Source organism: uncultured Pedobacter sp. (genome assembly GCF_913776295.1).
Taxonomy (GTDB): domain Bacteria; phylum Bacteroidota; class Bacteroidia; order Sphingobacteriales; family Sphingobacteriaceae; genus Pedobacter.
Window position 1 is genome coordinate 1 of record NZ_CAJYOJ010000065.1, and the last position, 115,343, is coordinate 115,343.

General features: G+C 39.2%; 120 protein-coding genes (1 of these 120 running past the window's edge). 45 read left to right on the forward strand and 75 right to left on the reverse strand.

From position 1 onward, the window contains the following. Positions 1–431: 431 nt before the first annotated feature. From QZ738_RS14300 to QZ738_RS14310, 3 genes are all read right to left on the reverse strand, one after another. Positions 432–1,430, reverse strand: a complete 999-nt coding sequence (locus QZ738_RS14300) for an NAD(P)H-dependent glycerol-3-phosphate dehydrogenase (protein WP_293788439.1) — start codon at positions 1,428–1,430, stop codon at positions 432–434. A 215-nt stretch (positions 1,431–1,645) separates the two neighbouring features. Further along, the gene (locus QZ738_RS14305) at positions 1,646–2,986 is read right to left on the reverse strand and encodes an efflux RND transporter periplasmic adaptor subunit (RefSeq protein WP_293788440.1); all 1,341 of its coding nucleotides are present in this window, start codon (positions 2,984–2,986) and stop codon (positions 1,646–1,648) included. Positions 2,987–3,117: 131 nt separating this feature from the next. Then, the gene (locus QZ738_RS14310; protein WP_293788441.1) at positions 3,118–4,464 is read right to left on the reverse strand and encodes a TolC family protein; all 1,347 of its coding nucleotides are present in this window, start codon (positions 4,462–4,464) and stop codon (positions 3,118–3,120) included. Between the two features lie 74 nt (positions 4,465–4,538). On the opposite strand from QZ738_RS14310, the gene QZ738_RS14315 reads away from it, so the two are divergent. The 4 genes from QZ738_RS14315 (at position 4,539) to QZ738_RS14330 (ending at position 11,459) form a co-directional block, all read left to right on the forward strand. Continuing rightward, positions 4,539–5,195 carry a polysaccharide deacetylase family protein gene (locus QZ738_RS14315; protein ID WP_293788442.1) on the forward strand — a complete coding sequence of 219 codons (657 nt, stop codon included), beginning with the start codon at positions 4,539–4,541 and terminating at the stop codon, positions 5,193–5,195. A 372-nt stretch (positions 5,196–5,567) separates the two neighbouring features. Then, complete coding sequence (locus tag QZ738_RS14320; protein ID WP_293788443.1) at positions 5,568–8,333, forward strand: bifunctional aconitate hydratase 2/2-methylisocitrate dehydratase; 2,766 nt, start codon at positions 5,568–5,570, stop codon at positions 8,331–8,333. 182 nt (positions 8,334–8,515) lie between these two features. Further along, positions 8,516–10,795, forward strand: a complete 2,280-nt coding sequence (locus tag QZ738_RS14325; RefSeq protein ID WP_293788444.1) for an aconitate hydratase — start codon at positions 8,516–8,518, stop codon at positions 10,793–10,795. A gap of 136 nt (positions 10,796–10,931) precedes the next feature. Further along, a complete protein-coding gene (locus QZ738_RS14330) occupies positions 10,932–11,459 on the forward strand; it encodes a DUF3575 domain-containing protein (protein ID WP_293788445.1) in 528 nt (175 codons plus the stop codon). A 282-nt stretch (positions 11,460–11,741) separates the two neighbouring features. Here QZ738_RS14330 and QZ738_RS14335 read toward each other — a convergent pair whose 3' ends face one another. The 3 genes from QZ738_RS14335 to QZ738_RS14345 all read right to left on the reverse strand — a co-directional run bounded on the left by QZ738_RS14335 (position 11,742) and on the right by QZ738_RS14345 (position 15,905). Then, positions 11,742–12,179, reverse strand: a complete 438-nt coding sequence (locus tag QZ738_RS14335) for a DUF2007 domain-containing protein (RefSeq protein ID WP_293788446.1) — start codon at positions 12,177–12,179, stop codon at positions 11,742–11,744. A 52-nt stretch (positions 12,180–12,231) separates the two neighbouring features. Then, positions 12,232–13,569, reverse strand: coding sequence for a GH1 family beta-glucosidase (locus QZ738_RS14340; RefSeq protein WP_293788447.1), 1,338 nt, complete (start codon positions 13,567–13,569; stop codon positions 12,232–12,234). A 524-nt stretch (positions 13,570–14,093) separates the two neighbouring features. Beyond that, entirely contained in the window at positions 14,094–15,905 is a 1,812-nt protein-coding gene (locus QZ738_RS14345) for a DNA mismatch repair protein MutS (RefSeq protein ID WP_293788448.1), read from the reverse strand. 108 nt (positions 15,906–16,013) lie between these two features. On the opposite strand from QZ738_RS14345, the gene rlmH reads away from it, so the two are divergent. Both rlmH and QZ738_RS14355 read left to right on the forward strand, forming a co-directional pair. Next, positions 16,014–16,487, forward strand: a complete 474-nt coding sequence (gene rlmH, locus QZ738_RS14350; protein WP_293788449.1) for a 23S rRNA (pseudouridine(1915)-N(3))-methyltransferase RlmH — start codon at positions 16,014–16,016, stop codon at positions 16,485–16,487. Between the two features lie 81 nt (positions 16,488–16,568). Then, positions 16,569–16,694: a hypothetical protein gene (locus tag QZ738_RS14355; RefSeq protein WP_262987382.1), complete on the forward strand. Its 126-nt coding sequence runs from the start codon at positions 16,569–16,571 to the stop codon at positions 16,692–16,694. Positions 16,695–16,754: 60 nt separating this feature from the next. Here the strand turns inward: QZ738_RS14355 and QZ738_RS14360 are convergent, their stop codons facing one another. After that, a complete protein-coding gene (locus QZ738_RS14360) occupies positions 16,755–17,294 on the reverse strand; it encodes a DUF5606 domain-containing protein (RefSeq protein ID WP_293788450.1) in 540 nt (179 codons plus the stop codon). Positions 17,295–17,431: 137 nt separating this feature from the next. Further along, positions 17,432–17,893: a peptidylprolyl isomerase gene (locus QZ738_RS14365; protein WP_205058801.1), complete on the reverse strand. Its 462-nt coding sequence runs from the start codon at positions 17,891–17,893 to the stop codon at positions 17,432–17,434. Positions 17,894–18,123: 230 nt separating this feature from the next. Here QZ738_RS14365 and QZ738_RS14370 point away from each other — a divergent pair, with 230 nt between their 5' ends. Beyond that, the gene (locus tag QZ738_RS14370; RefSeq protein WP_293788529.1) at positions 18,124–19,305 is read left to right on the forward strand and encodes an asparagine synthetase B; all 1,182 of its coding nucleotides are present in this window, start codon (positions 18,124–18,126) and stop codon (positions 19,303–19,305) included. 270 nt (positions 19,306–19,575) lie between these two features. After that, entirely contained in the window at positions 19,576–20,316 is a 741-nt protein-coding gene (locus tag QZ738_RS14375) for a porin family protein (protein WP_293788451.1), read from the forward strand. 78 nt (positions 20,317–20,394) lie between these two features. Here QZ738_RS14375 and QZ738_RS14380 read toward each other — a convergent pair whose 3' ends face one another. Genes QZ738_RS14380 through lpxK form a run of 3 tightly spaced genes read right to left on the reverse strand, consistent with a single transcriptional unit; the run spans position 20,395 to position 24,251 of the window. Then, on the reverse strand, positions 20,395–22,401 hold the full coding sequence (locus QZ738_RS14380) for a putative porin (RefSeq protein WP_293788452.1): 2,007 nt from the start codon (positions 22,399–22,401) through the stop codon (positions 20,395–20,397). A 1-nt stretch (position 22,402) separates the two neighbouring features. Continuing rightward, a complete protein-coding gene (locus tag QZ738_RS14385; protein WP_293788453.1) occupies positions 22,403–23,218 on the reverse strand; it encodes a purine-nucleoside phosphorylase in 816 nt (271 codons plus the stop codon). Further along, positions 23,190–24,251, reverse strand: coding sequence for a tetraacyldisaccharide 4'-kinase (lpxK, locus tag QZ738_RS14390; RefSeq protein WP_293788454.1), 1,062 nt, complete (start codon positions 24,249–24,251; stop codon positions 23,190–23,192). Before lpxK ends, QZ738_RS14385 begins: the two co-directional genes overlap by 29 nt. Before the next feature lie 182 nt (positions 24,252–24,433). On the opposite strand from lpxK, the gene QZ738_RS14395 reads away from it, so the two are divergent. The 9 genes from QZ738_RS14395 (at position 24,434) to pruA (ending at position 33,106) form a co-directional block, all read left to right on the forward strand. After that, the gene (locus QZ738_RS14395; protein ID WP_293788455.1) at positions 24,434–25,573 is read left to right on the forward strand and encodes a sterol desaturase family protein; all 1,140 of its coding nucleotides are present in this window, start codon (positions 24,434–24,436) and stop codon (positions 25,571–25,573) included. A 323-nt stretch (positions 25,574–25,896) separates the two neighbouring features. Beyond that, positions 25,897–27,027: an FAD-dependent monooxygenase gene (locus QZ738_RS14400; protein ID WP_293788456.1), complete on the forward strand. Its 1,131-nt coding sequence runs from the start codon at positions 25,897–25,899 to the stop codon at positions 27,025–27,027. Next, positions 27,028–27,741 carry a methyltransferase domain-containing protein gene (locus QZ738_RS14405; RefSeq protein WP_293788457.1) on the forward strand — a complete coding sequence of 238 codons (714 nt, stop codon included), beginning with the start codon at positions 27,028–27,030 and terminating at the stop codon, positions 27,739–27,741. Next, on the forward strand, positions 27,738–28,790 hold the full coding sequence (locus QZ738_RS14410) for a type III polyketide synthase (RefSeq protein ID WP_293788458.1): 1,053 nt from the start codon (positions 27,738–27,740) through the stop codon (positions 28,788–28,790). Before QZ738_RS14405 ends, QZ738_RS14410 begins: the two co-directional genes overlap by 4 nt. A gap of 25 nt (positions 28,791–28,815) precedes the next feature. Then, positions 28,816–29,265 (forward strand): 3-hydroxyacyl-ACP dehydratase FabZ family protein, encoded by a 450-nt coding sequence (locus QZ738_RS14415; RefSeq protein ID WP_293788459.1) that lies wholly within the window; start codon positions 28,816–28,818, stop codon positions 29,263–29,265. After that, positions 29,255–30,532: a beta-ketoacyl synthase gene (locus QZ738_RS14420; protein ID WP_293788460.1), complete on the forward strand. Its 1,278-nt coding sequence runs from the start codon at positions 29,255–29,257 to the stop codon at positions 30,530–30,532. The genes QZ738_RS14415 and QZ738_RS14420 overlap by 11 nt, the downstream gene beginning before the upstream one ends. Continuing rightward, entirely contained in the window at positions 30,525–30,785 is a 261-nt protein-coding gene (locus tag QZ738_RS14425) for an acyl carrier protein (protein ID WP_293788461.1), read from the forward strand. Before QZ738_RS14420 ends, QZ738_RS14425 begins: the two co-directional genes overlap by 8 nt. Next, positions 30,775–31,230 (forward strand): 4'-phosphopantetheinyl transferase superfamily protein, encoded by a 456-nt coding sequence (locus QZ738_RS14430; RefSeq protein ID WP_293788462.1) that lies wholly within the window; start codon positions 30,775–30,777, stop codon positions 31,228–31,230. Before QZ738_RS14425 ends, QZ738_RS14430 begins: the two co-directional genes overlap by 11 nt. A gap of 241 nt (positions 31,231–31,471) precedes the next feature. After that, a complete protein-coding gene (gene pruA, locus QZ738_RS14435) occupies positions 31,472–33,106 on the forward strand; it encodes an L-glutamate gamma-semialdehyde dehydrogenase (RefSeq protein WP_293788463.1) in 1,635 nt (544 codons plus the stop codon). Between the two features lie 195 nt (positions 33,107–33,301). Here pruA and can read toward each other — a convergent pair whose 3' ends face one another. From can to QZ738_RS14455, 4 genes are all read right to left on the reverse strand, one after another. Then, positions 33,302–33,958 carry a carbonate dehydratase gene (gene can, locus QZ738_RS14440; protein ID WP_293788464.1) on the reverse strand — a complete coding sequence of 219 codons (657 nt, stop codon included), beginning with the start codon at positions 33,956–33,958 and terminating at the stop codon, positions 33,302–33,304. A gap of 2 nt (positions 33,959–33,960) precedes the next feature. Next, positions 33,961–35,568 carry a SulP family inorganic anion transporter gene (locus QZ738_RS14445; RefSeq protein WP_293788465.1) on the reverse strand — a complete coding sequence of 536 codons (1,608 nt, stop codon included), beginning with the start codon at positions 35,566–35,568 and terminating at the stop codon, positions 33,961–33,963. A 145-nt stretch (positions 35,569–35,713) separates the two neighbouring features. Continuing rightward, positions 35,714–36,058 carry a hypothetical protein gene (locus QZ738_RS14450; protein WP_293788466.1) on the reverse strand — a complete coding sequence of 115 codons (345 nt, stop codon included), beginning with the start codon at positions 36,056–36,058 and terminating at the stop codon, positions 35,714–35,716. A gap of 170 nt (positions 36,059–36,228) precedes the next feature. Next, a complete protein-coding gene (locus QZ738_RS14455; RefSeq protein ID WP_293788467.1) occupies positions 36,229–36,462 on the reverse strand; it encodes a hypothetical protein in 234 nt (77 codons plus the stop codon). A gap of 552 nt (positions 36,463–37,014) precedes the next feature. Here QZ738_RS14455 and QZ738_RS14460 point away from each other — a divergent pair. The 7 genes from QZ738_RS14460 to QZ738_RS14490 all read left to right on the forward strand — a co-directional run bounded on the left by QZ738_RS14460 (position 37,015) and on the right by QZ738_RS14490 (position 43,019). Next, positions 37,015–38,556 carry an acyl-CoA carboxylase subunit beta gene (locus tag QZ738_RS14460; RefSeq protein ID WP_293788468.1) on the forward strand — a complete coding sequence of 514 codons (1,542 nt, stop codon included), beginning with the start codon at positions 37,015–37,017 and terminating at the stop codon, positions 38,554–38,556. Between the two features lie 125 nt (positions 38,557–38,681). Next, complete coding sequence (locus QZ738_RS14465; RefSeq protein ID WP_293788469.1) at positions 38,682–39,722, forward strand: MFS transporter; 1,041 nt, start codon at positions 38,682–38,684, stop codon at positions 39,720–39,722. A 113-nt stretch (positions 39,723–39,835) separates the two neighbouring features. After that, positions 39,836–40,438, forward strand: a complete 603-nt coding sequence (locus QZ738_RS14470; protein ID WP_293788470.1) for a hypothetical protein — start codon at positions 39,836–39,838, stop codon at positions 40,436–40,438. Between the two features lie 2 nt (positions 40,439–40,440). Next, positions 40,441–40,851, forward strand: a complete 411-nt coding sequence (locus QZ738_RS14475; protein WP_293788471.1) for a GNAT family N-acetyltransferase — start codon at positions 40,441–40,443, stop codon at positions 40,849–40,851. Between the two features lie 66 nt (positions 40,852–40,917). Next, positions 40,918–42,033, forward strand: coding sequence for a M42 family metallopeptidase (locus QZ738_RS14480; protein WP_293788472.1), 1,116 nt, complete (start codon positions 40,918–40,920; stop codon positions 42,031–42,033). Continuing rightward, positions 42,033–42,299 carry a hypothetical protein gene (locus QZ738_RS14485; protein WP_293788473.1) on the forward strand — a complete coding sequence of 89 codons (267 nt, stop codon included), beginning with the start codon at positions 42,033–42,035 and terminating at the stop codon, positions 42,297–42,299. Before QZ738_RS14480 ends, QZ738_RS14485 begins: the two co-directional genes overlap by 1 nt. 321 nt (positions 42,300–42,620) lie before the next feature. Then, positions 42,621–43,019 (forward strand): PAS domain-containing protein, encoded by a 399-nt coding sequence (locus QZ738_RS14490; RefSeq protein WP_293788474.1) that lies wholly within the window; start codon positions 42,621–42,623, stop codon positions 43,017–43,019. 12 nt (positions 43,020–43,031) lie between these two features. On the opposite strand, the gene xth is transcribed toward QZ738_RS14490, so the two are convergent. After that, a complete protein-coding gene (gene xth, locus QZ738_RS14495) occupies positions 43,032–43,808 on the reverse strand; it encodes an exodeoxyribonuclease III (RefSeq protein WP_293788475.1) in 777 nt (258 codons plus the stop codon). Between the two features lie 142 nt (positions 43,809–43,950). Between xth and QZ738_RS14500 the strand changes: the two genes are divergently transcribed. Both QZ738_RS14500 and QZ738_RS14505 read left to right on the forward strand, forming a co-directional pair. Next, positions 43,951–44,409, forward strand: coding sequence for a hypothetical protein (locus tag QZ738_RS14500; RefSeq protein WP_293788476.1), 459 nt, complete (start codon positions 43,951–43,953; stop codon positions 44,407–44,409). Then, positions 44,399–44,893 (forward strand): hypothetical protein, encoded by a 495-nt coding sequence (locus QZ738_RS14505; RefSeq protein ID WP_293788477.1) that lies wholly within the window; start codon positions 44,399–44,401, stop codon positions 44,891–44,893. Before QZ738_RS14500 ends, QZ738_RS14505 begins: the two co-directional genes overlap by 11 nt. 145 nt (positions 44,894–45,038) lie before the next feature. On the opposite strand, the gene QZ738_RS14510 is transcribed toward QZ738_RS14505, so the two are convergent. From QZ738_RS14510 to QZ738_RS14525, 4 genes are all read right to left on the reverse strand, one after another. Next, entirely contained in the window at positions 45,039–45,419 is a 381-nt protein-coding gene (locus QZ738_RS14510; RefSeq protein WP_293788478.1) for a response regulator, read from the reverse strand. 76 nt (positions 45,420–45,495) lie between these two features. Then, a complete protein-coding gene (locus QZ738_RS14515; protein WP_293788479.1) occupies positions 45,496–46,014 on the reverse strand; it encodes a sigma-70 family RNA polymerase sigma factor in 519 nt (172 codons plus the stop codon). Positions 46,015–46,139: 125 nt separating this feature from the next. Then, entirely contained in the window at positions 46,140–46,790 is a 651-nt protein-coding gene (locus tag QZ738_RS14520; RefSeq protein WP_293788480.1) for a response regulator transcription factor, read from the reverse strand. Positions 46,791–46,830: 40 nt separating this feature from the next. Next, positions 46,831–47,907 carry a PAS domain-containing sensor histidine kinase gene (locus QZ738_RS14525; protein WP_293788481.1) on the reverse strand — a complete coding sequence of 359 codons (1,077 nt, stop codon included), beginning with the start codon at positions 47,905–47,907 and terminating at the stop codon, positions 46,831–46,833. A gap of 599 nt (positions 47,908–48,506) precedes the next feature. Between QZ738_RS14525 and QZ738_RS14530 the strand changes: the two genes are divergently transcribed. The 5 genes from QZ738_RS14530 (at position 48,507) to QZ738_RS14550 (ending at position 55,121) form a co-directional block, all read left to right on the forward strand. Then, on the forward strand, positions 48,507–50,924 hold the full coding sequence (locus QZ738_RS14530; protein ID WP_293788482.1) for a prolyl oligopeptidase family serine peptidase: 2,418 nt from the start codon (positions 48,507–48,509) through the stop codon (positions 50,922–50,924). A 302-nt stretch (positions 50,925–51,226) separates the two neighbouring features. Next, the gene (locus QZ738_RS14535; RefSeq protein WP_293788483.1) at positions 51,227–52,120 is read left to right on the forward strand and encodes a J domain-containing protein; all 894 of its coding nucleotides are present in this window, start codon (positions 51,227–51,229) and stop codon (positions 52,118–52,120) included. 5 nt (positions 52,121–52,125) lie between these two features. Then, positions 52,126–52,431: a chaperone modulator CbpM gene (locus tag QZ738_RS14540; protein WP_293788484.1), complete on the forward strand. Its 306-nt coding sequence runs from the start codon at positions 52,126–52,128 to the stop codon at positions 52,429–52,431. 95 nt (positions 52,432–52,526) lie between these two features. After that, positions 52,527–54,101 carry a helicase HerA-like domain-containing protein gene (locus tag QZ738_RS14545; protein WP_293788485.1) on the forward strand — a complete coding sequence of 525 codons (1,575 nt, stop codon included), beginning with the start codon at positions 52,527–52,529 and terminating at the stop codon, positions 54,099–54,101. Positions 54,102–54,221: 120 nt separating this feature from the next. Next, positions 54,222–55,121 carry a sugar phosphate nucleotidyltransferase gene (locus QZ738_RS14550; RefSeq protein WP_293788486.1) on the forward strand — a complete coding sequence of 300 codons (900 nt, stop codon included), beginning with the start codon at positions 54,222–54,224 and terminating at the stop codon, positions 55,119–55,121. 1,001 nt (positions 55,122–56,122) lie between these two features. On the opposite strand, the gene dnaK is transcribed toward QZ738_RS14550, so the two are convergent. After that, positions 56,123–58,030, reverse strand: a complete 1,908-nt coding sequence (gene dnaK / locus QZ738_RS14555; RefSeq protein WP_293788487.1) for a molecular chaperone DnaK — start codon at positions 58,028–58,030, stop codon at positions 56,123–56,125. A gap of 432 nt (positions 58,031–58,462) precedes the next feature. Here dnaK and QZ738_RS14560 point away from each other — a divergent pair, with 432 nt between their 5' ends. Continuing rightward, positions 58,463–58,822, forward strand: a complete 360-nt coding sequence (locus QZ738_RS14560; protein WP_293788488.1) for a DUF1304 domain-containing protein — start codon at positions 58,463–58,465, stop codon at positions 58,820–58,822. Positions 58,823–58,889: 67 nt separating this feature from the next. Beyond that, positions 58,890–59,477 carry a murein L,D-transpeptidase catalytic domain-containing protein gene (locus QZ738_RS14565; RefSeq protein ID WP_293788489.1) on the forward strand — a complete coding sequence of 196 codons (588 nt, stop codon included), beginning with the start codon at positions 58,890–58,892 and terminating at the stop codon, positions 59,475–59,477. A 33-nt stretch (positions 59,478–59,510) separates the two neighbouring features. Here the strand turns inward: QZ738_RS14565 and QZ738_RS14570 are convergent, their stop codons facing one another. Continuing rightward, on the reverse strand, positions 59,511–60,710 hold the full coding sequence (locus QZ738_RS14570; RefSeq protein WP_293788490.1) for an SAM-dependent methyltransferase: 1,200 nt from the start codon (positions 60,708–60,710) through the stop codon (positions 59,511–59,513). A 290-nt stretch (positions 60,711–61,000) separates the two neighbouring features. On the opposite strand from QZ738_RS14570, the gene QZ738_RS14575 reads away from it, so the two are divergent. Both QZ738_RS14575 and QZ738_RS14580 read left to right on the forward strand, forming a co-directional pair. Beyond that, a complete protein-coding gene (locus QZ738_RS14575; RefSeq protein WP_293788491.1) occupies positions 61,001–62,737 on the forward strand; it encodes a GMC family oxidoreductase in 1,737 nt (578 codons plus the stop codon). Positions 62,738–62,748: 11 nt separating this feature from the next. After that, entirely contained in the window at positions 62,749–63,381 is a 633-nt protein-coding gene (locus QZ738_RS14580; protein ID WP_293788492.1) for a gluconate 2-dehydrogenase subunit 3 family protein, read from the forward strand. A gap of 26 nt (positions 63,382–63,407) precedes the next feature. On the opposite strand, the gene QZ738_RS14585 is transcribed toward QZ738_RS14580, so the two are convergent. The 33 genes from QZ738_RS14585 to QZ738_RS14745 form a co-directional block, all read right to left on the reverse strand. Beyond that, positions 63,408–64,259, reverse strand: coding sequence for a glycoside hydrolase domain-containing protein (locus QZ738_RS14585; RefSeq protein WP_293788493.1), 852 nt, complete (start codon positions 64,257–64,259; stop codon positions 63,408–63,410). 85 nt (positions 64,260–64,344) lie between these two features. Next, positions 64,345–64,866 carry a 50S ribosomal protein L17 gene (gene rplQ / locus QZ738_RS14590; protein WP_293788494.1) on the reverse strand — a complete coding sequence of 174 codons (522 nt, stop codon included), beginning with the start codon at positions 64,864–64,866 and terminating at the stop codon, positions 64,345–64,347. A 104-nt stretch (positions 64,867–64,970) separates the two neighbouring features. Then, positions 64,971–65,963 carry a DNA-directed RNA polymerase subunit alpha gene (locus tag QZ738_RS14595; RefSeq protein WP_090984031.1) on the reverse strand — a complete coding sequence of 331 codons (993 nt, stop codon included), beginning with the start codon at positions 65,961–65,963 and terminating at the stop codon, positions 64,971–64,973. Positions 65,964–66,048: 85 nt separating this feature from the next. After that, a complete protein-coding gene (rpsD, locus tag QZ738_RS14600; RefSeq protein ID WP_090984033.1) occupies positions 66,049–66,657 on the reverse strand; it encodes a 30S ribosomal protein S4 in 609 nt (202 codons plus the stop codon). A gap of 61 nt (positions 66,658–66,718) precedes the next feature. Next, positions 66,719–67,108 carry a 30S ribosomal protein S11 gene (rpsK, locus tag QZ738_RS14605; protein WP_039475175.1) on the reverse strand — a complete coding sequence of 130 codons (390 nt, stop codon included), beginning with the start codon at positions 67,106–67,108 and terminating at the stop codon, positions 66,719–66,721. A 151-nt stretch (positions 67,109–67,259) separates the two neighbouring features. Next, positions 67,260–67,637 carry a 30S ribosomal protein S13 gene (gene rpsM, locus QZ738_RS14610; RefSeq protein WP_010599886.1) on the reverse strand — a complete coding sequence of 126 codons (378 nt, stop codon included), beginning with the start codon at positions 67,635–67,637 and terminating at the stop codon, positions 67,260–67,262. 70 nt (positions 67,638–67,707) lie between these two features. Then, positions 67,708–67,824 (reverse strand): 50S ribosomal protein L36, encoded by a 117-nt coding sequence (gene rpmJ / locus QZ738_RS14615; RefSeq protein WP_010599887.1) that lies wholly within the window; start codon positions 67,822–67,824, stop codon positions 67,708–67,710. Between the two features lies 1 nt (position 67,825). Next, entirely contained in the window at positions 67,826–68,044 is a 219-nt protein-coding gene (infA, locus tag QZ738_RS14620; RefSeq protein ID WP_010599888.1) for a translation initiation factor IF-1, read from the reverse strand. A 71-nt stretch (positions 68,045–68,115) separates the two neighbouring features. Next, on the reverse strand, positions 68,116–68,901 hold the full coding sequence (gene map / locus QZ738_RS14625) for a type I methionyl aminopeptidase (protein ID WP_293788495.1): 786 nt from the start codon (positions 68,899–68,901) through the stop codon (positions 68,116–68,118). 7 nt (positions 68,902–68,908) lie between these two features. Beyond that, on the reverse strand, positions 68,909–70,249 hold the full coding sequence (secY, locus tag QZ738_RS14630) for a preprotein translocase subunit SecY (protein ID WP_090501111.1): 1,341 nt from the start codon (positions 70,247–70,249) through the stop codon (positions 68,909–68,911). A 7-nt stretch (positions 70,250–70,256) separates the two neighbouring features. Beyond that, positions 70,257–70,703 (reverse strand): 50S ribosomal protein L15, encoded by a 447-nt coding sequence (gene rplO / locus QZ738_RS14635; RefSeq protein WP_293788496.1) that lies wholly within the window; start codon positions 70,701–70,703, stop codon positions 70,257–70,259. Between the two features lie 105 nt (positions 70,704–70,808). Next, positions 70,809–70,988: a 50S ribosomal protein L30 gene (gene rpmD / locus QZ738_RS14640; RefSeq protein WP_010599892.1), complete on the reverse strand. Its 180-nt coding sequence runs from the start codon at positions 70,986–70,988 to the stop codon at positions 70,809–70,811. Positions 70,989–70,992: 4 nt separating this feature from the next. Continuing rightward, positions 70,993–71,511: a 30S ribosomal protein S5 gene (gene rpsE / locus QZ738_RS14645; protein WP_010599893.1), complete on the reverse strand. Its 519-nt coding sequence runs from the start codon at positions 71,509–71,511 to the stop codon at positions 70,993–70,995. Positions 71,512–71,528: 17 nt separating this feature from the next. After that, a complete protein-coding gene (gene rplR, locus QZ738_RS14650; protein ID WP_183768028.1) occupies positions 71,529–71,882 on the reverse strand; it encodes a 50S ribosomal protein L18 in 354 nt (117 codons plus the stop codon). Positions 71,883–71,887: 5 nt separating this feature from the next. Then, positions 71,888–72,445 carry a 50S ribosomal protein L6 gene (gene rplF / locus QZ738_RS14655; protein ID WP_293788497.1) on the reverse strand — a complete coding sequence of 186 codons (558 nt, stop codon included), beginning with the start codon at positions 72,443–72,445 and terminating at the stop codon, positions 71,888–71,890. Between the two features lie 19 nt (positions 72,446–72,464). Beyond that, on the reverse strand, positions 72,465–72,863 hold the full coding sequence (gene rpsH / locus QZ738_RS14660; RefSeq protein ID WP_293788498.1) for a 30S ribosomal protein S8: 399 nt from the start codon (positions 72,861–72,863) through the stop codon (positions 72,465–72,467). 155 nt (positions 72,864–73,018) lie between these two features. After that, positions 73,019–73,288, reverse strand: coding sequence for a 30S ribosomal protein S14 (rpsN, locus tag QZ738_RS14665; RefSeq protein WP_039475193.1), 270 nt, complete (start codon positions 73,286–73,288; stop codon positions 73,019–73,021). After that, entirely contained in the window at positions 73,288–73,854 is a 567-nt protein-coding gene (rplE, locus tag QZ738_RS14670; protein WP_086003386.1) for a 50S ribosomal protein L5, read from the reverse strand. The genes rpsN and rplE overlap by 1 nt, the downstream gene beginning before the upstream one ends. Next, positions 73,851–74,189: a 50S ribosomal protein L24 gene (gene rplX / locus QZ738_RS14675; protein WP_293788499.1), complete on the reverse strand. Its 339-nt coding sequence runs from the start codon at positions 74,187–74,189 to the stop codon at positions 73,851–73,853. Before rplX ends, rplE begins: the two co-directional genes overlap by 4 nt. A 1-nt stretch (position 74,190) precedes the next feature. After that, a complete protein-coding gene (gene rplN / locus QZ738_RS14680; RefSeq protein ID WP_010599900.1) occupies positions 74,191–74,559 on the reverse strand; it encodes a 50S ribosomal protein L14 in 369 nt (122 codons plus the stop codon). A gap of 1 nt (position 74,560) precedes the next feature. Further along, complete coding sequence (gene rpsQ, locus QZ738_RS14685; RefSeq protein WP_010599901.1) at positions 74,561–74,815, reverse strand: 30S ribosomal protein S17; 255 nt, start codon at positions 74,813–74,815, stop codon at positions 74,561–74,563. A 13-nt stretch (positions 74,816–74,828) separates the two neighbouring features. Next, positions 74,829–75,041: a 50S ribosomal protein L29 gene (gene rpmC / locus QZ738_RS14690; RefSeq protein ID WP_090984044.1), complete on the reverse strand. Its 213-nt coding sequence runs from the start codon at positions 75,039–75,041 to the stop codon at positions 74,829–74,831. Positions 75,042–75,114: 73 nt separating this feature from the next. Continuing rightward, the gene (rplP, locus tag QZ738_RS14695; RefSeq protein WP_010599903.1) at positions 75,115–75,537 is read right to left on the reverse strand and encodes a 50S ribosomal protein L16; all 423 of its coding nucleotides are present in this window, start codon (positions 75,535–75,537) and stop codon (positions 75,115–75,117) included. Positions 75,538–75,577: 40 nt separating this feature from the next. Beyond that, the gene (gene rpsC / locus QZ738_RS14700) at positions 75,578–76,423 is read right to left on the reverse strand and encodes a 30S ribosomal protein S3 (RefSeq protein WP_090501104.1); all 846 of its coding nucleotides are present in this window, start codon (positions 76,421–76,423) and stop codon (positions 75,578–75,580) included. A gap of 7 nt (positions 76,424–76,430) precedes the next feature. After that, positions 76,431–76,793, reverse strand: a complete 363-nt coding sequence (gene rplV / locus QZ738_RS14705; protein ID WP_293788500.1) for a 50S ribosomal protein L22 — start codon at positions 76,791–76,793, stop codon at positions 76,431–76,433. A 7-nt stretch (positions 76,794–76,800) separates the two neighbouring features. Further along, the gene (gene rpsS / locus QZ738_RS14710) at positions 76,801–77,067 is read right to left on the reverse strand and encodes a 30S ribosomal protein S19 (protein ID WP_010599906.1); all 267 of its coding nucleotides are present in this window, start codon (positions 77,065–77,067) and stop codon (positions 76,801–76,803) included. Further along, entirely contained in the window at positions 77,067–77,891 is an 825-nt protein-coding gene (rplB, locus tag QZ738_RS14715; RefSeq protein ID WP_293788501.1) for a 50S ribosomal protein L2, read from the reverse strand. The genes rpsS and rplB overlap by 1 nt, the downstream gene beginning before the upstream one ends. A gap of 20 nt (positions 77,892–77,911) precedes the next feature. After that, positions 77,912–78,202: a 50S ribosomal protein L23 gene (gene rplW, locus QZ738_RS14720; RefSeq protein WP_090501098.1), complete on the reverse strand. Its 291-nt coding sequence runs from the start codon at positions 78,200–78,202 to the stop codon at positions 77,912–77,914. Between the two features lies 1 nt (position 78,203). Continuing rightward, on the reverse strand, positions 78,204–78,833 hold the full coding sequence (gene rplD, locus QZ738_RS14725; protein WP_090501096.1) for a 50S ribosomal protein L4: 630 nt from the start codon (positions 78,831–78,833) through the stop codon (positions 78,204–78,206). A gap of 4 nt (positions 78,834–78,837) precedes the next feature. Then, positions 78,838–79,455 carry a 50S ribosomal protein L3 gene (gene rplC / locus QZ738_RS14730; protein ID WP_293788502.1) on the reverse strand — a complete coding sequence of 206 codons (618 nt, stop codon included), beginning with the start codon at positions 79,453–79,455 and terminating at the stop codon, positions 78,838–78,840. Positions 79,456–79,832: 377 nt separating this feature from the next. Next, positions 79,833–80,228 carry a DUF1634 domain-containing protein gene (locus QZ738_RS14735; RefSeq protein ID WP_293788503.1) on the reverse strand — a complete coding sequence of 132 codons (396 nt, stop codon included), beginning with the start codon at positions 80,226–80,228 and terminating at the stop codon, positions 79,833–79,835. Next, a complete protein-coding gene (locus QZ738_RS14740) occupies positions 80,228–81,061 on the reverse strand; it encodes a sulfite exporter TauE/SafE family protein (protein ID WP_293788504.1) in 834 nt (277 codons plus the stop codon). Before QZ738_RS14740 ends, QZ738_RS14735 begins: the two co-directional genes overlap by 1 nt. 149 nt (positions 81,062–81,210) lie before the next feature. Continuing rightward, on the reverse strand, positions 81,211–82,467 hold the full coding sequence (locus tag QZ738_RS14745; protein WP_293788505.1) for a prephenate dehydrogenase: 1,257 nt from the start codon (positions 82,465–82,467) through the stop codon (positions 81,211–81,213). A gap of 170 nt (positions 82,468–82,637) precedes the next feature. On the opposite strand from QZ738_RS14745, the gene QZ738_RS14750 reads away from it, so the two are divergent. Next, entirely contained in the window at positions 82,638–83,249 is a 612-nt protein-coding gene (locus QZ738_RS14750; protein WP_293788506.1) for a hypothetical protein, read from the forward strand. A gap of 526 nt (positions 83,250–83,775) precedes the next feature. On the opposite strand, the gene dgt is transcribed toward QZ738_RS14750, so the two are convergent. Next, positions 83,776–85,119, reverse strand: coding sequence for a dGTP triphosphohydrolase (gene dgt / locus QZ738_RS14755; RefSeq protein ID WP_293788507.1), 1,344 nt, complete (start codon positions 85,117–85,119; stop codon positions 83,776–83,778). 138 nt (positions 85,120–85,257) lie between these two features. Between dgt and QZ738_RS14760 the strand changes: the two genes are divergently transcribed. After that, positions 85,258–85,905: a hypothetical protein gene (locus QZ738_RS14760; RefSeq protein ID WP_293788508.1), complete on the forward strand. Its 648-nt coding sequence runs from the start codon at positions 85,258–85,260 to the stop codon at positions 85,903–85,905. Positions 85,906–86,013: 108 nt separating this feature from the next. Continuing rightward, entirely contained in the window at positions 86,014–86,376 is a 363-nt protein-coding gene (locus QZ738_RS14765) for a hypothetical protein (protein WP_293788509.1), read from the forward strand. Between the two features lie 377 nt (positions 86,377–86,753). On the opposite strand, the gene QZ738_RS14770 is transcribed toward QZ738_RS14765, so the two are convergent. The 6 genes from QZ738_RS14770 to rpsL all read right to left on the reverse strand — a co-directional run bounded on the left by QZ738_RS14770 (position 86,754) and on the right by rpsL (position 91,075). Beyond that, positions 86,754–87,026 (reverse strand): hypothetical protein, encoded by a 273-nt coding sequence (locus QZ738_RS14770; protein ID WP_293788510.1) that lies wholly within the window; start codon positions 87,024–87,026, stop codon positions 86,754–86,756. Between the two features lie 119 nt (positions 87,027–87,145). Continuing rightward, positions 87,146–87,391 carry a hypothetical protein gene (locus tag QZ738_RS14775; RefSeq protein ID WP_293788511.1) on the reverse strand — a complete coding sequence of 82 codons (246 nt, stop codon included), beginning with the start codon at positions 87,389–87,391 and terminating at the stop codon, positions 87,146–87,148. 100 nt (positions 87,392–87,491) lie between these two features. Next, entirely contained in the window at positions 87,492–87,797 is a 306-nt protein-coding gene (gene rpsJ, locus QZ738_RS14780) for a 30S ribosomal protein S10 (RefSeq protein ID WP_008244591.1), read from the reverse strand. A gap of 137 nt (positions 87,798–87,934) precedes the next feature. Then, complete coding sequence (gene fusA, locus QZ738_RS14785; RefSeq protein ID WP_293788512.1) at positions 87,935–90,049, reverse strand: elongation factor G; 2,115 nt, start codon at positions 90,047–90,049, stop codon at positions 87,935–87,937. A 127-nt stretch (positions 90,050–90,176) separates the two neighbouring features. Then, positions 90,177–90,644 (reverse strand): 30S ribosomal protein S7, encoded by a 468-nt coding sequence (gene rpsG / locus QZ738_RS14790; RefSeq protein WP_025145241.1) that lies wholly within the window; start codon positions 90,642–90,644, stop codon positions 90,177–90,179. 17 nt (positions 90,645–90,661) lie between these two features. Continuing rightward, the gene (gene rpsL / locus QZ738_RS14795; protein WP_010599925.1) at positions 90,662–91,075 is read right to left on the reverse strand and encodes a 30S ribosomal protein S12; all 414 of its coding nucleotides are present in this window, start codon (positions 91,073–91,075) and stop codon (positions 90,662–90,664) included. Between the two features lie 298 nt (positions 91,076–91,373). On the opposite strand from rpsL, the gene QZ738_RS14800 reads away from it, so the two are divergent. Beyond that, complete coding sequence (locus QZ738_RS14800; RefSeq protein ID WP_293788513.1) at positions 91,374–91,922, forward strand: rhodanese-like domain-containing protein; 549 nt, start codon at positions 91,374–91,376, stop codon at positions 91,920–91,922. Between the two features lie 119 nt (positions 91,923–92,041). Here QZ738_RS14800 and QZ738_RS14805 read toward each other — a convergent pair whose 3' ends face one another. The 7 genes from QZ738_RS14805 to QZ738_RS14835 all read right to left on the reverse strand — a co-directional run bounded on the left by QZ738_RS14805 (position 92,042) and on the right by QZ738_RS14835 (position 97,352). Then, positions 92,042–92,212, reverse strand: coding sequence for a hypothetical protein (locus QZ738_RS14805; RefSeq protein WP_293788514.1), 171 nt, complete (start codon positions 92,210–92,212; stop codon positions 92,042–92,044). A 265-nt stretch (positions 92,213–92,477) separates the two neighbouring features. Beyond that, positions 92,478–92,699, reverse strand: coding sequence for a VF530 family DNA-binding protein (locus tag QZ738_RS14810; RefSeq protein WP_090984073.1), 222 nt, complete (start codon positions 92,697–92,699; stop codon positions 92,478–92,480). A gap of 9 nt (positions 92,700–92,708) precedes the next feature. Next, positions 92,709–93,329, reverse strand: a complete 621-nt coding sequence (locus QZ738_RS14815; RefSeq protein ID WP_293788515.1) for a trans-aconitate 2-methyltransferase — start codon at positions 93,327–93,329, stop codon at positions 92,709–92,711. Between the two features lie 311 nt (positions 93,330–93,640). Beyond that, positions 93,641–93,910 (reverse strand): Rid family hydrolase, encoded by a 270-nt coding sequence (locus QZ738_RS14820; RefSeq protein ID WP_367268597.1) that lies wholly within the window; start codon positions 93,908–93,910, stop codon positions 93,641–93,643. 204 nt (positions 93,911–94,114) lie between these two features. Next, positions 94,115–96,148: a M1 family metallopeptidase gene (locus QZ738_RS14825; RefSeq protein ID WP_293788516.1), complete on the reverse strand. Its 2,034-nt coding sequence runs from the start codon at positions 96,146–96,148 to the stop codon at positions 94,115–94,117. Positions 96,149–96,195: 47 nt separating this feature from the next. Beyond that, a complete protein-coding gene (locus QZ738_RS14830) occupies positions 96,196–96,936 on the reverse strand; it encodes a carboxypeptidase-like regulatory domain-containing protein (RefSeq protein ID WP_293788517.1) in 741 nt (246 codons plus the stop codon). A 68-nt stretch (positions 96,937–97,004) separates the two neighbouring features. Beyond that, a complete protein-coding gene (locus QZ738_RS14835) occupies positions 97,005–97,352 on the reverse strand; it encodes a Spx/MgsR family RNA polymerase-binding regulatory protein (RefSeq protein ID WP_293788518.1) in 348 nt (115 codons plus the stop codon). Positions 97,353–97,649: 297 nt separating this feature from the next. Here QZ738_RS14835 and QZ738_RS14840 point away from each other — a divergent pair, with 297 nt between their 5' ends. Beyond that, the gene (locus tag QZ738_RS14840; RefSeq protein WP_293788519.1) at positions 97,650–99,188 is read left to right on the forward strand and encodes a sensor histidine kinase; all 1,539 of its coding nucleotides are present in this window, start codon (positions 97,650–97,652) and stop codon (positions 99,186–99,188) included. A gap of 228 nt (positions 99,189–99,416) precedes the next feature. Beyond that, positions 99,417–100,091: a LytTR family DNA-binding domain-containing protein gene (locus QZ738_RS14845; protein WP_293788520.1), complete on the forward strand. Its 675-nt coding sequence runs from the start codon at positions 99,417–99,419 to the stop codon at positions 100,089–100,091. A gap of 239 nt (positions 100,092–100,330) precedes the next feature. Here the strand turns inward: QZ738_RS14845 and QZ738_RS14850 are convergent, their stop codons facing one another. Continuing rightward, positions 100,331–106,693, reverse strand: a complete 6,363-nt coding sequence (locus QZ738_RS14850; RefSeq protein ID WP_293788521.1) for an alpha-2-macroglobulin — start codon at positions 106,691–106,693, stop codon at positions 100,331–100,333. A gap of 163 nt (positions 106,694–106,856) precedes the next feature. Here QZ738_RS14850 and ribH point away from each other — a divergent pair, with 163 nt between their 5' ends. From ribH to ytxJ, 3 genes are all read left to right on the forward strand, one after another. Beyond that, a complete protein-coding gene (gene ribH, locus QZ738_RS14855; RefSeq protein WP_183767954.1) occupies positions 106,857–107,348 on the forward strand; it encodes a 6,7-dimethyl-8-ribityllumazine synthase in 492 nt (163 codons plus the stop codon). Positions 107,349–107,459: 111 nt separating this feature from the next. Further along, positions 107,460–107,582, forward strand: a complete 123-nt coding sequence (locus QZ738_RS14860; protein ID WP_262503181.1) for a hypothetical protein — start codon at positions 107,460–107,462, stop codon at positions 107,580–107,582. 89 nt (positions 107,583–107,671) lie between these two features. After that, a complete protein-coding gene (ytxJ, locus tag QZ738_RS14865) occupies positions 107,672–108,004 on the forward strand; it encodes a bacillithiol system redox-active protein YtxJ (RefSeq protein WP_293788522.1) in 333 nt (110 codons plus the stop codon). Positions 108,005–108,564: 560 nt separating this feature from the next. Here the strand turns inward: ytxJ and QZ738_RS14870 are convergent. The 3 genes from QZ738_RS14870 to msrA form a co-directional block, all read right to left on the reverse strand. After that, complete coding sequence (locus QZ738_RS14870) at positions 108,565–110,082, reverse strand: malate:quinone oxidoreductase (protein ID WP_293788523.1); 1,518 nt, start codon at positions 110,080–110,082, stop codon at positions 108,565–108,567. Positions 110,083–110,304: 222 nt separating this feature from the next. Beyond that, on the reverse strand, positions 110,305–110,661 hold the full coding sequence (locus QZ738_RS14875) for a VOC family protein (protein WP_293788524.1): 357 nt from the start codon (positions 110,659–110,661) through the stop codon (positions 110,305–110,307). A gap of 143 nt (positions 110,662–110,804) precedes the next feature. Further along, on the reverse strand, positions 110,805–111,404 hold the full coding sequence (msrA, locus tag QZ738_RS14880; protein ID WP_293788525.1) for a peptide-methionine (S)-S-oxide reductase MsrA: 600 nt from the start codon (positions 111,402–111,404) through the stop codon (positions 110,805–110,807). A 268-nt stretch (positions 111,405–111,672) separates the two neighbouring features. Here msrA and QZ738_RS14885 point away from each other — a divergent pair, with 268 nt between their 5' ends. After that, positions 111,673–112,635, forward strand: coding sequence for a 2-oxoglutarate and iron-dependent oxygenase domain-containing protein (locus tag QZ738_RS14885; RefSeq protein ID WP_293788526.1), 963 nt, complete (start codon positions 111,673–111,675; stop codon positions 112,633–112,635). Between the two features lie 234 nt (positions 112,636–112,869). Here the strand turns inward: QZ738_RS14885 and QZ738_RS14890 are convergent, their stop codons facing one another. Both QZ738_RS14890 and QZ738_RS14895 read right to left on the reverse strand, forming a co-directional pair. Further along, a complete protein-coding gene (locus tag QZ738_RS14890) occupies positions 112,870–114,687 on the reverse strand; it encodes a serine hydrolase (protein ID WP_293788527.1) in 1,818 nt (605 codons plus the stop codon). After that, positions 114,674–115,343, reverse strand: partial view of an amidohydrolase gene (locus QZ738_RS14895; RefSeq protein WP_293788528.1) — the 3' end only. It continues 965 nt past the right edge of the window; the window shows 670 of its 1,635 coding nt (coding positions 966–1,635); its start codon lies off the right edge, out of view — the gene reads right to left on this strand; it ends in the stop codon at positions 114,674–114,676. Before QZ738_RS14895 ends, QZ738_RS14890 begins: the two co-directional genes overlap by 14 nt.

Genomic DNA, 115,343 nt, shown 5'->3' on the forward strand with positions numbered 1-115,343 from the left:
ATAGTGTGTAAAAAAAGCCCTTCTATAAACTGGAAAAAGTTCGCCTTCCTTTATAAGGGCTGACATAAAGATACTGGTTAAATCCTTTCTTTGCAATGTTTTTCCTTAACTTAACGACATTGAACGCCCGCCTGCAACGGGCAGGGGGCTAAGAACAAAGTTGCTGCAAAGAACGACGTAAAAACTCTCAATATCGGGCAAAATACTTCTTGATTTCTTACACCGGCCCATATTCAATAAACCTTATTGAAGCGGCTATCCTTTTTGGTGCAGAAACCAAAATATGCCTGCTAAACCCTCCACAAAAAGATAAGAGCGGAAAGAAGGACTGCACCAACCGAATAGCAACGAACCCTGATTTACAAAAAACATGGATCGCCAAAATTATCTAACGATGAAACCGCTGAAATAAACAGAAAATTTTATGTCATTTAACTCAATTTTTCGGCTAATAACTTCATTTCAATCTGTGGAGACCGTTTCTCGTAAATAATGTTATGAACTGCTTTGCAAATAGGCATATCTACATTGTATCCTTGATTTTTGATGTGCATACATTTCGCCGCATAATAACCTTCGGCTACCATATTCATTTCCAGCTGTGCCGATTTTACGGTGTAGCCCTTCCCTACCATGTTGCCAAAAGTACGGTTGCGGCTAAACTGCGAGTAAGCCGTGACCAGCAAATCGCCCAGATAGGCTGATTCTTTAATGTCGCGGTCTATTGGATGAACCACATCTACAAAACGTTTCATTTCACTTATGGCATTGCTGATGAGCACGGCCTGAAAGTTATCGCCATAACCTAAGCCATGGCAAATGCCGCTGGCTACCGCATAAATATTTTTTAAAACCGCAGCGTATTCAGTACCGAAAATATCGTCAGAAACATTGGTTTTAATATAGCGTGTACTTAAAAGAGAGGCAAATACTGTGGCCTTTTCTACATCGGTACAGGCTATGGTGAGGTAAGATAGTTTTTCAAAAGCTACTTCTTCGGCATGGCAGGGGCCGCTTACCACCAGAATATCATGATAGGGAATGTTGTATTTTTCATGCAAAAATTCGCCGATAATCAGGTTATCTTCCGGCACAATGCCCTTAATGGCAGATACTATTTTTTTTCCTTTTAAATCTTCAGGTGTTATGGTTGCGAGGGTTTCCTTTAAAAATGCAGCCGGTACATTCAAAATCACAAAATCAGCTGATTCTATAATCGAACGGATATCGGACGAGATATGGTCCTGATCGAGCTTTAGCTCAACAGAACTGAGGTAATGCGGATTATGCTTAAATTTTTTAATGTGCTCAATGGCTGTTTCATTACGCATCCACCAAAAAATCTCTTTCTCAGACAAATTATCTGCAAGCATTTTAACAATGGCAGTAGCCCAGCTCCCGCCCCCTATCATTGCTATTTTAGGCACCATGATTATAGAAAAGGTTTAAGGTAAAAGGTGTAAGGCAAAAGGTGTAAGACTTAAGGTTTAAAACGAATACTTTAAACCCTAAACCTTACACCCTAACCTTAGGAATACACCTTAAAGATGGCAAGTTACTATTTCTTACAGATATTTACGACAAAAGTGTGAAGCAGACAGGCAACCCCCTACACCTCAAACCTTTAACCTTACCCCTCAAAAGGCTACTTTTTTCCGTCTTTGCTAAACAATTGGTCTTTAGCTGTTTTTTCTACCACCATCCCGTCTTTCAATTTGTTTTGAATGGCCGAATACGGACCTGTTACAATTTCCTCACCAGCTTTAATACCCGATTTTACGATGATAAACTGATCGTTCTGGATACCGGTAGTAACCTCTGTTTTTTTAACTTTTTTACTTTTGGCATCATAGGTATATACAAATTGTTTTACCTTTTTATCAGTCAGTTTCGATTTCTGTTTATCGGTATTTTCCTCGTTGCCCTGGTTATTGTTGCTTCCACCAGATTTCGCATTATCGGTAAACACCGCCTGGATCGGGATGGCCAATCCGGTTAACGATTCGCTTTCTATATCAACCGTTGCCGACATACCCGGACGGAAAATAGATTGTTGCTTACCTTCCATTTCTTCAGTAATCCGGATTTTTACCGAAAAGTTGGTTACTTGGTCAACAGATGTTGATGCAGTAGTTCCAACAGCTGTTGATGAACTCGCAATTTCGGTAACCACGCCTCTGAACTTTTTGTCAGAGAAGGCATCCACTTCGATGGAAGCCTTATCGCCAATTTTAACTCGGGTAATGTCATTCTCGTTTACATCAACATTAACCTCCATTGAGGATAAGTTGGAAATACGCATAATTTCAGTACCCGCCATCTGCGAAGTTCCCAAAATACGGTCGCCTAGCTCAATGGATAATTTGGAAACTACCCCATCAACCGGCGCATAGATAGTGGTTTTAGCCAAGTTTGCCCCCGCTTCCTTAACATTTGCACCGGTTTGCTCTAAAGTAAATTTGGCGCCTGTTACATTTTCTTTTGCACTGGCTAAATTAGCTTTGGCGGTTAAAAATGCCGCTTTTGCTGCATCGAATTCTGAAGCTGAAATTACTTTTTTATTAAAAAGTTCTACATTACGTTTGTATGTGGCTTCTGCATTTACAAAATTAGCCTGGTTTTGGGCAAGTTGTTGTTGCGCTGCAGCCACGCTGGCTTTCTGCGCGTTGAAAGTGGCCACCGTTCTTTCATAACCCGATTGTAATACATCCGGACGTACTTTACAAAGCAATTGGCCTGCTTTAACAATGTCACCTTCTTTTACCTTTAATTCTACCACCTCACCCGATACTTCCGAGCTTAATTTAACCTCGGTTTCCGGCTGGATTTTTCCACTTGCCGTAACTGTTTCCACAACAGTTTTATCTGATGCTTTTTCTGTAGTTACTTTTTCGGTTTTATTCCCACCAATCACTCCTGCCAGTTTTAACACCACCAGAAGGACTACGATAGCAACTACGGTAATAATAATATGCTTCAGTTTCATAATTTATATTGTATTTCGTTTATTTCGATAATGTTGTAATGTTTAAAGGTTGAAAGCTTATCATGCTGGCTATCCTTTCAGCTTTGGTTTTTTAGCTTTAACCTTTGGTTTTTCCGCTTTTAGCTTTAGTCTTAAAAAACAATCTGTTTGCCCAGATAATAATCAATTACTTTGGCACGGAACAGTAAATCGTATTTGGCCAGGATAAAATCTATTTCAGCTTTATTTCTATTGGTTTGTGCCGTACTATAATCTAAAGAATTTACTAAGCCAACGGCGTAACGCTGCTCGATCACATAAAAAGCATCCTTCTGTGCCTGAAAAGCATTTTGCGTAGAGGAATACCTGCTTTGCGCCGCGTTTAAATCGGCAACCGCCTGATTAATTACTTTGATGAGGTTATTTTTGGCAATCTGCTCATCGGTTTTACGTTGCTGGAATACTATTTTGGCCTTTCTGACAGTTGATCGGGTGGCAAAACCATTAAAGATAGGAATGGAAATACCCATATTAATAGATTTACCAAAGTTATCTGACAATTGGTTGAAAAACGGACTGTTTCCGGGGAAAGCAAACTGGTATTGATAGAAAGATCCTAAACCTCCGCCAAAACTGACTTTAGGATAATAACTACCTTTGGCCACATCAATGCCTTTTTCTGCTGCCTTAGTATTTAAACTTGCCAATTTGATATCGGGAAAGCTGTTTAGGGCCTGTTTATAAATATCACCTGGCACATAAGTATTCTGGATATTGTTCATTTCGTCAACCAATGGCGGCTGTACTTTAAACGTCATCGGTGGCTGAATTTCCATCAATTGCCCTAAAGTTAAAAAAGATATGGTCAATTGGTTCTGGGCATTGGTTAGATTAAGTTCAGCGGTTGCTGCCTGCGATTTGGCCTGCGAAATATCGGCCAAAGTTTTATTACCAACGTCTAAAAGCGCCTGCTCTCTTTTTAAAGTAGCATTGGCCACTTCTAATTGTTGCTGTGTAGCTCTAACCTGATCCTGGTTATTTAAAACCTGCAGGTAAGCCGTTACCACCTGCAATATCAGATCGTTTTTAACCTTTTCTACATTGGTTTGATCTACAGCCAACAATAACTTATTCTGCCTGATTTGATTGAGTAGCGCACCACCGCCAAATAACTGCATATTGGCAGAAACATTTGGACTTAAGCTATAATTCTGAGTGTTTAAAAACAAACCTGATGTTACCTGGCTTCTTCCCCATTGCATAGATTGGTTAACAGATCCATTTACAGCTGGCAATAAAGCGTTTTTAGACTGGCGTACATTTTCTTCGCTGATGGCGGCATTGAATGCAGCTTGTTTGATGGTTAAGTTATTTTTCAACGTATTTTCGACCGCTTTTTCGATGCTGATGACTTCTTGAGCCCTCATTTGCTGACTAAAACTTAATGCCACTAGCAAAGCAGATCCGGTAATTAACTTTTTATGGGTAAACCTCTTCATAATTTGTTTCGATTCTAATATAAACAACTTTAATCATTTCAATCTGTTCAGGCATTTACTAACTTTGGAGTTACATGTACCTGATCAAATCACCGCTTCTGCTAAAATGGTATTATCCATCGCTGTTATGGAATAAATCCCGCACCGAAAAAGTCATTTATCTGACCTTTGACGATGGACCTATACCCAATGTTACAGATTTTGTATTAAAAACTTTGAAAGTCTTTAATGCTAAAGCTACATTTTTTTGCATCGGCGATAATATTGTTAAACATCCCGAAGTTTTTGAACATATAAAAACGGACGGGCATGCCATTGGTAACCATACTTTTAATCATTTAAAGGGATGGAAAACCGATGATGAAACCTATCTCAAAAATACGCTAAAATGCCAGGAACTTACGCAGTCTCACCTCTTTCGCCCACCTTACGGGAGGATAAAGAAGTCCCAAATCCGAAGTCTAAAGTCTCAAGTCGGGAGTCCAGCGTATGAATCCCAACTAAAAACGGAAAACTTCCAACTGCAAATTGTGATGTGGGACGTACTCAGCGGCGATTTTGACATTAATCTTTCGCCCGAGAAATGCTATCAAAATGTAATCAAACATACCGAAAATGGTTCTATCATTGTTTTTCATGATAGTTTAAAAGCATTTGATCGTTTGGAATATGCATTACCCAGGGTGTTAGCTCATTTCTCCGAAAAGGGTTTCACTTTCGCTTCGCTTTAGCGATTGCTGTGCCAGAACACCTAATGCTTATCCTTTGAAGCCAGAACAGGTTTTAGTCATACCCATGGATGTTCAACTGTTCAAAAACGGACAAAACTGTACGGAATTGAACGGTCGATTGACGGTACTAACTGCAGTTTTAATAGCGATGTTCCGCAGAACGATTAGACAAAATCTGATTGTTTAGAATAATTCCAAATTACGCAATCACCCGCTCGAATTCCATAAAAAGCTTGCTTTTTGTTATTTTTGTTTTTATCCAAAAAATTCACTTTTTTGGCTGATAACCACAAATTAATCACAATTAATAGTATTCTTTTAAGAAGTTGTATTTACTGCATCAAACTTCGCCAAAAAGAATAAATAGCTAAGATGAGTATTTATAACGATTATATTAAGGAAATTGAAGAGCGAAAAATTCAAGGTCTTCATCCTAAACCTATTGACAGCGCCGAGTTATTAAGCGAAATCATCGACCAGATCAAAAATGTCAACAATTTTAACAGGGCAGACGCTGTTCACTTTTTCATATACAATACCCTACCGGGTACCACAGCTGCGGCGGGCGTTAAAGCCCGGTTTTTAAAAGAAATTATTGCAGGCGAAACTGTTGTTGCAGAAATTACACCTGATTTTGCTTTCGAACTGCTATCACACATGAAGGGCGGACCTTCCATTAAAGTTTTATTGGATATTGCTTTGGCAGATAATGGAGATAAAGCCAAAAAAGCTGCCGATGTGCTTAAAACACAGGTATTCTTGTATGATGCCGATACCGATCGTTTAAAAGAGGCTTACCAAAATGGTAATGCCATTGCCAAAGAAATATTAGAGAGTTACGCCAAAGCTGAATTCTTTACCGGATTGCCTCCTGTTGCGGAAGAAATTAAAGTAGTAACCTTTATTGCAGGTATCGGCGATATTTCTACCGATTTATTATCACCTGGCAACCAGGCACATTCACGTTCCGATCGTGAATTACATGGCAAATGCATGATTACTCCTGAAGCGCAACAGGCCATTAAAGACCTTCAGGCACAACATCCTGATAAAAGTGTGATGCTGGTGGCCGAAAAAGGTACCATGGGTGTAGGTTCTTCCCGCATGTCGGGCGTGAACAATGTGGCCCTTTGGACAGGTAAACGATCCAGTCCGTATGTTCCATTTGTAAACATCGCACCAATTGTAGGCGGTACCAATGGTATTTCACCTATTTTCTTAACCACAGTTGATGTAACAGGTGGTATTGGTATCGACCTTAAAAACTGGGTAAAGAAAACCGATGAGTATGGAAATGTGGTACGGAATGAAAACGACGAACCGGTTCTGGAAGAAGTATATTCAGTAGCCACAGGTACGGTACTTACGATCAATACCAGAACCAAAAAATTATATAACGGCGATCAGGAGCTGATTGATATTTCAAAAGCTTTAACACCTCAAAAAATGGAATTTATCAAAGCAGGTGGCTCTTACGCCATCGTTTTCGGTAAAAAGATCCAGACTTTTGCCGCTAAAACTTTAGGCATCGAAGCTCCGGTTGTGTTTGCTCCGGCTAAAGAGGTATTTGTAGAAGGTAGGGGTTTAACCGCCGTAGAAAAAATATTCAACAAAAATGCCGTAGGTTTAGCCCCCGGAAAGGTTTTACATGCGGGCTCTGATGTGCGTGTAGAAGTAAACATTGTAGGCTCGCAGGATACGACCGGTTTAATGACCGCTCAGGAATTAGAGGCTATGGCGGCTACGGTGATTTCGCCGATTGTGGATGGGGCGTACCAGTCAGGCTGTCACACAGCGTCTGTATGGGATAAAAAAGCACAGGCAAACATCCCTAAACTGATGAAATTCATGAATGATTTCGGCGTGATTACAGCCCGTGACCCGAAAGGCACTTATCATTCCATGACGGATGTGATCCACAAAGTACTGAATGATATCACCATTGATGAGTGGGCGATCATCATTGGTGGAGATTCGCATACCCGCATGTCAAAAGGAGTGGCATTCGGTGCCGATTCTGGTACAGTGGCGTTGGCACTAGCTACTGGCGAAGCTTCTATGCCGATTCCGGAATCCGTAAAAGTAACTTTCAAAGGTACCATGAAAGAACACATGGATTTCCGTGATGTGGTTCATGCTACACAATTGCAGATGTTACAACAGTTTGATGGCGAAAACGTATTCCAGGGCCGTATTATTGAGGTACACATTGGTACTTTGCTGGCAGACCAGGCTTTTACCTTTACCGACTGGACTGCCGAGATGAAGGCAAAAGCATCGATTTGTATTTCGCAGGATGATACATTAATCCAATCGCTGGAAATTGCCAAGAACCGTATCCAGATCATGATTGATAAAGGGATGGACAACCATAACCAGGTGCTTCAGGGCTTGATCAACAAAGCAAACAAACGTATTGAGGAAATTAAAACCGGTATCAAACCTGCTTTAATGCCGGATACAAATGCCAAATATTATGCAGAGGTAGTAATCGACCTGGATTTGATCAACGAGCCCATGATTGCCGACCCGGATGTAAATAATGCTGATGTTTCTAAACGGTACACACATGATACCATTAGGGATTTAACTTATTACGGTGGCGATAAAAAAGTAGATCTGGGCTTCGTAGGTTCATGCATGGTACATAAAGACGATTTAAAAATCGTTTCTCAATTATTGAAAAACGTAGAGAACCAAACCGGTAAAGTAGAATTTAAAGCTCCATTGGTGGTGGCCGCTCCTACTTACAATATTATTGATGAACTGAAAGCAGAAGGCGATTGGGAATATCTACAGAAATACTCAGGATTTGAGTTTAGTGATGCATTACCTAAAAGCGTAGCGCGTACTGAATATGAAAATATCATGTATTTAGAGCGCCCCGGCTGTAACTTATGCATGGGCAACCAGGAGAAAGCAGCTAAAGGTGATACGGTGATGGCCACTTCTACGCGTTTATTCCAGGGCCGCGTGGTTGAAGACAAAGATGGTAAGAAAGGAGAATCTTTACTGGCCTCCACACCAGTTGTGGTGCTTTCAGCCATCTTAGGCCGTATTCCGAGTATAGAAGAGTACAAAGTTGCAGTTGATGGCATCAACTTAACCAAGTTTACCCCTGTTTCCACAAAACAATAATAAGAAACAAAAAAGCATATTATTTGTTAGGGCTATCAGAAATCTGGTAGCCTTTTTCTTTGCATAAAAATTGCATAGAATGGTTTTAAATAAGATATTATGACAAATCTCCAAAATAATTCTGTTTAAAATTGTTTACTTTAGATAGTACCTTATTGTTAATAATTTATAAAAATTAAAATATGGCTTTTGATATAGACATGATTAAAAAGGTTTACGCAAACTTCGGTAACCGCGTAGAAGCTGCGCGTAAAGTTGTTGGCAGACCTTTAACATTATCTGAAAAAATATTGTATGCCCACCTTTGGGATGGAGATCCTAAAAAGGCATTTAAGCGTGGATCTGATTACGTAGACTTTGCACCCGACCGCGTAGCGATGCAGGATGCGACTGCGCAAATGGCATTATTACAGTTTATGCAAGCTGGGCGTCCCCAAGTTGCAGTGCCTTCTACCGTACATTGCGATCACCTCATTACGGCAAAAGAAGGTGCTGCCATAGATTTACCTCATGCCAGAACAGAAAGTGCTGAGGTTTTTGATTTCTTATCCTCTGTATCCAACAAATATGGTATCGGTTTCTGGAAACCAGGTGCCGGTATTATCCACCAGGTTGTGCTGGAAAACTATGCTTTCCCGGGTGGAATGATGATCGGTACCGACTCGCACACCGTAAATGCGGGAGGTTTAGGTATGGTGGCCATTGGTGTTGGTGGTGCAGATGCCTGTGATGTAATGGCAGGTTTACCCTGGGAACTAAAATTCCCTAAATTGATTGGTGTAAAATTAACCGGTAAATTGAACGGCTGGACAGCTGCAAAAGATGTGATTTTAAAAGTAGCTGGTATTTTAACCGTAAAAGGTGGAACCGGTGCCATCGTAGAATATTTCGGCGATGGTGCTACTTCAATGAGCTGCACGGGTAAAGGTACCATTTGTAATATGGGTGCTGAAATTGGTGCAACTACTTCTACTTTCGGTTATGACGAGAGTATGGAGCGTTACCTACGCGCTACAAACCGAAACGAAGTGGCAGATGAGGCAAATAAAATTGCCGCATATTTAACCGGCGACCCGGAAGTTTATGCTGATCCCGAAAATTATTTCGATCAGGTGATTGAGATTGATTTAGATACTTTGGAACCCTACTTAAACGGTCCTTTTACACCAGATTTGGCTACTCCGGTTTCGCAAATGAAAACGGAAGCCGAGAAAAATGGCTGGCCATTAAAAGTAGAATGGGGCTTAATCGGCTCTTGTACCAACTCTTCATACGAAGATTTATCAAGAGCAGCTTCTATCGCCAATCAGGCAATTGCAAAAGGTTTAACCACTAAAGCCGAATTTGGTATAAACCCGGGTTCTGAGCAGGTACGTTACACCGCAGACCGCGATGGTTATTTAAAAACTTTCGAAGATTTAAGTGCAACGATATTTACCAACGCCTGCGGTCCATGTATTGGTATGTGGGACCGTACGGGTGCGGAGAAAGCAGAAAAAAATACCATTGTACATTCCTTCAACAGAAACTTTGCTAAACGTGCCGATGGTAACCCGAATACTTACGCGTTTGTAGCGTCGCCAGAGATGGTGGCTGCCATTGCCATTTCGGGTAATTTAGGATTTAACCCATTAACGGATACCCTAACCAATGATAAAGGGGAACAAGTTAAATTAGACCCGCCTACCGGTTACGAATTGCCAACCAAAGGTTTCGCGGTAGAAGATGCAGGTTTCCAGGCCCCGGCAGCTGATGGCTCGCAGGTACAGGTTCTGGTATCGCCAACTTCCCACCGTTTACAGTTATTAGATCCGTTTGCTCCTTGGGAAGGTACCGACCTTAAAGGCCTGAAACTATTAATTAAAGCCAAAGGTAAATGTACAACCGACCACATTTCGATGGCTGGTCCGTGGTTAAAATTCCGCGGTCACCTGGACAACATTTCAAACAACATGTTAATTGGTGCGGTAAACTATTTTAATGATAAAACTGATACCGTTAAAAACCAGCTAACCGGAGAGTATGGCCCGGTACCGGCTACACAACGCGATTATAAGGCTGCTGGTTTAGGTTCAATTGTGGTGGGCGATGAAAACTATGGTGAAGGTTCATCACGTGAACATGCCGCCATGGAGCCACGCCACCTGGGCGTTCGTGCGGTATTGGTAAAATCTTTTGCCCGTATCCATGAAACAAACCTTAAAAAACAAGGCATGCTGGCCTTAACTTTTGCCGATAAAGATGATTACGATAAAATTTTGGAAGGCGATACAATTGATATTTTAGGCTTAACGGAGTTCGCTCCTGATCAACCGTTAACCCTGGTATTACACCATGCAGACGGCACTACTGAGGAGTTTGCGGTTAATCACAGCTACAATGCACAACAAATAGAGTGGTTTAAAGCTGGTGGTGCGTTGAATATCATCAGGGCCGAAGCTGCTGCAAAAGCCGCATTATAGTCTGGAGTCCGTTTTCGGAGGTCCAAAGTCTCGATTGATACCATCAATCCCGTTTTGTTAAGGCATAACGGGATTTTTTGTTTGTAAAAAAGAATATTAAATCTATTTTTACAGCTCAAACAAACTAATCAAATTAATGAAAAAGCTCTTTTTATGTGCCGCTATGGCCGCGACTTTTCTATGCGCAAAAGCACAGGATGCAGAAAACACCATTAAAATCAATCCTTTAAGTGCCCTCATCAAAACCGGATCAGTTTTTTACGAGCGTAAACTCAATGATGGAGTTTCGTTACAGCTCGGTTTGGCTTATACTGGCCTAAAACTGGATGATGTTAAATTTACGGGAGTTGCGGTTACCCCAGAAGCCCGTTTCTATTTAAAACAAAGGGCAATAAGTGGTTTATATGCTGCTCCATTCTTAAGATACCAGAATTATTCTGTTACCGACGGATCAGACAAAGGAAAATATAGTTCATTTGGCGGAGGAGCTTTGATGGGACGCCAGTGGGTTTATGGAAGTGGCTTTGTACTTGATATTTTCTTTGGTCCGAGTTACAACAGTGGAAAGTATAAAGCCACTCAAGGTAATAACGAACCAGATATCAAAGGCGGGATTGAAGGCTTTGGTCTTCGCACCGGTATTGCGTTAGGTTTCGGTTTTTAATCTATACAGCATTCTTATAATCCCGTTCTGTTTATTCAGAATGGGATTTTTTTTCCCCCCTTACCCCGGCGTATAAAGTATATTGGAGACATTGCCCTGATCTGGTAAATACCGGAATTATTTCAGGGATTGTATCGGCTGGATGAATGCTGACCGCGAAGTAGCTACAAGACAATTAAAAATACCACCTCTGCCTGTAAAATGAATTCAGCATAACGATTGCCTGAGCAATATGTATTAGAAAACACTCTCGCCATAAAGGATTACCTGATATGATTAAATCTACTTAAACTCAAAACCGCAATCATAACAGTGATAACATTTATTGGCTTTAATTGGCGTAGTAAATGTTAAAAAGGCTAACATGGTAGCCCAAAGACTGTATTTTTTTTCGGTTGCCATTCCGTAACCTACATTGGCAGAGCCACATCTTTCACAAACGGTTTTGCTTTCTGCTGATTCTTCTTCATCAATAATTTCATCTGATGATTCAAAATCCAAGCTATTGTCTTCAGCCAGTAAAGCATTAATTGCTTCCACATCTCGTTCAAAAACAATAAGTTTAACACCACCTATGGCCTGGTTATAGAGCGGCTGAATGGTAGATACATTTTCATCTGCCAGAAAACAGGCAAATCCTCTATCTTCCAATTTGGCTTTGATGATATTGGCCTCCATTGGGTTATAAAAGGTGCTATAAACTACGGTTCTATCATTCATACCTCAAGCGAATAATTTATCCGGTAAAGATAGCAAAAAAACGATTTAACAACTAGCTTCTTAGGAATTCTTTCCACCAGTAACCCGAATCCTTGATGGTACGTTCCTGGGTTTTGAAATCATTATAAACGAGCCCAAACCTTGCTGTAAAACCTTCGGCCCATTCAAAATTATCCATTAATGTCCAGGCCATGTACCCCGCAACCTTAATTCCTTCATTTTTGAGTTTGAACAGGGCTGCGAGGTAAAGTTTAAAGTATTCGATCCGTTCGGGGTCTTCTACCCTTTTATCAATTAATTTATCGTGATAGGCTGCACCGTTTTCGGTGATGATGATATTTTTAATGGCCGGATAGGCGGCAAACTGTTTTACAATATGGTAAAAGCTATCGGCATTAATTTCCCAACCCATTGCTGTATGTGGTTTTTTTCTGCTTTTGGCTTTCACTTCCCAGGCCTGGATTACCGGAATAAAAGCATTATATTTTACTGTTAACGGAAAATAGTTTTGAAGACCAATAAAATCGAAGTCGAATTTCATCCGTTCCTGCCATCGCCAGGTACCATATTCAATCTGAAATTTTTCTAACACGTCCCAATCTGCAGTAGGAAAGCCCGTACCCAATGTAGGCTCTACAAACAAACGGTTCATTAAACAATCTATCCGCTTTGCAGCCAACACATCGTTATCGCTTTCGGTATAAGGGATTATCTCCGAGCAGGAATAAGTAGTTCCGATATTCGCCTTGGCTACCTCGGCACGTAAAATTTTAGCACCCTCGGCCTGTGCTAAAGCCGTATGTAAAACTGCCGGAAAAAAATTGCTCAAGCCTGTTTTTCCTGGAGCATGTACCCCAAGCATATAACCCAAAGATGTGTAACCGAAAGGCTCATTCAGTACGATCCAGTTTTTTACTTTATCGCCGTATTCTAATGCACAGATACTTACAAAAGCATTAAAGGCAGCATTAATACCAAAACTTGTCCAGCCGCCCTCATCTTCCAGGGCCTGCGGTAAATCCCAATGATAAAGCGTAACATAAGGTGTAATCCCGTTTGTTAAACATTCATCAATAAGATGATGGTAAAAACGGATACCTTCCTGATTGATCTCTCCCCTTCCGCTGGGTAAAATCCGCGACCAGGCAATAGAAAACCGAAAAACCTTAAACCCCAGATGTTTAACGAGTGATACATCTTCGGTATAACGATGATAAAAATCGCAGGCAGGATCTAATTTATGGTTCTTCTTTATTTTGCCATTTTTCGCCGTAAAAGTATCCCAGATGGAAGGTCCTTTACCATATTGCGTTGCTGTGCCTTCTATTTGTGCTGCAGCAGTAGCTACCCCCCATAAAAAATCCGAACCGAAATCACTTGATTTAATCATTGTTTACCAATTAATTGCCATAAGTTGCAAGTTTAATGTTAACGTATCATTAACAATCCAAATGATTCGAAATAAAAACATTTTTCCAGATGGTAACATCTGTTACCATCATTTGTTATTCAGCCCCCAATTTTTTACGTGGGGTTAGTGCAATCTGGTGGTACCACCTGACTGGTTTAAATAACTATCAGATGGAAACATCTGACACCACAAATAATTTTAAACATATAAGCTCGTTGTGCTTTTTACGTAAGGTTAGTGCAGTTTGGTGTTACCACCGGACTGGTTTAAATAAGTGTCAGATGGAAACATCTGACATCACAAATGTATAAGCTCATTGTGCTTTTTACCTGGGGTTAGTGCAGTCTGGTGTTACCACCTGACTGGTTTAAATAAGTGTCAGATGGAAACATCTGACACCACAAATGTATAAGCTCGTTGTGCTTTTTACCTGGGGTTAGTGCAGTCTGGTGTTACCACCGGACTGGTTTAAATAAGTTTCAGATGGAAACATCTGACACCACTTACAGCTTTAAGCCAATTTCCTGAAGCAAGATAGCTGCATTAAAAGTTTTGCACGGCCCATGTTTTAGCAGATAATCGAATCTCATTTCTCCGTCAGTAATCTGGATATCAAAATGGAAATTGCGGACTGCTTCAGGATGATCGATAATCAGATCGGCCAGTTGCAGATCATGGGTTGCAAAAAGAGCAGGTGTTTTTTCAGCAATCAGCTTTTGTATAAAAACCTTCGATCCTAAATATTTATCGCGGCTATTGGTACCACGAAGCATTTCATCAATCAATACAAAAGTATCTTTATCTTTTACCACATTGTCCAGGATCATTTTCAAACGGTTAAGTTCTGCCTTAAAAGTAGAAGTACTTTCGTTTATTGAATCTTTGATCCGCATATAGGTATTGATCGAAAAAACCGATAATTGCATATTCTGTGCGCAAACCGGGGCACCTGCGTAAGCCAATACCATATTAATCCCCAAAGTACGCAAAAAAGTACTCTTACCTGCCATATTAGAGCCGGTCACAATATCAACTGTGGGTTTTGCCTCCACCCGAAAATCATTATTTACCCTCAATTGACTATGAATAAGCGGATGGCCAATATGAGTGGTAGCCAGTTCAAATTGATCGGTAATGACCGGAAATACCCAATCTGGCTGATTGTAAGCTGTTGTGGCCAGCGAAATCAGTTCTTCGAAATCGCCCAGGTGATCAAGCGCAGCAATTACATCTTCCGACGATGATTTGTACCAAATATCTAAATTAATACAACATTTTAAATCCCAGAGTAAAAGGGCATTGAGAACGCCTCCTACAATGATATTTAGCCTGGCATCAAAATTCTCGATAATCTTCGTTAGCGCTTTAATTTCCCTACTTACAACATTTTTTGAATCAAGTAAACTTTTTGTATAGCTGCTTTTCCAATTTTGGTTCTCTGCCCATAAAATAGCGCTTGCATAGCCGTTTAGCAGGTTCGAACTTCCACCGAAGCTATAAAACACTTTGTTGATTTTTGAACCCAGCAATACATTCCACCCGATATGGATCACTACTAAAAGCGCCAATATTTTCCAGAAAACACTACTGACCAAAAGTGCGGCCAGCACTACAGCGATAGAAATATAGGGCACCAGTGTCACATAAAACCGCATAAAAGTTCCTTTAACAAAGCTCAACTGTTCACCCAGTTGGCTCTTTAACTGCATTTTGATCAGTTCTATTTTATCAGGATCGTAACCATGGAGGTTAGCCCTAAAACTATAGGTTTCTGCTATTTTATCTGTTATTTCTATTATGGCTTCCTGTCGGAGCAATATCCTCGTCCTCGTCGATTTTTCCGCAAAATTTTTAGCCAGCAGCATATTGCCTGTTTTGGTACTGCAACGGTTAATGAGGGCAAACAGCGATGCAGGTCCGAAAATATCAAGATCAGCAGTATAAGGATGCTGCTCAGATTCGAAAGCCTTACCATGGTCGTACCCATTAGCGATACCATTTAAAATATTCCATTCGTTCTGATACACCCATAAAAGCTGTTTTTTATACTCGATTTGACGATCTAGCCGGCTTTGTCTGCGTACAACAATCGCAAAGGCAATTATTGGTACCAATAAGCAAATTTCGATTAATGTCCTGAGGCTATCATCTGCCGAACGCAGCAGCAACACAAAAAATAAAATTTCACTGAGGAACAAACCGATGCGTAAGAAAGATAGCTGATCGATCAGTTTTTTTGTCCGATCGATATTGGTAGTCACTTCATTTATTTTCTCCTGGTAACCGGCTATAATGGCTTCTTGTAATTTCTGCATGATTTTATTCTATATATTTCCGAAGTGATCAGATCGATAGATTGTCTTTTTTGTTACAATTTTCTCTAAGTTTGAAGTTCGAAATCCTAAAGATAGGCAAAATATTAAATGAAGATTACCCTGATCGCCATTGGCAAAACCGAAGATAAATATTTAATTGAGGGAATTGATAAATACATCAACCGCCTTAAGCATTATATAAATTTTAATTTTCTAGCCATACCTGATGTAAAAAATGTTAAGAACCTGAGTGAAGCACAACAAAAAGCAAAAGAAGCAGAACTCCTACACAAGCAGATCAGTAACGGCGACATGGTGATTTTGCTGGATGAGAAAGGAAAAAAGTACTCATCGGTTGAGTTTTCCAATTATTTAAACAAACAGATGATTGGCAGTGTTCAACATGTAATATTTATTATTGGGGGGCCTTACGGATTTGAAGAAAGTATTTATAAACGGGCAAATGGCTTGATTTCGTTATCAGATATGACTTTTTCGCACCAGATGATCAGGCTATTTTTTGTGGAGCAGCTTTATCGCGGATTTAGTATCTTAAAGGGGGAACCGTATCATCACGCCTAGCGAGGGAAAATGCTCGAGATGGGCTATTTTGATGTGATATGGAAAACGGAAATAAAAATCATCATTAAATAAAAAGACACGATGTTACTAGATAAATATAAACGGGAATACAGGTACAAGAGCCGCCAGGGTGGCAGCAACAAATACTTATGGATCAGCATTATCATTTCATTGATTATCGGCGGATTGATCTGGTATTTTGGTTAAGCGCATAAAAAAACACCAGACAAGCTGCCTGGTGTTTTTTATGTTTCCCTTTATTACAGCTTAAACGCCTTTCTTACTGGTCATATTAGCTTTTTTAGCCGGAGCTGAAGTTTTGGTAGTTGCTTTTGCACTGGCTGCCGCCTTGGCGCCTGTAGCTTTTACTTTTTTATCAGCCGTTTTCTCTTCAGCTAATTTAGCTTCTGCAGCTGGTGCCGGTGTTTCAGGTGCTTCTTCCGTAAACAAAGGAAGATCTTTAAGCAAGTTATACCAGGTAATGATTTTTTTCATATCCGAAGCATAAACTTTTTCCTGATCGTGGCCTGGAGCAACTTCCAAAAAGAAAGGACGTAAATCGCCTTTAAGATCAGGGGTACTTCCTTTAGCTGCAATTTCGGCAAAAATATCAGCCAATTTAATTTCTTCCTCTTCACCATATACCGTAATATCTTCTAACGAAGCTAATTTTGTATTGGTGATGTTGGCTACAATTTTAGCTTTTTGTGCATCTAAGCTTTCTAAAATGTAACCCACCTTATTTTGTCCTACCAGTTTAAATAATCCCGGTCTGCCAGATACGGCAACTATTCCTCTTAAGTTCATATGATGTGTGTTTAGCGGTTGGGGGTTAGCGAAATAAATTGTCTACCGCCAAACGCATAATATATTTAATGTTTAAAAACCCTTACTGAGCACCTGGCGTAGCGCTTTAAACGCTTACCACCAAACACCCTGCGCTCTTAATCTTCTAAAACTTCAATATTTACAATCTTATCACCCTGGCGAATATCATCAACAAGATCCACATTCTCTATAACTTTACCAAAGCAAGTATGGTTGCGATCTAAATGAGCGGTGTTTGCTCTGCTATGACAGATAAAAAACTGTGAACCACCGGTATTACGGCCGGCATGGGCCATAGATAGCACACCACGATCGTGATATTGGTTTTCGCCATCCAGTTCGCAATCAATTTTATAACCCGGACCACCGGTACCAGCCAAATGTGCTTTAGCCGGATCCTTTGAGTTTGGACATCCGCCCTGAACCATAAAGTTAGGGATTACACGGTGAAATGTTACACCATCATAAAAGCCTTCTTTAGCTAATTTTTTAAAGTTTGCAACGGCTTTCGGCGCATCATTCTCGTAAAACTCTACGGTCATGTTACCTTTTTCTGTTTTTATTATTGCTTTACTCATATTAATATCGGTACTAATTTTAAATTATATGGCTTAAAAAAATTTTTTTTTAAAAGTAGACGGCAAAAATAGCAAAATTGTATAACTTATAACATCATTAAATTTTTCCATCCCGTTTAAATACGGTATTTTAGTATTTTAAGTATACCGATTTGATAAAGAAATATTATATCCTGCTCATCTGCCTGCTTTGCTCTCTTGGGCTTAGGGCTTCTTCCCTGTTGATTTATATGGATGAAGACCAAAAAAACCATCTTAAAGCGTATGGTATTGCGTATTGGACCATCAGCAAACAATTGGAGGTTGACTGGCTTTTAAATTATCGTGGCGGCAGCTTTTTAATTAAATACAATAAAGTAGTCGAAGATGAACTTAAAATCCGCGGTATATCTTACGAAGTAATGGCCGATGGAAAGGTGACCGGTCTTTTAAACGAAATCAGCGACCCTGCCGTGAATATGGACATGGTTAAACTGGAAAAGACACCCAAAATTGCCGTATACTCTCCGAAAAGCAAATTGCCATGGGACGACGCGGTTACGCTTGTTTTAACCTACGCAGAAATACCATACGATGTCATTTATGATGATGATATCCTTCAGGATAAATTAAACAAATACGATTGGCTGCACCTGCACCATGAAGATTTTACCGGACAGTATGGCCGTTTTTGGGCTAATTTCAGGTATGCCACCTGGTACCAGGAAGATGTTAAAAACCAGGAAGCATTGGCGAAAAGAATGGGTTATAAAAAAGTATCTGAAATGAAACTGGCAGTGGCCAAACATATTAAGGAGTATTGTGCCGGCGGTGGTTTTTTGTTTGCCATGTGTTCTGGCACCGATAGTTTCGACATTGCCCTGGCTGCAGAAGGTGTAGATATTTGCGCGCAGATGTTTGACGGGGATCCGGCCGACCCCAATGCACAATCGAAGCTTGATTTTGACAAAACGCTCGCTTTTCAGAATTTCAGACTCGATAACAATCCCATGAATTACGAATTTTCGGATATTGATGTGACCCAAACCCGTACCCTGAACCAGGCTAACGATTATTTTACTTTATTTGATTTTTCGGCGAAGTGGGATCTGGTGCCAACGATGCTTACCCAGGACCATGACAAGGTAATTAAAGGTTTTATGGGGCAAACCACAGCCTTTAAAAAAAGCCTGGTTAAAACAAGTGTGACCGTTCTGGGCGAAAACAAGGGTGCCGCAGAGGTGCGATATCTACATGGCGAAATTGGCAAAGGCCAGTTTACCTTTTATGGCGGACACGATCCGGAAGATTATCAGCACGCTGTAGGTGATCCACCAACCGATTTGAACCTGCATCCGAATTCAGCTGGATATCGTTTAATCCTTAATAACGTACTTTTTCCGGCGGCCAAAAAGAAACCTCAAAAAACTTAATTCAAAGCGCTGCCATTATTCCCTTTAGTTTTAAAAATGTTCAATCTGCCGCTGTATTCCTGTTATGTGTACAGTAAATAGTTTCGTATACCAATCCCCACCTGGAGGACAACCATACCTGATACTCATAAAAATCATACTGATAACCAACAATTTAGCCGGCAAAATGTAACACACTTGATACTTTGGCACAGCTTTTGGTTTAGCAGAGGCAATTAACGAACAGGTGATACCTGTAATTTAAACAAGATTTTTATAAAGAAAAATATCATGAAAAAGTTATTATTAAGTGCTTCAGTAGTTTTATTAGCAACAGCTGCTTTCGCTCAGAACACCATGACAGGTAGTGACGCCAGATTTGGAATAAAAGCGGGAGTAAACCTGGCAAGATTTCACGCCAGCGGTACTGATGGAAGTACATCATTCAACGACAATGCAAAGGACAATGTTGGTTTCAATGTAACAGCATTTGCTGATTTCGGTGTAGGAAACAATTTCTTTATTCAACCAGGTGTATCCTTACAGAATAAAGGTACTAAATCCGAATCCACCAGTTCTGCTACGGTTGGTGCCAATACCATTACTACCGCAAGCACCAACAAAATTAACCTGATGGCAATTGAAGTTCCTGTAAATGCAGTGCTAAGAATTCCTACTGGTAATGCTGGCGCTGTACAGGTTTCTGCAGGCCCATACATTGGTTTCAACATTTCAGGTAAAACTAAACAAGAATCGTCTGTTACTACCTTGAACAATAATACCAATACATCTACAGTAGCTAACAGGTCAGACGAAAACGATCTAAAATTTGGTTCATCAAATGATAAAGATTTTAGCGGTACAGAGTTTGGTGCCAACTTCGGTTTAGCTTACCGTACAAATTCTGGTTTTTTAGTGGGTGCCAACTACGGTTTAGGACTTTCGAACTTAATTCCTAAAGATAGCCGCGGTAACTCTGATGCAAAATTAACTAACCGTGTATTAGGATTCACAGTAGGTTATTCATTCTAGTTTATACCATACCTATGAAAAACAAAAACCTTCCCGATGTTAAATCGGGAAGGTTTTTTTATATAACTAATCATGTTATTAATCGTAGAAATTCCAGCTTACGCCAAATTTCAATAAGGCATCTTGCATAGGATATCGGTTTACCGTATAATAACCTGGTTGGAAGAGTCCCTGGTTTATAAAATCATACTTCACAAAAATATTGGCTCTTTTCAAATTCGCTTTAAAAAAAGCATCAACTATTGGCCTTGATTGCAGCTTTGTTGGATTGCGCTCGTCAATATAAAATTGTGCCGTAGCAGGTGAATATAAGTAATTTGCATATTCAGAATTGTACCTTACGTCAAATCCGATATTAGCTTTTAATACTTTAAAGAAAGTATTATCAAAATAGATGCTGTTATAAGTATAAAGCTCTGGTGTTCTTAATACCGCATTTTTATCTGTTTTCTGATAAGCGATATAGTTTTCCATTACAAATTTACCGAACCGGGTTTTCTTAGATACATCCAACCTGATCAAACTAATATCTGCAGTAGCCTGTTTTGGCAAAATAGCAGTTGTGTTATTGGTTAGGTCTGCAGTAAAATAAAGATAATTACTGGTTAAGTAATATTTGGCACCTGCAGTAAAACCATACTTATCATTGATATAATTGAAAGATAAATTGGCAATTTTTGTATTCTTAAAATCATTGTTTGTCCACTGGTAATGATTGCCATGATAATAATTAAAAATAGCTGCCGGTGTTTGGTTCTGCGCGTAGGCACCCAGCTCAATCCGGCCAATGGTTTTGCCTAATAGAATTTTGCTTTTTGCCTCGTATAGATAATCACCTGCGTTTTCCCCCTGCAAAATTTGCTGTACATCTAAATTGAAGTCAATGTTATTGGAAAACCGATAGCCCGCCGCGCCTAAAATGGTAATGTTCTGATAGGCGAACCTGCTTTGCTCATAACTGGTGCCGTCTTGCTTTAAACCCAGGTATTCATGTGTATAATAATCGTGCCTTACCCCCGCATCAACCTTTAATTCATTTTTAATAACCGAAGTATTTTTGGGTCTTAAAAAGAAACTATAGATAAATTCATTTTTGATGTGTTTTACATGGGTAGAATCATTGGTATAGGTTGTACTTGACATTCCGGGAGGGAGCACATTATTGGCGTCCGTTCCGTTTTTATAGAAATCATAACTATCGTTATTATACTCAAATGTATACGACACCTTATTTGTAGGTAAAACTGCGTTATTAACATTTGTAGCGGTATCTATTCTGCCTACATAATAGGTTTGTTTCAAAAAAATGGTATTTTTCCGGTACAAATTTCTGGCGTCTGATAAATTTACAGGCTCCGCTTCTCTTGAAATTTTAGAATAATCAGGATCAAATAATCCTGTAGCTACGGTAGAACCATTCTCGTAGGCCCGCATGGTGTTAAAAATTGCCGATGCCCACATATTATAACGTTTGCCAGGCGATTGGTACCATGAAAATATAGCAACATTCAAATTATCGCCTCGCTGCCTCGAATAAAACCCTTTTGAATCGCCACGGTTAAAGTTAACCCCAACATTCCAGTTCTTTTTAATGTTCTGTGTATGGATAGCCCTAAAAAGCTGTTCTTTTTGGCCTGCACTCACAAAATACAAGCTGGTAAAAGGTGTTCTGGCCTGATAGTAAATGATATCATCAGGCGTTAAAGCATAGTAATCGAGTGAATGAAAGCCCGGATCAAAACCAATACGCTTACCAGGTTCGTACAGTAAAGGCCTGGCCGAAAGCCCCATGTTACCATTGTTAATGGTTGGATGGGTAGGCTGCAAAAGCGGGCTATAATTCTGAATATTTACGGTTGACGTATCAAGCGGCAACAGCACAATGCTATCTTTGGTTAAAGACAGCTTGGTGTAACGAATGTACTTCGCGGTAAAAACGACCGAATCTTTACCCCCATCCAGCTTTTTCCTTACTGAATCGAGTTCTTTATTGGTACCAACACTAGTTTTCAAATCTTGTGCAAAGGCTTTGTTCACACCTAAAAGCAGTAAGAGAAAAAAACAGATTTTAACAGCTTTATGCATCTTACAATTCAGAAATTAAGCGGGTTAAAATCTCAGTCATCTTAGGTTCGGCTTTGGCTGCGGCGGCTAAAATTTCATCTAAATCAAAAGGCTGCAGATCTTCCGGAAAACCTTCATCAGTTAACACGGAAATGGCAAAAACAGGCAAACCGGCATGGTTGGCTACAATAACTTCTGGCACAGTACTCATACCCACGGCATCAGCGCCAATTAAACGCAGGTATCTGTACTCGGCCTTGGTTTCTAAATTTGGACCGGAAACGGCGACATATACTCCTTTATGGCATTTGATATCTACACTTTTAGCTATTTCCAATGCTTTGGCTATGATATCGCGCTTGTAAGGCTGACTCATATCCGGGAAGCGTGGCCCTAATTCGCTTTCAATTAAACCACGTAAGGGGTTATCTGGCTGTAAGTTGATATGATCGTCGATAATCATCAAATCACCTTTTTTAAATTCAGGATTTAATGAACCCGCAGCATTAGATACAATTAAATTTTCGATACCCAAGCCTTTCATTACCCGCACCGGAAAGGTAATCTGTTGCATGCTATAACCTTCATAATAATGTAACCGGCCTTGCATGGCTATAATTTTCTTCCCGTTTAATGTTCCGAAAATCAGTTTCCCGCTGTGGAACTCTAAAGTGGAAATCGGAAAATTGGGAATGTTAGAATACATCAGTTGATGTTCTATCTCGATTTCTTTTACCAAACCACCCAGGCCGGTGCCTAAAATAATACCTATTTCTGGCTTAAAGTTCTCAGTTTTACGTTTGATATATTCAACGGTTTCTTCTATTGCTCTTAACATAATTTAAAATGAGTTCGTCAAAGGTACTCTTATCTTCTTCAAATAATTCAACCTCAATAGGTAAATAATATATGGGTAAATCTACCAGTAAATCTTCAAATCCGGTAGCTCTTAAACGTTTGCTATCCTTTTCTGTTGTGATAATGATTTTATCTTTTTTATCGCTGGCCATAAAAGCTGATTTAAATTTCTTAAGATCATCAGTTTTGAATGCATAATGATCAGGAAATTTTTCGTGTTTAATGTTTTCAGCATATTTTTCGAGTTCTTCAATTAACGGATCGGGATTTGCGATTCCGGTGAGGAGAAAAATTTCGAAATCTTTAATTGCCCCAAGCCTTTTACTTTCGTTGTGATATAAATGGATCAGATCGCCATATTTTAGGTAAGAATGTAATACGGGCTGATCTACGGTTGGTTGCAGTTCGTTTACCGATGCCTGTTGCGCTACATGCAGTAAAGGCACGGGCGATTTAGTAACCAAAAGCACATCGGCTCTTTTGCGCGAAGAGAAAACATCCCTTAAATTACCCGCAGGCAGCAAAAACTGTAAAGTACCCAGTTTCCTGAACTCGAAAAGCAAGATATTTAATCCGGCCTTAATGGCCCGGTGCTGAAAAGCGTCATCCAGAATAATTACATCATGATTGTTTTGCAATTTTTTCACACCTTTTACCCGGTCTTCACATACGGCCACCGTAACCTGCTTAAATTTCTGGTAATATTGTAACGGTTCATCCCCAATCGTTCCGGCAGTAGCCTGATCATCCGCCAGGATAAAACCTTTGGTTTTACGTCCATAACCCCGGCTTAAAATAGCTACCTTATAATCTGCGAGTAACCTGACCAGGTATTCGGTAGTGGGCGTTTTTCCTGAACCACCAACAGCAAGGTTACCTACGCAAATAATGGGTAGATTAAACGATACGCTGCGCATCATTCCCCAATCGTAAAGCTTTTTCCGAAGTATAATGGCCATGGCATAAACCATTGAAAAAGGGAGCAATAAAAGACGTAGATAATTAACTAACATAGTGTCGTATTTTCAAAATTACTGATTATTTAAAAAAGAAAGGCATTGCTTTAGGCAACGCCCACTAAATGAACCTTTACCATTTAAAAATGTTTGCCCGATATCCAGGATACAGTGACGATTTAAATTGACAGGGCAAAATTTTATTTTTATACTTGTTGTTCTATCAAAAACATAAAAACATGTCTCTAAATAAGCGACTAGTAGTCGGTCAGGGCCAGATTAGTGGCTATATTTCTATTTTTTTAGCCGTTTTGGTCATACTTGGCATCCTTTGTTTTCATTATCCTGAGAAACTTACCACTCCGGAATTTCGTGAGGTTTATACCAAAGAAAGTGTAGAAATTTTGATGTTGGGCGGTGTAATTGCGGCCTTTTTCTTTTCGGCACTGAGTATTATTTTAAGCAAAAAGTTAAAGTGGGCCTGGCCAGGTTTTCTGCTGACCGCTTTAGCGGTTTTATTAGGTGCGGTAACGGTTCAGGGCAGGGATGTGGCCAAATCGAGCTGGCATTTTGGCTTAGACTGGATGATTTTAGATTTACTGCTCATGGTGGCCATTTTTGTTCCGCTGGAATTATTTTTTCCGAAAAATACCGACCAGACCAAATTTCACGAAGAATGGCGTACGGACTTAACCTATTTTGTAGTGAGCCATTTGTTTATTCAGTTTTTTGGCATTGTAACCCAGAAACCTGCCGTACTCTTTTTTGGCTGGATGGGATTAGATCAACTGCATACCTGGATCCAAAATCTGCCATTTGCAGTAGCGCTGTTTTTGGCTTTTTTTAGTACCGATCTGTTTCAATACTGGGCACACCGCTTTTTCCATACCCGGGTGGCGTTGTGGCGTTTTCATTCCATCCACCACTCTACACAAAATATGGATTGGCTGGCCGGAAGCCGTACCCATTTTATCGATATCTTTTTTACAAGAGCCATGACTTTCATTCCGCTGTACATTCTGGGCTTTTCAGCTACGGTTTTCAACGTGTACATTATCTTTATAGCTATCCATGCGGTACTAATCCATGCCAATACCCGGATTAACTTTGGCCCGTTAAAATACATATTCACCACACCTCAATACCACCATTGGCACCATTGTGAAGACCCTAAATATTATGGCCATAATTTCGCTTCAATATTCCCTTTTATTGATATGATGTTCGGCACCTATTATTTGCCAGGCAAAGAATGGCCTGCCGGAACCGGTGTGCACGAAGCTTCTTATCCGAAAGGTTTTGTTAATCAGACCATTTATCCTTTTACCAAAAGTCCGTTTGATACGGATTTGAATATGGAAGAAAGAAGTGAGCGGTAATGGATTAAGCTAACGCACGTTTCTAACGGGCATTGAATAACCCATCGTTTTAAACGATGTAATCGTAAACTATTGCTGAGACAAACAAAAACCCTCAGATGACAACATTTGATCGCGCACAATATTATAAACCCAGCTCTGTGTGTGCTTCGTGTCTCTCGATAATCTCTGTGGCTAAGCAAAATCATTTTACGATGTAATCGTAAAGCTATTTCTGCCACTCGGTATCCTCAGTGTTTTTTCTCCACTCCCTCTGTGGTTAAAAACGCAATCATGGAACAAACCCTTTATTAATTCGTTATATTAGTGTTCCATCTTATTTTATGCAGGCCGAAACAGAAATTTTAATTATTGGGGGTGGGCTAGCAGGTTTAACAGCTGGACTTCATCTAAATAAGTTGGGTTTAGCGATTACGTTGATTGAGAAAGATACTTATCCCCACCATAAAGTGTGCGGTGAATATATTTCGAACGAAGTTACCCCTTATTTTAAATGGCTTGGCCTGGATATTGAAAGTCTGGCGCCAACATTGATCAGTGAATTATTTTTTACCTCAGAGCTTGGGAAAAGTATTCAGACTCAATTGCCATTGGGCGGTTTTGGTTTGAGCAGATATACACTAGATGGTTACTTGTATACCGAACTGATCAGGAGAAAGGTAAACATTGTTCATGATCGCGTTGTGGAAATAAATTTTGCCAATAACCAATTTAAAGTAGCCACTACAAATCATACCTTTAACGCCCGTTACGTAATTGGCGCATATGGAAAACGATCGGCCATTGATGTTAAATTAAACCGAAGTTTTATGGATAAGCAATCGCCATATCTGGCCGTTAAAGCACATTACCAAGCCGATTTTCCTAATCATCTGGTTAGCCTGCACAATTTTGAAGGCGGGTATTGTGGTGTTTCGAAAGTTGAAGGCAATCGCGTGAACATCTGTTACCTTGCGGATTACGAGCGGTTCAAAAAACATAAAAACTTAATTGCCTTTCAGGAAAACATGCTATATAAAAACAAGTACCTAAAAGATATTTTCGAAAATGCGAATTGCTTATTCGACACCCCGTTAACCATTAGTCAGGTTTCTTTTGAGCGTAAAGAACCTGTGTATAACCACATTTTAATGATTGGCGATACTGCGGGCTTAATCCATCCGCTTTGCGGCAACGGAATGGCCATGGCCATTCACGCAGCCAAAATTGTCTCAGAACTTTTGCACCAAAGGATCGGGGGCAAAATTAATTCGCGTGAGGCACTGGAAAAAAATTATACCGCATACTGGAGCAGGGAATTTAAAAGCCGGTTAAAAATGGGCAGAATGTTGGCATCGTTACTTAGGAATCCAAAATTGGAAAGTTTAGCGATCAACACATTGATTAAAATGCCCTTTTTACTTCATACAATAATCAAAAAAACACATGGTAAGCCCATTAAAGTTTCATCATAAATGTCAGTAGATACCAGATTTAGAAGCACCGCGCCAGAGATTATGGATGATTTTGCCATGGAAGGTGAAATATTGCGCGATGCGCTTGACAAAATAGCCAGCATCAACCAGCTTCTTGGTGGCAATAAAGTTACCCTTGCCGGGGTAAAAATGTTAATCGCCGGCAAACCATCCGGTCAAATAATCCGTATTACCGATATCGGCTGCGGTAATGGAGATATGTTACGTACTTTGGCCGATTACGCAAAAAAGAAAGGTTTGCATTTTATTTTAAAGGGTATAGACGCTAATAAATTTACCATCAGCCATGCGAAAAGTTTATCCACCCATTACCCTAACATCACCTATGCCTGTACCGACATTTTTGATGATTTAAGTAAAACAGAACCTTGCGACATTATGCTTTGTACCTTAACGCTCCATCATTTTAAAGATGAAGAAATTGTTGCGCTGTTAAACAATTTTAAAAGATCGGCAACAATGGGCATTGTGATAAATGACCTCCAGCGAAGTGCAATAGCCTATTACCTGTTTAAAGCGCTTTGTTACGTTTTCCGGTTAAATGATATGTCGAGAGAAGATGGACTAATATCCATTTTACGTGGGTTCAAAAAAGCAGATTTACTTAAGTATACAAAACAATTAAACTTAAAGTCGAGTTCCATCAAATGGAAATGGGCTTTCCGCTACCAATGGATAATTAAGACAACATGAGCGTAACCATAAAAGCAGTAAGTAAAGCCTTACCGGAGTATTGGCGGTCAACAGCCGACATTCTACCACTTTTAGATAGCTGGCTGATCGATCAGGACGATCGCTTTATCAGGAAGGTAAAAAAGATTTTTGAAGGTGCCGCGGTAGATAAAAGATACTCGGTCATGTCGCCCGAAGATGTTTTTAGTGATTTAAGTTTCGAGGAACGAAACGATATTTATGTGCGCGAGGGCATAAAACTAGGTGCCAAATGTTTGGAAAATGCACTCGAAAAAGCCAGTTGGCAGGCACAGGATTTAGACTACATCATTACCGTAAGCTGCACGGGCATCATGATCCCCTCCCTAGATGCCTATCTGATCAATCTGCTCAAACTCCGTCAGGATATTATTCGTTTGCCCGTAACCGAAATGGGGTGTGCAGCTGGTGTATCGGGTATGATTTATGCCAAGAATTTTCTGAAAGCCAACCCGGGCAAGCGCGCAGCAGTGATTGCGGTAGAATCGCCAACGGCAACTTTCCAATTAAACGACTTTTCGATGGCCAATATCGTGAGCGCGGCCATATTTGGCGATGGTGCCGCCTGTGTGTTATTAAGCTCTGATCAGGAAGATACCGGACCAGAAATTTTGGACGAAGAAATGTACCACTTTTATGATGCAGAAGAGATGATGGGCTTTAAACTCACCAATACCGGATTGCAAATGGTACTGGATGTGGCCGTTCCGGAAACGATTGCCACTCATTTTCCTGCTATCATACATCCATTTCTACAGAAAAACGGTCTCAATATTAAAGATATCGATCATCTGATCTTCCATCCGGGAGGAAAAAAAATTATCCAAACTGTTGAAGAATTATTCGGGCAGCTCGGTAAAAATATAAATGATACCAAAGAAGTATTAAGGCTTTATGGAAACATGAGCAGTGCAACGGTGCTTTATGTTTTAGAGCGGATGATGGATAAAAAGCCAGCGTCTGGTGAAAAAGGACTGATGTTAAGCTTTGGACCAGGGTTTTCAGCCCAACGTATACTGTTACAATGGTGATATTTATTCTCTTAATCAGCTGCTCATGACCACACAGGAAATTTTAAACCAACTGCCTTATGGTAAAGCCTTTCTTTTTGTTGAGGAATTATTGCATATAGACGAAAATGGAGCCAAAGGCACTTATACTTATGCTAAAGAGCTGCCTTTTTATGAGGGACATTTTAAAAATCACCCCATTACGCCAGCAGTAATCCTTACGGAGACTATGGCGCAGATTGGAGTGGTTTGCCTGGGAATTTACCTGCTTAAAGACATTGAAACTGATCAAAATATATCCCTGGCCATGACTTCAAATGCGATTGATTTTTTAAAACCAGTTAACCCGGGCGAACAGGTAACGGTTACCAGCGAGAAAGTGTATTTTAGGTTCAATAAACTCAGCTGTAAGGTAAAAATGGAAAATGCAGCCGGAGAGGTGGTTTGCAAAGGAAATATCTCTGGCATGTTAATTCCCAAAGAAAATGGACAATAGAGTAGTCATTACCGGTTTAGGCGTATGCGCACCCAATGGCACGACCATCGATGAGTTTTCAGATGCCATAAGGCAGGGGATTTCCGGCATTCGCCATCAGCCAGATCTGGAAGCTTTAAACTTCTCTTGCCAGATTGCCGGTAAACCACCACTTAGTGAAGAACGGATCAGCCAATATTTTACACCGCTTGAATTGCGTAACTTAAACAGCACGGGTATTTTATACGGTGTTATTGCGGGTTTAGACGCCTGGAAGGATGCAGGTTTAAACATTGAAAATAATAATGAACCCGACTGGGATAGTGGCACCATTTTCGGAACCGGAACTTCTGGCATTGATAAATTCAGATGGGCCATTAACAAAATAGATGCCCTTGAAATAAAAAAACTGGGCAGTTCGGTCGTGATACAAACCATGGCCAGTGGCGTGAGTGCTTTTATCAGCGGAAAACTGGGTTTAGGCAACCAGATCAGCACCAATTCTTCTGCCTGTGCAACCGGAGTGGAAAGCATCATGATGGCATACGAAAGAATTAAAACAGGCCAGGCCCGCAGAATGTTGGCGGGGAGTACCAGCGACAGTGGTCCTTACATTTGGGGTGGCTTTGATGCCATGAAAGTTTGCACATTTAAACATAACCACGATCCTGAAAAAGGTAGCCGGCCAATGAGTGCCACCGCAAGCGGTTTCGTGCCCGGAAGTGGTGCAGGCGCTTTGGTATTGGAATCGCTTGAAAGTGCACTGGCCAGGAAAGCTAAAATTTACGCAGAAGTATGCGGCGGTCATATCAATTCGGGTGGTCAGCGGGGTTTAGGCTCTATGACTGCTCCAAACCCTACAGCAGTACAGCGATGCATCCGGGCCGCATTGAAAAATGCGGGGATTGAAGCAGATGAAATTGATGTGATTAACGGCCACCTTACCGCCACGACCAAAGATGCACTAGAAATAGAAAACTGGAAAGCAGCCCTACAGTTATCTGATTGTAGTTTTCCATACATTAACTCCTTAAAAGGTATGATTGGTCATTGTATCGCAGCCTCAGGAAGCATAGAATGTGTAGCCTCGATACTGGAACTTTCGGAGGGTTTTATATTTCCCAACATTAATTGCGAAGACTTAAACCCTGAGATTACGGCTTTAATTGATTCAAAATGCATTCCACAAACGGCAATCCATCAACCTATTAATATTTTAGCGAAAGCCAGTTTTGGTTTTGGCGACATTAACGCCTGTATTATTTTTAAAAAGTATTCCCATGAATAAAGAAGAAATTATCGAAGCTCTGAAAACAATAATTGAACCTTATAGCGAAGATGCAGCGGCATTGGCTCAGATCGACGAAAACACGGATTTTATAAAAGACTTAAAAATAAACTCAGCCAATTTGGTTGATATTGTGCTGGATGTTGAAGAGAAATTCAATATCGAAATAGATAACGATTCAATGGCTAAAATGCTCACCGTAAAAGCTACGGCCGAAATTATAGCTCAAAAATCGAAAGCAAATGCTGGGTAACGACATTGTTGACCTGGATCTGGCCAAAATCCAAAGCAACTGGCGACGTAAAAATTACCTTGATAAGATTTTCACTTCAAAAGAACAGTCATTGATCGCGTCGGCAAACAAGCCTGATGAGATGGTATGGCGCTTGTGGAGTATGAAAGAGTCTGCCTATAAAATACACAACCGTAAAACAGGCATCCGTGATTTTGCACCCAAGCGTTTAAGCTGTACGGTTTATGTTGATGATTATGGTGAAGTAGACATTAACGGCTATATTTACTTTACCAGGAGCAATGTGCAAGCTTCATTTATACATACCATAGCTGCTCCTGTTTATGATAATTTGGAAAAAATTAAAGTAGCCATTTACGAATTACCTGATCATCCGGTTGATTACAAAAGAACCAATCCAGGTTGTGTCAGCCATCACGGGCAGTATCTGGCATTGGTGTATTAATTATTTTTTCCTCGTGGTGGCAGATAAGTGTCAGTGGGTAACAACTGACATCATAGCAATTTCGCTTGTGATTCAGGGTTAGTGTCAGCTGGTAACAGCCTACACCACGAACAATAAACCGGTAATTACCTAAATAATCATTCCTTTACACCGTAGAATTTTTATGCTGTTTTCTTTACAGAATAATGGAATGGCCTACCTCAAAAAGCATTATCTTTGTCCAAATCATAAAAAATAAAATATGCTTAAAGGATTTTTTAACGTACCTACCCCGGTTAACGAGCCCATTAACAGCTATGCACCAGGCACAAAAGAGCGTTCGCTTTTAAAAGAGGCTATTGCCGATGCGCGTGCTAAACAATTGGATATTCCGATGTTTATTGGCGGAAAAGAGGTGCATACTCAAAATAAAAAGAAAGTTGTGGTTCCACACGATCATCAACATGTACTGGCTACCTTTAGTTATGGCGATAAAGGCCATGTAAAAGAAGCCATAGACGCTGCCCTGGCAGCCAAAGCAAATTGGGAAGCTTTAGCCTGGGAACATAGAGCTGCTATTTTTATGAAAGCTGCTGATTTGTTTGCGACTAAATACCGCTATCAAATTAATGCGGCAACCATGCTTGGGCAAAGTAAAAATGCCTATCAGGCTGAAATTGATGCTGCTTGCGAACTGGTAGATTTTCTGCGTTTTAACGTGAGTTATATGCAGGATATTTATGGACAACAGCCGCCTGTATCGCCAAATGGCATGTGGAACAGAACAGAACAACGCCCTTTGGAGGGATTTATATTTGCTTTAACACCTTTCAACTTTACGGCGATTGCAGGTAATTTACCTGCCTGTGTGGCCATGATGGGTAATGTTGTGGTATGGAAGCCTGCAGATACGCAAGTTTATGCGGCCAATGTAATTATGCAGGTTTTCCGCGAAGCTGGCTTACCTGACGGCGTAATCAATCTTATTTTTGCAGACGGACCTGAAGTTGGCGAGGTAATTTTTAACCATGCTGATTTTGCTGGCATCCACTTTACAGGCTCAACAAAAGTTTTTCAGGAAATCTGGAAAACAATCGGAACAAACATCCACAAATACAAATCATATCCACGCATTGTTGGAGAAACGGGCGGTAAAGATTTTATCCTGGTTCACCCAAGTGCAGATGTTGCTGCTTCGGTTACGGCAATTGTTAGGGGCGCTTTCGAATATCAGGGACAAAAATGTTCTGCAGCCAGCCGTACTTATATCCCAAAAAGCCTTTGGCCGGAGATTAAACAATTAATGTTAAAAGATCTAGCCTCATTTAAAATGGGCGGAACAGAAGATTTCGGCAACTTTATTAATGCCGTTATTGATGAGCGTTCTTTCGATAAACTGGCTAAATATATCGATCAGGCTAAACAAGATCAAGGTGTAGAAGTTATTGCCGGTGGCAACTATGATAAAAGCAAAGGTTATTTCATAGAACCTACCGTTCTAGTGGTTGACGATCCGAAATATACCACCATGTGTGAAGAGCTTTTTGGTCCGGTATTATCCGTTTATGTATACGAAGACCAGGAGTTTGATCAGATTTTAGAAATAATCGACACCACTTCACCGTATGCCTTAACGGGCGCTATTTTATCGCAAGATAGGTATGCTATCGAAAAAGCCAGTTATGCCTTACGCAACTCTGCTGGTAATTTTTACATTAACGACAAATGTACAGGTGCTGTAGTTGGGCAACAACCATTTGGTGGGGCAAGAGGATCGGGTACGAACGATAAAGCCGGGGCAATGATTAATTTATTGCGTTGGGTTTCTCCCCGTACCATTAAAGAAACTTTTAATCCTCCAACTGATTACCGTTACCCATTTTTGGCAGAAGATTAATACATTGAAAAAATTATATCGAAACCTCCGGAAACATCCGGGGGTTTTGTTTTTTAAAAGGATTCCTCCTTAAGAAGCAGAAAATATCTGCAAAAAAGCGATGATGACTGAAGCGCTAAATATACCACAAATAAAAGCCTGGAATTTCTTCCAGGCTTTTCTAACAACTAAAAAAATGGCTTAATGTGCTGCATTTTATCCCACCTGGAAAGCCGGAGCAACATCATCAACACAGGTACAGGTTACTTTCAGGTCTTTAATAATTCCAGTTTTTAAACTATAAACCCATGCATGTACCGCCAGTTCCTGACCGTTGGCCCAGGCACTCTGTACGATTGAAGTATTGGTTACATTTGCAGCTCCTTCAATGGCGTTTAATTCCACTAAACGGTCAAATCGCTGATCAGGATCTTCGATTGTTGCCATTTCGCGTTCGTGCGTGCGATATACATCGCGGATATTCCTCAACCAGTTATCAATAATTCCAACCTGTTTGTTGCCCAATGCAGCTTTTACACCGCCACAACCGTAATGACCGCAAACAATAACGTGTTTAACTTTTAATACATTAACAGAATAATCGAGTACAGAAAGTAAATTCATGTCTGTATGCACCACTACATTGGCAATATTCCGATGTACAAAAATATCACCCGGTTTCGTATTGGTAATCTGGTTTGCAGGTACCCGGCTGTCAGAGCAACCGATCCATAATACGGGTGGACTTTGACCTGCCGACAATTTATCGAAAAATTCAGGATCACTGTCAATCGTATCTTTTACCCAATCTTTATTGCCTTGTAACAAGGTATCGTAAGTAATATCTTTCGTTTCTATTGTTTTTGCGCACATAATTATAATTTATTAATTTCTTCTTCTACTTTAATATTTAATTTTGGTACTGTATAATGTTTCTGGATGTTCTCCAGGGTTACGATAATACCTTTTGTATAGGCATTATGTTTATAATTGTAAATGGTTTCCAATACATCAGGATCAATATACCTGGCATTCGAACCATCAATAATTACATTTGTTTCTTTTGGGATATTCGTTAAAACTACCTGTATCGCTGCTTTATTCAGGAAAGAAACCTCTTCTGCCAGTTTAATTCTGATATTCTTTTTGTCGCCTTCATTTGTAATCCTGTAAAAGAAAGGGTTACGCATATTGGTCCGCAATAAATAAAAAATCGAGACCAACATCCCAACGGCTACCCCTTTTAACAGATCGGTAAACAATACCGCCAACACGGTAACCACAAATGGCACAAACTGATCCCATCCTTTGTGGTACATGTGTTTAAAAAGGCTGATCCGCGTTAACCTGTATCCGGTTACCAAAAGAATCGCAGCTAAACATGATAAGGGAATCATATTAATGAGTCCTGGAATAAACAACAGCGACAGTAACAACCAGATGCCATGAAAAATTGCCGACATTTTTGTTCTGGCACCAGCATTTACATTGGCCGAACTCCGTACAATAACAGATGTCATAGGTAAACCGCCAACCATACCACTGGTTATATTTCCTATTCCCTGCGCAATCAGCTCCCTGTTTGTTGGGGTTACACGCTTAATCGGATCAATTTTATCCACCGCTTCGATACTGAGCAAAGTTTCTAAGCTCGCTACAACCGCAATGGTGATGGCAACGATATACACATTTTTATTGGCTAACTGAGAAAAATCGGGCATTGTAAATAACCCCAGAAATTCACCGAAGCCATTCACTACCGGGATTTTCACCATTTGATCGGCCCGTAGCGGATAATCGGTTCCGGCAAAAACAAGGGTTCCCAAAATCCCCAAAGTAACCACCACCAGTGGCGCAGGTACAACTGACAATTTCGGAAACTTTGGCCACAAAATCAGGATAGCTATCGATAATAAACTAATCACCACCGCAGCCAGACTGAAATGGCTTATTGCTGCAGTAATGGCAGAAAAAGTATTTTCATGATCCTGCTGAAAGAAGCCCTCATCACCGGTAAAATCGGTATCAACGCCTAAGGCGTGCGGTAATTGTTTTAAGATTAATATCAGTCCGATAGCCGCAAGCATTCCTTCAATTACACTCGAAGGGAAGTAATTACCAATGGTTCCGGCTTTAACCAAACCTAAAATCAACTGGAATACCCCTGCCAGTACAACAGCAAGTAAAAACGTAGGGTAGCTTCCCAAAGAGGTTATTGCACCTAATACAATAACCGTTAAACCTGCGGCCGGACCACTAACACTTAATTGTGAGCCACTGAAAGAGGCAACTACAATTCCACCTATAATTCCGGTAATTAAACCGGCAAATAGTGGCGCGCCAGAAGCCAGGGCAATACCTAAACATAGGGGTAAGGCCACCAGGAACACCACAATGCTCGAAGGTAGATCTTTGCTGAGATTTTTTTTAAGAAAATATTTCTTTACATCCGAACCTGAAACGGCCGGGTTAAATTTTTGCATAACGATATCATGATCTAGTAAATTTTAACGAATAAAATCGTAGGGGATTAAAATATGGACACAAGCATCTACGTACTGCATAAAATGAACATAGCAATAACGCTTAATACGGTTGAGCAGACAATTTTTACCCCAGATATAAAGACTAGATAACGTTGGGCGGAGGTGTAGGAACAGTAGGGTGGTATGGATCTACATATCTTTTGAAGTGTTCTATAAAACTGCTCTTCAAAAAGAAATGACTGGAAGAGAACTCGTAAGAAAGGATGGGATGGTTCAGCTCGATGAGTTTGAAATCAGTAAATTTTGCGCTGTCTTTGGCGGTATCTTTACCGCCTTCATGCTCTAACTCGATTTGCATGATGACAGCATTCATGATTTCCCTGTCAATACTGGTATAAAATACGGGTGCACCGGAAATGCCCATCTTCGCCATGAAGATGACCATAAAGGTAGCAACGATTAAATACTTGTATTTCCTTAAAAACATTTAAATTCTAATGCTGTTTTAATTCCTATGCATACAAAAGTAAACGGATTATCGGTTTTTCAATGCATTGGGCTGTAAAAAAAATGTAATTTAGGTAAAATCAGGTATTCCTCATGAAAAACAGGATACCTTATCAAGTTTGGGAAACTTTGGGTTCTGCTATTATTGCTTCATTCGGCCCCGCCGTTTCTGCCCGCAATGCAGGCTGGTACTTCAATCTTTTTGGCAAAATCAGCTGTAGATTCAAAATCAACCGAAGCCAAAAAGGATACCACTTCTGTAAATTTTAATGAACAGCGGTCTGTTTTCCAGGCACCGGCCCAGGTTAAATAAACCCGATTGCCGGGGAGAGCTTCCGGTCCTTCACCGGAACTCGTACCAGAAAGTGGGGCTGAACCTGCCAAAAGCACAGAACCAGCCGTTTCCTAACGATTAATGTTTTTTCCTTTTTGGAAATGAGCGCTCAGGATTTCATAGGTACTGAAGTCCTGCCCTACCTGCCCGTACTGTAGGTGGGCGCTAAATATTTTTGACAAAATTAGCTATAAATTCAAAATCAACCGAAGCCAGAAAGGATACCGCTTCTGTCAGGTTTATTGAACAACGGTCTGTTTTCCAGGCACCGGCCCAGGTTAAATAAACCCGATTGCCGGGAAGAGCTTCCGGTCATTCACCGGAACTCGTACCAGAAAGCGGGACTGAACCTGCCAAAAGCAAAGAACCAGCCGTTTCCTAATCTTGTAAACTATTCTTCCTTAAAATGTCGAAAAGCCCAGCACCGTTCATTTCCAATTCAGTACAACATACTTTTCTTTTAGGAAATGAAAGGACAGCATCTGGTAGCTATTACCCCATCTGCTTTACTTAAATTGTATGTTCGACCGAGATAAAATAACATCCCACCCCCTTGCATTACCGCTTGTAATTTTTAATTTTAAAATCTCATAGCCTCAGCAATGGACAAAAAAATAGCATTACTTAAAGATAAAATCAATCAGGCAAACCTTGGTGGCGGACAGCTTCGAATCGATAACCAGCATAAAAAAGGAAAACTTACTGCTCGGGAACGGATTCATTTTTTATTGGATGAAGGAAGTTTTGAAGAAATCGGCATGATGGTTACCCATCGAAGCACCGACTTTGGCATGGAACGCGAAAAATATCTGGGCGATGGCGTGGTAACAGGTTATGGAACCATTAATGGCAGATTAACTTATGTATTTTCTCAGGATTTTACCGTGTTTGGCGGTTCGCTTTCTGAAACTCATGCAGAGAAAATCTGTAAACTGATGGATATGGCCATGAAGAATGGGGCTCCGATTATCGGCCTAAACGATAGCGGCGGTGCACGTATTCAGGAAGGCGTGGTTTCATTGGGCGGTTATGCCGATATCTTTTATAAAAATGTGCAGGCTTCGGGTGTAATCCCGCAGTTATCAGCTGTAATGGGTCCGTGTGCGGGTGGAGCCGTTTATTCGCCAGCCATTACTGATTTTATCTTGATGGTAGAAAATACTTCGTACATGTTTGTAACCGGACCAAATGTGGTTAAAACGGTAACACACGAAGAAGTAACTTCTGAAGAACTGGGAGGCGCCAGTACACATGCCATCAAATCGGGTGTTACCCATTTTGCCTGCGCCAATGAAATTGAGGCCATTAACCATGTGAAAAAATTATTGAGCTATATGCCGCAAAATTGTGAGGAAATAGCCGATCACCTATTTTATGAAGCAGCTGATGAAAGCAGACCGGAACTCAACACGCTTATGCCTGAAAATGCTTCTCAACCTTACGATATACGTGAAGTGATTGCAAGCGTAGCCGATAATGATAGTTTTTTAGAAGTACATGCTGCTTACGCAGAAAATATTGTAGTGGGTTTTGCCCGCCTTGCAGGCAGAAGTATCGGTATTGTAGCCAATCAGCCCGCTTACCTGGCAGGCGTTTTAGATAGCAATTCTTCGGTTAAGGCTGCACGTTTTGTCCGCTTTTGTGATTGCTTTAACATTCCACTGCTGGTATTCGAAGATGTTCCCGGTTTTTTACCTGGTACAGATCAGGAATGGAACGGCATTATCACCAATGGTGCAAAGTTGTTATACGCCTTTAGTGAAGCTACCGTGCCACGCATTACCGTAATTACCAGAAAAGCTTATGGCGGTGCTTACGATGTGATGAACAGCAAACATATCGGTGCCGATCTGAATTACGCCTGGCCAAGTGCAGAGATTGCTGTGATGGGTGCCAAAGGTGCCGCAGAAATTATTTTTAAACGTGAAATTACCGCAGCAGAAAACCCGGAAGAAAAATGGTTGGAGAAAGAAAAACTATACTCAGATATTTTTGCCAACCCTTACCGCGCTGCCGAACGTGGCTTTGTTGATGAAGTAATTGAGCCGGCACAAACCCGTGCGAAGTTGATCAGAGCTTTTAAAATGTTGGAAAATAAAGTCGTAAACAACCCGAGAAAGAAACATGGAAATATACCTTTGTAGAAAATAGTCATTAGTCCATAGTCAGGTAGTAATCCACTCGCCGCTTAAGACTCATGACTGGAGACTTCCGACTCAAGACTCAAATGCAGATTACTCAGAAACTATCCCGGACAGACATCTTGCTCATGGCTTTTTGCACAGGCCTAATTGTTGCCAATATTTATTACTGCCAGCCATTGGTAATCTTGATTGCAAAAGATTTTGACCTTACCGAGCCTGTTGCCGGGAAGATTACCTACCTTACGCAGATTGGTTACGCTTTAGGCCTTTTCCTTTTAGTGCCACTTGGCGATATGTTTGAACGTAAAAAACAGATCCTGGTGATTACCGGCCTTGCCATTTTAGCTTTACTGGCTGCTGCCGTTTCGCAAAGCTTTTTTATACTGGAAGCGGCCTCCATCTTAATCGGTGCCTGCTCTATTGTACCTCAGTTGATATTGCCATTGGCAGCTAATTTAAGTACCGATGAAAATCGGGGAGCCAATATTGGCATGATTATGAGCGGTTTGCTGGTGGGGATCTTAGCCTCACGCGCAGTAAGTGGCAGCATTGGCTTTTGGCTGGGTTGGCGGGCGGTGTATTATATGGCCGCCGGAATTTGTGGACTGCTTATTTTTTTAATGGCCAAACGCTTTCCTCAAAGTTACCCTCATTTTAAAGGCTCGTATAAAGAACTCATGCGTTCGATGTTTGGGTATATCAAAACACAACCTGCCTTAAGGGAAACTTCGATCATTAATTTTCTGGCTTTTGCCATTATCAGTGCTTTCTGGACCACCATGGTATTATTTCTGGCTAATCCACCCTTTAATTTCCAAACGTTGCAGATTGGCCTATTTGGAATTGCCGGAGCAGCGGGCGCATTGGCTGCACCGCTGGTTGGAAAATTAAGCGATGGAAACAATCCGCGTAAGAACTTAATGATTGGTTTTGTACTGCAACTCATCAGTATCGCTTTGTTTTATTTTACAAACAGCCATTTGTATCTTTTTGTAATTGGTATTGTGCTGATCGACATCGGACAGCAAGCAATACATGTAACCAATCAAACCCGTATTTACACCTTAATACCAGAAGCCAGAAACCGGCTGAACACCATTTTTATGTCGGTGAGTTTTATTGGCGCCAGCTGTGGCTCGGCACTGGGTTTATGGCTTTGGGACTAGGGCGGTTGGGCTTTATTCTGTTATGGAATGACAGGTATCATTATACTTAATATTTTAATATATCAGTTTTACGGGAAGAAAAATCACAATTTAAACAATCCCTTATAAAGTTTATGAAATCTAAAAACGTAATCAAAACACTTTCAGTATTGTTAGTCTCTCTGTCCATTTTTGGTAAAGCAAAAGCTCAAGACAGTACAAATGTAGCGCAGCCAACAGAAGTAAAATCGCTTAATAAAATAAGGTTGAGTCTTCTCTCGCTACATTATGAACGGGAACAAAAAATAGGAAAACTCATCACACTTTATGGAGGTGCAGGATTGGCTGGTACTTTTCTAATAGAATACAATTATAATTACATGGCTGGAGATAAAACCAAAACCTACTTTGATCTGGCACCAAACCTGTACGCAGGAATCAGAAAATATTACCATTTTGATAACAGGATAAAAAAAGGAAAAAAAACCATTAATAACGCTTCTAATTATTTTGGACTAGACGTAAGCAGTTATTTTTCTCCCTTAATTAAAGGTGGCAATCTCAATCAATACCATGTGGCAAATTGGGAGATGGGAATTACCCCGCAGTGGGGTTTTCAACGCAGCATCGGCAAGAAAACAAATTTTGAGCTTTCATTGGGTCCAAATATTCGCATCAATAAATATCAAACCTATTATGGCGTTGATGGCCGGATAGGCTTTAGCTTTTTGTTATAATTATGGTTCAAATTGAACAAATATTCCCCTCACTAACCTGGCGGATCAGGCATGAGACGATGTACCCTGAATTACCCTTTGACAGCGTAAAGCTTGCCGATGATTTTGAGGGCATCCACTTTGGGTTATACCTCGATCATAAGTTGACAGGAGTAGTTTCTTTATTTTATGAAGGAGATGTGTATCAGTTCCGTAAACTGGCCATTTTACCCGGTGCTCAAAAAGCAGGTTTGGGTACACAGTTAATGGCTTATATCCTCGATTTTTGTAAAATTCAAAAAGCGACAAAACTATGGTGCAATGCACGTGTAAATGCTAAGGAATTTTATTTTAAATTTGGCTTCCTTGAAACGGATCAAACCTTTTTTAAAGATGGTTACGATTTTGTGATCATGGAAAAAGAACTATCATAATCATTAACAAGACGGACAAACGCATCACGCCATGCGCTTTGCACCATGCTATAAAACAAATAACATATGGCTAAGAAAAAAGACGAAGAAAAGAAAAAACATGTTGCAGTAGTTACCAAAAAGTCGCTGCAGTTTCTCGAAGAATACATCAATAACCCTGCTCCCACCGGTTATGAATGGGAAGGACAAAAACTTTGGTTAAATTATTTAAAACCGTATATAGACGAACATTTCATCGATAATTACGGTACTGCTGTAGGTGTGATTAACCCTAAAGCTGATTTTAAAGTGGTTATAGAAGCCCATGCAGATGAAATTTCCTGGTATGTAAACTACATTACCAGCGACGGCTTAATTTATGTCATCCGCAATGGCGGTTCTGACCATCAGATTGCACCTTCTAAACGGGTGAACATCCATACCGAGAAAGGTTTGGTTAAAGCGGTATTCGGCTGGCCGGCTATTCATACACGTCATGGAGAGAAAGAACAGGCTCCGGAATTAAAAAACATCTTTTTGGATTGCGGTTGTACCTCAAAAGAAGAAGTAGAAAAATTAGGCATCCATGTGGGCTGTGTAATTACCTACGAAGATGAGTTTATGGTGTTGAACGACCGCTATTATGTTGGTCGCGCTTTAGATAACCGTGTGGGTGGTTTTATGATTGCCGAAGTAGCCCGTTTATTAAAAGAAAACAAGAAAAAGCTTCCTTTTGGTTTGTACATTGTAAACTCGGTACAGGAAGAAATCGGTTTGCGTGGTGCCGAGATGATTGCCCAGCGCATTAAACCGAATGTGGCCATTATTACCGATGTAACACACGATACCACTACGCCAATGATCAATAAAAACGTTCAGGGAGATTTATCGGCAGGTAAAGGTCCTGTTGTTTCTTATGCACCAGCTGTACAAACCAATTTAAATAAACTATTGATCCAAACGGCCGAGAAAAACCACATCCCATTTCAACGTCAGGCCTCATCACGTTCTACCGGAACTGATACGGATGCTTTTGCTTACTCAAATGGCGGGGTACCATCGGCATTAATTTCGCTGCCATTACGTTATATGCATACTACGGTAGAGATGGTGCATAAAGAGGATGTTGACAATGTAATCAGCCTGATTTATGAAAGCTTATTGAACATTAGCAACGGTCAGGACTTCAGATCATTTAAATAATGAAAAAATTAAATCACCGGAAGATCGTGATCAACACCTTATTAAAGGTTTTGCTTATGATTGTGGTTATCTTTATCCTTAACTCCTGGCCAAGCATAAAACAGAGTTTTGCTGGTAACGCACCACCTTTGCATTACTGGCTGGATCATAGCTTTAAAGTAAGTAACATCATCCTTATTTTAGGATTTGGTGTTTATTTTTATTACAAAGATTTAATGAATCAAAAAGAACTGATTGAAAATTCAAAAGTCTCAGATCAGCATTAATATTAGTAAATGAGACTAAAGATGCTATATCAGGAAAAATCTCCGAATTTTTCTATCCTAAGCATAACTTTTACTAAACCTGCCAGATAATCCAGCTTCGTTCCTGTAGTTTCTCTGGCAGGTTGTCTATTTCAATACAGCCGCATTAACCTCCAAGTGTGAATTTTAAGTCGCTTGCACTGCCAATCATTCAGATGTTTTTTTGTTGATGGAGATATAATCGTAAATACCCTCATGGTTCCTGTACATTAATTTTTATTAATACTCAACAGATCTTCACATACTTTGTGTAATTTACCTTCATAGTTTATCCTTCTTATTATGAAAACAAACAAGAAAAATGTTGATCTATCCGTTATTTGTGATGATCACTGGGATGTCGTATTCGACCACCTTCGCCTTGGTTTTTGGGAGCTGAGCCTAGCAACCGGTATACTTCGTTCAACCCGATCGTTTAAAGAGAATTTTGGTTACCCCCCGGATGGCGTTCTAAGCTATGAAACAGTTTTAGGCCTGATTCTGCCCGAAGACCTCGATCATGTTCAGGATGAAATAGAGCTTACCGTAACCAGAGAAAAAAACAGCTATGATGTATTATACCGGATCCGCCGCCCTGATGGAAAAATCCGGTGGATCAAAGCCGATGGAATACTTTCCCAACAGGAGGGCGAATTGCTAAAATTGATTGGAACAACTTTAGATGTTACCGATTTAAGATAATTTCAATTTTAGTTACAGATCATTCAGTTCTATCCAAACAGGTCCGTGGTCGCTTGTTTTTTCCCATCCCCTAACGTTTTTATCCACTCCCGCTGATTTTAAGCGATCGCTCACCTGAGGACTCAATAAAAAATGGTCAATTCTCAATCCTGCATTTCTGCCATAAGCATTACGGAAGTAATCCCAAAAGGTATATATGGTTTCTGTCGGATATAATTTCCTGATCGCATCTGTCCAGCCTTGTGCCATTAAATTTTGAAATGCCTGTCGGGTTTCGGGGCGGAACAATGCATCTTCAACCCATCTTTCAGGTTTATAGGCATCCAGTTCTGTAGGAATTACATTATAATCTCCTGCCAAAACAACAGGTATATTCCGCGATAACAAAGTTGCTGCATGTGCAGCAAAGCGTTCAAACCATTGCAGTTTATAATCAAATTTAGGTCCTGGTGCCGGGTTGCCATTTGGCAGGTACAAACAACCAATTACAACATTGTTTACCATAGCTTCTATATACCTGCTGTGCAAATCTTCAGGATCTCCATCTAAACCGCGCCTGAGTTCTTTTATTTCTACATTTCTGGCAAGTATGGCTACTCCGTTCCAGCTTTTCTGACCGTGCCAGATCGCATGGTAACCTGCATTTTTAATCGCCTCTTCAGGAAATTTTTCCTGAGGGGCCTTTAGTTCCTGCAGGCATACCACATCTGGCTGGGTTTCTTCCAACCAACGTAAAAGTACAGGCAAACGGCCATTTACACCATTCACATTATAAGTAGCTATTTTCATTTTATAAATCTCCGCATTAAAAACCTAAAAACAGAAAATCCTTATATTTTAATCTTAAAAGCAATATTTCATACCTCAATTAACGATAATTTAAAATTTGGCGTTATCTTGCCGCTCATTTAGCGTAACCGTTCCAATAATCATGTTCCAGGCAGTCATAAATAATCATTCTGCTGAGCCAAAAGAAATCTGTTGGCTTTATAACCGATATGCTCCCATGCTGCTGGGCTATATCAATGGTATTGTACAAGACCCTAAAAAATCCGAAGATCATCTCATCGCTATTCTTACTTCATTCGTAAAGGATGTTGTCGTTTTACCAGAAAAAAGCAGGTTAAATATCTGGCTGGAACTTCGTCAATATGCACAAAGTAAATTAACTTTGTACACGGCTAAAAGCCATCAGTCAAATCTCGACCAATCAATACATAACGGTAAGCTGGATTTGTTAGATGATTTACAAAAAAAGATATTCTGTGCGGTATATTATCATGGAAAATCAATTCAGTACCTGGCGGCAACAATTGGATGTGATGAAAGCGAAATCCGCAATCAGTTAAAATTATCAATCGATAAAATGAGGAGGGCAAGTGGAAATTAATAAAATTATTGAGAGCGGTTTAATGGAAACCTATGTGATGGGAATCGCCACCGAAGAAGAGGTAAAGAAAGTCTTATCACTAAAAAAAGAATATCCGGCATTTAAAGACGCTCTGGAGCAGCTGGAGTATGATATGGAGCTACTGGCACAAAGCATGGGCATTGAACCACCTGCCGGCACTTTAGCTAAAATTGAGCATGGAATCAATGAAATACAGCGCCAAAACCAATCTGTACAAACTGCCTTCAATCCAGAGTATAGCTCTGATAAAACCCAGCCAGATAACAGACAAGAAAAATATATAGAGGTAGAATCAGAATCTAACCAAATGCACGTAAATAAAGCCTGGAAATGGGTATTTATCGCCGTTTTTGTATTGGGCAAAATATTTCTGGCCTGTGCTATTTATTTTTATCTGGAAAACAGACAGGTGAAGGAGCAAATTAAGGAATTAAAAATAGAGATAAAACAGAAGATAAGGTAAGATGTGCTGGATGTATCAGACAAACCTATCTTTTTAAAACCAATACTAAACTGAAATGTTTAGTTGTTAAGATTCATTCGTGTTTGAGCGCATGTTTGAGTTTAGATATGGGGATAGGCTGCTAGTCTATCCCCTTTTTTTATATTCAAACCGTTTTTGTTTCTAACAATGTCTTTATTTTTTGTCGGAGGTCCGCTATCTCAAAAGGCTTTTCAATGGTATCGTCAGGTGAGCAATTTAAATTATCCATATTTACAGCTGAAAGCAATATCACCGGAACTGAGGCTGTTTGAGGATCAAATTTTAATCTATTGCAAATATCCCGACCATCATGTTTGCCTATAAGTATATCCAACAGAATGAGGTCTGGCAGAAAATCAGTAATGGTTTCTTTTAATTGAAATTCATCAGCATCCAAAATGCCTTTTATATGATAATGTTCTTCCTCAAAAATTAACTTTATAATATCATGAATGTTTTCGTCATCATCAATTATAAGAATTTTCTTAACTAGCGGGCTGCTCATAGTCAACAAAGCTAGCGCAAGTGAATGGGTTCAGACAGCGTATTTATACCTGAATTTACCGAAAAGATGACCAATATCAGGCAGCTAAACCTGCTTTATAATTTTTAAGCATCTTTTTCAGCAGCCCTCTAGCCACATGTATTTTAGTTTTTACCGTACCTAGCGGAATGTCTAACTCGGCAGCAATTTCGTGATATTTATAACCTTCAAAGTAGCGGCAAAAGCAAAACCTACAGTCCTCAGGTAAGGCATTTAGTGATTTCTGTATATCCTCCATGATAAACTTGGTAGCTCCGCCATTTAAAGAGGCGCTTGGAACCAGTTGCACGGAAGTCAAATCATCTTCCTGCTGGATCATTTCATTTTTACGCTTCACTTTATAATAATGATTGAGAAAAGTATTTTTCAGGATGGTGAAAAGCCATGCCCTCACGTTGCTTCCCATTTCAAATTTGGCCGAAAACCTAAAGGCTTTCATAAAAGTATCCTGAACTAAATCAGCGGCGTCATCTTCATCATGTGTGTACGCTAATGCGCGATCGAAAAGTGGTTGCCTGTATTGGTAAATGTCGCAATTGAAATTTAAAGTATCCATAATTCGTTTTAAGGCTGATGTCAATATTCAACAAACAGCAACTCCTTATGTTATTTGTAGAAATACCCGATTTTTTACGGTTTATTCTAAACACTTAAAAAAGGGCCGAAAAACGATCAAAAATACTAGTCTACATAACCATTTCGCATGGCAAAACGAACTAAAGATGCGGAATTTTTTGTACCTGTTTTGCTGATTAAAGCTTCTCTTTGGCTCTCTACAGTTCGCCTGCTCAGGTATAATTTATCAGCTATTTCCTGGTTAGTTAATCCGTCAGCAATGAGTTTTAACACATTAATTTCGCGCTCCGTAAAGTTGATTTCCGTATTCATTTTTCGCGAGAGTATATTCAACTGCATATTAAAACGCTCTAAAATGGAGATGCATAAATTAGAAGAAAGGTACCGTTTTCCCTTCATTACATGCTTTAGGCAAAACAACAGTTCGTCTTCTTCAATATCTTTTGACAGATAAGCAAAAGCTCCTGATACAAAAGCATTTGACGCATACTTTTCATCATCTAAAATAGATAAAACAACTACTTTAGCGGTGTATTTACGTGCTTTAATCGTACTGGCCAAGGCGATCCCATCCAGCCTTGGCATTACAATATCTGATAAAATGATATCAGCTTTTATTCCTTTTTCCAAAAGCTCCAAGACTGCTAAACCGTCCGGAACTTCTGCAACAACATTGATGCCTTCGTGTTTTTCTATAAGCGCTTTAAGTGAGGTCCGGATAATATGGTGATCATCCGCAAGAATAATGTTAATCATAATTCAAATATAACTTACGCCGTTTTAAAATTAAAAACGACTACTTAGGCAGCTCAATATAGAAGGTTGTTCCAACACCGGTTTTGCTCTCAAACCATATTTTTCCCTGATGTAAATCTACAATGGCCTTGATTATGCCCATACCAAATCCTCCTGATTCTTCGCCCTTAAGTCCAGGCCTCAACGTTTCGGGCAAATGATTAAAAAGTCCTGCCTGCAGCTCTTCCGGAATCCCTATTCCATCATCGGCAACGGTAATCAGAACAGTACTTTCATATTCTTCGGCATGTATCGTAATATTACCATAATCGGCAGTAAATTTTATGGAGTTTGAGATAAGGTTATTAATAACCTGTATAAACTTCATAGAATCAAGACGTAGATAAATCTGTTCAGCAGAGCTGGTAAATTTAATATGCTTCATTTTGCCCAGCTTCGATCGTTTATAGAAACGAACCACATCTTTAAGTTCCCAAACCAGATCGGCACGCTCTTTACGGATTTCGACCACAGACGATTTTAAAAATTCCTTGTTAACCATACTCCGTACCAAAAGTAGGTTACGCTCACACATATCCTGAATAAATGCCAGCGAATTGATCATCCGCTCATCACCTGTTTGTGCAATCCCCTCTTTCATAGATGAAGCAATTAATTTCATCATGCCCAGTGGTTCTTTTAAATCGTGAGCCAATACTTCCAGGGTTATGTTTTTTCGTGCGTTTATCTGTTCGATGTGGATTTTATTATGTCGCATTACCGTGATGTCTTCAACTGTACCGACTAAAAGCTTAACTGCACCATTAGTAACAGAAAATACGATTACCCGGACATACTTCTCTCTATCTAGAAACAGTAAACGAAATTCATATTTGTTTTCCTTATCCTCTTCAAGGCATTCTTTATAACAGTTCCTTACATGCGTCAAATCTTCAGGATGCACCCTTTTTAAAAGCAACTTCGGATCAGCAATAACTTCATCAGAGTGGAGTTCCCAGATGTTACTTAATGATTTATTTAGATATGAAAAAGTTTGCGATGTGTAGTTAAAAATAAAATATCCGTCAACAGAACGGTCGCCTAGATTACAAAAAAGCTCTTTATTCAATTCGACCATGATATAATTTTTGATAATTTGACAATAAACGATATAATAATAAATCAGCAGTCACATCTCAAACAGTAGAGGAGTGAAAATGTTTTATACAAAAAATAGGTGCGCACTATTGCAGGAAAGGACATCCAGACCAGGATGAATTACTTTAGGGAAATTAACATTTTCCACATATTGTTTAAAAATATTTACCCAGTTAAAACCAACTATTACCTAAATTGTTAAGCATAAAAGAAAGATAAAAAAGTCCTGTGAGCGGGAGATCCGCGGAGGGCAGGCACACCATAAGGAAGAAATAATTCCTCTTAACAATAGCCATCATAAAAGGTGGCTATTTTGTTTATCTTTCATGTATAAAATTTTTATTTGTCTTGAGCTGTTTTATTCACTACAATTGATTCGATGTGATGATAAATCGATCTGAAATCCCCCTACGCCTCTTCATGTTTTATTCATAAAACAAATGGCATAGAATAAAACTACAGAAAACGATTTAATCAAATAGACAAGTTTTTTTATCACAATGCCTCACTAAGAAGTTACGCAGCAATAAGTTAAATTTTACCATATTTGATCATTCCTTATTTTGAATAAAACCGGAAATGATTAAAAAACTAAGCCTTTATTTATGGATAGCAGGCACTTGTATTTCGCTTCATTCTGCGGCACAAGATGCAGTAAGCTACCAAACTCCCCCAAAAGAAATTGCCGACTTATTACTGGCTAAACCAACTCCCAGCGTAAGCATAGATGGCAAAGCTGAATGGATCTTGTTCAGCGAGCGTAATTCCTATCCTTCGGTAGCAGAATTGGCTATGCCTGAATATAGAATTGCGGGATTAAGATTAAATCCGAATAATTACTCGCCAAGCAGACAAACCTATATCAACAATTTCAGTTTAAAAAATATTAAATCCAATCAAAATTTTCAGGTAACCGGCTTGCCCAATCCATTGTATGCTGGCAACGTTAGCTGGAATCCATCTGAAAATAAGATTGCTTTTACACATACTACTCAAAAAGGAGTTGATCTATATATCATTGATCTGGCTACAAAAAAAGCGACTAAAATCAATAAGGCTTTTTTAAACGTAGTTTTAGGAAGTGGTCTTACCTGGTTAAATGATCAAACCGTTATTTACCGTACGGTAACCAAGCCTGCCAGTGCCGCCCCTACAAAACCATTAATGCCTAAAGGGCCAACCATCCAGCAAAATTTAGGAAAAGCTGCACCCAGCGCTACTTTCCAGGATCTGATCAAATCACCGTTTGATGAACAGTTGTTTGAATTTTTTGCTACCTCGCAATTGGTTAAAAACACGGCCGGAGTAGAAACGCCCATTGGTAAGCCGGCTATTTATGGCTTAACCAGTTTATCACCCGATAAAAATTATATGATGGTTGAAACCATCCATAAACCATTTTCCTACCTCGTTTCGGCTTATGGCTTTCCATCTACAGTAAGTATCAACGATTTGTCGGGTAAAACTATTAAGGTTATTGCCGAACTACCATCATCGGAAGGTACGCCATCTGGTTATGATAATACACAAGACGTACCTCGGGCTTTCGACTGGAGGGATGATGAACCGGCTACATTGGTATGGAGCAAGCCTCTGGATAGTGGTTTGATTAAAAAAAATGTTCCCTATCATGATGCAGTATATGCGTTAAGTGCACCTTTTACCGGAACAGGGAAAGAATTATTTAAAACACAGACCCGTTACCGAGGTGTACAATGGGGCGATGCCAACCTTGCACTTATTATGGAAGGCCTACGCAGCAAACAAACCACTAAAGTAAGCCGCTATAACCCTACAACAGGAACGGTAGAAGAACTGTACAGCCGTAACCAAACAGATGCATATGGAAACCCAGGTTCCCCGGTTACGATCAAAAATAAATACGGCAGACAAGTAATTAAAACGGTTGATAATGGCACTAAACTGCTGATGAACAATATTGTGGGTTCATCAGAAAAAGGAGATTTACCGTTCCTGGCTAAATTTGATTTAAGCACTAAAAAGAACGAGATTATCTGGCGCAGTGCCGAAGGAACGTTCGAGTATGTAAGTGATGTAGTCAATCCTGATAAACTGATTTTAATTACCCGTAAAGAAAGTCAAAAATTAGCACCTAATTATTTTATTAAAAACCTGTTGCTTCGTGTTGCCGACCAGCCTATCACCAATTTCACTAACCCATACCCATCGTTGGAAGGCATTACCAAACAAAAAATTTCTTATAAACGTGCAGATGGAGTTGATTTAACCGGCGATTTGTATTTACCAAGGGGATATAACAAAGATAAAGATGGCCCGCTACCAACTTTAATCTGGGCTTATCCACGCGAATTTAATTCTGCGGCTGATGCTGCACAGATCCGCGGATCGAAAGATAAATTCACAACCATAAGCTGGGCCTCTCCTATTTTTTGGGTAACCCGCGGATATGCTGTGTTAGATAATGCCGAAATGCCAATTGTGGCCAAAGATGGTAAAAAACCTAATGATACCTTTGTAGATCAATTACAGCTAAATGCTGAAGCAGCGATTAATAAGTTGGCTGATTTAGGTGTTGGCGATAAAAAACGTATGGCTGTTGGTGGCCACAGTTATGGTGCATTTATGACTGCAAACCTATTGGCCCATACTCATCTTTTTGCCGCAGGTATTGCCCGAAGCGGAGCATACAACCGTACGCTTACACCATTCGGTTTTCAGAACGAGGAACGTACCTATTGGCAGGCACCTCAGTTATATTATGAAATGAGTCCGTTTAGTTATGCTGATAAAATTAAAACACCATTGTTATTGATCCATGGCGACTTAGACGATAATCCGGGTACTTTCCCCATTAACAGCGAACGTTTGTTCAATGCCATTAAAGGTGCAGGAGGTACAACCCGATTTGTGTTTCTACCATATGAAGCACATAGCTATCGTGGCAAAGAAAACCTGCTGCACATGCTTTGGGAGCAAGACCAGTGGTTAGAAAAATATGTTAAAAACAAAAAATAATATCTCTCTACCTATATCAATCAAAATGCCCCCATATGGGGCATTTTTTGTTTATCGTGCTTCTAAATTGCTTGCTGTGCTGTCAGATATTTCTATCTGAAACTGATCACATTCTGAAATCCAATATTTCAGTAGCCAGCTGTCAGCTGGTAACAACTGACAGCACATTCGATAATTTAATGCTCATTTTTTACTCTTTGCTCCATGCTACTCTCCAATTTTGCCATTGCACATTTCCACACTAAAACCTTACATTTATACAATAAAATTGAACATTCCCTTTATTAATTTGTTAAGTCATTATGGACTACATAGACTATTATAAAATCCTCGATTTAAAAAAAGATGCAACCACAGAGGATATTAAAAAAGCTTATAGAAAATTAGCCCGCAAACACCATCCGGATCTTAATCCCAATAACGAAGAGGCAAACAAAAAGTTTCAGCAAATTAATGAGGCTAACGAAGTTTTAAGCGATCCCGAAAAAAGAAAGAAATACGATAAATACGGAAAAGATTGGCAGCACGCCGATCAGCTGGATGCCCAGCAACAACAGCAAAGGCAATATCAATCGCAAGGGCAATCTTACGGCGGAAGCAGCTATTCTGGTGGTTTTGGCGGTGAAGACTTTTCTGATTTCTTTTCTTCTATGTTTGGTGGAGGAGGAAGAAGCAGTAGAAATTCGCCATTTAAAGGCCAGGACTATAGTGCCGAGTTACAATTGAATTTGCTTGATGCCTATACTACACATAAACAAACCTTAACTGTTAACGGCAAACAGGTACGTATTACCATTCCGGCAGGAGTTGAAAACGGACAAAAGATCAAACTTCCGGGTTATGGTGCTCCTGGTGTCAATAATGGGCCTCCAGGCGATCTATACATCAAATTCAATATTAGTGATCATCCCAAATTCAAAAGGAAAGGGAACGATATTTACATTCAGGAAGAAATAGATCTCTATACAGCGATTTTAGGTGGCGAAAAAATTGTAGAAACCTTAAATGGCAAAGTCAAGCTTAAAGTACCGGAAGGCACACAGCCCGATACTACGTTAAGATTGAAAGGCAAAGGGTTTCCGGTTTACAAAAAAGAAAACCAGTTTGGCGATCTGTATATTAAATGGCAGGTAAAGATACCCACTAATTTAAATGCTGAACAAAAAGAACTATTCGAAAAACTTTCCAAATCATAACCATTATGGAAACTTATCTCATACCTGTAGAAGACATCTGCGCTTATCACCATGTAGAAATCAACTTTATCCATTCTCTGGAAGATTTTGGATTGATCCAAACTACTATAAAAAAGCAATCTGTTTTTTTACCTGTTGACGAATTGACTAAACTGGAGCAGTACCTTCGATTGGCTAACGATCTCCAGATTAACTTGGAAGGTATTCATGCCGTTTCGCACCTGCTCAATCAATTGCAAAATATGCAGCAGCAAATCACCGTGCTTCAGAACGAATTAAATTATTACAGGCAGCTTAACCATCAACCATAAATAACCATGTATGCCATGTTTTTGGATCAAAGGGCTGAATAAAACCATAACTTTTACAAGATAAGTTTCTTAAATTGGCAATCTAATTTTAAAAAATGAGCGATCTTTCTTCAAAATTCATCGAAAAAATAAAATCATCTTATGCTCCTTCGGGTTCGTGCATTTATTTAGGCGCCGGAATTTTAGATGGACAGGTCTATAGCGAAGCCGAAGTTAATTTGTCGTTAAAAATGATGAATAGACACGGTCTGATTGCCGGAGCAACAGGAACAGGTAAAACTCGGACCCTACAGTTACTGGCAGAGCAGCTGTCAGACGCTGGTGTTCCGGTTTTTATGTTGGATGTCAAGGGCGATTTATCGGGTTTGAACCAACCAGGTTCTGTTAATCCAAAAATCGAGGAAAGAGCACAACAGCTCAACAAAACTTTTTCACCAACAGGTTTCCCGGTCGAGATTTACTCCCTTTCAGGCAGAATGGGCGCACAGATGCGTGCAACCGTCCTGGAGTTTGGACCTACGCTTTTATCAAAAATTTTAGATTTAAACGATACTCAGGCAGGTGTTTTAGCCGTCATCTTCAAATATGCTGATGACAATAAACTGCCGATAATCGATTTAAATGATTTAAAAAAACTGGTATCGTATCTTTCAGAAGGGCCAGGCGCAGCAGAAATCAAAAGCAGTTATGGCAGTATTTCTACCGCAACAGCTGGCACCATGCTGAGGAAAATAGTAGCGATAGAACAACAGGGCTTAGGCGGTATGTTTGGTGAAAAATCTTTCGATACTGAAGATCTTTTTGAACGGATTGACGGCAAAGGGGCCATCAGTTTATTAAACATTGCAGATGTCCAGAACCAGCGCGTATTATACTCCACCTTTTTATTAAGTTTATTGGCTGAGTTATTTAATACCATGCCCGAGGTTGGCGATTTAGACAAACCAAAACTGGTATTCTTTTTTGATGAAGCCCATTTATTGTTCAAAAACTCTTCCAAAGCATTTTTAGAACAGATAGAAACCATCATCAGGTTAATCCGTTCTAAAGCTATAGGTGTTTTCTTTTGTACACAGGCACCTACCGATGTTCCGGAAAGTGTTTTAGGCCAATTAGGCAACCGCGTGCAACATGCATTGAGGGCTTTTACCCCGAATGATGTGGATGCCCTGAAAAAGACGGTTAACACTTACCCAAAATCGGATTTTTATGAGATCGATAAAATATTAACCTCATTAGGTACGGGACAGGCATTGGTTACCGTATTAAATGAAAAAGGTATTCCAACAGAAGTATCGGCAACCATGCTTACCCCGCCAAGGGCCGTAATGGGACCACTTACAGCTGCAGATTTCGAGCAGCTGGTAAATACCAGCCCGATGTATGCCAAATATAAAGATTCTATCGACCCTGAAAGTGCATATGACATTTTAACTAAACGCATTAACGAACAAACTGCAGCAGCCGAACAAGAAAAACAGGAAGCTGAAGCACAAAAACAAGCCGAAAAAGAAAGCAAGCCAAAACCAGGAGAAAAGAGCCTTATTGAACAGGTAATGGGTGCAACCATCACCCGACAAATTGGTAAAGAAATTGTCCGCGGTATATTTGGCATGCTTACCGGTAAAAAAACACGCTCAAAAACCGGTGGCGGCCTTTTTGGATTTTAAAAACTAATTAATTAACATAATAAAGCGCTCAAATAACTAATTTTGCAAGTTGAAACTAAGATAATGTATTAGTTATTTCATCATCAAGGTCTCGACGCACAATAATATAATAAACAATAGATGAAACCCACCTTATTAATATTAGCAGCCGGTATGGCCAGCCGCTATGGAAGCATGAAACAGATTGATGGTTTTGGCCCGAATGGCGAAACGATTATCGATTATTCAATATATGATGCAATAAATGCCGGTTTCGGTAAAGTTGTATTTATCATCAAAGAAGAGTTTGTAGATAACTTTAAAGCTATTTTTGAACCTAAACTTGCCGGAAGAATTGAAGTGGATTATGTTTTCCAAAACTTCGATTTAAAACAGTTTGGTATAGAAGAAGAAATTTACAGAGAAAAGCCCTGGGGTACTGCACATGCAATCTTATCGGGTAGAAAAATAGTTAAAGAACCTTTCTGCGTAATCAATGCAGATGACTATTATGGTTTCGATGCCTTTAAAAAAATGGTCGATTTCTTAACTACAGAAGTAACGGACAGCAACTACTCCATCATCGGTTACCAGATCGGAAAAACTTTATCAGAATTTGGTGCAGTTTCCCGCGGGGTTTGTAAGGTAGATGCAACTGGCAATCTCGAAGAGATTATCGAACGTACCAAGGTGTATCCTAAAGACGGCAAGATCTTTTATGAAGAAAATGGCGAAGAATTTCCTTTGGCATATGAAACACCAGTTTCGATGAATTTCTGGGGCTTCACACCTGCTGTTTTCAAAATTACTGAAGATCTGTTCAAAGAATTTGTGGAAGCCAATAAAGACAAGCCTAAAGCAGAGTTTTTTATTCCATTAATTGGCGAAAACCTGGTAAAAAGCAATACGGCAACCTTTAAAGTAATTCCTACTTCAAACAAATGGTTTGGCGTAACTTATAAAGAAGATAAACCTTATGTTCAGGATAGTATTGACCAATTGGTGAAAAACGGAACATACCCGGAAAAACTTTGGGATTAAATTGATTCTGAAGGTTAAAAAGCATAAGCTACAGAAAATGCAAAAATTACAAAATAGGTACGGTTTTAATTAACCGTACTTATTTTTTCTTCAGAATCATAAGAAAAAAATATTCTTCAAAACATCAATAGTTTGGCATTTAATCGCCATAAGCTATTGCAAAATACCTCAGACTAATCGCTAATTATCATTATTTTACCTATCCTGATTAATTTTATAAAACATGTTTCGACAATTCAGCTAAGAATAAGCCTACCTTCATGACTACTGGGGTAGGGCTCCATTTTTGGGCTAAATATGTTTTTGTCTAATAAGTCTGATAGTATCTTGCAGTACAAATACTGCCAAATAAAAAAGAAGAATATGAGAATCGATAATTTTAAAGTTTGGCTTTTTATTTCTACCTCACTCCTTTTTGTCCTCTTTACTTTTATAACATTTATTGCATTTGGAGCGCTTGATGAAGGTACCTCTGGAACCAGCCCAACTATACAAGTAACAGCCAAATTATATTATATTTTCCGTTTCCCTACACATACGTTGTTATTTCGTTTTATGAATGGGTCGGTCTTCTTCATTGGGTTATTGCTCAACTGTCTATTTTATGGATTTTTAACTGAGCGAATTGTTTTTCTATTGAGTAATAAAAAATTAGCTTAGCAGTTTGCAATTATATAAGATATTGAGTTCATATAAGTGATCCGAACTTTGCAGCTTTTAAACAAAAGCCATGAACAAAAAGCCCTTCTACATAAACCTGACAGCAGCGGCAGCCCCGAATTTTTCATGAGGGCTACAGCGAATGGCGGGACTGCAGTTACAGAAAAGCGCCTAACTTTCATTTCCCAAATCTCTTTAACTTTAACCCTATAAGCCATATAGGAACAAGAAGTTAAACAACCACCATTAAAACCCAAAAAAGCGTCCCTGAATTTAATCAGGAACGCTTTCTATATTTAGATCTTCGGACTTTACGGACCTCAGACTTTAAGACTTTAAGACTATTTCTTATCGTCTTCTTTTACTTCTTCAAAATCAACGTCAGTAACATTATCGCCACCTTGAGCTTGTCCATCAGCTTGTGGTTGTTCACCACCCTGAGGTTGCTCTCCAGCTTTGTACATTTCTTCTGATGCCACGTTCCAGGCAGCTTGTAATTCAGCCGAAGCCGCATCGATATCTGCGAAATTACGTGACGAGTGTGCTGCTTTTAATTTCTCTAAACCAGCTTCAATTGGTGCTTTTTTATCAGCAGATAATTTGTCACCAAACTCTTTCAATTGTTTCTCCGTTGAGAAAATTAAAGCATCAGCACCGTTAATTTTATCAGCTTCTTCTTTTTGCTTCGCATCATCTGCAGCATTCGCTTCCGCTTCTTCTTTCATTTTTTTGATTTCAGCATCAGTTAAACCTGAAGATGCCTCGATACGGATTTTTTGCTCTTTACCAGTAGCTTTATCTTTAGCACTTACGTGTAAGATACCGTTGGCATCAATATCGAATGATACTTCAACCTGAGGCACACCACGAGGTGCTGGTGGAATACCATCTAAAATGAAACGGCCAATGGTACGGTTCTGAGCAGCCATCGGACGCTCACCTTGTAAAATGTGGATTTCTACCGAAGGCTGGTTATCAGCTGCAGTGGAGAAGGTTTCCGATTTTTTAGTTGGGATCGTAGTGTTAGACTCAATTAATTTAGTCATTACACCACCCATCGTTTCAATACCTAATGATAAAGGCGTAACGTCTAATAACAATACATCTTTCACATCACCAGTTAATACACCACCTTGAATAGCAGCACCAATCGCTACCACCTCATCAGGATTAACGCCTTTGCTTGGCTCTTTACCGAAGAAAGCTTTAACCGCTTCCTGAATAGCAGGAATACGTGTAGAACCACCTACCAGGATAATTTCGTCGATATCACCTGTGCTTAAACCAGCGTTTTTCAAAGCAGATTTACAAGGATCGATAGTACGTTTAATTAAGCTATCAGCTAATTGCTCAAATTTAGCACGAGATAATGTACGTACCAAGTGTTTAGGGCCACTAGCATCAGCAGTAATGTATGGTAAATTAATTTCAGTTGAAGTAGTGCTTGATAACTCAATTTTAGCTTTCTCAGCAGCTTCTTTTAAACGTTGCAACGCCATTGGATCTTTAGAAAGGTCCATGTTGTTTTCTGATTTAAACTCCTGAGTTAACCAATCGATAATGATGTGGTCAAAGTCATCACCACCTAAGTGCGTATCACCATCGGTAGATTTTACTTCGAAAACGCCATCACCCAATTCCAGTACAGAAACGTCATGCGTACCACCACCACAGTCAAACACCACAATTTTCATGTCTTTGTGTGCTTTATCTAAACCATAAGCTAAAGCAGCTGCAGTTGGCTCGTTAATGATACGTTTCACAGATAAACCTGCAATCTCGCCAGCTTCTTTAGTCGCCTGACGTTGCGCATCATTAAAATAAGCTGGTACGGTAATTACCGCCTCAGTTACTTCCTGTCCTAAGAAATCTTCGGCAGTTTTTTTCATTTTTTGCAAAATCATTGCAGAAATCTCTTGTGGAGTGTATTTTCTGTCGTCGATTTCAACACGTGGTGTATTGTTGTCTCCTTTTACTACTTTATAAGGTACGCGTCCAGCCTCTTTCGCACTTTCGTCATAGCTGCTACCCATAAAGCGTTTAATTGAATATATCGTTTTTGTTGGGTTGGTTATAGCCTGACGTTTAGCAGGCTCGCCAACTTTACGCTCACCGTTTTCTGCAAAAGCAACAATAGACGGTGTAGTACGTTTACCCTCACTGTTTGCGATAACTACAGGCTCATTGCCCTCCATTACGCTCACGCAAGAGTTTGTTGTTCCTAAGTCTATTCCAATAATTTTTCCCATTGTATTTTTATTTTTCTCTTTTTAAAGTATTATAATTTCTACAGCTATTAAACAATGCTTGTGCCAATTGGTTTTTGGCAGAGATTATGAGAAAAAGACTGATAAAATGTAAAAAACAACCCAATTTGATACTGACAGCATGACAGAAAACAGGTAAGATACAGATGGATTGAAAGGGCAAAGTTTAAAGCTCAGGTATTAGAGCAAAGTAAAGATTTCTTAAAATGATTTGAAAATGAAAGTCAGCAGTTCTTCGGAAACACCAGCCCCGCTAACCGCTTTACTCCGTTGCACTACGTGTTCGCTATTATCGGGTTTAGTTACAACGGGCCGTAAAAATCCATCCATAATTTTATATCTTTAAAGACGCAATCAATCTGGGGCAATCATTTAAATTAATTTAATCATTTAAATCTGTGTAATCTCTATCATATGCAAATAGCAGCACAAATCTTAATCGGCTTAGTAGCCTTTATTCACGTTTATATCCTTTGGTTGGAAATGTTCGCCTGGACAACCAAAGCACCACAGGTATTTAAAACCATTCCTAAAGACTTATTCGTACCAACAAAAACATTGGCTGCTAATCAGGGCTTATATAATGGCTTTTTAGCAGCGGGTTTAATCTGGTCGCTATGTATAAATGATCATGAATGGAAAATGTACGTAGCTATATTTTTTCTATGCTGTGTGATTATTGCGGGTATTTATGGTGCAGCAATGGCGAGTAAAAAAATTCTCTATGTGCAATCTATTCCTGCTTTAGTCGCATTAATCTTATTGCATTTGTAACTAAGTTCTATTGGTCGGTATCGCACCTACCGAAATGGTGCATTACTCTTCATACCACTCATTCTCCATGCAAAAGTTGTTCGTTCTCCTGGCTTTATTCACCGTCTTCCGATTTAAGCCTTTCGTGGATAATAAAGTGAGTGAAGATAGAATTGGCGAAGCATTGGTCTTCTGTAAAAAAAACAACATGGATACTTCCATTGCCATGATGGTTGACATGAGTATCCATTCCGGCAAAAACAGATTCTTCGTTTATGATTTTAAACAGAAGAAAATTATCATCGAAGGCTTATGTGCCCATGGGGTTGGAGGAGGTAGTACCCCAACGAAACCTGTCTTCAGTAATAAGGAGGGTAGTTATTGCACCTCGTTGGGTAAATATAACGTTAAAGGACGTGCGTATAGCAATTGGGGTATCCATGTGCATTATAAAATGTATGGTTTAGAGAAAACGAATAGCAATGCTTTTAAACGGATTGTGGTCTTACATTCCTATAGTCCAGTACCTAATCAGGAAATTTATCCTCAAACCCTTTTCGGGCAAAGTGCTGGCTGCCCTGTTTTATCAGATGCCACGATGAAAAAAGTAGATACTTTGTTGAAGAACAGGGAAAAACCAGTATTACTCTGGATTTACAATTCGTATTCAATTTAATAAGGCGATCGTCATTCGGAATGACGAATATTCTTAAAGCTCCAACAATCTTTCCAAATGATGATAGCCAATGCCAAAGTATTGCTTGCTGGCTTTAATTTTCTCTAAAATTGCTTTCTGCCCCTCAGTCTTCGGACTTCCGACTAAAGACTTCTGACTTTTCTTCACCCCCACCACAAGCACATTTTTAGGCGTATGCGCATCAGAAATAAATTCGAGAACTTTGGTTTTATAGCCAAAATACTCCAAAATCAAAGCCCGGATGCCATCAGTAACCATTTCGGCCTGACGTTCCAAAAAGATTCCGTACTTGGTCAAAAAAGAAACATCATTCTTTACTTTGTTTTGTTCAATTTCCCTGCGGATCTGTTTATGGCAGCAGGGCGCAACTACAATCAACTCGGCATTGGCCTTAATTCCTTTATAAATGGCATCATCTGTCGCGGTATCGCAGGCATGTAATGCAATTAAAAGGTTTACCTCTTCTGCATTATAATCTTCAATAGTGCCTTGTACAAAATTCAATTTGTGGAAAGCAGATTTTACCGCAACCTGGTTACATAAGTCAACCATATCCTGCCGGAACTCTACTCCGATTACCTCGCTTTCCAATTTTAAAACCGAATGCAGGTAATCGTAAAGTGCAAAAGTCAGATAACCTTTGCCAGAACCCATATCAGCAACCTTTTTAATAGTGCCTTCAGGTAGTTCTTTTATCAAAGTGCTTAAAATTTCAATATAGTGATTTATTTGCTTGAATTTATCCTGCGCATTTTTAAAAACCTTCCCATCTGCATCAGTGATTTTCAATTCTGTCAAATACGAATTCGAATCAGGTTTGATCAACCTGGTTTTTTCTTTGTCGTGATTGGCAGATGGTGCCGCTACACGGGTTGCTTTACCTTTACGCAGCACAACCTTTCCATTGTTCATTTCCTCCAGTATGAGGTCGTTCTCGGTCGTAAATAGCGTAGCTATTTTAAATCCGGTTGTCAGATAATTCTCAATTAAATCGATGGCCTCATTGATCGCGTAGTTTTTAACCACATCGCGTGTTTTGTAGCGATAAGTAAGTGCCAGTCTATCTTCACGTTTAATTATCACCTTACGGATCAACAATTGTTTCAAGGCTTCTTCTGCCCCTTTATAATTCCCTAAAGAAACTTTTACAAAATTTTCTTCTTTTAAACTGGCTTTTAAAGCGGTAATAAATTGCTTGATATATTCTGACACTGCTATTGATTTGAAATACAAAGATAATCAAGTTTATCTGGAGCCGAATACTCAATGAATAATGTAACAATAGAGCGACCATATAAAAAAATGGAAGAGATAAAATGCACGAAGGATTGCCATCTTTAACCATAAAAATCGTTGGTATTGATTTAAATAGATGAATGACGTAATACGATTTAGAAACCCGCCATAGCATCATTATCTATACTGATTCCAAAATAGTGGAACACTTTTTTTTCAAAAAATTAAATTTTAGATTAGGGTATTCAAATAGCTAATCACAATACATGAGTGACTTTCAGATAAAAAAATCGCCTACTGTATACGATGCCATTATTGTTGGCTCGGGTGCAGGTGGCGGAATGGCAGCCTATGTGCTGGCTCATGCCGGTCAAAAGGTTTTAATGCTCGAGGCCGGTCAAAATTTCGATCCTCGATTGGATTCACATCAATTAAAATGGCCGTGGGAATCACCACGTCGCGGGGCAGGAACCGTTCGCCCCTTTGGTGATTTTGATGCTTCTTATGGCGGCTGGGAACTGGAAGGCGAGCCTTATACCCAGAAAAACAAAAGCGAATTCGAGTGGTTCCGATCGCGTATGCTGGGTGGCCGTACCAACCACTGGGGAAGGATTTCTTTACGGATGGGTCCGGATGATTTTAAGCCCAAAGATGGTTTGACTGATGCCTGGCCGATAACCTACGCGGATGTAAAACCATTTTATGATAAAGTTGACCGCATGATCGGTATTTATGGAACAGCAGAAGGTTTAGAAAATGAACCTGACGGCATTTTTATGAAACCGCCTAAACCGAGGTTAAACGAGCTTTTCATCAAAAAAGGTGCTGAAAAAGCCGGCGTGAAGGTCATTACCGGTCGTGGTTCTGTATTAACAGAAGCTCTACCCAATAACAATGATCGCGCACCTTGTTTTTATTGTGGACAATGTGGAAGAAGCTGTAAAGTCTATGGCGATTTTTCATCATCATCGTGCCTGGTAAACCCTGCAGTAAAAACCGGAAACCTAACGGTTATTACCGATGCAATGGTACGTGAAGTGATTACCGATAAAGACGGTACTGCAAAAGGTGTTTCTTATGTCAACCGAAAAGATTTACAGGAATATCAGGTAAACGGCAAGCTGGTTATTTTAGGTGCGAGTGCCTGCGAATCAGCGCGAATATTATTGAATTCCAAATCAACTTCACATCCAAATGGCCTGGCCAATAGCAGTGGTGTAGTGGGCAAGTACCTGCACGATTCTACAGGGGCAAGCGTTTCGGGCTTTCTGCCGCAGTTAATGGATCGGAAACGTTATAATGAAGACGGTGTTGGTAGTGTTCACATCTATTCACCATGGTGGTTGGATAATCGCAAACTCAACTTCCCACGAGGTTACCATATTGAATATTGGGGCGGGATGGGCATGCCTGCTTATGGTTTTGGTGGCGGCGTAGCTCAAATGAACGGGATGGTACCTGGCAGAGATGGAAAAATGAAAGAAGCCGGAGGTTACGGAAAATCACTAAAAGATGATTATCGGAGGTTTTATGGCACTGGTGTAGGTATGGCCGGCCGTGGTACCGCTATTGCGAGAGAAAGCAATTATTGCGAAATCGATCCGAACACGGTAGATAAATATGGCATTCCGGTTTTAAGGTTTAACTATAAATGGGATAAAGATGAAATTTTACAGGCGAAACACATGCAGGAAACTTTTCTTTCGATTATGAAGGAAATGGGTGCAGTGGTAACCTCCGAAATTCAAGGTGCAGATACCAATTACGGTTTACTCAATCCCGGAAAAATCATCCACGAGGTAGGTACCATACGCATGGGCGACGACCCTAAAAAATCGGCTTTAAACAAATACTGCCAGGCACATGATTGTAAAAATCTGTTTGTGGTAGATGCGGGTCCGTTTGTACAACAGGGCGATAAAAATGCTACCTGGACTATCCTGGCCCTGTCCATGCGCACTGCAGAATATATTTTAGCTCAAAAGAAAAAACAAAACATTTAAAGAATTACAACATGAATAGACGTGATTCACTAAAAGCACTAGGTTTAACCGCCATCAGCACAACCGTGCTACTCGAGGCCTGTAAGCAACCTGAAGCAAAAACCGAGGTTACTGCGCCTGAAGAAGGTGCAAAAGAAGCAGGCAGGGAACAGTGGGAATTGGACCGTGATAAAAATCTGAAATCTGAAACTTTTTTCACCAAACATGAAATGGCTACCATTACCGTTCTAGCCGACATCATTATCCCGAAGGACGAAGTTTCGGGTAGCGCTTCTGATGCCAAAGTACCAGAGTTTATCGAATTTATCGTAAAAGACATTCCCGAACATAAAACACCTATGCGCGGCGGACTGAAATGGCTGGATGTATATAGCTTTAATAAATTTCAAAAACCTTTTATTGAAGCCTCTGCAGATCAACAAATCTCTATAGTTGATGAAATTGCTTATCCTAAAAAAGCCCGACCAGAAGTGCAGGCGGGCGTAGCCTTTTTCAACAGAATGAGAAATTTAACCGCCTCAGGTTTTTACACCACAGAAATGGGCGTAAAAGATATCGGTTATGTTGGTAATGCGCCAAATCAATGGGCTGGTGTTCCTGCTGATGTATTGAAGCAGTATGGAATGGAGAATGTAAAGATTTAACTTAAAGGAGCGAACACTCGCTCCTTTTATTTTGTATGCAGGTCTAAATATAATAACTGCTTAAATTTCTCCTTTGAATTAACCGGTAGTTTCAGATTACCTCGTTCAGAAATTACGATAGTATAATTGAAAGTTAGTTCTTGTCCTGAAGCTAACGCGATACTGCCGGTAGTAAAATCCGAAAGCATAGAACCTCCCTTAACATTAATTTGAAAACCTTCGTTTTTCTCATTTAACCAACCGTTTAAGATCCTATGATTGTTAACTACGGGTCGATCATCCAATCTTAAATAAAGCCCCTCCCAAACATTGCCTACCCAAAAAGCGGGTTTCGTTTTTAAACGGCTACTGAAATTCCACTTCACCGTGTCCGGACGTGCATTGCCCTTTTGGCCTAAACCAGCGAAATAGTTTGAATTGCTGATATTGAACGGGATATGAAAACTGATATTTTGGAATTTAACCTGAACACCTGAAACAGACACTTTAAACCGAATGACTCCGTTAGCATAGGCCTTTCCAAAAACATCCTGATTCAGGCCTTCAGCTGTACTTCGCGCACGCCAGGTAACAGAATCTTTTCCAACGGCTAAAAACCTGAATTCGGTTGGAACAAATTTTAATTGTTTTTTGGAGTCGATATAATAGTGAAAATGAATAGGCTCATAAAGTATTTGATGGAGTTTAGCGATACTATCTGACAAATAGCCGCCGCCTACTTGTTTTAAAAAACCATCTGAATTAATCTCGATTTTATGTCCTCTGATTGACAAGGTTTGACCAACTACTTTAAGTGAATGATAACTGTCAAGATCCTGGGCATAAATGGAAGATAGACAAGTAAAGAAAATAAATAATAGGCTCGCAAATACTTTCATAAGTGTTAGTAAAATTTCCCTTCAAGGTAATAAAAAAAGTCCTGCTCTTTCGAACAGGACTTTTGTATACTTAAGTCGAATAAAATTATTCTCCTTTTGGTTCTTCAGTAGCAGGAGCTTCTTCAGCAGGAGCAACTTCTTCGGCAGTTTCAGCTTTTGCTTCAGCCGCTTTAGGCGCAGCCGATTTACTTCTACCACGACGAGTTGTTTTCTTCTCTTCTTTAACTTCTACATCTTTACCGTAAACTGTATTGTAGTCTACCAATTCAATTAAAGCCATCTCAGCGTTATCACCCTGACGATTGTTTAATTTAATGATACGAGTATAACCACCTGGACGGTTTGCCACTTTCTCAGCTACTTCGCGGAACAAAATAGTGATTACTTCTTTATCCTGTAAATAAGAGAAAACTGTACGACGTGAGTGAGTGGTGTCATTTTTCGCTTTAGTGATTAATGGCTCAACATAAGTACGTAACGCTTTAGCTTTTGCTAAAGTTGTAGTAATTCTTTTTGCTTTAATTAGTGATGTAGCCATGTTAGCTAACATCGCTTTTCTGTGGCTGTCGGTTCTACCTAAGTGGTTTACTTTTTTACCGTGTCTCATTGTTTTTTGATTAAGTGTATACCGTCTCTGTCTCAGAGGGAATTATACACTGTGAACTAATTGTTAATTCAACGCTTTGCGCTAAGCGCACGGCGCTATGCGTACTACTCTTCGTCTAATTTAAATTTAGACAGGTTCATACCGAATGATAAACCTTTTGATTTTACCAATTCCTGGATCTCTGTTAAAGATTTCTTACCGAAGTTTCTGAATTTTAACATATCAGCCACATCATAAGAAACTAAATCAGCTAAAGTACGGATATCAGCAGCTTTTAAGCAATTTAGTGCCCTAACTGAAAGATCCATATCTACCAATTCAGTTTTAAGGATTTTACGCATGTGTAAAATTTCCTCATCAACTTCTTTGGTTTCTTCCTTTGCCTGAGATTCTAATACTAAATTCTCATCTGAGAATAACATAAAGTGTTGGATCAGGATCTTAGCCGCTTCTTTTAATGCTTCTTCAGGATGAATTGAACCGTCAGTAGAGATATCTAAAACCAATTTTTCATAATCCGTTTTTTGCTCAACACGAAAGTTTTCAATCGTGTATTTTACATTTTTCATTGGAGTATAAATCGAATCGATTGCGATTACACCTACAACAGCATCAGCAACTTTATTTTCTTCAGCAGGTACATAACCACGTCCTTTATTGATGGTTAATTCCACTTCCAAAGTAACAGATTTATCCATATTGCAAATAACATGCTCAGGATTTAAAACTGTAAAGTTGTTAGAGAATTTAGTGATATCACCAGCCTTAAACTGATCTTGACCATTAACGATGATGAAAACTTTTTCAGAATCACCTGAATCACCTGTTTTCTTAAAACGAACCTGTTTTAAGTTTAAGATAATGTCAGTTAAATCTTCTACAACACCTTTAATGGTAGAAAATTCGTGAGAAACGCCTGAAAAACGAATAGTAGTAATAGCATAACCTTCTAACGAAGAAAGTAAAATTCTTCTTAAGGCATTACCAATTGTTACACCGAAACCGGGCTCTAAAGGACGAAATTCAAATGTGCCATCGAAATCGGTTGATTTCTGCATGATCACTTTGTCTGGTTTCTGAAATGCTAAAATTGCCATTTATATTTTTTTAAATTCGTTATTGAATATATAGTAATATGAAAAAAGTTAATTACCCTTTTGAGGTAATTAACTAGCTCATTTATTACTTTGAGTACAACTCGATGATTAAGTTTTCCTTGATGTTTTCAGGAATCTCATCACGTTGAGGGTAGGTTAAGAATTTACCAGTTAATTCACTGGCGTTCCACTCTAACCATGCGAACTTGTTGATTGTTCTGCCTGCAACTGAGTTACTAATTGATTCTAAAGATTTAGATTTTTCACGAACAGCAACCACATCACCAGCTTTTAACTGATATGAAGGAATATTTACAACTTCACCATTCACGGTTACGTGTTTATGGCTAACTAACTGGCGTGCACCAGAACGGGTTGTTGAAATACCTAAACGGTAAACTGTATTATCTAAACGTGCTTCCAATAATTGAAGTAAGTTATCACCAGTGATACCAGCACGTGAAGATGCTTTTTTAAACAAGTTACTGAATTGTTTTTCCAATACACCATAAGTGTATTTTACTTTTTGTTTCTCCATTAACTGGATGGCGTACTCAGATTGTTTTCCTCTTCTCTTTGAAACGCCGTGTTGGCCGGGAGGATAATTTTTTCTGTCTAACACTTTATCAGGACCGAAAATTGGTTCTCTGAATTTACGTGCGATTTTTGATTTTGGGCCTGTATATCTTGCCATTTTTTTCTGTTTTTAAAGTATCATCCAACCTGTAGCTGGAGATTCTTAGCTTTAAAATTAATTAAACTCTTCTCTTTTTAGGAGGACGACATCCGTTGTGAGGAAGTGGAGTAATATCTTTGATAGATGTTACTTCTAAACCTGCTACCTGTAAAGTTCTGATTGCAGACTCACGACCTGAACCCGGACCTTTTACAAATACTTCAACTTTACGTAAACCTAAATCAAACGCAACCTTACCGCAATCTGAAGCTGCTTGACCAGCTGCATAAGGCGTGTTCTTTTTAGAACCTTTGAAGCCCATTTTACCTGCAGAAGACCATGAGATAGTCTGTCCGTTGTTATTTGTTAAGGTAACGATGATGTTGTTAAAAGTAGCATTGATATGCGCCTGACCAACAGGCTCGATTACAACGATACGTTTTTTTGTTACTTTTTTACTTTTAGCCATTTTATCTTTTAGATTTTAGATATGAGACTTGAGATATAAGATCTTCTATACCCCGATACTCAGTATCCTACTTTTTCTCTTTTATTCCAGATTTGAGCAGATATAAAAGATGTGTCATCACATCTCATATCTCACATCTCACATCTATCTATTATTTAGTAGCTTTTTTCTTGTTAGCAACTGTTTTTCTCTTACCCTTACGAGTACGTGAGTTGTTTTTAGTACGCTGACCACGAGAAGGTAAACCTTTTCTGTGACGTAAACCACGGTAACAACCAATATCCATTAAACGTTTGATGTTTAACTGAACCTCCGAGCGTAAAGCACCTTCTACTTTAATCTCATCGTTGATCATGGTACGGATTGCTGATAACTCATCATCAGACCAATCTTGTACTTTTTTGTTTAAATCGATACCTGCCGTAGTTAAAATACGTTGAGCAGTTGTTCTACCAATACCATAGATATAGGTTAAACCGATCTCTCCTCTTTTGTTTCTTGGTAAATCAATACCTGAAATCCTTGCCATATTTATTATTGTTTTGCAGTAATTCCGAACGGCGGGCCACCGTTGTACGGTAAATTACACTATTTTCTAATTACCCTTGACGTTGCTTGTATTTAGGATTTTTCTTGTTGATTACGTAAAGTTTTCCTTTACGGCGAATAATCTTGCAATCAGCGCTACGTTTTTTAATTGATGATCTAACTTTCATTTTATTTGTATCTATAAGTAATGCGTCCTTTTGTTAAATCATAAGGAGACATTTCCAATTTAACCTTATCTCCAGGAAGGATTTTGATGTAGTGCATCCGCATCTTTCCTGAAATATGGGCAATTATCTCATGACCGTTCTCGAGTTCTACCCGGAACATTGCATTAGATAATGCTTCCCTTATTACTCCGTCTTGTTCAATTGAGGCTTGTTTAGCCATATTTTATTGATTGTTACTTAATTAGCTGCTTCTAAACAGGGTTGCAAAATTAAACAAAAAATTTTAATTATTTATTTTTTTTGTTGCAAAACTTCTTCTATTATAGAAAACGTCGATAAAACGTCTGCCTGGCCCTTTTTAATGGCAACTGTGTGTTCAAAATGTGCCGATGGTTTATTGTCTTTACTGGTTACCGTCCATCCATCGTTATGGAATTTAACACCGGCTACGCCTGCATTAATCATGGGCTCTATTGCAATGACCATTCCTTCTTCCAGTTTTGGTCCTGCGCCACGTTTCCCATAATTCGGAACCTCCGGTTTCTCGTGAAGTTTTATACCAACGCCATGTCCAACAAGCTCTCTTACTACACCAAATCCATTAGTTTCTGCATACTGCTGAACGGCATAGCCTACATCACCGGTACGCATGCCAACAACAGCTTTTTCAATACCCAGTTCCAGGCAACGTTGAGTAACCGTAAGCAACTTTTGTTTTTCAGCATCGATCTCTCCTATTGCGAAAGTATAGGCTGAATCGCCAAAATAATTGTTTTTAATTACCCCACAATCAACAGAAATGAGGTCGCCCTCTTGTATTACATATTCGCTGGGAAAACCATGAACAACTTGTTCATTTGGCGAAATACACAATGAATAGGGAAAACCATTGTAATTCAAAAATGCAGGAATCGCTCCATGATCACTAATAAACTCGTAGGCTAACTCATCTAACTGAATAGTAGTCATGCCTGCTTTTATCACCTTGGCCACTTCGGCCAAAGTTTTAGAAACAAGCATGGAACTTTCTCTTATTAACTCGATCTCCTCAAGAGACTTGTAATAAATTTTAGACATCTTTACACTACAGCGCTGCGTTGCTACTTGCAGCAGGAACTCCTGTTCTGCCAGTAACTCTACCCGTTTTCATCAAACCATCATAATGGCGCATCAATAGATAACTTTCGATTTGCTGTAATGTATCTAATACCACACCAACTAAAATCAATAAAGAAGTACCACCGAAGAAGTGTGCAAACTCTTGTTTAATACCAAACTTAACCGCAATTGAAGGAAGAATAGCAATGATCGCTAAAAATACAGCACCCGGGAAAGTGATTTTTGAAATGACATCATCAATAAAAGTTGATGTTGCAAAACCCGGTTTAATACCCGGAATAAAACCACCATTTTTCTTCATATCATCGCTCATTTGAGTTGGATTAACTGTAATGGCTGTATAGAAAAAAGTGAATGCGATAATTAAAAATGCGAACGTTAAGCTATAAGCCAACGAAGTGGTATTGCTGAACTGGATTAACCAAGAACCCTGTAATGAAGGAACAAACTGCATTAAAGCACCTGGAATAAACATTAACGCCTGAGCAAAAATGATAGGCATAACCCCGGCAGCATTAACCTTCAAAGGAATGTACTGACGAACACCACCAAACTGGCGGTTACCAACAATTTTCTTGGCGTATTGTACAGGCACTTTACGTACACCTTGAACAATTAAAATGGTAAACATTACCACAGCAAATAAAGCAACGATTTCCAAAACCAATGCAACCGGGCCTCCACCTTCACTAGCCGAACCCACACGTGCACTAAACTCTTGAGAAATTGCCACCGGTAAACGTGCAATAATACCAACCATGATGATTAGTGATGTACCGTTACCAATACCTTTATCTGTAATTTTTTCACCTAACCACATTACAAATAACGTACCTGCCGTTAATACAAACGTAGACAACACTAAAAATAAAGTATTTGGCAATAAAATAGCTTCAGCAGGAACTTGCGTTTTAACGTAACCAACAGACTGAACGATTGTGATTGCTACTGTTAGGTAGCGGGTAATCTGGTTCATTTTCTTTCTACCACTTTCGCCTTCTTTCTGCATTTTTTGGAAAGAAGGAACAGCAATACCCAATAGCTGCACCACAATCGATGCAGAAATGTAAGGCATTACCCCCAACGCCAAAATAGACACACGAGAGAAAGAACCGCCGGCGAACATATCCAGTAAGCCTAAAATTCCTGATTTCTCATTATTGCCTAAAGCAGTTGGATCTACACCTGGTAAAACCACGTGAGATACGAAACGGTATACCAAAAGAATTAAGAGCGTAAACAATATACGCTCTTTTAATTCCTGAATTTTCCAGATATTACTTAAAGTAGTAAATAGCTTCTTCATTTAATAATTACAATTTTACAATAGAACCACCTGCAGCTTCAATAGCTTTTTGTGCGGTTGCAGAGAACGCATGTGCTGTAATTTCTAGATTTGCTTTAACTTCGCCACGACCTAAAATTTTAACCAAGTCGTTTTTAGAAGCTAAACCATGTGCTTGTAACGCAGCAAAATCGATAGTTGTTAAGCTATGTTTTTCAGCTAATGCTTGTAAAACGTCTAAGTTTACACCTACATACTCAGTGCGGTTGATTGGTTTGAAACCAACTTTAGGCACACGACGTTGTAAAGGCATTTGACCGCCTTCAAAACCGATTTTGGTTTTGTGACCTGAACGAGATCCCGCACCTTTGTGACCACGGGTAGAAGTACCGCCACGACCAGAACCTGTACCACGACCAATTCTTTTACTGTTTTTTGTAGAACCTACTGCAGGTTTTAAATTACTTAAATTCATCTTTTTGAATTTGTGTTGCCCTTCGCTTTCACTAAACAGGTACAACGATTAAACATATATAAAGGTAGTACCGGCTTTTATACCCATACTACCTTTAAACTTTTACTAGATTGCTTCGATTGCTACCAAATGGTTTACTTTACGAACCATACCGATAATCTGTGGAGTAGCCTCTACTTCAACGCTCTGATTCATTTTAGATAAACCCAAAGCCTGAACGGTTCTTTTTTGGCGCTCGCTTCTGTCGATAACGCTTTTTACTTGTGTTATTTTGATCTTAGCCATAATATTATCCGTTAAATACTTTGTTTAAATCTATACCACGGGTTTGAGCTACTGTATAGGCATCACGCATTTTAGTTAATGCATCAACAGTTGCTTTTACCACGTTATGCGGGTTAGATGATCCTTTAGATTTTGCCAATACGTTATGTACACCAGCACTCTCTAATACAGCACGCATCGCACCACCGGCAATTACTCCGGTACCTACTGCAGCTGGTTTGATTAAAACAAAACCACCTGAGAATTTACCGATTTGCTCATGAGGAACGGTACCATTTAAAATCGGAACTTTTACAAGGTTCTTTTTAGCATCATCCACACCTTTAGCGATTGCTTCAGTTACCTCTTTTGCTTTACCCAAGCCGAACCCAACAACGCCGTTTTCATCACCTACAACAACAATTGCTGAGAAGCTGAAAGTACGGCCACCTTTGGTTACTTTAGCAACACGTTGTATACTAACCAAACGATCCTTCAATTCGATATCGGTGGTTTTTACTCTTTTTATATTAATAGTTGACATCTTACTTTTTCTTCAGATTAAAATACTAAACCAGCTTCGCGGGCACCCTCTGCCAACGATTTTACACGACCGTGGTATAAATAGCCGTTTCTATCGAAAACAACTTCTTTAACACCTGCAGCAATTGCTTTTTCGGCAACTAATTTACCCACTGCAACTGACTGATCGCTCTTGCTTCCAGTACCAGTAAAATCTTTCGATAATGATGATGCTGATGCTATTGTTGTACCGGTTACATCGTTAATTACCTGAGCATAAATCCCTTTATTGCTTCTATATACAGATAACCTTGGACGTTCTTCCGAACCGGTAAGTCTTTTTCTGATCCCTTTTTTAATACGATCTCTTCTTGATAATTTTTTACCTGCCATGATTACTATTTTTTAGATGCTGATTTACCTGCTTTTCTTCTTAACACTTCACCTACAAACTTGATACCTTTACCTTTATATGGTTCTGGTGCACGTAACGAACGGATTTTCGCTGCTACCTGGCCAATCAATTGTTTGTCAATACTTTCCAAAATAATTTTAGGAGTCTGACCTTTTTCTGATTGTGTAGTTACTTTAATCTCTGCTGGCAACTGGAATACATAGTGGTGAGAATAACCCAAAACCAGGTCTAATGTATTACCTTGGTTTGTAGCACGGTAACCAACACCTACTAGCTCTTGAGTTAATGTATAACCTTCTGTAACACCAACAACCATGTTGTTAAGCAATGAGCGGTATAAACCGTGTAATGCTTTGTGTTTCTTTTGATCTGATGGACGTTGAACTGTTAAAATTCCATCTTCTTGACTTACAGTGATATCTTTATCAACTGCTTGTGATAATTCTCCTTTAGGGCCTTTTACAGTTACCACGTTATCGTTAGATACAGTAATGGTTACACCTGAAGGGATTGTAATTGGGGCTTTTCCTATTCTTGACATTGTGTAGTTCTCCTAAATATTAATAAACGTGACACAATACCTCACCACCAATGTTTAATTTGGCTGCTTCTTTATCGGTCATTATACCTTTAGAAGTAGATAAGATTGCGATACCTAAACCGTTTAATACTCTTGGCATATTTTCAACGCCTGCATACTGTCTCAAACCTGGTTTACTTACTCGCACTAATGTACGAATAGCAGGAACTTTAGTAATCGGATTATATTTCAAAGCTATTTTAATAGTGCCTTGAACGGTAGTATCTTCAAACTTATAGTTCGCGATGTAACCTTTGTCAAAAAGAACTTTAGTAATTTCTTTTTTAAGGTTTGATGCAGGAATTTCTACAACACGGTGGTTGGCCTTAATGGCATTCCTTACTCTTGTTAAATAATCTGCTATTGGATCTGTATTCATTTTTTATTGTTTTTGATAGTGGTTTCCTTTCCTGATTCACATCGGGATGGGACCTGCTATCGGTTAAAATTCTTTTTTAGTATTAAGACATAAGTATCAAGTATCAAGAAACCATTCCGTCTTGATACTTGATACCCTGTACCTGATACTTTATATTACCAAGATGCTTTTTTAACACCTGGTATTTTACCGTCTAGTGCCATTTCGCGGAACGTTACCCTTGAAATACCAAAGGTACGCATATATCCACGAGGACGACCAGTTAATTTACAACGGTTGTGTAAACGTACCGGAGATGAGTTTTTAGGTAATTTATCTAAACCCTCGAAATCTCCTGCTGCTTTTAATGCCGCACGTTTTTCAGCGTATCTAGCTACCAATTTTTGGCGCTTAACTTCGCGTGCTTTTACACCTTCTTTTGCCATTATTCTGCTGTTTTTTGATTTTTAAATGGTAATCCGAATTGTTTCAATAACTCAAGCGCCTCAACGTCAGATTTTGCCGAAGTTACGAAAGTTATATCCATCCCTAAAATTTTATTGATTTTATCGATATTAATCTCCGGGAAGATGATTTGCTCAGTAACACCTAATGTATAGTTACCTTTTCCATCGAAACCTTTATCGTTAATACCTTTGAAATCACGGATACGTGGTAAAGCTACTGAAATCAAACGATCTAAGAACTCGTACATGTTGTTATCGCGTAAAGTAACACGCACACCTACCGGCATACCTTTACGTAATTTAAAGTTAGAGATATCTTTTTTAGATTGTGCCGGAACCGCTTGCTGACCAGTAATGGTAGTCAACTCAACGATAGTGGTATCCATAATCTTTTTATCTGTAACAGAAAAACGACCAACACCCTGATTGATACAGATTTTTTCCAACTTAGGAACCTGCATTACAGTTTTGTACTGAAATTTCTCTTTTAATGCATTTACAACTTCTTCTTTGTATTTGCTTTTTAATCTAGGTGTAGCCATTATTTAATCTCCTCTCCTGAAATTTTAGCAACTCTAACCAATTTACCATCTGCGTTAAGTTTACGACCTACGCGGGTAGCTTTACCAGATTTTGGATCAACCAACATCAGGTTAGAAATGTGAAGAGCAGCTTCTTTTTTAATAATACCACCGTTTGGATTAGCAGCATTTGGTTTAGTGTGTTTAGCTACTAAATTAATGCCTTCTACAATGGCTCTGTTTTTATCTTTTTGTACTGAAAGTACTTTTCCTTGTTGACCTTTTGAATCGCCAGCAATTACTTTAACTAAATCTCCTGTACGGATTTTAAGTTTTGGTGTATTTACTTTGTTTCCCATTTTATAATACCTCCGGTGCTAATGATACGATTTTCATGAATTGTTTTTCACGTAGTTCTCTCGCAACCGGGCCAAAGATACGTGTACCTCTTGGCTCATCCTGTGCGTTCAATAATACAGCAGCATTATCGTCAAAACGGATATAAGAACCATCTTTACGACGGATTTCTTTTTTAGTTCTTACAACAACTGCTTTAGAAACTGTACCTTTTTTGATGTTACCTGAAGGTAACGCGCTTTTTACGGTAACAACTACTTTATCACCAATTGAAGCATAACGTTTGCCGGTTCCACCTAGCACACGAATTACCAATACTTCTTTTGCGCCGCTGTTATCAGCAACGTTTAATCTCGATTCCTGTTGTACCATCTTATTTAGCTCTTTCTAAAATTTGTACCAATCTCCAGTTCTTGTTTTTACTCAAAGGACGAGTTTCCATAATTAGTACGGTATCACCGATACCACACTCATTTTTCTCGTCGTGAGCCATAAATTTGGTAGTTTTCTTTACGAACTTACCATAAATCGGGTGTTTCACTTTACGTTCCACGCTCACTACAACAGATTTATCCATCTTGTTGCTTACCACTAACCCGGTTCTTGTTTTTCTTAATTGTCTTTCCATGTCGACTCTCAAATTATTTAGTTTCAGTAGCTGACTCCGTGTTTTTCACTTTAGTCAACTGAGTGTTTAAACGGGCTATGTCTTTCCTTACTTTTGCAATACGCGAAGGATTTTCGATAGCTGAAATAGTGTGAGCGAACTTTAATTTTGACAAGTTCTCTTTTTCTTCCGCAATCTTAGCTACTAATTCTTCTTTTGAAAGCCCTGTGATTTCTGAATTTTTCATTTTTCTTTTTCTTTTACGTTGAGTGTAGCGGTTATAATAAACAAGTATTTACAACATTCATCTCAACACTTTACTATGCTTCTACGTAATCTCTACGTACTACGAATTTGGTTTGGATCGGTAATTTCTGAGCAGCTAAACGCAATGCTTCTTTAGCAACTTCCAAAGGCACACCTTCAGCTTCGAAAATTACGCGTCCAGGTCTCACAACTGCTACCCAATATTCAGGAGCACCTTTACCTTTACCCATACGTACCTCAGCAGGTTTTTTAGTTACCGGTTTGTCCGGGAAGATCCTGATCCATACTTGGCCTTCACGTTTCATGAAACGGGTTACGGCAATACGGGCAGCCTCGATCTGGCGACTTGTGATCCAAGTAGCTTCTAGAGATTTGATACCGAAAGATCCGAATGCTAACTCAGCTCCACGGGAAGCTAACCCCTTCATTCTGCCTTTTTGCATCTTCCTGAACTTCGTTCTTTTTGGCTGTAACATTTTATTTTGTTCTAATCGTTAAACGATGTTAATAAATCAATTATTTACGAGGACCTCTGTTAGCGCCTGCGCCACCACCTCTGTTTGCACCACCTTGGCCCGGACCACGACCGCCGCCTTGGTTTCCACCACGTCTGTCGTTACCACCGCCACGGTTATCTCTTCCACCACCACGGTTATCTCTTCCACCGAAAGCTGGTTTATCTGATGCGCCTTTTGGACCGTTGTTTGTTGCACCAATGTTTGGAGACAAATCACGTTTTCCATAAACCTCACCTTTACAGATCCAAACTTTAACACCTATCTTACCATAAGTAGTTAAGGCTTCAGCTAAAGCGTAGTCGATATCAGCACGGAATGTATGCAAAGGCACTCTTCCTTCTTTGTACTGCTCAGTACGTGCCATTTCAGCACCACCTAAACGGCCAGAAGTCATGATTTTGATACCTTCAGCACCCATACGCATGGTTGATGCGATAGAAGATTTCATTGCTCTACGGAATGAGATCCTTGCTTCTAATTGTTTTGCAACACCTTCTGCAACTAATTGTGCATCAAGTTCCGGGCGTTTAATTTCGAAGATGTTAATTTGAATTTCCTTTTTAGTCAGTTTCTTTAACTCTTCTTTGATTTTATCAACCTCAGCACCTGCTTTACCGATTACAATACCCGGACGAGCAGTGTGTATGGTAACGGTGATACGTTTTAACGTACGCTCGATAACCACTTTTGCTACACCGCCTTTTGCAATACGGGCAGAAAGGTATTTTCTTATTTTCTCATCTTCAACTAATTTATCGGAGTAGTTGTTGCCACCGAACCAGTTAGAATCCCATCCTTTGATAATTCCTAATCTGGCACCTATTGGATTTGCTTTTTGTCCCATTTCCTAATTAGTTTTGAGTTGTTTCTGTATTTTTACTATCTACAATCAGCGTTACGTGGTTAGAACGTTTACGAATTCTATATCCACGGCCTTGAGGAGCTGGACGTAAGCGTTTTAACTGACGGCCACCATCAACCATAACTGTTTTAACAAAAAGTTGATTTTCTTCAGGGCGGGCACCTTCATTTTTAGCTTCCCAGTTTTTGATAGCAGATAATAATAATTTCTCAACTTTTATTGCTGCTTCTTTATTGGTAAACTTTAAAATGCTTAATGCTTTTTCCACACGTTCACCTCTGATAAGATCTACAACCAAACGCATCTTACGCGGTGAGGTTGGACAATTGTTTAATTTTGCTACTGCTTCCATTGTCTAATTATTTTTTCTTTTCAGCGTGTCCTCTGAATGTTCTGGTTGGAGCAAATTCTCCCAACTTGTGACCAACCATGTTTTCTGTAACGTACACAGGGATGAATTTATTTCCGTTGTGTACAGCAAATGTATGATTCACAAAGTCTGGTGATATCATTGATCTGCGAGACCAAGTTTTGATTACAGACTTTTTGCCTGAATCATTCATAGAGTTTACTTTTTTCTCTACGTTATGGTCAATATAAGGTCCTTTTTTTATCGAACGAGCCATTATTTCTTCCTTCTCTCTATGATGTAACGATTAGAATATTTTTTAAGTTCTCTGGTTTTGTAGCCTTTAGCTAAAACGCCTTTTCTTGAACGTGGGTGACCACCTGATGATCTACCTTCACCACCACCCATTGGGTGATCTACCGGGTTCATCGCTACCGGTCTGGTTCTCGGACGACGGCCCAACCAACGTTTACGACCAGCTTTACCTAACACTTCATTTGCGTGATCTGAGTTAGATACCGCACCGATAGTAGCAAGACAACTTGTCAGAATTAAACGGGTTTCGCCTGAAGGCATTTTTAAAGTAGCATATTTACCATCGCGGGCAGCTAACTGTGCATAAGCACCTGCACTACGAGCCAATTGTGCTCCTTTTCCAGGGTGAATCTCCACGTTGTGGATGATAGAACCTAACGGAATGTTCGATAATTTTAAAGTGTTACCTACTTCTGGTGCTGCTTTGTCGCCCGATAATAATACCGAACCAACTTGCAATCCTTCAGGAGCGATGATATAACGCTTCTCGCCATCTGCATAATGTAATAATGCGATGCGGGCAGTACGGTTAGGATCGTATTCAACAGTAGCTACTGTTGCAGGAATATCGAATTTATCGCGTTTGAAGTCGATAATACGATAAGATTTTTTGTGACCACCACCGATATAGCGCATAGTCATCTTACCTGTATTGTTACGTCCACCAGACTTTTTTGATGATACAACCAATGATTTTTCGGGCTTGGTTGCTGTAATCTCCGTAAAACTAGCACCAACTCTGAAGCGGGTACCTGGAGTAACTGGTTTAAATTTTCTTAAGCCCATAGTTATAATGAATAATTAAATTAAAGGGTTGCGTAATAATCTATTGTTTCGCCGTCTTTTAACGTTACGATTGCTTTTTTGTATTTCGGGCTACGGCCTGATACAAAACCTGCTTTAGTGTAACGAGATTTAGCTTTTCCATCAACAACCATAGTGTTCACTGCAACGATGGTTACACCGTACAATTTTTCAATAGCAGCTTTGATTTGGATTTTGTTAGCCTTGTGATTAACACTGAACGTGAAACGGTTAGATTTCTCAGATAAAGCTGAAGCTTTTTCGGTTAATATTGGTTTTTTTAAAATTTCCATATTACTTGGCAAACGCCTCCTCCAAAGTTTTAACAGAATCAGCAGTTAACACAAGTACACCAGCGTTCAACACATCATAAGTGTTTAAATCTGCCGCAGAGATTACTTTAGTTTTCTGAACGTTTCTGCTTGATAAATAGATATTATTATTTTGTGCAGGTAAAACCAACAAAGTTTTTTGATCATCTACTTTTAAAGCAGCCAATAAACTTGTGTAGTTTTTAGTTTTAATCGTATCGAAGTTGAAATCTTCCAAAACTACCACGTTGTTGTCTTTTGCTTTGTAAGCTAAAGCCGATTTACGTGCCAATGATTTTAATTTCTTGTTCAATTTAAAACTGTAATCACGTGGCTGAGGACCGAAAACACGACCACCACCGTTAAATAACGGAGATTTAATGCTACCGGCACGGGCACCACCTGTACCTTTTTGTTTGTATAGTTTACGGGTCGAACCAGCAATTTCATTACGTTGCTTAGATTTGTGCGTACCTTGACGTTGGTTAGCCAAATACTGTTTTACATCTAAATAAATCGCGTGGTCGTTAGGCTCGATACCAAATACCGATTCAGGAAGTTGCACCTTGGCACCTGTTTCTTTACCTGAAATGTTTAATACTTTAACTTCCATCTGATTATTTGTCTAAGATTACGTAAGAACCTTTAGCTCCTGGAATGGAACCACTAACTACTAATAGGTTTTGCTCAGCATAAACTTTCAAAACCTGTAAGTTTTGAATTTTTACCCTGTCTCCACCTGTTCTTCCTGCCATGCGCATTCCTTTGAATACACGTGAAGGAAATGATGATGCTCCCAATGAACCTGGGGCACGTAAACGGTTATGCTGACCGTGAGTCTGCATACCAACACCGGCAAATCCGTGGCGTTTTACAACACCTTGAAAACCTTTACCTTTTGAGGTACCTACAACATCAACAAAATCGCCTTCTGCAAATGCATCTACAGTTACAACATCACCTAAGCTAAGTGCAGTTGTAAATGAGTTGAATTCTACCAGCTTGCGTTTTGGAGTTGTGTTTGCTTTCGCGAAATGGCCTTTTAACGGCTGAGAAGTGTTTTTCTCTTTTTTCTCATCGTATCCCAACTGAACAGCTGAATACCCGTCTTTTTCTTCGGTCTTTACTTGTGTAACTACACAAGGCCCAGCTTCGATTACAGTACAAGGAATGTTTCTTCCTTCTGCATCGAAAATACTGGTCATTCCTACTTTTTTTCCAATAATTCCTGACATTTTATCTTTTCTTTTTAACACCCATCGAAGCAGTAGGGCTTCGTTCAAGGTGGTTGTACATCCCCCGAAAGGGACGGCAAAGATAGACAAGAATTATTAATTTTCAAATAGTTAGCTAAATATTTTTTCAAATAAATTGCTGATATGATGGGATTTAGCCTAATAATGAAAGATAATATGCTATTAGAACATTTAAAAGGATAGCTATAAACCTGACTAAAAGCAATTTAATCCATATTTCAGGCGTAAAAAAGGGCGAATCTATTCAAATATTTGCTATCTATGATACATCACTTTTATCTGCGGCAAAAGATCAAATATTGCATTTCGCAACAAGAATATTTTAAATCTTGGTCATTATGTAAATTATTGAAAAATCAATGTGCAATCCCGCCATTCAGGCTGATGGTTATAATAGCCAAAATAATAAATCCGATCAGTACATAAAGGTAATCGCGCTCAATTAAAAAGCTAAAGATGGCGAAAACGATACGCGCAATCGGTGTAAAAATGAGCATCAATATGCCAAACTGTACAATAGCATCACCCTGAAAACTAGTTACTCCTTTAAATATAGCCAAAATAGAAGAAAGCTTACCGACTTCAGGCTTAAAAACTTTATAATCAGTAATGGCTCCTTTATTATGGATGAGGAAAATGGCACCACCGATTAATACAATAGCCATGGAAATGATTACACCGGCACGTAACAATGTACCGAGAATTACCTGAATATCCTTATCGTTCAGATTTTCTTTTTTTGCTGTATCCATTATAATCCACTTATTCCTTTATAAATCATCTGCAATGCCAGAAAGGTAACTACAATGGCAAATACCATTTTAAGTTTATCGGTTTTGGCCTTTACCAATACTTTCGAGCCAACTGTTGCGCCGGTTAAAACACCAATGCATACCGGCATGGCAATGCCAGGATCAATCTGGCCCCGGTGCAGATAAACCACTGCACTGGCTGCTGCCGTAACCCCCATCATAAAATTACTGGTTGTGGTTGATACCTTAAAGGGTAATCGCATAATATTATCCATTGCAATTACCTTCAGGGCCCCACTCCCAATGCCCAGCAAACCTGATAAGGTTCCGGCGAAAAGCATCATCAAAAAACCTCCCGGAACATGTTTTACCGAGTATGAACGATTTATGCCCTTATCAGGGTAAGATCCGTTAAGCTTAAAAAATCTGGCCCATTTATCGGTATCATCCAAAGTAGTGTGATCTACCTTTTTCTTTAAAGTCATGATTGCCGAAAAGATTAAAATACAGCCAAATAAAATAGCGATATAGTTTGCATTAAGGTAAACGGCTACAATTGCGCCGCAAATGGCACCTATAGTGGTTGCAATTTCTAAAAACATCCCGATCCGGATATTGGTGATGCCCTCTTTTACATAAGCAGCAGCCGAGCCTGAAGAAGTAGCAATAACCGAAACAATGGATGCACCAATAGCATAGTGGATGTCAACACCTAAAGCCAGTGTAAGTAACGGTATAATAATAACCCCTCCACCTAAACCAGTAAGCGAGCCTAGTAATCCAGCTAAAAAAGCGCCTAATAAAACAATAAGGGTAAACAGCAATACCGACATGTTGACAAATATAAGGCACTTGTCTGGGCGAAACGAAGGATCTGCGGAATAAAATAAAGTCTATATGTTATATGGATGATGTAAGATGTGTGATGAAAATGGAAAAGGTTAAAATGGAAAACATAATGCCATCCATCTTACATTTTACATTACTTACCCAATCTCTTTATCATCTCGGCACTCAAATCCCTGCCATCATTCAGCCGGTTGGCAAAAAATGATTTGGCCGCTTCAAAATGTTCCTTGTAACCCTTCAAATCGCCGTAACCGATAATGGATGCCCACTCATGCACCGCGGTATGGAATTCGAGATCATCGCCACGGATTGATTTGTCATATAATGCCGTATGGATAGATTCTTCCAGCATAACCTCATTTTTAAAAAGGTATTCGGCAATGCCCAGCCTTAATTTGAAAGGCGGTGTCTGGCAGATCAGGTTATCGTAAGGATTTACACCCATTTTATACCAGGCATACACCATACTCAATAAACTAAGGTGCGAATTGGGTTTCTGTTTATGGTCCGCATCAGACAGGCTAAACTCTTTCATGATGTTATCATCCAGCAATAAAAGCGAACGGCTTTCATGGAAAACGAAATCGCGGGCCAGATAAATTTTCTCCCTGAATTCCTTTTCATTTTCACAGATCATCAGCTTAAACAGTTCAGACTCTGCCTGTGCATAATATTTAACCTGTTTTTGCGCATAAGGATTTAGAATGGCCAAACCGGCATAGATGTGCGATTTATAGCTAAAAATCCTTAGGGTAGTGAGAATCTTTACGTTATCAATTCCACCTGCATAAGCAGGATTATCCCAGGGAAAGAAACCGGCATTTTTCCAGGCAGAGCCCATGCTCTCAAAACCCATATGCGTTACCGCCTGCGTATCAGCCACAATACGGTCATGCTCGCGGTAATCATCCATCTCAATAATCTTCGATTTTAAAGATTGATAGACTTCCAATGCCTGTGCATAAACTTCATCGGTTGCGCGGTGACGCACCACTACAAGCGTTTGTCCTTCAGAGCTGAATGCCGGACCGTGCAAAGAATGGCAGGTTACAATCTGGGTATCCAGGGGAAGGTGTTTTTCAAAAGCAGCAATTTCGGGGTGTTTGACCGATGTTTGGCCCGAAACAATTGCACCATATTTGGTGGAGCGTGCAAAAGTTGCCACCACTTCATCAATTTTCTCGGCTTCAACGCAGTAAATGATAAAATCAGATTTACGTGCCACTTCATGGCCATCAATCAAAACCTCAATCCCTTTAGGTTCAAGCTCATTTTTTAAATCCGTAAAACGTAAAGGCATATCCGCCCCACATACCTTATAACCTGCGTTTACAAACGAAAGAGCATATAGTTTGCCCATATCGCCCATACCAATAATTCCTATTTGCATGAAACAAATGTAACCTATCGTAAATAAATTTATAATAAAAGTTAGATAAAATTGTTATTTAGAATGTTAAACCAAAATAATTTTATCGATTTGCCAAAATCTTAACCCATTTTACAGAGCGCAAAACGGATAAAAATGTAGTTTTACATGCTAATACCTATATTTAAACTATGCAAAAAATTAAACACACCTTATTGTTTTTAGGCGCTATGCTATTTTTAAACACTGCGTTTGCGCAAACCGCTCCCGACACTACAAAAAACACTGATCCTTCGCTAAATGGTCAGTATCAGTTCATGTTAAAAAAATCTAAAAGTTTGTATGGCGCGAAACTGATCAACCCAAACCGTTTATCCGCTTTGTGGAAAAGTGTGAATGATACACTGAAAAAGGAACGCAAAAAATTGCAGGAAGCCAGGCAGGAAATTAAAGCACAAGCCGGCAATATTTCAAGTTTAAAAGGCGAGGTTACCGGAAAAGAAAACTCACTGGCCAATGCTACAGCCTCGGTTAACGAAATTAAGTTTTTAGGAATTTCATTTAACAAGGGCACTTATAACACCATTGTCTGGACCATTATTATTGTGCTGGGCATTGGCTTGGCTTTTGTTATTTTTCAATCCGGAAAATTAAGACATGAGGCTAAGTACAGAACTGAACTTTACCAGGAAGTAGCCGACGAATTTCAGGCACATAAGGTAAAGGCAAAAGATAAAGAAATGAAACTGGCACGTGAACTACAGGACGAGAGAAATAAATGGGACGAAAGTAGAGGAAGATAACATATCATAGCGCTTCCGGAACCATGCGAAATAGTTTGAATTAGTGTAAGAAGGCAACACCTGACACCATTATACACTGATAAAAGGATTTGCTACCGGTGGTTTATCACACTTAGAAAAGTACATTTTTCCGTAAAAATGCGCTCAAAGCGAGATGCAAACCTTTTTATTCCAAATAGAAGAGAAGCACATGATGCCTTTGTAAAAACCATGACAAATGCTTTCTAAAAGATAAAAATTAAAAACCTGAACTCGATAATTATTCAACTAAAATACTGCCTTATAAACGACCCGTCTCCTACCGATTCATCTTGCTAAACTTGTTTTACAAATAGAAATAATATTTTCAATGGCCTTGTAGCTACATCGTGGTCAGCATCTTTTTAGCAGGGAAGACCCTGAAATGAATCCGGTTGCTATCGGATCAGAGTGACGGCATCTTAATCAAAAAATCCATATAAACTACCTGGAGGCAACTATTAATCGAATTCAGGTTAAAAGCAATATCAATTATCAAGTTAAAAAACTAGGTTTCAGAAGGGAACGATATTCCCTTGATATTCCGGTATAAATCTACAGCATAGAGGTCTGTCATTCCGGAAACAAAGTCTAGCACACTCTGTATAATAGAATAAATATCGGTCAAATCGGTATGATATTGTTTAGGAATAAGTTTAACCAGTTTTCTGTAATAGTGTGTATTGTTATGAATAAGTGCCGGAACAAACTCTTCCAGTAAACCGGCCATAATTTTATAACCCGCCACCTCTTTCTGTATTACTGAAGAGAAATTATATATACGCTCCACGGAAATTTTTTCTACCGCTTTCCAGGCCGAAATATAGGGTTCGGGCAGTAAATCAGTTAAGCTATAATTAAGATCACCCTTTAATAGCTTTTCTTGTTCGTTAAAGAATATCGCTGCACATTGATTTGTTAAGGTATTAATGGCTTTAGCACGCAGCAGACCAATTTTGGCATCATCATCTTCATAATCGTTTTTTAAACGTTCTTCTATAGTTGTTGAATTGGCAAAAGGCATGAGGTAACCTTTTACTTCTTCATAAGAAAGGATCTTGAGTCGATGCGCATCTTCAAGGTCGATGATGCTGTAACAGATGTCATCTGCAGCTTCTACCAGATAAACCAGAGGATGGCGTTTATAAATGAGGTACTCGCTGTCTTCTTTTGCCAGGCGAAGTTCGGTGGCAATCTTTTTGAAACTTTCCTCTTCCGATTGAAAGAAACCGTATTTTTTACGGTGCAGCAAACCTTTCTGTTTACCTACAATAGAAGCACAGGGATATTTAGCTATAGAGGCCAGGGTTGAATAGGTAAGCGCATACGCATCATTTCCCTTTCCTTTTAATGGATGCGTAAGGATCCGGATAGCATTGGCATTCCCTTCAAAATTAATTAAATCGTGCCATTGCGATTCACTCATCTCTTTCTGGTAAACCTTACCATCACCATCGGTAAAATAGCGCGAAATGGCTGCTTCTCCCGAATGTCCAAATGCCGGGTTGCCCAAATCATGCGCCAGTGCAGCAGCAGCTACAATATTACCTACTTCGTTAATTAAGGGAACATCTTTAGTGAGTTCTGGTTGATATTCTTCTATACTTTTAAGAAATATGTTTGCCATGGAACGGGCCACACTTGCCACTTCTAAACTATGTGTTAGGCGATTGTGTACAAAAACACTTCCAGGCAAAGGAAAAACCTGCGTTTTATTCTGCAACCTTCTAAATGGAGACGAAAAGATCAACCGGTCATAATCACGCTGAAAATCAGAACGTGCCCGATCTGTACTGGCACCATATTGCTCTTGTCCGTATCTTTTATTCGAAAGTAAGTATTTCCACTCCATTTATCACGCTGGCATTTAAAATCTGGCGCAAGTTAAACAAAACGCGAAAATGGTAAAGCATAATGCTTTAAGTAAAATTTGTATTACATCAATTAAAAGATATATCTATATTTGCGGCAAACAAACAAACAAACAACAATGAAGAAAATCTTATTAACGCTTGCAGTCTTATGCTGCTTTACGGTTTTGACTAAAGCACAATTTGAAGGCTCAAAACAAATCTTTGAAAGTCCGAAATTAAAGGATGCGATCAAAACACACAAAACTGTAGCTATTTTACCCTTTGCGGTAAAAATCTCTTACAGAAAACAACCCAAAAACTTTAGCGCTGAAGCGAATAAAAGTCAGGAAGAATCAATGGCCAGGTCTATCCAGGCAAGTATGTATACTTTTTTGCTGAGAAAAGCTTCAGACTATACCGTAACTTTTCAGGATGTTGACAAAACAAATATCCTGTTGAAAAAAGCTGGCGTTCTGGATAAGTTAGATGAAACAACCAAGGATGAATTAGCCAAGATACTTGGTGTTGATGCGGTGATTGGTGGTCGTTTCGAAACCGAGCAAACGAAATCAGAAGCCGGTGCTATTGCCTCGGCTGTTTTATTTGGGGGTTTTGGAGGAAAATCCGGAACAGGCACCATGTTCTTAACCATCAATAATGGATCAGACGGTGAATTGTTATGGCGTTTCTTTAAAACAATGGATGATAACATTATGAGTTCTACCGATGATATGGTGGAACGGATGATGCGGAAAATATCTCGGAATTTCCCTTATAGAAACTAAAACAGGAGGCAGATAGAAATATCTGCCTTTATTGTTTACCAGCTTTACTGATTGATTATAATCAAACCATTTAGCTTCTGCCCTGTTTATTGATAAAATGATACAGACATGAAAACGAGTATATACAACAAAAAGGAACATATGGAGGGATATGTAGGGTCAGGTGATGAGCAATCTGAAAAATCAGACGTGCAAAAAGCTTTAGAACAAGCCAATGATACAAATATAGTAACGAGTTACGGCAAAGAACCTGGTGAATTGATTAAAGGAAATCCTTCAGCGAGAGATGGCAGAGATAACTCTGGTACGCAAGGTAAAGATTCACTTAGTGATGATGCCTACAACAGCGTGGATAAAAACCCAACATTAAAGAGTGCTGAAAGTCATACCGGAAGTTCGTCTGAAGATTTTAAAACAAAGCCCGATATTAATGAAGCTGATGAAAACCACGCATTAAATACTGGCATTTAACACCATAAGATTACTAAAACAGCATTGAGTTTATCAGTAAGATTCAGGATATATGGATAAAACAATTAAGCCATAATAACGATTGTGATCATGTCTACCTTATGTTTTTGAATCACAACCAGATATCAATTAACATCTTAAAAAATTGACATATATCAATTCATTAAAACCATATCTCTTGCGTTTTGATGATAAGTTATTGAAATTAGCTCTGCCTTAGGATTCGCGACAAGCTAAAAATTAGAGAAGAACTATTAAGGGCTTTAGCTAGTTAATTGACACAATTCGGTTGTTGAATTCTAGATTACTTCCATCTACCGGGAAAGGCATAAACTTATAAAGGGATTGTCAATGAGGATAATCCCTTTATAATTAATTTACAGATCTTTTCCATGTAAACCTTTGTCGTCGTTCTTATTTCTGTTTCCTATATCTTCACCCTGACTTAAATTCGCATTATTCAGACTTCCATTTACGTCTTGATTAACATCATCCTCTGCGCTTTTGTGAGCGGCCCCGGGTTCATCCTTACGCTTAAAATCAGCCCTTTTATGCCCGTAAGTAGCTTCTCCGTTATCCCACTCTATATCCTCCTCATTGTGATTAATCTCCTCATTAGGATTAATATTATTATTTTCATGATTTTCCATAGCGATTGATTTTGTAGACACTCTTTTATAGGAACAATAGATACGACAGAAAGGTTTAATATTGAAACAATTATATACTCCAAGCCTTTGCTCTCTTCTATCGCCTTTAGTTAATTGTGCTAATTCACCCCTTTGCTTTGATCTATTGCTGTTTCACTATCCAAATCATCTTTCGTCAAACCATTTTCATCGCGGTGTTCCGGTGGGTTTTCCATCCTGCTTTCTTCCAAATCTGAAAAATCACTACCTTTCTGATTGGCTACTTCACCATGTGAAGAAGGCTTATCTTTCCCTTCTTCCTTAGGATCAGCAAAATCCTGTCCTTCAACAGGTAATGCTTCTTGCTCTTTATCTTTATTCATCATATCAGTACAACCAGCCAGCTCAAGTTTTGTTTTAGAATTCGGGCTATACAAAAAAAGGCCCCGATGTGCATCGGGACCTTTCCTGTTCTTTTAAAATCAGTTAAACTTTGATTTCAACTTCAACACCGCTAGGTAATTCAAGTTTCATTAATGCATCAACAGTTTTAGAGTTAGAGCTATAAATATCCAATAAACGTTTGTAAGCGCATAGTTGGAACTGCTCTCTAGCTTTTTTGTTTACGTGTGGAGAACGTAAAACAGTAAAGATTTTTTTCTCTGTAGGAAGTGGAATAGGACCACTCACCACTGCACCTGTAGGTTTAACAGTTTTTACAATTTTCTCAGCAGATTTATCTACTAAATTGTAATCGTAAGATTTTAACTTAATTCTGATTCTTTGGCTCATCTTATTTTTAATTATGGCTTCCTGTTAGAGCTATTAACAACAGAAACCGGATTTATCTTTAAAAAGGCGAATGGTTTAAGGTGTAAAGTTTAGGGCTTGAAAACCTTATACCTTACGCCCTTTACCTTATACCTTAATTAGTCTTCAGTTTTAATTCTTCCTTTAGATTTAGCTACCACTTCGTCCTGTACGTTTTTAGGCGCTGGCTCATAGTGGTCAAATTCCATTGTAGAAGTTGCACGGCCTGAAGTGATGGTACGTAACTGTGTTACATAACCAAACATTTCTGAAAGTGGCACCAATGCTTTGATTACCTGAGATCCGTTACGGGTATCCATACCTTGCAACTGACCACGACGACGGTTCATATCACCGATCACATCACCCATGTTTTCTTCAGGGGTTAAGATTTCGATTTTCATGATTGGCTCCATCAAAGCAGGTTTACATTTAGGTAAAGCCTCACGGTAAGCCATACGGGCTGCAAGCTCGAATGATAAAGCATCTGAATCGACTGCGTGGAATGAACCATCAATCAAACGTACTTTCATATCAGGAAGCGGATAACCAGCTAAAACACCATTTGCCATTGCAGATGCAAATCCTTTTTCTACTGAAGGGATGAACTCACGAGGAATAGCACCACCTACAATTTCGTTTACAAACTGCAAGCCACCTTTTTCAAAATCAGCATCAATCGGAGAAATCACCACTTTGATATCGGCAAATTTACCACGACCACCTGATTGTTTTTTATAAACTTCGCGGTGTTCTGAGGTACCGAAGATCGCCTCTTTGTAAGCTACTTGTGGTGCACCCTGGTTAACTTCTACTTTAAATTCGCGTTTTAAACGGTCAATTAAGATATCTAAGTGAAGCTCACCCATACCAGAGATAACCGTTTGGCCAGTTTCCTGATCAGTTTGTACCCTGAAAGTAGGATCTTCCTCTGCTAATTTACCTAACGCTAAACCTAATTTATCAACGTCAGCCTGAGTTTTGGGCTCAATAGCTAAACCGATAACCGGATCAGGGAATACCATTGATTCCAGAACAATTGGATTTTTCTCATCGCAAAGGGTATCACCAGTTTTGATATCTTTAAAACCTACTACCGCAGCAATATCACCAGCACCTACGTTAGGAATTGGATTTTGCTTGTTAGCGTGCATCTGGAAGATACGTGAAATACGCTCTTTGTTATTTGAACGGGTATTGTACACATATGAACCCGCCTCTAAGTTACCTGAATAAACACGGATAAAGCATAAACGACCTACGAAAGGGTCAGTTGCAATTTTAAATGCTAATGCTGCAAAAGGCTCTTGTTCAGATGGTTTTAATAAAACTTCCTGATCTGTATTCGGGTTAGTACCTACCACACCTTCAGAATCCAAAGGCGAAGGCAATAATTCCATCACATAATCCAACATGGTTTGTACACCTTTGTTTTTGAAAGATGAACCACAAACCATAGGAACAATTTTAGCATCCAATACAGCTGCACGTAAAGCATCTAAAATTTCGCGCTCAGTGATTGAGTTTGGATCTTCGAAGAATTTCTCCATCAAAGTCTCATCATAATCAGCAACTGATTCTAACAATTTCTCTCTCCACTCTGCAACCTCATCTAACATATCATCAGGAATTGGCACTTCAGTAAAGGTCATACCTTTATCGTGCTCATTCCAAACGATACCACGGTTGTTGATCAAATCAACCACACCTTTAAAGTTATCTTCAGAACCAATAGGTAATTGCAATGGAACTGCATTGCTACCTAACATATCTTTCACTTGCTTAACAACTTTTAAGAAGTCGGCACCAGAACGGTCCATTTTGTTAACAAAACCGATACGGGCAACATTGTAGTTGTTAGCTAAGCGCCAGTTGGTTTCTGATTGTGGCTCAACACCATCAACTGCAGAAAACAAGAATACCAAACCATCTAATACACGTAATGAACGGTTTACCTCTACGGTAAAATCTACGTGTCCAGGTGTATCGATAATGTTGATGTGGTATTTGCTACCACGGTAGTTCCAGTTTACGGTTGTAGCAGCAGAGGTAATAGTGATACCACGCTCTTGCTCTTGTGCCATCCAGTCCATTGTTGCGGCACCTTCGTGCACTTCACCAATTTTGTGACTAACACCAGCATAATAAAGGATACGCTCAGTAGTGGTCGTTTTACCAGCATCAATGTGAGCCGCAATTCCAATATTTCTTGTAAATTTTAAATCTCTTGCCATTATGTTTTTAGTATTGATTCCACCGATTTAAAAGATTTCACCGATTATTTTGTGTAATCGGTGAATTCAATTTTATCTGTGTAATCCTATAATAATCTGTGTAATCTTACTGGTCTGTTAATTCTAATTAGAACCTGAAGTGAGAGAACGCTTTGTTAGCCTCAGCCATTTTGTGCGTATCCTCTTTCTTTTTAACAGCAGCACCTTCACCCTTAGCAGCAGCTACGATTTCACCAGCTAATTTTTCTTTCATCGTTTTTTCACCACGACGACGAGCATATAAAATTAACCATTTCATACCTAAAGCTGTTTTACGCTCTGGTCTAACCTCAGTTGGAACCTGGAAGTTGGCACCACCAACACGACGGGATTTAACCTCTACAGCTGGCATAATGTTAGTTAATGCACGTTTGAACACCTCTAAACCGTTTTCACCTGCTTTTTTCTCCGCAATTTCAACAGCATCGTAAAAAATGGAGTAAGCGATAGATTTTTTTCCATCGTACATCATGTTGTTTACAAAACGGGTTACCTGAACATCATTAAATTTTGGATCAGGAAGAATAATTCTCTTTTTTGGTTTTGACTTTCTCATTTCTTATTTCCTCCCGATTATTTTTTCTTTCCTTTTGCAGGTGCGGCAGCTGCCTGACCTGGTTTAGGACGTTTAGTACCATATTTAGAACGACGTTGGTTACGACCAGCCACGCCTGATGTATCTAACGCACCACGAATGATGTGGTAACGTACACCTGGTAAATCTTTAACACGACCACCACGGATCAATACGATGGAGTGCTCCTGTAAGTTGTGACCTTCTCCAGGGATGTAAGCATTCACCTCTTTACCGTTCGTTAAACGAACACGGGCTACTTTACGCATTGCTGAGTTTGGTTTTTTAGGGGTAGTGGTGTACACACGTGTACATACACCTCTTCGCTGTGGACAGCTGTCCAACGCTGGAGACTTACTCTTGAACTCCAGTGCTACTCTACCTTTTCTAACTAATTGTTGAATGGTTGGCATTGTGCTTTTTTATGTTTTTTATTTAAAAAATTTACCGCTCCCCCGGCATCCTTACAGATAGCCCATAAAACGGACTGCAAAAGTAGAACAATTCTTTTTAAAAATCAAGGGGTTAGCATAAAAAGTTTTAAGTTGGCAATTGTTGGTTTTCAGTTGATGGTTAAGGTTTTGCCGTCGAGTCTGCAGTTAAGACTTTCTAGTCAACAGCTCACGCTTCAAGTTCTCTATGACAAATACTTAATTGTTTTATATGCCGTTATGTAAAACTCATTATCTTTATTAAAAACCAATCTAAAAAATGAAGCTAATCGTCATCACAATCATGCTTTGCAACCTTGCAATTCTATGTAATGCACAAACCACACCTCCTAAAAGAAAGGCTAACGTAGATTTTGAGGCTTATGAAAAACTTATACCAAAGGTTAAAGCACACCGTAAAAATAAGCTGGTTGATCTCCCCACATTTCTGAAAATGGCGGGAGAGAAAGGCACGGTTATTTTAGATACCCGTTCAGATAGCCTTTTTAAAAGAAAGCATATTAAAGGGGCGATACATTTAAATTTTGCTGATTTTACACAGCAAAACCTGTTAAAGATTATTCCCCATGCAGAGGTCAGAATACTAATCTACTGCAATAATAATTTTATTGATGATCAGGTAAATTTCGCCAGCAAAGAAGTTGTGCCTGATTTGATAAAGAAAAAAATAGCACCCATTTCATTGGCCTTAAATATCCCTACATATATTAATCTATATGGTTATGGCTATAGAAATGTATACGAGCTTTCTGAATTGGTAAGCACAAATGATAAAAGAGTAACCTTTGAAGGAACGAATAGCCGATAGTGGTCAATACTTATTAAAAGAGACTGATTCCGGGACTGAAACACATAACCTAAGTCAATTCATTATTGTCCAGACGATATAAAAAAAGTCTTCCAGTTTTACCTGAAAGACTTTCCTTATTAAACTTTGGCTACTTTGTGTGTGTGTTTATGATGATGATGTTTTTGATGACTTTTTTTAGTCTGTGATTTTTCTGTAGTTGGTTTTGCATGCGCTACAGTTTTTGCATTAACGGTTGCGAAGGTAAACATGGCTAATAAAGCGATGCTTAAAACTTTAATTGCTTTCATTTTCAAGTGGATTTAATAATGAATAAACCTTGTTATTTTGTTGATTTAAATCTCGAAAATCAAAATGAAGATTTTATGAACTATGGTCAGTCAAATTTAAAAGTATAATGGGCCTTTTCCTGCTCAAAATATTTAGAAATAATATTCCCGTTCAAGAGGGTTTTATTATGATGACGGTCCAAGTAAAGTTTGCAAAGGAAATGATTGAATGAGCGAATATTGGATTAGACTAGATTATTTTATCCTGCTAAACTCACTTATTCCATCATTTATTAAAAGTGTCTAGGTATAAATCTTCTACTTTTTTTCTTGCCCAGGGCATACGTCTTAAAAATTTCAAGCTCGATTTGATGGATTGATTGTTATTAAAACAATCGATCCTGATTAACGATCCCAATTTCTCCCAGCCATAATGTGCATGGAGGTCAGTTACTATTTTCTCTAAAGTGATACCGTGTAAGGGGTTGTTCTTTTGCTGTTCGGCCATGGAACAAAGTTAAAGGAATTTATTGGGTTTGTGCTTTGCCATCCAAACATTTGCGCCACCGCAATCAGGATCGTTTACTTTGTGTTTGAGCAACTCAAATTGGTTTTCCTGTAATAAATTCTGATATTCAGCAGTAGCTAAAGAAGCATGAAAAAGATTTTCGCCCCCGTTCAGCCCCCATACTTCTCCCCGTTCCGTTCCGGATGTAAACAGTAAAATACCGCCGGCCTTTAAGTGATGCTTAAAAATGGTAAACATATTCGGTTGGTCATCAGCCGGAAGATGAAAAAGACTATGCCAGGCAATAATCGCATCAAATTTTTCATCAAGATCCAGTTCTCGCATATCCTTAATCAGAAACCTCACTGCTGGGAAGTTGGCCCTGGCCAATTCGATCATTTGCGTACTGGCATCAACGCCTAAAACATTTATACCATGGTTAATGAAATATTCCAGTATCGGCTTCCCATTACCACAGCCCAGGTCCAAAACCTTTGCATCCGCCGGAAGGTATCCGAGAATATCATCTAAGTAAGCTTTTTCCACCAAATCGGCATAACGATTTTCAGCAAACCAACGCCCAATTTTATTGTAAACCTTATAAACGTTTTTGCGCTCTCCTTTTTCCATCCTTAAAATTCCGATTAATGTTAGTGTAGAGATTTAAAACATCCAGCAGTTAGCGATGCCTTTGCAACACTAAGTTAATCATATTTCTATTTTTTTGGAAACGAACGTGCAGTGGCGCTTGGCCATTGTAGCCCCGCCATTCGCTTTATTCCGATGAAAAATCGGAATGCCCGCTGCTGTCAGGTTTATGATGAAAAGCCTGTCCAGCATACCGCAAAATAACAAGCTACGTTTCCAAAATATAATTTCAACCTGATTTAGAAATTAGCCAATGGCCGTAGCGTCAATCTCGATCAACATGCCGTTTAAGGCTACTCTCGGACTGGAATAAGTGTATTTACGGGAAATCGCTGATCAGGCCATATCTTAATCGATTCTTCGATCAACACCTCGTGCTTCTCCTCATCGTAATCGACCACCAAAGTGGTTAACTTAGCGATGTTCTCCATTTTTAAGCCTCTGCTGGCTAATGCAATGGCAATGTTTTCAAATACGATGGCAACCTGGGTCCTGAAATTGCGACTTAAAACACCATCGCTTTTGCTCCTCCCTGACCCGCAATAAATACCAGTTAACTCCAGACCGGAACGGCAGCAACATGCGAATAGCCATCTGGTCGGGGATCAGAAATAACTTCAGGATTGTTTATTTCTATAAGAGAAGTGCCAAGTTGGTATAATTTTGATGCTACACCAACTGATATCCGAAATTTAACCGTCGGTGCTTTGCAAAAAAAAACCTCCTGATCTTTAAAATCAGGAGGTCTGGAATGATTTAATGTGCGCTTAGTTTCCCGCGGCCGTCCAGGTATCGTTATCCGGATTTGAATCTGGCAATACTTTATCCGGATCTAAAGTAACGGATTCAATTTCTTCAGTTGTTGGGAAACGAACTAACCAACTGGTATTTTTCATCCAAACATCAACGGGAACTTTCACGGTCTCCGTTTTTCCACTTTTGGTTTTGATCTGAAGAATAATTGGCATCGGCATTTTTTCCAGGTTCACCACTCTGATATTATAGCTTACCAGTTTCCCGTCTTGCTTAACAGCCTCAACACCAGCGATACCCTGATCCATTTTCCAGCTATTTAACCACCAGCTTCTCCAGAACCAGGCTAAATCTTCTCCTGCCCCATTTTCCATCGAACGGAAGAAATCAAATGGTGTTGGGTGTTTAAACGCCCAGTTTTTGATGTATTGGCGAAAAGCATAATCAAAACGGTCTTCCCCTAAAATCTGGTTTCTCAAAATGTCAAGTCCCCAACCTGGTTTGCTGTATAGGTTAACGCCGATGTTTCTTTCGGCCATCCCATCAGGCATTTGCATAATATTTTCGTAAATCGGGTTACCGATCACACTTCTGCCGATCCTGTGTAAATCAGCCGGAGGACTGGCGTATTCGCCATTATTAAAATTTTTCTTCGAAATGCCATTAATGAAAGTATTGAAACCTTCATCCATCCAACCATATTTACGCTCGTTGGATCCCACAATCATTGGAAACCAGGTATGGCCAAATTCATGATCGATTACGCCCCATGCGCTGGCTTTTTTTGCCTTCCAGCCACAGAAAACAATGCCCGGATATTCCATGCCACCAATATTAGTGGCTACATTAACAGCCATTGGATATGGGTATTCGAACCATTTTGATGAATAATGCTCGATAGTGGTTTTTACATATTCCACACCACGACCATAAGAATCGACTCCATTGCTCTCTACTGGTTGTGCAGAAACCGCTAAACCTGTTTTACCACTTGGCAATTTATACCTTGCAGCATCCAATACAAATGCTTTTGACGAAGCCCAGGCCGCATCGCGTGCATTAATGATTTTAAACTTCCAGGTTAATTTATCTTTAGCCGGACGTGATTTTGGATCGGTTACCTCTGCTTCGCTACGGATGTGTACAGTAGCATCACTTTGTTTAGCCGCATTCCATCTTTTTAACTGCTCCGGTGTAAAAACTTCGGCAGGGTTTAACAATTCACCAGAACCCATTACGATATGGCTGGCAGGCGCAGTAATGGCAAAGTTGATATCGCCGTATTCGCAATAAAACTCACCACCTCCCCAATAAGGCAAAGTATTCCAGCCAATTACATCGTCATACACACACATGCGTGGAAACCACTGTGCAATGGCAAAAATTTCGCCGTTTTTGGTGGTTAAATGTCCGGTTCTATCCGATCCTTCTTTAGGTACGATATACGAATAATCCATTTTGATGGTCACCAAATCGCCATTCGGGGCCAAAGGCTGATCTAATCGGATCTGCATACGGGTATCCTCAACTATGGAGGTAAATTTTACTGCACCTGCTTTTTGCGCTACACTAATGTTCTGGATTTTATATCCGCCATCAAACTTTTCACCCTGCGCGCCATAACGGCTGCGTGATGGGGTAATGGCGTAACCGCGTGAAGTTTCTTTAAAGGTATTTTGATCTAACTGCAACCATAGATAGGGCAATTTATCGGGGCTATTGTTTTTATAAGTAATCGTAACGGTTCCACTCACCATGTTTTTGGTTTCATCCAGATTGGCAGTAATGTTATAATCAACCCGGTTTTGCCAATATTTCGGACCTGGTGCACCATTGGCAGAACGAAACTCATTCCCGTTTTGTGTATAAAATAGTGGTCCAAACGCTTCAGCAGGATTATAGTTGGTTGCTGGTGCAGGGGGTGTAGTCTGTTGAGCCGATGCAGAAAAAGCAAAAACACAACAAACTAAGCCAAAGTTAATCAGTTTAGTCAATTTCATGATGATAATAAGATTGTAATCGGCGGTAAATATAAAAAATAACCACATATAGATTTACATGTGTTTAATAATGTTACCAATAGCAATATGTGATGTTAATTCGCTTTCAACTTTGGAAGATCCTGGAGTTTTCTCTCCTGAGGCGTTAATTTATTCCAGGAGGCAAAGGCCCGTGAAATATAAAAAGCATAGCGGAATGGCCTTTCGCCCTTTACAGCCTCGATTGAAGGCCTATAAATGATCATAAAGTTTTTAAGCTCCTCACCTTCCAGTTTAGTCAGATCGGTAATGGCCTTTGGGGTAAAATTTTCATCTATTTCATCCTGATACATTTCTCTTTCTTCCAAATCTGCTTCTTTGCGCTGTTGCCTCTTATATTTACCATAACCAAGATTTAGACTCAAACCCCCAACTTTATCAGTCATGCGTTTACGGTTCAGGTTTCCGCCCGTACTCAATAGCGTATATTTCTCAGCTAACGGATCTTTAGCATCCGTAATCTGACTATTCATCCTTACTGCGGTGATATCCACATCTTTTAAGCTATTCGTTTTAGCGGGTAAATATATGGTTCTGTTCAAAAGGTTGGTCAGGTATAGCGTATCGGTGTGATAGCCTACGGCAGAAAACTCTAAAAGATCTCCAATATTGGCACTTATCGTATACTTTCCATCTTTATTTGTACTGGTTGATTTTTTACTGTTCAGGTTTCTGATACTAACACCAGGAAGAGAAAGGTTTTTTTTCGAAAAATCGAAAACTGTACCAGTAGTTACCGCTTGTGCGAAAGTACCCAGGGGCAATGCCAGCAATAGAAAAATGATCAGTTTGTACATACTCAAAAGTAACTTAGTTCAACAATTAAACACTGCATTTAACAATCTTTAACATTAGAACAACTGAATCAGGCTAGTGTTTTTAAATAATTTTCATCGTCAAATCCAATTAAGACAGCCTTGTTGTTTTGCTCAACAACCGGACGTTTTATTGCACTGGTATTTTCTTTTAAATAAGCAATTGCCGAATCCTGGTTATCAATTTTGGCTTGCTCTTCTTTAGTTAATTTTTTCCAGGTTAAACCTTTTCGGTTTAATACCGTTTCCCAGCCGAAAGTGTTACACCACTCGTTTAATTTTTCAATGGTGATGCCCTTTTTCTTAAAGTCATGAAACTCAAAGTCAACCTGATGTGCTTTTAGCCAATCAAGCGCCTTTTTTACTGTATTGCAATTTGGAATTCCGTAAACGGTCATATTGAATAATATAAGATGGAAAATGTTATATGGATAATAGAGAAACAAATCCGGCTATCCGTTTCAAAGATAGTAAAATTGTTTATCCATAAAATGTTTGAATCAGGAGCAGGCAGGTACCGGAGATTGGATGTCAGGAACAGTCAGGTAACATCTGACTGCACAATTATCGGATTGCCTAACTGATCTTAAAATCCTGCAATCCTATTCATTCGTCACATTTTTAGCGCCATCCATCACATTTTAATAATCGGTATAAATTCTCTTTGTAAAATTGTGCCATTAATTTAGAACAAAATGGAAATTCTTTCAGATCATTCATCTGCTATCAGATCTAAAAATATCAACCAGCTGGAGTTTTGGATCTCTACCACATTATACATCCTGGCTTTGATCAGTATTTGCACAAAAATCAATTACGGACCCGGAAACTCCTATCATTACGCTGACAATGGTGTTAATTATAACGTTCTTCAAAATTTTTTCCTTCCGGAGGTATTTAAAATTACCATGCTTTACTTTAGTTTTCTGGTATTCAATTTTGTTTCAATGCCCCAATTGGCAAGGAAGCAAAATATGATCATGAACCTGATCATTACTGTAGCGGTTACTGCTTTCTCTATCATTGGCTGGATGGTAGCCAATACCTATGCCCAACCACACAGGTTAATAGAATATGACAATATCGATCAGGCCTACGGCGTATTCTTTGGAGAAGCATTCAGTTATATCTTTTTTCTTTATCTGCTTATCAATGCCTATTCTTATTTTAATGAACGCGGATTAGTATTGTTAAACCGGATTTCTTTTTTAAAGCAATACAGTAACAACATCGTTCCGGAAATTTTTACCTCGACTAAAATCTGGTTGATTTCGCTCCTGGTGTTTGCTGCCGTGCTTTCGTTAAGGATTGATTATGAATTATTGATTATCTGGCTATTGGTACCACCGGTAAATATTTTCTTTGCCTTTCTTTCTATTTATTACATCATTCCAAATCTTCGCAAAAATTTCAAAGGTTTTGGCCGGTATTTCTGGGGCAACGTAGGTATAACCATTATCATTTCACTTTTGCTCTTGCTGGTTCTGATTCCTTTTATGCGCAATGGCGCGGTTGTTCCCATTACCTTAACATTAAATCTAATCTGTTTAATCTGTATCACCACGCCATCTGCCTGGTATGTTTACAAACATAAATTTGAAAAACTGAGCGAGATACAAATGCTTAAAACAGAGCTAGGCAAATCTGACGCCAGCCTGAATTTCTTAAAATCACAAATCAATCCACACTTTTTATTCAATGCCTTAAATACATTATTTGGAACTGCTTTGCAGGAAAATGCAGAAAGAACCGGCGAGGGTATACAAAAACTGGGCGATATGATGCGTTTTATGCTCCATGAAAATACACTGGATAAAATTTCGCTCACCCGTGAAGTAGAATATCTCAACAATTATATCGATCTGCAAAAACTCCGTACCTCGCGTTCTGCTGATATCAGGATTGATACGCATATTGAAGAACAGTTAAACAACCTTCAGATTACACCCATGTTATTAATCCCGTTTATCGAAAATGCATTTAAACATGGAATTAGCTTACAACAACCCTCTTACATCAAAATTACCCTGCAAACTAAAGAAAGCACCTTGTATTTTGATGTAAGCAACAGCATATACATTAAAGCCGACAATGATCCTGAGAAGCTAAAAAGCGGCATCGGACTTGAAAATGTTAAACAACGTTTATCATTGCTCTATTATGGAAAACATGAACTGATTATCCGCGAAAGTGCAAATGAGTTTTTTATTCATTTAACTTTGCAGTTGGATTAGTGATAAGTATCTCTCGGAAATCAAATAAAAAGTAAATAATTTAAATTGATAAATTTGTGCGATTCGTCACTTCGACTGGAGCGCAGCGTAATGCCTGCCCGTACAGGCGGGGAGAAATCTTTGGTCTCAGTTTAAAAGATTTCTCCGCTACGGTCGAAATGACGATCGCCTTTGAGCTAACAGAGATATTCCCTTCGTTAGCATAAAAGAAGAGATAAAACACACAAAATGATTGCCATTGCTATAGATGATGAACCGATTGCATTAGATATTATAAAATCGCATGCCTCTAAAGTTCCGTTTATTATTTTACAGGAAACCTTTACAGATGCTTTTGCAGCCATTACCTATCTTCAGCATAATCAGGTTGACCTGATTTTCCTCGACATTAAAATGCCCGATATCAGCGGTATCGATTTTTTAAAGAGCCTGAGCAAGCCGCCAATGGTCATTTTCACTACAGCATATACCGAACATGCGGTGCAAAGTTTCGAACTGGATGCGGTTGATTACCTGTTGAAACCTTTTTCACTTCCTCGTTTTTTAAAAGCATGCAATAAAGCACACGAACTGCTTAACCTGCGAAACGGAAAAAAGATGATAAAAGACGACCACATTTTCGTAAAAGATGGTTATGAGCAGATAAAAGTAGCACTGGATGAAATTTTATACATTGAAGCTTCAGGTAATTACACTCAGATCCAGCTTAAAAGCAAACTGCTAAGCTCCCGCATTACCATTAACGATCTGGCCGATCTGCTGCCGAAGCCAGATTTTATCCGCTGTCATCGGGCTTTTATCATCGCCAAAAATAAAATATCCAAATTTGACCGCAGCCAAATCTGGATTGGAGAAAAAATTATTCCGATCGGCGCTACTTATAGCGGAATACAACTTACGTAATGCGATTTAAAACTCAAAGGCTTAAAGCACTGAGAATTTTACAACAGCAATACAGAATGCAAACCATTGTAAAGTAAACCTGATCGCAGCGTAAAACACGAAGGTGAGGCACGAACCGAGGCTTTGAAGCGTATAGCGGGACATCCGTAACCCAAGTACGCCGAACCCTGCTTTTCCAAAAAAAATGACCGCATAAATGATCTGAGTAATATAAGGTCTACATCGGTTTTGCAAATCAATTATTTTACACTTACTCTAATTCCCGCCGAATGCGTAGTAAATTCTGGCGCATACATGCATTGTAAACTAGTAATCCCATTCGAAAAATTGCCTGCATGGGTAACCCTCAACGGATATTCAAATACATAGGTTCCTTTTGGCATATAACTGATGAAGAAATTGGTTGATGCATCTTTTGCACTCTCATAGTACCCTAAACCATCCTGATATTTATAGCTGGAGATTACATTTACCGGCTCGAATCCTGATGAACGCATATCCTTCAGATGGATGTATTCCATATCCCGGTCGCAGTAAATTTCGATGCGCACCTTTAACAAATCACCAGGCATTAAAACATTTGTGGTAGTTAACGGCGTCAGGATATCACCTTTGGCACTGGCTTTTTGAATGAACAATTGCTTTTTGATTTTAACACCTGTGCTGGCGGATGTGATTTTATCCAATTGCTCAAAATATTGCCAGTACAATGCCCCCCAGGCGGTGGTCTGGTTGTTGTTTTTAACCTCTACCCTTCCCATTTCGGGTGTTACATCCTGACCTGCAATGGTCACTTTTTGATAACCGGTTCCCGCTTCTTTTGTAGCGTGAGCTTGTTGAAGCGCCGCTAATTTCCGGCCACCAATGGTAATTTCCGGTTCATTGTTTTCGGTTAATAAATCTGTACCTTTCATTAATAGCGCATAACAGGCCGCAACAGTTGCTTTGGTTGTTTTCCAATCGTTAGTTTGTTTATTTTTGAGCAGCCAGATTTTCATTTCTTCTACAGCCCTGGTATCGTTGGCTATTTCATCAAAAGCTTCAATCAATAACGATTGGGTTTCGATCGGACTTTGGTACCACCACCAGCCCGCTTTATTGGCAGCCCAGTACATACCCATTTCGTCATTTTGTTGTGCGGTTTGCCGTAATAGTGCAATGATTTTTTTGGCTTCTACCTGATTGCCGTTTCGGTTTAAAACCAAAGCTGTCTGTGCCAGCTGGTATTGATCAAAGGTTTTCCATTCGGAAATCAATTTTTTGAGGTAAAAGTTTTTAGCTTTTGTAAAATCAGTGCTTGTATTTTTATGTTCGGTATAACTTCTCGCAAATAGATAGTGTAGTGGCAAGTAAGCAAAACGTTTGTCTTTCAGCTCTTTTTTATAATCGTTGATAAATTTTTGATCTAAATAGATAATGGCCTTGTTAAGTATGGCATTGAAATTTGGATATGCTTTTTCATCGATCATTTTCATTTTTTTCAACTGGCCCATACCTAAAACAATGTGCTGGGTAATGTATTGATCTTCCTGCATTCCATTAAACCATGGAAAAGCGCCATTGTTAAACTGCATTTTTTCCAGCTTTTCGAAATTGTTTCTTAATTCATAGGTCATTCTGTTTAAGTCGAAAAGTGTAGCCAAACGTTTTTTACGCTCTGTTTCATTATCAGCATGGCGTACCCAAGGTGTTTCTTCCAATAAAATCGATTTCAATTCCTGGTTTTTCTCCAGATTGGACAACAACGCTTCGCCGTTATTGGTATTTTTCCATTGCTCGAAAACCGTTTTAATTTTTGGAGATGAATTGATGATTCCCGTTGCAAAACTATTGGCGTAAAAGCGGCTAAAGGTTTGCTCGGCACACTCGTATGGATACTCCATGAGGTAAGGTAAGGCCTGCACCGCATACCACACCGGATTGGAAGTAAATTCGAAAGTTAAACCTTGGTTGCGTAAAGTTTTTGAGGCTCCTGACTGCTCCAGTTTCTCAAAATCGAAAGTTTTAGTGGCATAACCGCGAACATTTATGGGCATACTTTCGGTAACCAACATGGCATTTGCCAAAACCGGAATGGTATTTTCTTCACCATCGCTAAATTTGCCACTTTGGGCCAAAACCTTATAAGTAATGGCATTAATGCCCGAAGGGATAATCAATGTCCACTTTATAACGGAATTTCCCTCATTATCCACTTCGAAAGTTTTCTCAGCTTTATCATTTGCCTCAAAAATTTGGACCTGTTTTCCGGTCAAAGCATCTGTAAGTGCTAAACTGGCATTGCCCGCAAGTTTTTTACCAGCTAAGTTATTCAGCTTGGCACTTAATAAAATGGTGTCACCTTCCCTAAAAAAGCGAGGTGCATTTATGGCAACGGCCAGTTGTTTTTGCGTAACCAGTTCGTTCGTGATCGTTGCCGTTTTTAAATCTTTGGTATGTGCAAAACCCATCATTTTATAACGGGTTAAACTCTGCGGTATGGTAAACTCAATTTTGATTTCACCTTTGTTGTCCGTTAACAATTGCGGATAAAAAAAAGCAAGTTCGTTGAAATTAGTACGAGCTGCAATATTTGGTTTTTGATATTTGAGCGCCTCTACTTCTTTACGCAATGTAGGGGCCTTAAGTTTATCATTTAATTCTTCTCCTGAAGGCGCACTCTTTAATCTTTCAACTGTAGGTGGCTCAGTACTTAATCCCGCAGCTTTGCCTTGCAAAGTCGACATTCCTCTAATCTGAATAACCGAACTGGTCATACTTTTCTTTTTCTGCGTGCCAAAGCCTACAACCGTTATTTCATTTAAAGCTGTCCCATCTTCTTTTAAGGTTGCATCAATCCGTTTTTTATTGCCTATTTTTATCAAATGGCGTTTAAATCCGATATAAGAAAAATTAAGTGTTTCACCTGCTTTAGCATCAATAGTATAAATTCCAAAAACATTGGTGGTGGTTACCTTTTTACCTGCACTAACCTGTACGCCTGGAAGTATTTCACCCCGCTGATCAAAAACCGCTCCATAGATTAATTTACCATTTTCTAAACCTGCGAGCTTTTTAACCGCCTCTGGTGATAATCCTTTCCGTGTAGCCCTATGTAAATTACTGATGTAGTTGTGGTAACCAAAATTGTATCCGCCATAATAGTTATAACCAAACAGGTTCAGGTTTTCATAGTGTCTGGTAATTAAGCTATATTTTTTTTTCTGTCTTAAAAACCATAGGTAGCCTGGGTAGGCTACATTGTTTACACTGAAATTCCAGTTATAAAAACCATAATTAAAGCTGGTTTGCAGATTTGTGTTCCAGTCCATTGGCCTAAGTTCGTCTAAACTTGCATCGTAGAGTGTGGCCAACATTTCGGCCATTTGTTTTTCTCCTTTATTATTACTGATCTGCAGCTTCCAACTTTCCTTTTCACCTGGCTGTAATTTATCTCTGAAGGTTAAAAAACGGATATTTAGTTCTTTCTGTGGATCTACAATTTTAACCTGTTGCATGGAGTTGTAAACGGTACCCTGATGTACCATGGTAAACTGTACGGCAAAACCATCTTCATCATTTACGTTTGGTTGTATTTTAACAATGGTCTGTTTTGGCGATAAATTGATCCAAACTTTTTCGGCTATACTATCACGATAGTAAACTTCGTAATATGCTTTGCTGTTTTCTGTCAGCCCCGCTAAACGGAATACAGCGCTTTCATTTGGTTTGACCACCGTAATTTCTGGTGTAATCCATTCGATGTTAGATTGTATTACCGCAGGTGACTTGTGATAAATTACCAGGTATTTATCTACTTTAATGGTATCATTTTGCCCATTAACAGCTGTTAAACTAATTTTATAATAACCTGGCTTCAAGTCTTTCTGACTGAAATTTAAATTTCCCCGCCCATTTTTAGCATTCAGGTGCTGTTTAAATTCAACCGATTTTACCGGCCATTTAGCTACCTCAAGTTCATTGTCATAATCATCATTAGGAAAGTTTTTAATAAAATCTTCCTTACTCATGGCATAGCTTTCGGCATAAAACGGGCTTTTGTTCATCAACCTGGATGGTGCCTGCAATAAGCTCCATTCAGCTTTAACATCAGCCGTGATGGCCTCATTATTTAAATTGTTAACCGAAAAAGAGATGCTATCTACCTTGTTGCTCAAATACACAACTTGCGCTGCGCTGACGTTAAGCATAATATCTTTCTTTCCTACCGTGAGGTTGATTGTCTTCGAACGGGTTTCTCCATTCAAATCCGTTACATCAGCTACAATTTCGTAAACATAGTTTTTACCGCTATCCTCAGCCTTTGCAAAAAAAATAATCTCAAATTTACCGGCTGCTTTCGTATTGGTTTTACCAGTAGCGATCTGCTTTCTGTCCGCATGTATCCTCGAACCAAACCCATTACCGGTTTGCCCGTAAATAAGCCTTTGATCATACACCAGGTTTCTGAAAATTTTATAAGTTACCTTCGCGTTGCTTACCGAATAGCCCGAAAATGAACTTGCTCTACCCTCAACTTTGATACTATCGTTCAATTTATAATGTTTGTTGGGTTTATCAAAAACCACTTCAAAAGTAGGCCGCTTATATTCTTCTACCTGTACAGCAATACGGCCATAATCGGTTTCAATTTCCATCCGGCCGTTCAATATCCCCATTGGGACGGTAAATGAACCTTGGAATGTGCCGTAGTCGTTACTCATTAATTTTGTTGAGGTAATTTCTTTCCCATTGGCATCATTAAAAGAAATATCAACAGCTTTATTAATGGCAATTTTATTTTTTCCATTCAGGATTTTTAAACACAATCCTTTATAATAAACCGTTTGTCCGGGGCGGTAAATGGGCCTATCCGTAAAAAGAATAACCCGTTCTTCATCTTCATCTTCCCTATAGCTATTATAATTGTTGATATTTAATTTCAGTTCATCTTTAGCGAACGTAACTACCGCGTAAGAAATATTTCTGTCTGTTTCATAGGTGCTGGCATAACCTTTATCATCAGTTGTAACTAAAGCGCCATCAATAAACTTCCGGGTATTATAATCATATCGTCGTTGCTGAATCTTTACGTTTTTCAATGGCGCACCATTATTCAGTTGGCTGACAAAATATTCGTGTTTTTCGATATTACGCCTATTGATCACCGCCATGGCCGTAACCTTGAAATTGATGTTGCTGTAAACGGTATCATTCTGTTTACGGTTGATGGACTGCACAATTAATGTATAATCACCAAATGGCAATCCCTCCATTTTATCTACTAAACTGTGGGTTTGATAATCGTTGGTACTGCGAACAGCTATGGCCCATTGCCTAAAGGATTTATTCTTTTTCAAAAAAGCTAAGAAACTAGCCTTGTTGTTAAACTGTTCATTGTTATTTTTGAATTCGGGCGAACGATACAGCCTCAGCTGTACACTATCAATGTTTTTATATGATAAATGTAATTGGCTTGGTCGATCCGGCTGTACAAATTCTTTTACCTGAACCGATAAACTACTGCTTTCAATATCTTCAATTAAATTTCGGGCATTCTCTGCCCCAATGCTGTTTGGAAAGGCATTTATTGCTTTTTCGGCCAAAGCAACTGCCGTAATCAGGTTTTGCTTATTGGTATCAACAGGTAGTTGTGCATTTTTATGTAAAACGGCCTGCTCATAAATAATATCAGTAAAAACTTCGCTTTGAATACTTTGCTCAGCTAACTTGCTTAAAGCATTATCATACAATTCCTGACTATCGCTGGCAAAATACTGTTTTACAAATTTTAACCGTTTTAAATCCACATCTGCCAATGCTGAAGAATTGCCGCTGTTCTGATGGAATATGATCAGTTTTTTAAAAAGCTGCAAAGCCTGCGTTTTAAACGAGGTACTGTCAACAGGCAATGGCATGTTTAAGAATATTTGTCTGCTTCCAAACCAATCAACATTACTCATGTCAATCAGTTCATCATCATATTGGGTGAGTCTTAACTGTGTATTGCTAAAAACATCAAGGGCACGGTGCGCCAACAGATCGTATAAAGTAGGCCTAAAGCTTCTGTATGTTTTATCGCCAGCCAAAACCGCATCTAAAGTATCTACTTTAGTTTGTTGTAAAAGTTGGCTTTCTTTTAAGGATAGTAGGTAATATTTTACCGTTTCATCATTCAGTTTTTTTATGTTCCAGGTTTTAATGTCATTACCAATATCACCCTGTACCTGTGTACGCTGATTAATCTGCCAACGGTTCTGTTGCAGGTAGTTCCAATAGGTTTCGGCTAGAAGGGATTGTAAAATGCTTTTTTCAGGCTGTTCAGCATTACCTATGTCTTTACGCAAACCGATCAAAATTTTATCAAAGGCATTTTCTTCCAGATAACTTTGAAACATCATCCGGTAAATAACCGATTTAATGAGCAAAGGCATATTGCGCGTTTGGCTGGCCTGCCCATATATTTTTTCAACTAAAGCAAGCGCGTCTTTTGGTTTGGCCTGGTTGGCCATTGAATCTACCCTGTAGAAATCCATCAGCGTATATTGATGCTGCGCAGAAACATCTAAGGACAACAAAAAGGTAAAGAGAAGTAAAGTTGAGATACGTAATAATATGTTCATAAGATGAATTGCGTTTTAATATAGATGGGCAAAACTCCAAAATTCCATAATCAGCTAAAATTTTAGCTGATTATGATGCTAATCTAACGATAACCAGATTAAATTTTGCAAGCCGCAAACATTAACGTTTTTAACATTCGATGCATAACATTATCTTTGTCCTATGTCAACACAATTAAAAAATCTATCTGATTTCTCTCACACTACAGTTCCTAGTGGCGCAAACTATAAATTCGGGATTATTGTAGCCGAGTGGAATGCCGAAATTACAGGCGCATTGTACAATGGTGCATTAAAAACCCTGTTAGCCAATGGCGTTGCCGAAGAAAATATAATTTCTTTACCCGTACCGGGGAGCTTCGAATTAACAGGTGGTGCAGAAATTTTATTGAGCAAAAGAAATGATATAGATGCTGTAATCTGTTTGGGTTGCGTCATCCAGGGAGACACTAAACATTTCGATTTTATTTGCGATGCGGTAGCACAAGGGATCACCAATGTTGGCATTAAATATAGTAAACCGGTTATCTTTGGGGTTTTAACTACCAATAACTTGGAGCAAGCCCAAGACCGTGCAGGTGGCAAACATGGTAATAAAGGCGATGAAGCTGCAATTACGGCGATTAAAATGGCTGATTTTTCTGCGCAAATTTAAACTTGCGTTTTAATAATTATTTGTACCTTAGTCGTTTAAATTATCGGATCAAATGAAACCATCATAACTGGTTTTTGATCGCTTCATTACCCTTGAAACAAACTTAAAAAGATGAAAAAAGTAGCCATTTTATTATTGGCGGTGTTTTGCACCATTACCATTTTAGAATCTTGTTCTTCTAAACTTTGTCCGGCTTATGGATCTTATCCTGAAGGAAGACGCAGAAGAAACTAACCGAACTCATTCCTAATTTTCATTTTCAGGTTGTTTGCAGAACTTTATTTAACTGCAATTGTTATTCTGTAAATCATATCATTAATATCATGAATTGGGTTAACTTAACTTCAATGGAACAGCTTGACGAGATCAAGAATGCAAGCGGTTTTAGTCTTATTTTTAAACACAGCACGCGTTGCTCCATTAGCTTAATGGCTAAAAAGAATTTCGAATTTGACTGGGATGTTATTCCATCAGAAACAAAACTTTATTTTTTGGATTTAATCAGCTATCGTGATATATCTAACCAGATTGCAGAAGTATTTCAGGTAGCACATCAATCGCCTCAGATTTTATTGATAAAAAATGGTGATTGTGTACTGGAAGCATCGCATAGTGATATTTCTGCCGAAGAAGTTGCAGAAGTAATCGCAGCTTAACAATAAAAAAATTCAGACAAAGGGTATTCAAGAAATTGGATGCCCTTTTTTTATGGTTGTTTCTGTTAGAAAAGCAATTTTCGATCTGTTATCCGCTGCAGTAGGTCTATTTCTATAAATTATGCGAAAGAAATGCTCCTATGGAACGAAAAAACCTCTTCTCTTATAGGTTACCTAAAACACGTCCCCACGGAACGATAATCCTGATCATGATCATTACATCTAACGTCCCGGCGGGACGATTCCTGGGTAGCACAAATAATTTATTATTTGTGCCGTTCCGCAGGAACGTTTCGTAAAACAATAATCAATATTGATCAAACGGTGAATAATGCCTTGAATCCTAACCTATCCCTGGAGTTCTGAAAGGCTCTACGGATTATAGGAAAAAAAAAAAGTCTCCGAATCGTTATTATCTACGGAGTTACAGACTCAATCCGATCATCTAGTCCGTGGAGAGGCTACGCTTAACTCTACCGACAGATATGGACGTATATGGCTGACAACAAAAAAGGTCCCGGTTTATACCGGGACCTAAATAATATTTTGATTATTATAGCTTAAGCTATTATTACGTTTTCAATTTTCAACACTTTCGATGTTCTCGTTCTGGTTTCTTTACACAATTCAGGATCCTGAGCAAGTAATTTTCCGTAAGTAGGAATCATCTCTTTAATTTTTGCCTGCCATTCATCAGTTGCCAAATCATCAGCAAAACAACGGTTTAACAAGTCGAGCATAATAGACACCGCTGTTGAAGCTCCTGGAGATGCACCCAGCAAGGCCGCAATAGAGCCGTCGGCAGCACTAACCACCTCTGTCCCAAACTCTAAAATCCCACCTTTTTTCTCATCCTTTTTGATCACTTGAACACGTTGCCCTGCATATTCCAGTTCCCAATCTTTCAATTCGGCAGTTGGCAGATATTCTTTTAAAGCCTCCAGCCTATCTTCCGGCGACTGCCGAACCTGCTCAATTAAATATTTTGTTAAATCGAGGTTATGTAAACCGGCCGAAATCATTGGCCGGATATTGTTAAATTTTATTGATTTTGGTAAGTCTAAAAACGATCCGTTTTTAAGAAATTTAGTCGAGAAACCTGCATAAGGTCCAAATAACAAAGCCTGCTTACCATTAATCATACGGGTATCCAGATGCGGTACCGACATTGGTGGTGCGCCAACGGCAGCTTTACCGTAAACTTTGGCATGGTGTTTTTTAATAATTTCATCATTGGTGCATTTTAACCATTGTCCGCTAACCGGGAAACCGCCAAACCCTTTTCCTTCCGGGATATCTGATTTTTCTAACAATGGTAATGATCCGCCACCCGCACCGATAAATACAAATTTGGCCACACGTTTGCGTTTGTCTCCGCTTTCTAAATCTTTAACCTTTACAATCCAGTTGCCATCTTTATTCTTTTTAAGGTCACGAATTTCGTGATTGAAATACAGATTAACATTGCTTTCATCCTTTAAGTGATTAAACATATCTCGGGTTAACGTACCGAAGTTAACATCAGTACCCAAATCCATCTTGGTTGCCGCAATTTTTTCACCTTTTTTACGGCCATCCATGATTAATGGCGCCCAGTTTTTTACAAGCTCAGCATCTTCTGTATATTGCATGTCGCTAAACAGACCGCATTGAGTTAAGGCATCGTACCGCTTTTTAAGATATTCTACATTCTTTTTACCCCAAACAAAACTCATGTGTGGAATATTGCGGATAAAATTGCCAGGATCGGAAACCAATCCCTTACTTACTAAATATGACCAGAATTGCTTGGAAACCTCAAAATGCTCTGCAATTTGAACCGCTTTTTTTATTTCGATAGAGCCATCTTTCTTTTCAGGCGTGTAATTTAATTCACAAAAAGCCGAATGTCCTGTACCAGCATTATTCCATGCATCAGAACTTTCTGCTGCCGCAATATCTAAACGCTCGTAAATTTCTATGCTTAAATTCGGCTCTAACTGTTTTAATAAAACACCCAGGGTTGCACTCATGATGCCCGCCCCTATCAAAATTACATCAGCATCAGTTTTGCCAACTGTCTTTTTCTTTTTTGTCATCTTAGCTTAAAGGAGTTACAAATTTAGAATGATTTTAAACATAGTACGAATTTCGAGACATTAAATCTCTAAAAAATTGCGGAAAAATTAGAAATATTTCCAGTTCCCTACAGATTAGTAATCAAATTTTAATCCAAAAAACAGTTTGATAAATTAAAAACAAAAAATGGCCTCTGCCGCTCTTCAAAAGCTGGCGATTAAAACTGTCAATCAAATCGGTAATCAGACGGTAAGGTGGCTTAGAATATTGACCAGCTTACCAAATGGATCTCTGGTGTAAAACCGCCTTACGCCCCATGGCTCATCAACCGGGCCATATTCTACAGGAAACCCTGCCGCTCTCACCTTTTCCAGTACCCCGTCAACATTTTCAACTTCTATCGACAAATCTGGGGTTGGCGTGCCTGCTCCCCCTTGCGAAGCGAAACTGATCTGTACATCCATCTTTTCACCTATCGCACCGTAAGTTGCAATCCAGCCATGGTCCATGATTAGATCAAGTCCCAAAATATCTTTGTAGAAACCGACTGCAGCGTTAATTTCCGGAGTGTCGATATTTAGCACAATTCTTTTTACCATAGGAAAACTTTCGATCAGTTAGCCACGTTGAGCCTGTAGAAGGACCTGCCTTAACTCAGGGTAATATTTCAACTTCTTTTCCCAAATTTATTGAGGCTCAACGTGGCGAAAATTCAATGTAAATGAAAGAGCACATCTCCAGATTAGTTTTTAAGCTTGGCCTTAAATACTTTTTCAAGTTTCTGTATTTTTGGAAGGATGACCAACCTGCAATACGGCTCGCTCCCGTTTTTGTTAAAATAATTCTGGTGGTAGTTTTCAGCGACGTAAAAAGGCTTTGCGGCCTCTATAGCGGTAACGACCTTTTTGCCATAAACATTGGTTTTGTTTAACTCCGCTTTGTATTTTTCAGCTAAGGCCTTTTGCTCTGCCGAATGATAAAAAATTACGGAACGATATTGTGTGCCGCTGTCTGCACCCTGGCGGTTTAGCGTAGTTGGATCGTGGCTTTTCCAAAAAACTTCCAATAACTCATCGTAAGAGATCACCATTGGGTTGTAAGTAATTTCCAAAACCTCGGCATGCCCGGTAGCCCCGGTACACACTTCTTCATAAGTTGGATTGCTCAACGTACCACCTTCATAACCCGATTTTACGGATACTACACCTTTTAATCTTTGAAATATGGCCTCGGTACACCAAAAACAGCCCATACCAAATGTGGCTTTTTCCGTCTTTTTCCCTTGTGCATTTACCTGACCTACCGAAAATACAGCAAGCAGGATTAACATTATTTTTCTCATGTGTGTTTTATTTTTTAATTTAAAATAATTCCTCAACGCTAAATGGAAATGAACTATTTATATCTAAGTATACGCAAAATAAAAGCCTGTAGTTTGCATTCGATTTATAATGGGTTTTGTATGACAATCGCAACGATTTGTTGGCTTTTGCTGTTAATGTTAATAACTTAACCCATTGATCAATAAATTTTTAAAGAGACATCTCTTCTGCAAAATACACTTATCAACAATTCTTTCTAAATTCGTATAACATTAAAATTAAAAAATTATGTCAACACCGTATATTCCTTGTCTGGACTTAGGTTCTTACATCAATGGTTCTGAAGAAGAACGTAAAAAGTTTTCTGATGAACTGGGCAGGGCTTTTAACGATTCTGGGTTTGTTACTATTACCAACCATGGTTTAAGTCAGGAATTGATTGATAAACTCTACGAAAACATTAAAGCTGCCTTTTCCTTACCCATTGAAATCAAAAGGAAATACGAAAAACCGGAATTGGCAGGCCAGCGTGGCTATACCAGTGCAGGTAAAGAAACGGCTAAAGGTGCCAAAACGCCTGACTTAAAAGAATTCTGGCAGATTGGCCAGGACGTTACGGATGGTGATCCGGTTAAAAACGAATATCCCGACAATGAAATTTTAGAAGAGTTACCTGAATTTAATAAGGTAACCGGAGAAATCTATAAAAAACTGGAAGAAAACGGAACGCATTTATTGCGTGCCATTGCTACTTATTTAGCATTGCCGATCAATTATTTCGATAAACACGTCCATAATGGAAATTCTATCTTGAGAGGGATCCATTACTTCCCGATCGAAAATCCGGAAACTATCCCCGACGATGCCGTACGCGCAGGCGCACATGAAGACATCAATCTGATCACTTTGTTAATTGGTGCCAGTGCCGATGGCCTTGAGGTATTAACACGGAGCAATGAATGGTTACCGATTAAAGCTCATCATACCGATATTGTAGTAAATGTTGGCGATATGTTACAGCGTTTAACCAATAACAAATTAAAATCAACAACGCATCGGGTAGTAAACCCACCCCGTGAATTGATGAAAACTTCACGTTACTCTGTTCCTTTCTTCCTACATCCGCGCAGCGATATGGATTTAACCAGTTTACCATCAACCATTGATGCCGAACACCCTAAAGCCTATAGTGATATGACGGCTGGCGAATATCTGGATGAAAGATTAAGGGAAATTGGATTGAAGAAATAGTTTGCAGTTGGGAGTTCTTGGCCTTGAGTCTCCAGCGAATTTTATAATAAAGATTAAAAGCACCGGCTGAAGCTGGTGCTTTTTTGGTTTATGTTAAGGTAAGCATGGACATTGGTATATCCAGGCATTTAAACGATTATGGCTGACCAGTGAATTATTTAAATTTAAGAGTTGTCAACTTTATAGCAAACTGATTATTAAAGTTGACAACTCTGAGTAGTTGAATACCAGGCTTTATTTCTTCGATTCATCAATGGCTTTATTGATTACATCCTGAATTCTACCCCTAATTTTTAAATTGGAAAGTTTATCGGTAACCGTTGGATTTACACGGTTAGATAAAAAGACATAAACCAAACCGCGTGATGGATCTACCCAAACGCAAGTTCCGGTATATCCGGTATGGCCATAAGTTTGAGGTGAAGCCAGATCAGAAGGATAATGTTTGGTGCTATCCGGGTCCCAACGGTCGAAACCCAGGCCCCTTCGGCTTACATTCGATTGTTTGGACGTAAAAAGATCTACCGTTGCATTTTTAAAATAGGTTTCTCCACCGTAGCTACCCCGGTTTAACAGCATCTGGTAAATAATGGCAAGGTCGTTTGCGCTTGCAAATAAACCCGCGTGACCTGAAACGCCTCCTGCCAAAGCTGCCCCCTGATCGTGCACATAACCTACGAGTAAAGTTTTCCTGAAATATTTATCGTCTTCCGTTGGAATAATCTGCTCTGGTTTAAAACGGTTACGCGGTAAAAAGCCAGCCGTTTGCATCCCTAGTGGCTTATAAAAATTTTCGTAAGTATACTGATTTAAAGGCTCTTCGCTAATATGCTCTACAATATCTTTCATCACATACATACTGATATCGCTGTATACATATTTGCCACGTGTTTTAATAGGCGAATTAAGCATCTTAGGCCACATAAAATCTTTAAAAAAACCTTTTTTGATATAATAGTTATCAGCTACTTTGGTTGGATAGGCTGCAGATGAATCTCTACTATAATCGCCTGTTTTCACGTAATCATGAAAAGGAATGTAAGGGATAAAACCCGCCTGGTGCAACATCACCTCGCGTACCTGAATATTATTCATTGGGGTAGTGCGTGCTTTTGGAATATAAGCGCCGATATTAGTATCCAGCTTCAGTTTCCCTTCTTCAAATAAACGCATCACCGCTGGTGTAGTTGCCGTTATTTTGGTTACTGATGCGAGATCAAAAATATCGGTTACCTTATCTGGCATACTGGTATCGTAGGTATGCGTACCATAAGCCTTATTAAAGATCACTTTACCATCTTTCGCTACCAAAACCACTAATCCGGGAGTTGCCTTCTGTGCGATAGCTTCGGCAGCAATAGCATCAATCTCCTTTAAATTGTTCGAATTTAAACCGGCATCTTCAGGCACAGTATACTTTAGGCGCGTAGCTGTTGTAGTGAAACCAGAACCCCTTGTATAACGGGCAGAATAAGCAGTAGTTAACTTATTTGAAGCGGCCATACCTCCAAAAATATACTGCGGTACAATAGCCGCAGCATCAGCATTATTTTGACTGGTCCATATAATCGGCGATTTTAACAGATCGAATGATTTTAAGCCAGGCCCGTTACCGAAAAACGAAACAATCACCTGCTTATTTTTGCTGATGCTGTTAATAAAGTTAATATATCTGGCTTTAGTTACCTGCTGATCATCAATAGCAATCAAAATCGTATTGAAATATTTAAGATCATCTTCTAAATCATCTAAATTCAAGCTGTCTTGATAAGAACTCGCAGAAAATGAGGTGATTTTATCGTATTTGTTGGCCAAACTATCAAAAACAGCACTATAGGCAAAGCCAAGGCTAACCGAAGCAATATTTTTTTTCTCCAATGCTTTTAGCGGAATGATCCCATCCTGATTGTTCAACAACACGGTTGTGTTGGCAATTGCATTGGCAATAGCCAGTTTTTTTTCATTTGCGGTATGATCCTGTGCGCAGGCAGTTAAACATAAAATATTGCAGCAGAATACTACGGCCAGGATATACACTCTATTTCGCTTCATATACTTTTTCTCCGTTCAGATAGGTTTTTAAAACTTTGGTTTTTAATATGTTTTGTGGTGTTGATTTCAAAATATCTTGATCGAGCATAACAAAATCGGCTAATTTACCTTTCTCCAGACTACCCTTTTCATTTTCTTCGAAATTGGCTTTTGCTGCCCATATCGTCATTCCGCGCAAAGCCTCTTCAGGTGTCAGGGCATTTTCTACCTGGAAACCTCCTTTTGGAAAACCTTTCGCATCTGCCCTCACCGTTGCTGCATAAAACGTTAATAATGGATTAATGTTTTCTACAGGGAAATCGGTACCCAAGGGAATCCAACCGTTTTGTTTGAGTAATTGTTTGTAAGCATAAGCACTTTTTAACCTTTCGCCACCGAGGCGCTGTTTAGCCCAATACATATCGGAAGTGGCATGCGTAGGCTGAACGGAAGGAATGATACTGGCTTTGCCAAACAGGCCGAAATCTTTTGCATTAACTACCTGAGCATGTTCAATCCGCCAGCGCTCATCATTCTTGCCTTTTAATATTTTGTTGTAGATATTGAGGACTACCCGATTGGCCGAATCACCAATGGCATGTGTACACATTTGAAAATGATTGGCAGCAATTTTTGCAGCTACCTCTTCAAAATGTTTTTGACTGCTCAACAGAAAG

What these genes read in the sequence shown, in the direction of transcription:
- QZ738_RS14300 (WP_293788439.1), bottom strand. Translation starts at nt 1,430, where the DNA reads ATGGTGCCTAAAATAGCAATGATAGGGGGCGGGAGCTGGGCTACTGCC.
- QZ738_RS14305 (WP_293788440.1), bottom strand. Translation starts at nt 2,986, where the DNA reads ATGAAACTGAAGCATATTATTATTACCGTAGTTGCTATCGTAGTCCTT.
- QZ738_RS14310 (WP_293788441.1), bottom strand. Translation starts at nt 4,464, where the DNA reads ATGAAGAGGTTTACCCATAAAAAGTTAATTACCGGATCTGCTTTGCTA.
- QZ738_RS14315 (WP_293788442.1), top strand. Translation starts at nt 4,539, where the DNA reads ATGTACCTGATCAAATCACCGCTTCTGCTAAAATGGTATTATCCATCG.
- QZ738_RS14320 (WP_293788443.1), top strand. Translation starts at nt 5,568, where the DNA reads ATGAGTATTTATAACGATTATATTAAGGAAATTGAAGAGCGAAAAATT.
- QZ738_RS14325 (WP_293788444.1), top strand. Translation starts at nt 8,516, where the DNA reads ATGGCTTTTGATATAGACATGATTAAAAAGGTTTACGCAAACTTCGGT.
- QZ738_RS14330 (WP_293788445.1), top strand. Translation starts at nt 10,932, where the DNA reads ATGAAAAAGCTCTTTTTATGTGCCGCTATGGCCGCGACTTTTCTATGC.
- QZ738_RS14335 (WP_293788446.1), bottom strand. Translation starts at nt 12,179, where the DNA reads ATGAATGATAGAACCGTAGTTTATAGCACCTTTTATAACCCAATGGAG.
- QZ738_RS14340 (WP_293788447.1), bottom strand. Translation starts at nt 13,569, where the DNA reads ATGATTAAATCAAGTGATTTCGGTTCGGATTTTTTATGGGGGGTAGCT.
- QZ738_RS14345 (WP_293788448.1), bottom strand. Translation starts at nt 15,905, where the DNA reads ATGCAGAAATTACAAGAAGCCATTATAGCCGGTTACCAGGAGAAAATA.
- rlmH (WP_293788449.1), top strand. Translation starts at nt 16,014, where the DNA reads ATGAAGATTACCCTGATCGCCATTGGCAAAACCGAAGATAAATATTTA.
- QZ738_RS14355 (WP_262987382.1), top strand. Translation starts at nt 16,569, where the DNA reads ATGTTACTAGATAAATATAAACGGGAATACAGGTACAAGAGCCGCCAG.
- QZ738_RS14360 (WP_293788450.1), bottom strand. Translation starts at nt 17,294, where the DNA reads ATGAACTTAAGAGGAATAGTTGCCGTATCTGGCAGACCGGGATTATTT.
- QZ738_RS14365 (WP_205058801.1), bottom strand. Translation starts at nt 17,893, where the DNA reads ATGAGTAAAGCAATAATAAAAACAGAAAAAGGTAACATGACCGTAGAG.
- QZ738_RS14370 (WP_293788529.1), top strand. Translation starts at nt 18,124, where the DNA reads ATGGATGAAGACCAAAAAAACCATCTTAAAGCGTATGGTATTGCGTAT.
- QZ738_RS14375 (WP_293788451.1), top strand. Translation starts at nt 19,576, where the DNA reads ATGAAAAAGTTATTATTAAGTGCTTCAGTAGTTTTATTAGCAACAGCT.
- QZ738_RS14380 (WP_293788452.1), bottom strand. Translation starts at nt 22,401, where the DNA reads ATGCATAAAGCTGTTAAAATCTGTTTTTTTCTCTTACTGCTTTTAGGT.
- QZ738_RS14385 (WP_293788453.1), bottom strand. Translation starts at nt 23,218, where the DNA reads ATGTTAAGAGCAATAGAAGAAACCGTTGAATATATCAAACGTAAAACT.
- lpxK (WP_293788454.1), bottom strand. Translation starts at nt 24,251, where the DNA reads ATGTTAGTTAATTATCTACGTCTTTTATTGCTCCCTTTTTCAATGGTT.
- QZ738_RS14395 (WP_293788455.1), top strand. Translation starts at nt 24,434, where the DNA reads ATGTCTCTAAATAAGCGACTAGTAGTCGGTCAGGGCCAGATTAGTGGC.
- QZ738_RS14400 (WP_293788456.1), top strand. Translation starts at nt 25,897, where the DNA reads ATGCAGGCCGAAACAGAAATTTTAATTATTGGGGGTGGGCTAGCAGGT.
- QZ738_RS14405 (WP_293788457.1), top strand. Translation starts at nt 27,028, where the DNA reads ATGTCAGTAGATACCAGATTTAGAAGCACCGCGCCAGAGATTATGGAT.
- QZ738_RS14410 (WP_293788458.1), top strand. Translation starts at nt 27,738, where the DNA reads ATGAGCGTAACCATAAAAGCAGTAAGTAAAGCCTTACCGGAGTATTGG.
- QZ738_RS14415 (WP_293788459.1), top strand. Translation starts at nt 28,816, where the DNA reads ATGACCACACAGGAAATTTTAAACCAACTGCCTTATGGTAAAGCCTTT.
- QZ738_RS14420 (WP_293788460.1), top strand. Translation starts at nt 29,255, where the DNA reads ATGGACAATAGAGTAGTCATTACCGGTTTAGGCGTATGCGCACCCAAT.
- QZ738_RS14425 (WP_293788461.1), top strand. Translation starts at nt 30,525, where the DNA reads ATGAATAAAGAAGAAATTATCGAAGCTCTGAAAACAATAATTGAACCT.
- QZ738_RS14430 (WP_293788462.1), top strand. Translation starts at nt 30,775, where the DNA reads ATGCTGGGTAACGACATTGTTGACCTGGATCTGGCCAAAATCCAAAGC.
- pruA (WP_293788463.1), top strand. Translation starts at nt 31,472, where the DNA reads ATGCTTAAAGGATTTTTTAACGTACCTACCCCGGTTAACGAGCCCATT.
- can (WP_293788464.1), bottom strand. Translation starts at nt 33,958, where the DNA reads ATGTGCGCAAAAACAATAGAAACGAAAGATATTACTTACGATACCTTG.
- QZ738_RS14445 (WP_293788465.1), bottom strand. Translation starts at nt 35,568, where the DNA reads ATGCAAAAATTTAACCCGGCCGTTTCAGGTTCGGATGTAAAGAAATAT.
- QZ738_RS14450 (WP_293788466.1), bottom strand. Translation starts at nt 36,058, where the DNA reads ATGTTTTTAAGGAAATACAAGTATTTAATCGTTGCTACCTTTATGGTC.
- QZ738_RS14460 (WP_293788468.1), top strand. Translation starts at nt 37,015, where the DNA reads ATGGACAAAAAAATAGCATTACTTAAAGATAAAATCAATCAGGCAAAC.
- QZ738_RS14465 (WP_293788469.1), top strand. Translation starts at nt 38,682, where the DNA reads ATGGCTTTTTGCACAGGCCTAATTGTTGCCAATATTTATTACTGCCAG.
- QZ738_RS14470 (WP_293788470.1), top strand. Translation starts at nt 39,836, where the DNA reads ATGAAATCTAAAAACGTAATCAAAACACTTTCAGTATTGTTAGTCTCT.
- QZ738_RS14475 (WP_293788471.1), top strand. Translation starts at nt 40,441, where the DNA reads ATGGTTCAAATTGAACAAATATTCCCCTCACTAACCTGGCGGATCAGG.
- QZ738_RS14480 (WP_293788472.1), top strand. Translation starts at nt 40,918, where the DNA reads ATGGCTAAGAAAAAAGACGAAGAAAAGAAAAAACATGTTGCAGTAGTT.
- QZ738_RS14485 (WP_293788473.1), top strand. Translation starts at nt 42,033, where the DNA reads ATGAAAAAATTAAATCACCGGAAGATCGTGATCAACACCTTATTAAAG.
- QZ738_RS14490 (WP_293788474.1), top strand. Translation starts at nt 42,621, where the DNA reads ATGAAAACAAACAAGAAAAATGTTGATCTATCCGTTATTTGTGATGAT.
- xth (WP_293788475.1), bottom strand. Translation starts at nt 43,808, where the DNA reads ATGAAAATAGCTACTTATAATGTGAATGGTGTAAATGGCCGTTTGCCT.
- QZ738_RS14500 (WP_293788476.1), top strand. Translation starts at nt 43,951, where the DNA reads ATGTTCCAGGCAGTCATAAATAATCATTCTGCTGAGCCAAAAGAAATC.
- QZ738_RS14510 (WP_293788478.1), bottom strand. Translation starts at nt 45,419, where the DNA reads ATGAGCAGCCCGCTAGTTAAGAAAATTCTTATAATTGATGATGACGAA.
- QZ738_RS14515 (WP_293788479.1), bottom strand. Translation starts at nt 46,014, where the DNA reads ATGGATACTTTAAATTTCAATTGCGACATTTACCAATACAGGCAACCA.
- QZ738_RS14520 (WP_293788480.1), bottom strand. Translation starts at nt 46,790, where the DNA reads ATGATTAACATTATTCTTGCGGATGATCACCATATTATCCGGACCTCA.
- QZ738_RS14525 (WP_293788481.1), bottom strand. Translation starts at nt 47,907, where the DNA reads ATGGTCGAATTGAATAAAGAGCTTTTTTGTAATCTAGGCGACCGTTCT.
- QZ738_RS14530 (WP_293788482.1), top strand. Translation starts at nt 48,507, where the DNA reads ATGATTAAAAAACTAAGCCTTTATTTATGGATAGCAGGCACTTGTATT.
- QZ738_RS14535 (WP_293788483.1), top strand. Translation starts at nt 51,227, where the DNA reads ATGGACTACATAGACTATTATAAAATCCTCGATTTAAAAAAAGATGCA.
- QZ738_RS14540 (WP_293788484.1), top strand. Translation starts at nt 52,126, where the DNA reads ATGGAAACTTATCTCATACCTGTAGAAGACATCTGCGCTTATCACCAT.
- QZ738_RS14545 (WP_293788485.1), top strand. Translation starts at nt 52,527, where the DNA reads ATGAGCGATCTTTCTTCAAAATTCATCGAAAAAATAAAATCATCTTAT.
- QZ738_RS14550 (WP_293788486.1), top strand. Translation starts at nt 54,222, where the DNA reads ATGAAACCCACCTTATTAATATTAGCAGCCGGTATGGCCAGCCGCTAT.
- dnaK (WP_293788487.1), bottom strand. Translation starts at nt 58,030, where the DNA reads ATGGGAAAAATTATTGGAATAGACTTAGGAACAACAAACTCTTGCGTG.
- QZ738_RS14560 (WP_293788488.1), top strand. Translation starts at nt 58,463, where the DNA reads ATGCAAATAGCAGCACAAATCTTAATCGGCTTAGTAGCCTTTATTCAC.
- QZ738_RS14565 (WP_293788489.1), top strand. Translation starts at nt 58,890, where the DNA reads ATGCAAAAGTTGTTCGTTCTCCTGGCTTTATTCACCGTCTTCCGATTT.
- QZ738_RS14575 (WP_293788491.1), top strand. Translation starts at nt 61,001, where the DNA reads ATGAGTGACTTTCAGATAAAAAAATCGCCTACTGTATACGATGCCATT.
- QZ738_RS14580 (WP_293788492.1), top strand. Translation starts at nt 62,749, where the DNA reads ATGAATAGACGTGATTCACTAAAAGCACTAGGTTTAACCGCCATCAGC.
- QZ738_RS14585 (WP_293788493.1), bottom strand. Translation starts at nt 64,259, where the DNA reads ATGAAAGTATTTGCGAGCCTATTATTTATTTTCTTTACTTGTCTATCT.
- rplQ (WP_293788494.1), bottom strand. Translation starts at nt 64,866, where the DNA reads ATGAGACACGGTAAAAAAGTAAACCACTTAGGTAGAACCGACAGCCAC.
- QZ738_RS14595 (WP_090984031.1), bottom strand. Translation starts at nt 65,963, where the DNA reads ATGGCAATTTTAGCATTTCAGAAACCAGACAAAGTGATCATGCAGAAA.
- rpsD (WP_090984033.1), bottom strand. Translation starts at nt 66,657, where the DNA reads ATGGCAAGATATACAGGCCCAAAATCAAAAATCGCACGTAAATTCAGA.
- rpsK (WP_039475175.1), bottom strand. Translation starts at nt 67,108, where the DNA reads ATGGCTAAAAGTAAAAAAGTAACAAAAAAACGTATCGTTGTAATCGAG.
- rpsM (WP_010599886.1), bottom strand. Translation starts at nt 67,637, where the DNA reads ATGGCAAGGATTTCAGGTATTGATTTACCAAGAAACAAAAGAGGAGAG.
- rpmJ (WP_010599887.1), bottom strand. Translation starts at nt 67,824, where the DNA reads ATGAAAGTTAGATCATCAATTAAAAAACGTAGCGCTGATTGCAAGATT.
- infA (WP_010599888.1), bottom strand. Translation starts at nt 68,044, where the DNA reads ATGGCTAAACAAGCCTCAATTGAACAAGACGGAGTAATAAGGGAAGCA.
- map (WP_293788495.1), bottom strand. Translation starts at nt 68,901, where the DNA reads ATGTCTAAAATTTATTACAAGTCTCTTGAGGAGATCGAGTTAATAAGA.
- secY (WP_090501111.1), bottom strand. Translation starts at nt 70,249, where the DNA reads ATGAAGAAGCTATTTACTACTTTAAGTAATATCTGGAAAATTCAGGAA.
- rplO (WP_293788496.1), bottom strand. Translation starts at nt 70,703, where the DNA reads ATGAATTTAAGTAATTTAAAACCTGCAGTAGGTTCTACAAAAAACAGT.
- rpmD (WP_010599892.1), bottom strand. Translation starts at nt 70,988, where the DNA reads ATGGCTAAGATCAAAATAACACAAGTAAAAAGCGTTATCGACAGAAGC.
- rpsE (WP_010599893.1), bottom strand. Translation starts at nt 71,511, where the DNA reads ATGTCAACTATTAATATAAAAAGAGTAAAAACCACCGATATCGAATTG.
- rplR (WP_183768028.1), bottom strand. Translation starts at nt 71,882, where the DNA reads ATGGCAGGTAAAAAATTATCAAGAAGAGATCGTATTAAAAAAGGGATC.
- rplF (WP_293788497.1), bottom strand. Translation starts at nt 72,445, where the DNA reads ATGTCAAGAATAGGAAAAGCCCCAATTACAATCCCTTCAGGTGTAACC.
- rpsH (WP_293788498.1), bottom strand. Translation starts at nt 72,863, where the DNA reads ATGAATACAGATCCAATAGCAGATTATTTAACAAGAGTAAGGAATGCC.
- rpsN (WP_039475193.1), bottom strand. Translation starts at nt 73,288, where the DNA reads ATGGCAAAAGAAGGTGTAAAAGCACGCGAAGTTAAGCGCCAAAAATTG.
- rplX (WP_293788499.1), bottom strand. Translation starts at nt 74,189, where the DNA reads ATGGGAAACAAAGTAAATACACCAAAACTTAAAATCCGTACAGGAGAT.
- rplN (WP_010599900.1), bottom strand. Translation starts at nt 74,559, where the DNA reads ATGGTACAACAGGAATCGAGATTAAACGTTGCTGATAACAGCGGCGCA.
- rpsQ (WP_010599901.1), bottom strand. Translation starts at nt 74,815, where the DNA reads ATGGAAAGACAATTAAGAAAAACAAGAACCGGGTTAGTGGTAAGCAAC.
- rpmC (WP_090984044.1), bottom strand. Translation starts at nt 75,041, where the DNA reads ATGAAAAATTCAGAAATCACAGGGCTTTCAAAAGAAGAATTAGTAGCT.
- rplP (WP_010599903.1), bottom strand. Translation starts at nt 75,537, where the DNA reads ATGTTACAGCCAAAAAGAACGAAGTTCAGGAAGATGCAAAAAGGCAGA.
- rpsC (WP_090501104.1), bottom strand. Translation starts at nt 76,423, where the DNA reads ATGGGACAAAAAGCAAATCCAATAGGTGCCAGATTAGGAATTATCAAA.
- rplV (WP_293788500.1), bottom strand. Translation starts at nt 76,793, where the DNA reads ATGGAAGCAGTAGCAAAATTAAACAATTGTCCAACCTCACCGCGTAAG.
- rpsS (WP_010599906.1), bottom strand. Translation starts at nt 77,067, where the DNA reads ATGGCTCGTTCGATAAAAAAAGGACCTTATATTGACCATAACGTAGAG.
- rplB (WP_293788501.1), bottom strand. Translation starts at nt 77,891, where the DNA reads ATGGGCTTAAGAAAATTTAAACCAGTTACTCCAGGTACCCGCTTCAGA.
- rplW (WP_090501098.1), bottom strand. Translation starts at nt 78,202, where the DNA reads ATGGAAATTTTAAAAAAACCAATATTAACCGAAAAAGCTTCAGCTTTA.
- rplD (WP_090501096.1), bottom strand. Translation starts at nt 78,833, where the DNA reads ATGGAAGTTAAAGTATTAAACATTTCAGGTAAAGAAACAGGTGCCAAG.
- rplC (WP_293788502.1), bottom strand. Translation starts at nt 79,455, where the DNA reads ATGTCAGGAATTATTGGAAAAAAAGTAGGAATGACCAGTATTTTCGAT.
- QZ738_RS14735 (WP_293788503.1), bottom strand. Translation starts at nt 80,228, where the DNA reads ATGGATACAGCAAAAAAAGAAAATCTGAACGATAAGGATATTCAGGTA.
- QZ738_RS14740 (WP_293788504.1), bottom strand. Translation starts at nt 81,061, where the DNA reads ATGTCGGTATTGCTGTTTACCCTTATTGTTTTATTAGGCGCTTTTTTA.
- QZ738_RS14745 (WP_293788505.1), bottom strand. Translation starts at nt 82,467, where the DNA reads ATGCAAATAGGAATTATTGGTATGGGCGATATGGGCAAACTATATGCT.
- QZ738_RS14750 (WP_293788506.1), top strand. Translation starts at nt 82,638, where the DNA reads ATGCAAAAAATTAAACACACCTTATTGTTTTTAGGCGCTATGCTATTT.
- dgt (WP_293788507.1), bottom strand. Translation starts at nt 85,119, where the DNA reads ATGGAGTGGAAATACTTACTTTCGAATAAAAGATACGGACAAGAGCAA.
- QZ738_RS14760 (WP_293788508.1), top strand. Translation starts at nt 85,258, where the DNA reads ATGAAGAAAATCTTATTAACGCTTGCAGTCTTATGCTGCTTTACGGTT.
- QZ738_RS14765 (WP_293788509.1), top strand. Translation starts at nt 86,014, where the DNA reads ATGAAAACGAGTATATACAACAAAAAGGAACATATGGAGGGATATGTA.
- QZ738_RS14770 (WP_293788510.1), bottom strand. Translation starts at nt 87,026, where the DNA reads ATGGAAAATCATGAAAATAATAATATTAATCCTAATGAGGAGATTAAT.
- QZ738_RS14775 (WP_293788511.1), bottom strand. Translation starts at nt 87,391, where the DNA reads ATGATGAATAAAGATAAAGAGCAAGAAGCATTACCTGTTGAAGGACAG.
- rpsJ (WP_008244591.1), bottom strand. Translation starts at nt 87,797, where the DNA reads ATGAGCCAAAGAATCAGAATTAAGTTAAAATCTTACGATTACAATTTA.
- fusA (WP_293788512.1), bottom strand. Translation starts at nt 90,049, where the DNA reads ATGGCAAGAGATTTAAAATTTACAAGAAATATTGGAATTGCGGCTCAC.
- rpsG (WP_025145241.1), bottom strand. Translation starts at nt 90,644, where the DNA reads ATGAGAAAGTCAAAACCAAAAAAGAGAATTATTCTTCCTGATCCAAAA.
- rpsL (WP_010599925.1), bottom strand. Translation starts at nt 91,075, where the DNA reads ATGCCAACCATTCAACAATTAGTTAGAAAAGGTAGAGTAGCACTGGAG.
- QZ738_RS14800 (WP_293788513.1), top strand. Translation starts at nt 91,374, where the DNA reads ATGAAGCTAATCGTCATCACAATCATGCTTTGCAACCTTGCAATTCTA.
- QZ738_RS14805 (WP_293788514.1), bottom strand. Translation starts at nt 92,212, where the DNA reads ATGAAAGCAATTAAAGTTTTAAGCATCGCTTTATTAGCCATGTTTACC.
- QZ738_RS14810 (WP_090984073.1), bottom strand. Translation starts at nt 92,699, where the DNA reads ATGGCCGAACAGCAAAAGAACAACCCCTTACACGGTATCACTTTAGAG.
- QZ738_RS14815 (WP_293788515.1), bottom strand. Translation starts at nt 93,329, where the DNA reads ATGGAAAAAGGAGAGCGCAAAAACGTTTATAAGGTTTACAATAAAATT.
- QZ738_RS14825 (WP_293788516.1), bottom strand. Translation starts at nt 96,148, where the DNA reads ATGTGGTTATTTTTTATATTTACCGCCGATTACAATCTTATTATCATC.
- QZ738_RS14830 (WP_293788517.1), bottom strand. Translation starts at nt 96,936, where the DNA reads ATGTACAAACTGATCATTTTTCTATTGCTGGCATTGCCCCTGGGTACT.
- QZ738_RS14835 (WP_293788518.1), bottom strand. Translation starts at nt 97,352, where the DNA reads ATGACCGTTTACGGAATTCCAAATTGCAATACAGTAAAAAAGGCGCTT.
- QZ738_RS14840 (WP_293788519.1), top strand. Translation starts at nt 97,650, where the DNA reads ATGGAAATTCTTTCAGATCATTCATCTGCTATCAGATCTAAAAATATC.
- QZ738_RS14845 (WP_293788520.1), top strand. Translation starts at nt 99,417, where the DNA reads ATGATTGCCATTGCTATAGATGATGAACCGATTGCATTAGATATTATA.
- QZ738_RS14850 (WP_293788521.1), bottom strand. Translation starts at nt 106,693, where the DNA reads ATGAACATATTATTACGTATCTCAACTTTACTTCTCTTTACCTTTTTG.
- ribH (WP_183767954.1), top strand. Translation starts at nt 106,857, where the DNA reads ATGTCAACACAATTAAAAAATCTATCTGATTTCTCTCACACTACAGTT.
- QZ738_RS14860 (WP_262503181.1), top strand. Translation starts at nt 107,460, where the DNA reads ATGAAAAAAGTAGCCATTTTATTATTGGCGGTGTTTTGCACCATTACC.
- ytxJ (WP_293788522.1), top strand. Translation starts at nt 107,672, where the DNA reads ATGAATTGGGTTAACTTAACTTCAATGGAACAGCTTGACGAGATCAAG.
- QZ738_RS14870 (WP_293788523.1), bottom strand. Translation starts at nt 110,082, where the DNA reads ATGACAAAAAAGAAAAAGACAGTTGGCAAAACTGATGCTGATGTAATT.
- QZ738_RS14875 (WP_293788524.1), bottom strand. Translation starts at nt 110,661, where the DNA reads ATGGTAAAAAGAATTGTGCTAAATATCGACACTCCGGAAATTAACGCT.
- msrA (WP_293788525.1), bottom strand. Translation starts at nt 111,404, where the DNA reads ATGAGAAAAATAATGTTAATCCTGCTTGCTGTATTTTCGGTAGGTCAG.
- QZ738_RS14885 (WP_293788526.1), top strand. Translation starts at nt 111,673, where the DNA reads ATGTCAACACCGTATATTCCTTGTCTGGACTTAGGTTCTTACATCAAT.
- QZ738_RS14890 (WP_293788527.1), bottom strand. Translation starts at nt 114,687, where the DNA reads ATGAAGCGAAATAGAGTGTATATCCTGGCCGTAGTATTCTGCTGCAAT.